At 71.2% G+C, this 95684-nt stretch carries 87 protein-coding genes (1 of these 87 cut by a window edge); 38 read left to right on the top strand and 49 right to left on the bottom strand.

Going from position 1 to position 95684, the window contains the following annotated elements:
* Positions 1 to 317 carry the 3' portion of an acyl-CoA dehydrogenase family protein gene (locus AB0C19_RS10570; RefSeq protein ID WP_357182558.1) on the top strand. It extends 895 nt beyond the left edge of the window, so the window shows 317 of its 1212 coding nt (coding positions 896-1212); the start codon falls outside the window, past its left edge; it ends in the stop codon at positions 315 to 317.
* Positions 318 to 409: 92 nt separating this feature from the next.
* Here AB0C19_RS10570 and AB0C19_RS10575 read toward each other — a convergent pair whose 3' ends face one another.
* The 6 genes from AB0C19_RS10575 to AB0C19_RS10600 form a co-directional block, all read right to left on the bottom strand.
* Positions 410 to 1456, bottom strand: coding sequence for a LacI family DNA-binding transcriptional regulator (locus AB0C19_RS10575; protein WP_357182561.1), 1047 nt, complete (start codon positions 1454 to 1456; stop codon positions 410 to 412).
* An 82-nt stretch (positions 1457 to 1538) separates the two neighbouring features.
* Positions 1539 to 2960: a GH1 family beta-glucosidase gene (locus tag AB0C19_RS10580; protein WP_357182564.1), complete on the bottom strand. Its 1422-nt coding sequence runs from the start codon at positions 2958 to 2960 to the stop codon at positions 1539 to 1541.
* Complete coding sequence (locus tag AB0C19_RS10585) at positions 2957 to 3799, bottom strand: carbohydrate ABC transporter permease (RefSeq protein WP_091400707.1); 843 nt, start codon at positions 3797 to 3799, stop codon at positions 2957 to 2959. The genes AB0C19_RS10580 and AB0C19_RS10585 overlap by 4 nt, the downstream gene beginning before the upstream one ends.
* Before the next feature lie 10 nt (positions 3800 to 3809).
* A complete protein-coding gene (locus tag AB0C19_RS10590) occupies positions 3810 to 4781 on the bottom strand; it encodes a sugar ABC transporter permease (protein ID WP_357182569.1) in 972 nt (323 codons plus the stop codon).
* 109 nt (positions 4782 to 4890) lie between these two features.
* Positions 4891 to 6180 carry an extracellular solute-binding protein gene (locus tag AB0C19_RS10595; RefSeq protein WP_238683298.1) on the bottom strand — a complete coding sequence of 430 codons (1290 nt, stop codon included), beginning with the start codon at positions 6178 to 6180 and terminating at the stop codon, positions 4891 to 4893.
* A 315-nt stretch (positions 6181 to 6495) separates the two neighbouring features.
* The gene (locus AB0C19_RS10600) at positions 6496 to 7059 is read right to left on the bottom strand and encodes a plasmid pRiA4b ORF-3 family protein (RefSeq protein WP_357182573.1); all 564 of its coding nucleotides are present in this window, start codon (positions 7057 to 7059) and stop codon (positions 6496 to 6498) included.
* Positions 7060 to 7209: 150 nt separating this feature from the next.
* On the opposite strand from AB0C19_RS10600, the gene AB0C19_RS10605 reads away from it, so the two are divergent.
* Complete coding sequence (locus AB0C19_RS10605) at positions 7210 to 7956, top strand: pyrimidine reductase family protein (protein ID WP_357182576.1); 747 nt, start codon at positions 7210 to 7212, stop codon at positions 7954 to 7956.
* A 3-nt stretch (positions 7957 to 7959) separates the two neighbouring features.
* Here the strand turns inward: AB0C19_RS10605 and AB0C19_RS10610 are convergent, their stop codons facing one another.
* Complete coding sequence (locus tag AB0C19_RS10610; RefSeq protein WP_357182579.1) at positions 7960 to 8697, bottom strand: hypothetical protein; 738 nt, start codon at positions 8695 to 8697, stop codon at positions 7960 to 7962.
* Positions 8690 to 8815 (bottom strand): hypothetical protein, encoded by a 126-nt coding sequence (locus AB0C19_RS10615; RefSeq protein ID WP_357182581.1) that lies wholly within the window; start codon positions 8813 to 8815, stop codon positions 8690 to 8692. The genes AB0C19_RS10610 and AB0C19_RS10615 overlap by 8 nt, the downstream gene beginning before the upstream one ends.
* A 234-nt stretch (positions 8816 to 9049) precedes the next feature.
* On the opposite strand from AB0C19_RS10615, the gene AB0C19_RS10620 reads away from it, so the two are divergent.
* The 9 genes from AB0C19_RS10620 (at position 9050) to AB0C19_RS10660 (ending at position 19878) form a co-directional block, all read left to right on the top strand.
* Complete coding sequence (locus tag AB0C19_RS10620; protein ID WP_357182584.1) at positions 9050 to 10801, top strand: ATP-binding protein; 1752 nt, start codon at positions 9050 to 9052, stop codon at positions 10799 to 10801.
* A 74-nt stretch (positions 10802 to 10875) separates the two neighbouring features.
* Positions 10876 to 12024, top strand: coding sequence for an exonuclease SbcCD subunit D (locus tag AB0C19_RS10625; protein ID WP_112675573.1), 1149 nt, complete (start codon positions 10876 to 10878; stop codon positions 12022 to 12024).
* Positions 12024 to 14498, top strand: coding sequence for an SMC family ATPase (locus AB0C19_RS10630; RefSeq protein ID WP_357182588.1), 2475 nt, complete (start codon positions 12024 to 12026; stop codon positions 14496 to 14498). Before AB0C19_RS10625 ends, AB0C19_RS10630 begins: the two co-directional genes overlap by 1 nt.
* Positions 14461 to 15495 carry a hypothetical protein gene (locus tag AB0C19_RS10635; RefSeq protein ID WP_357182591.1) on the top strand — a complete coding sequence of 345 codons (1035 nt, stop codon included), beginning with the start codon at positions 14461 to 14463 and terminating at the stop codon, positions 15493 to 15495. Before AB0C19_RS10630 ends, AB0C19_RS10635 begins: the two co-directional genes overlap by 38 nt.
* Before the next feature lie 18 nt (positions 15496 to 15513).
* On the top strand, positions 15514 to 16371 hold the full coding sequence (locus AB0C19_RS10640) for a fused MFS/spermidine synthase (RefSeq protein WP_357182594.1): 858 nt from the start codon (positions 15514 to 15516) through the stop codon (positions 16369 to 16371).
* 125 nt (positions 16372 to 16496) lie between these two features.
* On the top strand, positions 16497 to 17189 hold the full coding sequence (locus AB0C19_RS10645) for a sigma-70 family RNA polymerase sigma factor (protein WP_238683305.1): 693 nt from the start codon (positions 16497 to 16499) through the stop codon (positions 17187 to 17189).
* A complete protein-coding gene (locus AB0C19_RS10650) occupies positions 17186 to 17965 on the top strand; it encodes a zf-HC2 domain-containing protein (protein ID WP_357182598.1) in 780 nt (259 codons plus the stop codon). Before AB0C19_RS10645 ends, AB0C19_RS10650 begins: the two co-directional genes overlap by 4 nt.
* A 205-nt stretch (positions 17966 to 18170) precedes the next feature.
* The gene (locus AB0C19_RS10655; protein WP_238678867.1) at positions 18171 to 18818 is read left to right on the top strand and encodes a hypothetical protein; all 648 of its coding nucleotides are present in this window, start codon (positions 18171 to 18173) and stop codon (positions 18816 to 18818) included.
* A gap of 139 nt (positions 18819 to 18957) precedes the next feature.
* On the top strand, positions 18958 to 19878 hold the full coding sequence (locus tag AB0C19_RS10660) for a DNA-3-methyladenine glycosylase 2 family protein (protein WP_357182602.1): 921 nt from the start codon (positions 18958 to 18960) through the stop codon (positions 19876 to 19878).
* A 21-nt stretch (positions 19879 to 19899) separates the two neighbouring features.
* Here AB0C19_RS10660 and AB0C19_RS10665 read toward each other — a convergent pair whose 3' ends face one another.
* Positions 19900 to 20403 carry a DUF1990 domain-containing protein gene (locus tag AB0C19_RS10665; protein WP_357182604.1) on the bottom strand — a complete coding sequence of 168 codons (504 nt, stop codon included), beginning with the start codon at positions 20401 to 20403 and terminating at the stop codon, positions 19900 to 19902.
* Positions 20404 to 20506: 103 nt separating this feature from the next.
* On the opposite strand from AB0C19_RS10665, the gene AB0C19_RS10670 reads away from it, so the two are divergent.
* Entirely contained in the window at positions 20507 to 21001 is a 495-nt protein-coding gene (locus AB0C19_RS10670; protein WP_357182606.1) for a GNAT family N-acetyltransferase, read from the top strand.
* Here AB0C19_RS10670 and AB0C19_RS10675 read toward each other — a convergent pair.
* On the bottom strand, positions 20976 to 21437 hold the full coding sequence (locus tag AB0C19_RS10675) for an SRPBCC family protein (RefSeq protein WP_357182609.1): 462 nt from the start codon (positions 21435 to 21437) through the stop codon (positions 20976 to 20978). The two genes, AB0C19_RS10670 and AB0C19_RS10675, sit on opposite strands and share 26 nt — an antisense overlap.
* 123 nt (positions 21438 to 21560) lie before the next feature.
* Positions 21561 to 21773 (bottom strand): hypothetical protein, encoded by a 213-nt coding sequence (locus AB0C19_RS10680; protein ID WP_124858806.1) that lies wholly within the window; start codon positions 21771 to 21773, stop codon positions 21561 to 21563.
* 135 nt (positions 21774 to 21908) lie between these two features.
* Here AB0C19_RS10680 and AB0C19_RS10685 point away from each other — a divergent pair, with 135 nt between their 5' ends.
* Positions 21909 to 23024 (top strand): ATP-dependent DNA ligase, encoded by a 1116-nt coding sequence (locus AB0C19_RS10685; RefSeq protein ID WP_357182613.1) that lies wholly within the window; start codon positions 21909 to 21911, stop codon positions 23022 to 23024.
* 58 nt (positions 23025 to 23082) lie between these two features.
* Positions 23083 to 24654, top strand: coding sequence for an alpha/beta hydrolase (locus AB0C19_RS10690; protein WP_357183131.1), 1572 nt, complete (start codon positions 23083 to 23085; stop codon positions 24652 to 24654).
* On the opposite strand, the gene AB0C19_RS10695 is transcribed toward AB0C19_RS10690, so the two are convergent.
* The 5 genes from AB0C19_RS10695 to AB0C19_RS10715 all read right to left on the bottom strand — a co-directional run bounded on the left by AB0C19_RS10695 (position 24581) and on the right by AB0C19_RS10715 (position 36595).
* Positions 24581 to 25093, bottom strand: a complete 513-nt coding sequence (locus AB0C19_RS10695; RefSeq protein WP_357182617.1) for a potassium channel family protein — start codon at positions 25091 to 25093, stop codon at positions 24581 to 24583. The genes AB0C19_RS10690 and AB0C19_RS10695 overlap by 74 nt on opposite strands.
* 133 nt (positions 25094 to 25226) lie before the next feature.
* Positions 25227 to 25559 (bottom strand): hypothetical protein, encoded by a 333-nt coding sequence (locus AB0C19_RS10700; protein WP_357182620.1) that lies wholly within the window; start codon positions 25557 to 25559, stop codon positions 25227 to 25229.
* 11 nt (positions 25560 to 25570) lie between these two features.
* The gene (locus AB0C19_RS10705; protein WP_357182624.1) at positions 25571 to 25843 is read right to left on the bottom strand and encodes a hypothetical protein; all 273 of its coding nucleotides are present in this window, start codon (positions 25841 to 25843) and stop codon (positions 25571 to 25573) included.
* Positions 25836 to 32516 carry a polymorphic toxin-type HINT domain-containing protein gene (locus AB0C19_RS10710; protein ID WP_357182627.1) on the bottom strand — a complete coding sequence of 2227 codons (6681 nt, stop codon included), beginning with the start codon at positions 32514 to 32516 and terminating at the stop codon, positions 25836 to 25838. Before AB0C19_RS10710 ends, AB0C19_RS10705 begins: the two co-directional genes overlap by 8 nt.
* Before the next feature lie 89 nt (positions 32517 to 32605).
* Entirely contained in the window at positions 32606 to 36595 is a 3990-nt protein-coding gene (locus tag AB0C19_RS10715; RefSeq protein WP_357182630.1) for a LamG domain-containing protein, read from the bottom strand.
* Positions 36596 to 36879: 284 nt separating this feature from the next.
* Between AB0C19_RS10715 and AB0C19_RS10720 the strand changes: the two genes are divergently transcribed.
* Positions 36880 to 37332 (top strand): GNAT family N-acetyltransferase, encoded by a 453-nt coding sequence (locus tag AB0C19_RS10720; protein WP_357182634.1) that lies wholly within the window; start codon positions 36880 to 36882, stop codon positions 37330 to 37332.
* 309 nt (positions 37333 to 37641) lie between these two features.
* Here AB0C19_RS10720 and AB0C19_RS10725 read toward each other — a convergent pair whose 3' ends face one another.
* The 8 genes from AB0C19_RS10725 to AB0C19_RS10760 form a co-directional block, all read right to left on the bottom strand.
* Complete coding sequence (locus AB0C19_RS10725; protein ID WP_357183134.1) at positions 37642 to 38364, bottom strand: ABC transporter ATP-binding protein; 723 nt, start codon at positions 38362 to 38364, stop codon at positions 37642 to 37644.
* Between the two features lie 14 nt (positions 38365 to 38378).
* A complete protein-coding gene (locus tag AB0C19_RS10730) occupies positions 38379 to 39374 on the bottom strand; it encodes an ABC transporter ATP-binding protein (protein ID WP_357182637.1) in 996 nt (331 codons plus the stop codon).
* Position 39375: 1 nt separating this feature from the next.
* The gene (locus AB0C19_RS10735; RefSeq protein WP_357182640.1) at positions 39376 to 42084 is read right to left on the bottom strand and encodes an FtsX-like permease family protein; all 2709 of its coding nucleotides are present in this window, start codon (positions 42082 to 42084) and stop codon (positions 39376 to 39378) included.
* The gene (locus tag AB0C19_RS10740; RefSeq protein ID WP_266303320.1) at positions 42081 to 45266 is read right to left on the bottom strand and encodes an ABC transporter permease; all 3186 of its coding nucleotides are present in this window, start codon (positions 45264 to 45266) and stop codon (positions 42081 to 42083) included. The genes AB0C19_RS10735 and AB0C19_RS10740 overlap by 4 nt, the downstream gene beginning before the upstream one ends.
* 130 nt (positions 45267 to 45396) lie before the next feature.
* A complete protein-coding gene (locus AB0C19_RS10745; RefSeq protein ID WP_238683323.1) occupies positions 45397 to 45561 on the bottom strand; it encodes a hypothetical protein in 165 nt (54 codons plus the stop codon).
* Positions 45558 to 45773, bottom strand: coding sequence for a helix-turn-helix transcriptional regulator (locus AB0C19_RS10750; protein ID WP_030336216.1), 216 nt, complete (start codon positions 45771 to 45773; stop codon positions 45558 to 45560). Before AB0C19_RS10750 ends, AB0C19_RS10745 begins: the two co-directional genes overlap by 4 nt.
* The gene (locus AB0C19_RS10755; protein WP_258400826.1) at positions 45773 to 46207 is read right to left on the bottom strand and encodes a DUF2975 domain-containing protein; all 435 of its coding nucleotides are present in this window, start codon (positions 46205 to 46207) and stop codon (positions 45773 to 45775) included. The genes AB0C19_RS10750 and AB0C19_RS10755 overlap by 1 nt, the downstream gene beginning before the upstream one ends.
* Before the next feature lie 105 nt (positions 46208 to 46312).
* Entirely contained in the window at positions 46313 to 46927 is a 615-nt protein-coding gene (locus AB0C19_RS10760) for a YdeI/OmpD-associated family protein (RefSeq protein ID WP_238683325.1), read from the bottom strand.
* 137 nt (positions 46928 to 47064) lie between these two features.
* Here AB0C19_RS10760 and AB0C19_RS10765 point away from each other — a divergent pair, with 137 nt between their 5' ends.
* Both AB0C19_RS10765 and AB0C19_RS10770 read left to right on the top strand, forming a co-directional pair.
* On the top strand, positions 47065 to 47913 hold the full coding sequence (locus AB0C19_RS10765) for an MBL fold metallo-hydrolase (RefSeq protein ID WP_357182649.1): 849 nt from the start codon (positions 47065 to 47067) through the stop codon (positions 47911 to 47913).
* On the top strand, positions 47910 to 48365 hold the full coding sequence (locus AB0C19_RS10770; protein ID WP_357182651.1) for a MarR family winged helix-turn-helix transcriptional regulator: 456 nt from the start codon (positions 47910 to 47912) through the stop codon (positions 48363 to 48365). The genes AB0C19_RS10765 and AB0C19_RS10770 overlap by 4 nt, the downstream gene beginning before the upstream one ends.
* Before the next feature lie 28 nt (positions 48366 to 48393).
* Here the strand turns inward: AB0C19_RS10770 and ligD are convergent, their stop codons facing one another.
* On the bottom strand, positions 48394 to 49431 hold the full coding sequence (gene ligD / locus AB0C19_RS10775; protein ID WP_357182655.1) for a non-homologous end-joining DNA ligase: 1038 nt from the start codon (positions 49429 to 49431) through the stop codon (positions 48394 to 48396).
* 47 nt (positions 49432 to 49478) lie between these two features.
* On the opposite strand from ligD, the gene msrB reads away from it, so the two are divergent.
* Complete coding sequence (gene msrB, locus AB0C19_RS10780; protein ID WP_091400676.1) at positions 49479 to 49883, top strand: peptide-methionine (R)-S-oxide reductase MsrB; 405 nt, start codon at positions 49479 to 49481, stop codon at positions 49881 to 49883.
* A 34-nt stretch (positions 49884 to 49917) separates the two neighbouring features.
* Here msrB and AB0C19_RS10785 read toward each other — a convergent pair whose 3' ends face one another.
* From AB0C19_RS10785 to AB0C19_RS10795, 3 genes are all read right to left on the bottom strand, one after another.
* The gene (locus AB0C19_RS10785) at positions 49918 to 50532 is read right to left on the bottom strand and encodes a DUF305 domain-containing protein (protein WP_357182659.1); all 615 of its coding nucleotides are present in this window, start codon (positions 50530 to 50532) and stop codon (positions 49918 to 49920) included.
* A 63-nt stretch (positions 50533 to 50595) separates the two neighbouring features.
* The gene (locus AB0C19_RS10790; RefSeq protein ID WP_357182662.1) at positions 50596 to 51336 is read right to left on the bottom strand and encodes a lytic polysaccharide monooxygenase; all 741 of its coding nucleotides are present in this window, start codon (positions 51334 to 51336) and stop codon (positions 50596 to 50598) included.
* 108 nt (positions 51337 to 51444) lie between these two features.
* Positions 51445 to 51720 carry an isoamylase early set domain-containing protein gene (locus tag AB0C19_RS10795; RefSeq protein ID WP_357182664.1) on the bottom strand — a complete coding sequence of 92 codons (276 nt, stop codon included), beginning with the start codon at positions 51718 to 51720 and terminating at the stop codon, positions 51445 to 51447.
* Between the two features lie 157 nt (positions 51721 to 51877).
* Here AB0C19_RS10795 and AB0C19_RS10800 point away from each other — a divergent pair, with 157 nt between their 5' ends.
* The 3 genes from AB0C19_RS10800 (at position 51878) to AB0C19_RS10810 (ending at position 53877) form a co-directional block, all read left to right on the top strand.
* On the top strand, positions 51878 to 52138 hold the full coding sequence (locus tag AB0C19_RS10800) for a Prokaryotic metallothionein (RefSeq protein ID WP_124815255.1): 261 nt from the start codon (positions 51878 to 51880) through the stop codon (positions 52136 to 52138).
* Positions 52139 to 52220: 82 nt separating this feature from the next.
* A complete protein-coding gene (locus AB0C19_RS10805; protein ID WP_357182668.1) occupies positions 52221 to 52676 on the top strand; it encodes a GNAT family N-acetyltransferase in 456 nt (151 codons plus the stop codon).
* Positions 52677 to 52794: 118 nt separating this feature from the next.
* Positions 52795 to 53877, top strand: coding sequence for a lytic polysaccharide monooxygenase (locus AB0C19_RS10810; RefSeq protein WP_357182671.1), 1083 nt, complete (start codon positions 52795 to 52797; stop codon positions 53875 to 53877).
* A 51-nt stretch (positions 53878 to 53928) separates the two neighbouring features.
* On the opposite strand, the gene hemQ is transcribed toward AB0C19_RS10810, so the two are convergent.
* From hemQ to hemE, 3 genes are read right to left on the bottom strand one after another with little or no spacing between them, the layout of a single operon-like run.
* Positions 53929 to 54630 (bottom strand): hydrogen peroxide-dependent heme synthase, encoded by a 702-nt coding sequence (gene hemQ / locus AB0C19_RS10815; protein ID WP_196921722.1) that lies wholly within the window; start codon positions 54628 to 54630, stop codon positions 53929 to 53931.
* Positions 54627 to 56036 (bottom strand): protoporphyrinogen oxidase, encoded by a 1410-nt coding sequence (gene hemG / locus AB0C19_RS10820; RefSeq protein ID WP_357182675.1) that lies wholly within the window; start codon positions 56034 to 56036, stop codon positions 54627 to 54629. Before hemG ends, hemQ begins: the two co-directional genes overlap by 4 nt.
* A 6-nt stretch (positions 56037 to 56042) precedes the next feature.
* On the bottom strand, positions 56043 to 57140 hold the full coding sequence (hemE, locus tag AB0C19_RS10825) for a uroporphyrinogen decarboxylase (protein WP_357182678.1): 1098 nt from the start codon (positions 57138 to 57140) through the stop codon (positions 56043 to 56045).
* Positions 57141 to 57277: 137 nt separating this feature from the next.
* Here hemE and AB0C19_RS10830 point away from each other — a divergent pair, with 137 nt between their 5' ends.
* From AB0C19_RS10830 to AB0C19_RS10865, 8 genes are all read left to right on the top strand, one after another.
* Complete coding sequence (locus AB0C19_RS10830; protein ID WP_091400652.1) at positions 57278 to 57850, top strand: DUF3000 domain-containing protein; 573 nt, start codon at positions 57278 to 57280, stop codon at positions 57848 to 57850.
* Positions 57851 to 58043: 193 nt separating this feature from the next.
* Positions 58044 to 59372 carry a ribonuclease D gene (locus AB0C19_RS10835; protein WP_357182681.1) on the top strand — a complete coding sequence of 443 codons (1329 nt, stop codon included), beginning with the start codon at positions 58044 to 58046 and terminating at the stop codon, positions 59370 to 59372.
* A gap of 160 nt (positions 59373 to 59532) precedes the next feature.
* A complete protein-coding gene (locus tag AB0C19_RS10840; protein WP_091400648.1) occupies positions 59533 to 60729 on the top strand; it encodes a thiolase family protein in 1197 nt (398 codons plus the stop codon).
* A complete protein-coding gene (locus AB0C19_RS10845; protein ID WP_357182686.1) occupies positions 60726 to 62786 on the top strand; it encodes a 3-hydroxyacyl-CoA dehydrogenase NAD-binding domain-containing protein in 2061 nt (686 codons plus the stop codon). The genes AB0C19_RS10840 and AB0C19_RS10845 overlap by 4 nt, the downstream gene beginning before the upstream one ends.
* A gap of 171 nt (positions 62787 to 62957) precedes the next feature.
* Positions 62958 to 63800, top strand: a complete 843-nt coding sequence (locus AB0C19_RS10850; protein WP_357182688.1) for a hypothetical protein — start codon at positions 62958 to 62960, stop codon at positions 63798 to 63800.
* A 163-nt stretch (positions 63801 to 63963) separates the two neighbouring features.
* Entirely contained in the window at positions 63964 to 64302 is a 339-nt protein-coding gene (locus tag AB0C19_RS10855) for a metalloregulator ArsR/SmtB family transcription factor (RefSeq protein ID WP_357182691.1), read from the top strand.
* The gene (locus tag AB0C19_RS10860; RefSeq protein WP_357182695.1) at positions 64299 to 64775 is read left to right on the top strand and encodes an SRPBCC domain-containing protein; all 477 of its coding nucleotides are present in this window, start codon (positions 64299 to 64301) and stop codon (positions 64773 to 64775) included. Before AB0C19_RS10855 ends, AB0C19_RS10860 begins: the two co-directional genes overlap by 4 nt.
* The gene (locus AB0C19_RS10865) at positions 64772 to 64915 is read left to right on the top strand and encodes a hypothetical protein (RefSeq protein ID WP_357182699.1); all 144 of its coding nucleotides are present in this window, start codon (positions 64772 to 64774) and stop codon (positions 64913 to 64915) included. The genes AB0C19_RS10860 and AB0C19_RS10865 overlap by 4 nt, the downstream gene beginning before the upstream one ends.
* Before the next feature lie 54 nt (positions 64916 to 64969).
* On the opposite strand, the gene AB0C19_RS10870 is transcribed toward AB0C19_RS10865, so the two are convergent.
* The 4 genes from AB0C19_RS10870 to AB0C19_RS10885 form a co-directional block, all read right to left on the bottom strand.
* Positions 64970 to 65389 carry a VOC family protein gene (locus AB0C19_RS10870; protein WP_357182702.1) on the bottom strand — a complete coding sequence of 140 codons (420 nt, stop codon included), beginning with the start codon at positions 65387 to 65389 and terminating at the stop codon, positions 64970 to 64972.
* The gene (locus AB0C19_RS10875) at positions 65386 to 65541 is read right to left on the bottom strand and encodes a hypothetical protein (protein ID WP_357182705.1); all 156 of its coding nucleotides are present in this window, start codon (positions 65539 to 65541) and stop codon (positions 65386 to 65388) included. The genes AB0C19_RS10870 and AB0C19_RS10875 overlap by 4 nt, the downstream gene beginning before the upstream one ends.
* Positions 65542 to 65704: 163 nt before the next feature.
* Positions 65705 to 66880: a HAMP domain-containing sensor histidine kinase gene (locus AB0C19_RS10880; RefSeq protein ID WP_357182708.1), complete on the bottom strand. Its 1176-nt coding sequence runs from the start codon at positions 66878 to 66880 to the stop codon at positions 65705 to 65707.
* The gene (locus AB0C19_RS10885) at positions 66877 to 67545 is read right to left on the bottom strand and encodes a response regulator transcription factor (RefSeq protein WP_357182711.1); all 669 of its coding nucleotides are present in this window, start codon (positions 67543 to 67545) and stop codon (positions 66877 to 66879) included. The genes AB0C19_RS10880 and AB0C19_RS10885 overlap by 4 nt, the downstream gene beginning before the upstream one ends.
* A 141-nt stretch (positions 67546 to 67686) precedes the next feature.
* Between AB0C19_RS10885 and AB0C19_RS10890 the strand changes: the two genes are divergently transcribed.
* Positions 67687 to 68838 (top strand): peptidase C39 family protein, encoded by a 1152-nt coding sequence (locus tag AB0C19_RS10890; protein ID WP_357182714.1) that lies wholly within the window; start codon positions 67687 to 67689, stop codon positions 68836 to 68838.
* Here AB0C19_RS10890 and AB0C19_RS10895 read toward each other — a convergent pair whose 3' ends face one another.
* Together AB0C19_RS10895 and AB0C19_RS10900 are read right to left on the bottom strand one after the other, a co-directional pair.
* Positions 68839 to 70122: a PQQ-binding-like beta-propeller repeat protein gene (locus AB0C19_RS10895; RefSeq protein WP_357182717.1), complete on the bottom strand. Its 1284-nt coding sequence runs from the start codon at positions 70120 to 70122 to the stop codon at positions 68839 to 68841.
* Positions 70119 to 71417, bottom strand: coding sequence for a PQQ-binding-like beta-propeller repeat protein (locus AB0C19_RS10900; protein ID WP_357182720.1), 1299 nt, complete (start codon positions 71415 to 71417; stop codon positions 70119 to 70121). Before AB0C19_RS10900 ends, AB0C19_RS10895 begins: the two co-directional genes overlap by 4 nt.
* Before the next feature lie 109 nt (positions 71418 to 71526).
* Between AB0C19_RS10900 and AB0C19_RS10905 the strand changes: the two genes are divergently transcribed.
* Complete coding sequence (locus AB0C19_RS10905) at positions 71527 to 73413, top strand: hypothetical protein (RefSeq protein ID WP_357183136.1); 1887 nt, start codon at positions 71527 to 71529, stop codon at positions 73411 to 73413.
* On the opposite strand, the gene AB0C19_RS10910 is transcribed toward AB0C19_RS10905, so the two are convergent.
* A complete protein-coding gene (locus AB0C19_RS10910; protein WP_357182723.1) occupies positions 73414 to 75210 on the bottom strand; it encodes a hypothetical protein in 1797 nt (598 codons plus the stop codon).
* Positions 75210 to 76973, bottom strand: a complete 1764-nt coding sequence (locus AB0C19_RS10915) for a hypothetical protein (protein WP_357183138.1) — start codon at positions 76971 to 76973, stop codon at positions 75210 to 75212. The genes AB0C19_RS10910 and AB0C19_RS10915 overlap by 1 nt, the downstream gene beginning before the upstream one ends.
* A 491-nt stretch (positions 76974 to 77464) precedes the next feature.
* Here AB0C19_RS10915 and AB0C19_RS10920 point away from each other — a divergent pair, with 491 nt between their 5' ends.
* On the top strand, positions 77465 to 78619 hold the full coding sequence (locus AB0C19_RS10920; protein WP_357183142.1) for a hypothetical protein: 1155 nt from the start codon (positions 77465 to 77467) through the stop codon (positions 78617 to 78619).
* A 297-nt stretch (positions 78620 to 78916) separates the two neighbouring features.
* Here AB0C19_RS10920 and dxs read toward each other — a convergent pair whose 3' ends face one another.
* From dxs to AB0C19_RS10935, 3 genes are all read right to left on the bottom strand, one after another.
* On the bottom strand, positions 78917 to 80863 hold the full coding sequence (dxs, locus tag AB0C19_RS10925; protein WP_238683351.1) for a 1-deoxy-D-xylulose-5-phosphate synthase: 1947 nt from the start codon (positions 80861 to 80863) through the stop codon (positions 78917 to 78919).
* A gap of 115 nt (positions 80864 to 80978) precedes the next feature.
* Complete coding sequence (locus tag AB0C19_RS10930) at positions 80979 to 82199, bottom strand: TRAM domain-containing protein (RefSeq protein WP_357183145.1); 1221 nt, start codon at positions 82197 to 82199, stop codon at positions 80979 to 80981.
* A 70-nt stretch (positions 82200 to 82269) separates the two neighbouring features.
* Positions 82270 to 84348 (bottom strand): APC family permease, encoded by a 2079-nt coding sequence (locus AB0C19_RS10935; RefSeq protein WP_357182727.1) that lies wholly within the window; start codon positions 84346 to 84348, stop codon positions 82270 to 82272.
* A gap of 163 nt (positions 84349 to 84511) precedes the next feature.
* Between AB0C19_RS10935 and AB0C19_RS10940 the strand changes: the two genes are divergently transcribed.
* Together AB0C19_RS10940 and AB0C19_RS10945 are read left to right on the top strand one after the other, a co-directional pair.
* A complete protein-coding gene (locus tag AB0C19_RS10940; protein ID WP_357182730.1) occupies positions 84512 to 85177 on the top strand; it encodes a TrkA family potassium uptake protein in 666 nt (221 codons plus the stop codon).
* 3 nt (positions 85178 to 85180) lie between these two features.
* Positions 85181 to 85870: a TrkA family potassium uptake protein gene (locus tag AB0C19_RS10945; protein WP_357182733.1), complete on the top strand. Its 690-nt coding sequence runs from the start codon at positions 85181 to 85183 to the stop codon at positions 85868 to 85870.
* 42 nt (positions 85871 to 85912) lie between these two features.
* On the opposite strand, the gene AB0C19_RS10950 is transcribed toward AB0C19_RS10945, so the two are convergent.
* The 4 genes from AB0C19_RS10950 to dut form a co-directional block, all read right to left on the bottom strand.
* Entirely contained in the window at positions 85913 to 86596 is a 684-nt protein-coding gene (locus tag AB0C19_RS10950; RefSeq protein WP_091400610.1) for a DUF3159 domain-containing protein, read from the bottom strand.
* A 25-nt stretch (positions 86597 to 86621) separates the two neighbouring features.
* The gene (locus AB0C19_RS10955) at positions 86622 to 87002 is read right to left on the bottom strand and encodes an OB-fold nucleic acid binding domain-containing protein (protein WP_124816055.1); all 381 of its coding nucleotides are present in this window, start codon (positions 87000 to 87002) and stop codon (positions 86622 to 86624) included.
* Positions 87003 to 87116: 114 nt separating this feature from the next.
* A complete protein-coding gene (locus AB0C19_RS10960; RefSeq protein ID WP_357182737.1) occupies positions 87117 to 87779 on the bottom strand; it encodes a DUF3710 domain-containing protein in 663 nt (220 codons plus the stop codon).
* A 25-nt stretch (positions 87780 to 87804) separates the two neighbouring features.
* Positions 87805 to 88341 carry a dUTP diphosphatase gene (gene dut / locus AB0C19_RS10965; RefSeq protein ID WP_238659243.1) on the bottom strand — a complete coding sequence of 179 codons (537 nt, stop codon included), beginning with the start codon at positions 88339 to 88341 and terminating at the stop codon, positions 87805 to 87807.
* 90 nt (positions 88342 to 88431) lie between these two features.
* On the opposite strand from dut, the gene AB0C19_RS10970 reads away from it, so the two are divergent.
* Complete coding sequence (locus AB0C19_RS10970) at positions 88432 to 88959, top strand: DUF3093 domain-containing protein (protein ID WP_357182741.1); 528 nt, start codon at positions 88432 to 88434, stop codon at positions 88957 to 88959.
* 80 nt (positions 88960 to 89039) lie between these two features.
* Here the strand turns inward: AB0C19_RS10970 and AB0C19_RS10975 are convergent, their stop codons facing one another.
* Both AB0C19_RS10975 and AB0C19_RS10980 read right to left on the bottom strand, forming a co-directional pair.
* A complete protein-coding gene (locus tag AB0C19_RS10975) occupies positions 89040 to 89921 on the bottom strand; it encodes a hypothetical protein (protein ID WP_357182744.1) in 882 nt (293 codons plus the stop codon).
* Positions 89922 to 90040: 119 nt separating this feature from the next.
* Positions 90041 to 90337, bottom strand: a complete 297-nt coding sequence (locus AB0C19_RS10980) for a DUF4193 domain-containing protein (RefSeq protein WP_007075406.1) — start codon at positions 90335 to 90337, stop codon at positions 90041 to 90043.
* 432 nt (positions 90338 to 90769) lie between these two features.
* Here AB0C19_RS10980 and AB0C19_RS10985 point away from each other — a divergent pair, with 432 nt between their 5' ends.
* Complete coding sequence (locus AB0C19_RS10985; RefSeq protein ID WP_357183148.1) at positions 90770 to 91282, top strand: LytR C-terminal domain-containing protein; 513 nt, start codon at positions 90770 to 90772, stop codon at positions 91280 to 91282.
* A gap of 110 nt (positions 91283 to 91392) precedes the next feature.
* Here AB0C19_RS10985 and AB0C19_RS10990 read toward each other — a convergent pair whose 3' ends face one another.
* A complete protein-coding gene (locus AB0C19_RS10990; protein WP_357182747.1) occupies positions 91393 to 92211 on the bottom strand; it encodes an inositol monophosphatase family protein in 819 nt (272 codons plus the stop codon).
* Between the two features lie 667 nt (positions 92212 to 92878).
* Here AB0C19_RS10990 and AB0C19_RS10995 point away from each other — a divergent pair.
* Both AB0C19_RS10995 and AB0C19_RS11000 read left to right on the top strand, forming a co-directional pair.
* The gene (locus tag AB0C19_RS10995; protein ID WP_357182750.1) at positions 92879 to 94489 is read left to right on the top strand and encodes an RNA polymerase sigma factor; all 1611 of its coding nucleotides are present in this window, start codon (positions 92879 to 92881) and stop codon (positions 94487 to 94489) included.
* Between the two features lie 245 nt (positions 94490 to 94734).
* Positions 94735 to 94968: a hypothetical protein gene (locus AB0C19_RS11000; protein ID WP_030489368.1), complete on the top strand. Its 234-nt coding sequence runs from the start codon at positions 94735 to 94737 to the stop codon at positions 94966 to 94968.
* Positions 94969 to 95684 lie beyond the last annotated feature (716 nt).

Raw genomic sequence — 95684 nt, forward strand, 5'->3', positions numbered from 1 at the left:
TCCGGGAGTGGATCGCCGAGTCCCGGGTCCGCATCGAGCAGGCCCGGCTGCTGGTACTCAAGACGGCCTGGCTGATGGACACCGTCGGCAACAAGGGCGCGCACACCGAGATCCAGGCCATCAAGATCGGCACGCCGGCGATGGCGGAGTGGGTGATCGACAAGGCCATCCAGGGCTACGGCGGCGCCGGTGTCAGCCAGGACACGCCACTGGCCGCCCTCTGGGCGCAGACCCGCACCCTGCGCCTCGCCGACGGTCCCGACGAGGTGCACCGCAACTCCCTGGCCAAACGCGAACTCCGCCGCTGGGCCCCCTAACCCGCCCCCGGGCACCCCCACCCCCTTACCCCCTCACCCCAACCGGGGGAAGGTCCGGGGGTGCCCGGGGGCGGGGGCGGGGGGTACTGGGGTTAGGCGGAGGCTCGGTGGACCAGTTGGGTGTCCAGGAGGATGTGGGAGGCGGGTAGCTCCTCGCCACGGATCCGGGCCACCAGCAGGCGGGCCATCTGCCGGCCCATCTCCTCCACCGGCTGGAAGACAGTGGTCAACGGCGGCTCCGCCCGCAGGGCGATCGTCGCGTCGTCGAAGCCGATCACCGCGACGTCCTGCGGCACGCGCCGGCCGGCCTCGCGCAGGGTACGCAGCGCACCGAACGCCATGAGGTCGGAGGCGACGAAGACCGCGTCCAGGTCCGGGCAGGTGTCCAGCAGGCGACGCATGGCGGCCGCCCCGCTGCCCTCGCTGAAGTCGCCGTACGCGATCAGGTCGGGGTTGACGCCGGCCCCGGTGGCCTTGACCGCCTCGGTGTAGCCGGTCAACCGGGCCAGGCCGACGCCCATGTCCTGCGTACCGGCGATGGTGGCGATGCGTCGCCGCCCCTGCCGCGCCAGGTACTCCACCGCCTGCCGGGCCCCGCCAACGTTGTCCACGTCGACAAACCAGGCCGGTTGGGCGCCCGGTTGCAGCATCCGGGCGGGCCGACCGCCGAGCACTGCCGGCAGGCCGCGCTCCTCCAGCAGCGTCGGCAACGGGTCGGAGTCGTGCAACGACAGCAGGAGTACGCCGTCGACGTGCTGGTTGGTGAGGTGGTGCTCGACCCGCTCCCGTTCCACCGGCGACTGGGCCATGGCCAGCCAGAGCTGCATCGGCGTCTCCAACAGCCCGGAGCTGATCCCCCGCACGATCGCGGCGAAGAACGGCTCGGTGAAGACCCGCTCGCCGGATTCGGACACCACCAGCGCGACGGAGTCGGTCCGCTGGGTGACGAGCGCTCGGGCGGCCCGGTTCGGCACGTACCCCAGCTCCGCGATGGCCTGTTGGACAGCGGCCCGGGCCTCCGGGCTGACCTGGGGCGAGCCGTTGACCACGCGGGAGACCGTGCCCCGACCGACGCCGGCACGCGCCGCGACCGCGTCGAGGGTCGGGCGCCCGAGCGACCGGGTGCGCTGCGTTGTCATCGTCTGCTCCTCCGACGGCGGGCGGACCCGGCGCCACCTGCGAGAGGCGGACGCCGGGGCCGTCCTGATGGCTGGCCCGAGCCTATTGTGCGGCCAGACCGTTGCGCCGGATCACCGAGGCGTACCACTTGGCGCTGGACTTGGGGGTGCGGACCTGGCTGTCGTAGTCGACGTGGATCATGCCGAACCGCTTGGTGTAACCCCAGGCCCATTCGAAATTATCCATCAGCGACCAGGCAAAGTATCCCCGCAGAGGCACGCCGGCGTCGATCGCCTCGTGGGCGGCGCGCAGGTGGGCGTCGAAGTAGCCCAGCCGGTCGACGTCGTCGACCTGCCCGTCGACCACCGAGTCGACGAACGCGGAGCCGTTTTCGGTGACGTACAGGGGCAGGTCGGTGTAGCCGCTCACCCGGCGCAGCGTCTCGGTCAGGCCCGGGGCGTCGATCTCCCAGCCCATGTCGGTGACCGGAACGCCACGGGTGACGAACCGGACATCCTCGCTGCCCGGCCAGCACGAGGGGGCCGGGTCGGCCTCCACGCCCTCGACCGGCGCGGCGACCACGTGCCGGCTGTAGTAGTTGACCCCGACCAGATCCAGCGGCGTGGAGATGGTCGCCAGGTCGCCATCGCGCACGTGCTCGAAGTCGGTCACCGTGCTGAGGTCGGCCACCAGGTCCTCCGGGTACGACCCGCGCAGCAGCGGATCCAGGAAGAACCGGTTGGCCAAGCCGTCGATCCGCCTGGCGGCGTCGGAGTCGGCGGGACTGTCACTGGCCGGGTCGACCGGGTAGAGGTTGACCGTCACGCCCACCTCGGCCGCCGGCCGGGCGGCCCGCAGTGCCTGCACGGCCAGGCCGTGGCCGAGCATCAGGTGGTGTCCGGCACGCACCGCGTCCGCTCCGTTGGTGCGGCCGGGGGCGTGCACACCGGAGCCGTAGCCGAGGAACGCTGAGCACCACGGCTCGTTCAGCGTGGTCCAGTAGCGCACCCGGTCACCGAGCGCGTCGGCCACCAGCGTCGTGTAGTCGGCGAAACGGGCCGCGGTGTCCCGCGCCGGCCAGCCGCCGGCGTCTTCCAGCGGCTGCGGCAGGTCCCAGTGGTAGAGGGTGAGCCACGGCTCGATGCCATTGGCCAGCAGCTCGTCCACCAGCCGCCGGTAGAAGTCCAGGCCACCCGGGTTGGCCGCGCCGGTGCCGGCAGGCTGCACGCGGGACCAGGAGACCGAGAAACGGTACGACTTCAGGCCCAGCTCGGCCATCAGCGCGACGTCGTCGCCGAGACGGTGGTAGTGGTCGCACGCGACGTCCCCGGTGTGCCCGGCGACGACCCGACCCTCGGTGTGGCTGAAGGTGTCCCAGATCGACGGGGCACGGCCGTCCACAGCCGCCGCTCCCTCGATCTGGTACGCCGCCGTCGCGGCCCCCCAGAGGAATCCGGGTGGAAAGGTCAGCCCGGGGCGCTCGTCGAGGACGTCGACGGCGGGTGGGCTGGCGGGGTTGCTCACGACTTGACGGCACCTTCCATGATCCCGCCGATGATCTGGCGGCCGAACACGAGAAAGACGATTACCAGGGGGATGGTGCCGATCGCCGTGGCGGCGAACACCTGGGAGTAGTCGGTGTAGTAGGCGTACGAGAGGAAGGAGAGCGAGACCTGGAGGGTCGGGTTCTCCGGAGTGAGGATGGCGTACGGCCAGAGGAACGAGTTCCAGGTCTCCATGAAGGTCAGCAGACCGAGGACACCGGCGGCGGGACGCAGCGCGGGCAGCACGATGCTCCAGTAGATCCGGAACGTGCTCGCACCGTCGACGCGGCCGGCCTCGATCAGCTCGTCGGAGATCGCCTGGCTGGCGTACTGCCGCATCATGAACACGCCGAAGGCGGTGACCAGGAACGGCACGGTGACGGCGTAGAGGGTGTCGTACCACCCCAGGTCCTGCATCATGCCCCAGAGCGGGATGAGCCCCATCTGGGTCGGGATCATCATGGTGACGATGATCGCCAGCAGGAGGGCGTTACTGCCGCGGAACTTCAGCTTGGCGAAGGCGAACCCGGCCAGTGAACCGGTGAGCACCACCGACAGGGTGACCACCGAGGAGACGATGATCGAGTTCATCATGCCGGTGAGGAAGTTGGCGGCGTCGTTGTCGAGCACCCGCCCGAAGTTGTCACCGAACGCGCCACCGGGTGTGAGCGGCGGCGGCACGTCGTTGATGTTGTCCAGGCTGCGACTGCCGATCACCAGCATGTAGTAGAACGGGTAGATCGACAGCAGCGCCGCCAGGACGAGCGCCAGGTAGGTCAGTGGGCTGGTGCGCCACAGGCGCTGGGAAGCCGAGATCATCGATCTCTCCTCACTTCGCCGAGCGGCGGACGAGTAGGAAGTTGAACAGCGACACCACGATGATGATCATGAAGATCGCCCAGGCGACCGCGGCTCCATAGCCGGCGGTGTTCAGGTTCACGATTCCCATCTCGTACATGTACATGGCCAGCGTCTGGAACTCCCGCTGGTTGCCGCCGATGATGTTGCCGTTGCCGAAGAGCAGGGGCTCGGTGAAGAGCTGCATGCCGCCGATCGTGGACAGGATCACCACGAAAATGAAGGTCGGCTTGAGCATGGGCAGGGTGATCTGCCAGAACTGTCGCCACGGACTGGCGCCGTCGATCTCCGCGGCCTCGTAGAGGTCCTTCGGGATCGCCTGCATGCCGGCGAGCAGGATCAGGGTGTTGTACCCGGTCCACCGCCAGTTGACCATGGAGGAGATGGCCGTCCAGGAACTCCACCGGTGCCCGTCCCAGTCGACCGGGTCGACACCGACGAAGCTGAGCAGCCAGTTGAACAGGCCGAACTCCCGCTGGAACAACATCCCGAAGACGATCGCGACCGCGGCCACCGACACCACGTTCGGCATGAAGATGGCCATCCGGAAGAAGGTCTTGGCGCGCAGGAGGGTCCGGTTGAGCAGGTTCGCCAGGAAGAGTGCGAGCAACAACTGCGGGATGGTCGACAGGGCGAAGATGCCGAACGTGTTGACCAGCGCGTTCCAGAAGTACTCGTCGGAGAACAGCCGGGTGTAGTTGTCGAAACCGATGAACGTGTGCTCGCCGATCATGTCCCAGTCGTGCAGCGACATCCAGGCGGTACGCAGCATCGGGTACAGCCCGAATATGCCGAAGATCAGGAAGAACGGGGCGATGTAGAGGTACGGCGAGTACTTGACATCGAGGCGGTTGAGTAACCTTCCCCGTCGACGTCGGCGATCGACGTCGGGAGAAGGCGGTGCTGCTGGCGACGGCCGTGCCGTCGTGGCCGACAGGCTCATGCGAATTTCCTTTTCCGGCGAGGCCCGGGGGCCCTCGCGCAGGGCGCTACGCGGAGGGGACCGGCCGGTGGCGTCCGGGAAACCCCGAACGCCACCGGCAGGGAATCACTCAGAAGGCACCCTGAGTCTTGGCGTCCTTCGTGAACTGCTCCCAGGCCTTCGCCTTGTCGGCCTGCCCGTTCTCGAACGCCCGCAGGGCCGGCTCGAGTGCGTTCTCCTTGACCGCCTGGTGCTTCGGACCCAGGTGGGTCGGCTGGATCTTGGCGACGCTCTCCCCGAAGATCTTGCCGGTCGGCGCGTTGCTGAAGTACTCGTTGGTGTAGCTGATGAACGCGTCGTTCTTCAGCGCCTCCAGGTTCGTCGGCAGCGGGCCCTTGAGCTTGAATGCCTCGACCTGGCTCTTCGCGTTGGTCAGGTACTCGGCGAGCTTCGCCGCCTCCTTCGGGTACTTGCTCTGCGCCGGAACCGCGAGCCACGAGCCGCCCCAGTTACCGCCGCCGCCCGGCACGGACGCGACATCCCACTTGCCCTTGTTGGCCGGACCGGAGTTGTCCGACACGATGCCGAGCATCCAGGACGGGCAGAAGGTGGCCGCGAAGGTGCCCTGCTTGAAGCCACCAGACCACTCCGGCGACCAGGTGGACGCCTTGGCGGAGATGTCCGCCATCGAGGTGGCGGTGTCCCAGGCGTTCTTCACCGCGGGGCTGGTGTCCGCGATGATGTTGTCTTCCTTGTCATAGAACAGGTCACCGTTGCCCTGGAAGAGCACACCGTTGGAGACGGCGGTGATCGAGTCGATGAACGCCTTGCCGCCGGTGCCCTGCTTGTACTTCAGACCGGCGTCGTGGAAGCCCTTCCAGTCCGGCCAGAGCGCCGACACCTGGTCGCGCTCGGTGGGCAGGCCGGCCGCCTGGAACAGGTCCTTGCGGTAGCAGACGGCGAGGCTGCCGACGTCGGTCGGCAGGCCGATCAGCCGACCGTCCGGTGCCTTGCCCAGCTCCCACTTCCAGGGCAGGTATTCCTTGGAGTGGTCGGCGACCAGCGGGGTGAGGTCGGCCCAGTTACGCGCGTTGGGCTTGAACTCGTTGAGGATGCCCTCTTCCAGTGCGGTGACGTCCGCCGCGCCCTTGCCGGTGGCCAGGTAGCGGACCAGCTTCGGCCGGTACTCACCGAGCTGTGCGGTCTTGCGCAGCTCGACCTTGATGCCGGTGTCCTTCTCGTACTGCTTGACGAGCTCGTCGTAGCCCATCTCGCCGAAGGTGTCGACGACCAGCTTGGCGGGCTTCTCGCCGGCCGCCGGCTTGTCGTCGTCGTTGCCGCAGGCTGCGAGACCGCTGACCGCGGTGATCGCGGCCAGGGCAGCGGCCGCCAGGCGGGTACGCCGCGTGGTGACACTCATTCGCTGACCCCTCTTTCCGGTGGTGAGGCTGATGTGTGTGGTGGGGGTTGCTCATCGCGCCGGGCCGGGGTCCGTGAGTGACACACACCACCTCCGGGAGCGCTCCCATGAGATTGCCGGCGGGTAACGGGAGTGTCAATAGGACGTTGGGAGCGTTCCCAGATCGTTACCGCTCACCACTCCCACCGCACCCACCCCAACCACACCCCCCGCCCCACCTCGGTGATCAAGAGGTTTCGGTCAGGAAAGGTGGCGTTGCTGACGCAAACTTCTTGATCAACAACACCGGGCCCCGGAGGGGCCGGGCGGGGGCGGTCAGCAGAAGTGGCGGAGGAGGGTGGTTGCGCGGGTGGGGTCGAACCGGGACGGGTCGAAGGTCGGACCCACCCAGTCGCGCAGCATCGCGTGGCGGGAACTGACGGGGTCGGCCGTGGCGTCCTGGTCGTCCAGGGCTTCCAGGAGCGACTGGTAGCCCAACGGCCCGCCGACACCCTCCGGCGGGCAGGCCCGCTCGCCGGCCAGGCAGACCGGGTACCGCTCGTCGGGGTCGGCGGTCAACGCGTCCTCCACGACCAGGTCGTGCTCCCACCAGTCGCCGAAGTCGTACGTGTAGGAGAACCGGCTGCCCTTACCGAGCACCGCGTCGAGCCGCACGTCCAGCTCGTCGTGCAACGCCAACTCCCCGTCCGGATCCGGCTCGCCGTACTGCATCGCGTCGATCTCGAACGAGTGCAGGTGGCAGTCCCGCCAACCCATCGTGTGCTGCACCACCCGGTGTAGCCGGTCCAGCGTGTAGCCGGCCGGCACGAGCACCCGGCGCCACACCGGCGGGCGGCTCCCGGCGAGGGACATCTTCAGCTGGAAGATCTGACGCGACATGCTGTCCTGTCCTCCCGCGGCTTAGGCTGCGAGCATGATCTGCCGAGCGTGCCGGGCCCGGCGACACGACGACTGCCCGGGCCGGAACTGGTGCGACTGTCAGCACCGTACCGCCGAACCCACCCCTCCGGTCACCGGTCCGGCCGGCGAATGACCGTCGGAATTCCGATCCGACGGCTCTGGCCGGAGCCGTCGACGCAGCCGCTCGACGACGCTGCGCTGACCGCCCACTACGGCCGCGCCGACGAGCCCCGACTACGGGTGAACTTCGTGGCCAGCCTGGACGGCGCGGTCACCGTGGACGGCTACTCCGCCGGCCTCTCCGGCGAGCCCGACAAGCGGGTGTTCGGCCTGCTGCGGATGACCTGCGACGCCCTGGTGGTGGCCGCCGGCACACTCCGCCACGAGGAGTACCGGGCGGTCCGGCTCAACGAGCGCCGCCGTGACTGGCGTCGCGACAACGGGCTGGCCGAGTACCCGACGCTTGTGGTCGTCTCCGGTTCGCTCGACCTGGATCCGGCGCAGGCCGCCTTCGCCGACGCGCCGACCCGCCCTGTGGTGCTCACCCATGCCGACGCCAATCCGCCGCCCGGGCTGACCGACGTCGCCGACGTGCTGCGCTGCGGCGCCGAGCGGGTCGACCTGGCCGCCGGTCTGGCCGAGCTGCACCGCCGCGGGCTCACCCAACTGCTCTGCGAGGGTGGCCCGCACCTGTTCGGCGCGCTCACCGCCGCCGACCTGGTGGACGAGCTGTGCCTCACCGTCTCGCCGCTGCTGGCCGGGCCCGGACCGGGTCGGATCACCGCTGGCGACGCCGCGCCGCCCCGGCACCTGCCACTACGCCACGTGCTCGCCGCCGAGGACGGTGTCCTCCTGCTCCGCCACGCCCGTCCATAAATATCAGTCGATGAGCACCGCTCCGGGAGCCCATGGGATCTGGTATCGCCGGCCGTCCTCGGTGCTCGCCCAGACCTGCACCTCTTCGTACGGCTCGGCGGCGACCACCTCGACCACCGCGCCCCGCGGCGCCGCGCCGAGCGGATGCGGCACGCCGTTGGCGACGACCTCGACGGTACGCCCCCGAGGCGCCTGGACCAGGACGTAGAGCCGACCGCCGGAGCGACGGGCCACGGCAACGCCCAGCCCACTGCCGGCTGATCGGACAGCCGCGCAGACCGCGTCACCGTCGACGCAGGCCAGGTCGTACGAGAGATGGTCGAGCAACCGGCGCGGTTCGCCCACGTCCGGGGCGGTCAGAACCTCGACCGCCTGTCCCCCGGCGGCCCGCTCCTCGGCGCGTGGTTCGCGCCGGACCAGCACGAGCGTCTCCGTACCGACCCTGCCGACCGCCACGACCTGCGCCTGCGTCACCGGTCGACCGTCGGGTCCGACGATCCCGGCCGGAACCTCGACAGCGGCGATCGGCCCGGTGCCCTTGTCCTCGCCACCGGCCGGCCCCAACTGCGGGAGCACAAGCGCCCCGGCGGCCACCACCACAGCCGCCGTGCCGGCGGACAGCAGCAGACGCCGACGGCGACGCGCCCGGCTTCTCGTGACGACCCGTCGGGCGAGACCGGGTGGCAGCTCCACTGTCGCGACGGCGTGGTCGAGCAGGGCGGCCACCTCGTTGTCACGCATGGTTCTCCTCCGCGAGGTCGAGGTCGAGTGGGGTAACACCGGATGCCTCCAGTCGGGCCCGCAGGCGGTGCAGACCACGGGAGGCCTGGCTCTTCACCGCGCCGAAGTCGTCATTCATCCGTGCTCCATGCCTAGGTAACGCGATCGGCGCCCAGGGGGTTGAGTCCGGTCCTCGCGCGGTGCACGCCTACACGACTCCCGCCCACCTCGTGCGCTCGGCCGAGCACTCAGCGTCATGAGTGTGACGGCGCATGGTGTCGTCCGCCGCGTCGCATGGCGACCTGTCGTACTCCTCGGGCAGGATGCAGGGCATGCGCGCCGACCGTGATGCCCGACCGACCCGAGCCGCCCGATGACCGACGCCGAGCTCGACAGCCCGGGCGCGGTGGTCGGGCGGGTGCTGGGCACCGCCGACGCCACCCCGTTGCAGTTCTGGACGGCCGTGGCGCCCGGCAGTTACCTCCAGCTCGACGACGTGGTGGTCACGCGACGGGAGCTGCCGGACCGGGAGCCGGTGACGATCGCCGGGGTGGTCACCCAGGTCCGCGCTCGGCACGAGGGCGCCCAGTTCGAGTCCGACGTGTTCGCCATCGCCGACGGCACGCTGCCCGCGCAGGTGCAGGAGGCGGCCGAGGTCACCACCACCCGGGTCGATCCCGAGCTGTACGTGCCGCCGACCCCGGGCGCGGTGGTGCACCGGGCCGAGGGGGACGCCCGGGCCCGCGCGCTGCACTTCGACCGGATGGAGCGGCGCATCCCGATGGGGATGGGTCGCGACGGGGTCCCCGTCTACCTCAACGCCGACTTTCTCGACGGCAGTCGGGGTGCGCACGTCTCCATCTCCGGCATCTCCGGGGTGGCCACCAAGACCAGCTTCGCCACCTTCCTGCTCTACTCGGTGTTCCGCTCCGGCGTGCTGGGCGGCGACGCGGTCAACGCCAAGGCGCTGATCTTCAACGTCAAGGGTGAGGATCTGCTCTTCCTGGACCACCCCAACACCCGCCTCGACGAGCCCACCCGGGCGGCGTACGCGAAGCTCGGTTTGAGCGCCGGCGCCTTCCCCGACGTGCGGGTGTACGCCCCACCCCGGGTCGGCGACTCGGCCGGCACGCCGGATGTGAGCAGCCGGCTCACCGGGGTGGATTCGTTCTACTGGACGCTGAGCGAGTTCTGCACCGACCGCCTGCTGCCGTACGTCTTCGCCGACGCCGACGACGAGCGCCAGCAGTACACGATGGTGGTCCACTCGGTGGCCGCGCACCTGGCCCGCTACGCCCAGCCGGCCGACGGTGGGGTGAGCATCGACGGGGTTCGGCTCGGCTCCTACGGCGATCTGGTCGACCACATCGTCGATCAGCTCAACGACGACGAGACCCGCTCCGACTGGGCGGGCAGCGCGGTGGGGCTGGGCACCGTCAACGCGTTCGCCCGGCGGTTGATCGGCAGCAAGAAGGACCTGGCCCGGCTGATCCGCGGCGACCTTGCCACCCGCCGCCCCCACTCGATCAACACGAGCGAGTCGGCCCAGGTCACCGTTGTCGACCTGCACAACCTTCCGGACCGCGCGCAGCGGTTCGTGGTCGGTGTGACGCTCAAGAGCGAGTTCGAGCGCAAGGAGAAGTCCGGCACCGCCAAGCCGCTGCTCTTCGTCGTCCTCGACGAGCTCAACAAGTACGCCCCCCGGGAGGGCTCCTCGCCGATCAAGGAGGTCCTGCTCGACATCGCCGAGCGGGGCCGCTCGCTCGGGGTGATCCTGATCGGCGCGCAGCAGACGGCGAGCGAGGTGGAGCGGCGGATCGTCACCAACTCGGCGATCCGGGTGGTCGGCCGGCTCGACCCGGCCGAGGCGTCCCGCCCGGAGTACGGCTTCCTGCCGCCCGCGCAGCGCCAGCGGGCGTTGCTGGCCAAGCCGGGCACCATGTTCGTCAACCAGCCGGACATCCCGGTGCCGCTCTGCCTGGAATTCCCATTCCCGGCCTGGGCCACCCGGGTCTCCGAGGCGGGCCGGGCACCATCGGAGACGCTGCGCTCGATCACCCAGTCCGCCGACCCGTTCGCCGTGGTGGGCTCCGGCGGCGGCACCGACGACGACATCCCGTTCTAGGTAGGGCCGGCACAGGTGAGCGCGAGGAGTGAGCTTGCGAGCCCCGCAGTCGCGAACGGAAGGCCAGCACAGCCATGAAGATCCTGCACACTTCCGACTGGCACGTGGGAAAGGTGCTCAAGGGGCAGTCCCGGGCCGACGAGCACAAGGCCGTGCTGGCCGGGGTGATCGAGATCGCCCGTGCCGAACAGCCGGATCTGGTGATCGTCGCCGGTGACCTCTACGACACCGCCGCGCCCAGCTCGGAGGCGACCCGTCTGGTCACCAGGGCGTTGACGGCGTTGCGGCGGACCGGCGCGGACGTGGTGGCGATCGGCGGCAACCACGACAACGGCCCGGCGCTGGACGCGCTGCGCCCATGGGCCGATGCCGCCGGCATCACGCTGCGCGGCGGAGTGCGGGAAAATCCGGACGAGCACGTCATCGACGGCACCACCGCCGGTGGCGAGCGATGGCGGCTGGCCGCGTTGCCGTTCCTGTCCCAGCGGTACGCGGTGCGCGCGTTGGAGATGTACGAGCTGACCGCCGCGGAGACCAACCAGACGTACGCCGACCACCTGGGCCGGGTGCTGGGGCGACTGACCGAGGGTTTCACCGAACCGGACCGGGTGCACCTGGTCACCGCGCATCTGACGGTGACCGGCGCGGCCACCGGCGGTGGCGAGCGCGACGCGCACACCGTGTTGGGCTACGCCGTTCCCGCCACCGTCTTCCCGGCCACCGCGCACTACGTGGCGCTGGGTCACCTGCACCGGGCGCAGCGGGTCGCCGGCCCCTGCCCGGTGCGGTACAGCGGCAGCCCGCTCGCTGTGGACTTCGGTGAGCAGGAGAACATCCCCTCGGTGACGATGGTCGAGGTGACGGCCAGCACCGCCGCCCGGGTGCGGGAGGTGCCGGTGACGGCGGCGAGTGCGCTGCGCACGGTGCGGGGCACCCTGGCCCAGCTCGCCGAGATCGAGGCACCGGACGCGTGGCTGCGGGTGTATGTGCGGGAGCAACCCCGCGCCGGCCTGCGCGAGGAGATCCAGGAGCTGCTCCCCCGGGCCCTGGAGATCCGGATCGACCCGGAGCTGTTGGCAGCGCCGGGCAGCGGCGCGCGCATCGCCCAGCGGTCGGGGCGTTCACCCCGGGAGTTGTTCGCCGACTACCTGGACAGCCGGGGCCACGCCGACGAGGGTGTCCGGGAGCTCTTCGACGAGCTTTTCGAGGAGGTCGAGCACTGATGCGTCCGATGCGGTTGGACATGGCCGGGTTCACGGTCTTCCGGGACGAGACCACAGTCGACTTCACCGACGCCGACTTCTTCGCGCTGATCGGCCCGACCGGTTCGGGCAAGTCGACAGTGCTGGACGCGATCTGCTTCGCCCTCTACGGCATGGTGCCCCGCTGGGGTGGCGCCCGAGGGTTGGCGAACGCGCTCGCGCCGTCGGCGACCGAGGCGCGGGTGCGGTTGGTCTTCGAGTCCGGCGGCGCCCGGTACGTGGCGACCCGGGTGGTCCGCCGGGACGGCCGGGGCAACGTGAAGACCGCGAACGCCGGGTTGCAGCTGATGCCGGCCGGCTTCGACGTGACCAAACTGGACACCGGGTTGAGCCCGGACGATCTCGGCGAGGTGGTGGCCGGCACCCCCGCCGAGATGGAGCAGGCGGTGCTGGAGGCGGTCGGGCTGCCGTACGAGCAGTTCACCAGCTGTGTGGTGCTGCCACAGGGGCAGTTCGCCGACTTCCTGCACGCCAAGCCGGCGACGCGGCAACAGATCCTGGTCAACCTGCTCGGCCTCGGCGTCTACGAGGACGTGCAGAAGAAGGCGACGGCGCGCGCCGCGCAGGCGGAGGCCCGGCTGGAGGCGGTCGATCAGGTGCTCGCCGGGTTGACCGGCGTGGACGACGAGGCGTTGGCCGAGGCCGACGCCCGGGTGGAGCGGATGGCCGAGCTGGCGGCCGCAGTGGCCGAGGCGGTGCCGGAGCTGGCTGCGGCCCGGGTCACCGCACGGGGGGCCGCGGCGGCGCTGACCGCGCTGGACGACGAGCTGACAGTGCTGACCGGGGTACGCGCGCCGGCTGGGGTGACCGCTGTCGCTCGCGCGGTCGCGGCGGCGCGGGCCGACGCCGAGGCGGCTGCGGCCGGGGTGTCGCTGGCCGAGGAGCGGGAGGACAAGCTGCGCGGTGAGCTGGCCGCCGCCGGTGACGAGAGCGCGCTGCGGCTGCAACTGCGGGCGTACGACGATCGGGATCGGTTGTCCGGCGAGGCCGACACGGTCCGGGCGACGGTGCGCGCGGCGAATGACGAGCATGCCGCCGCGGTGGCGGCGTTGGCCGCCGCACGGGTGGTCGCCGAGCGGGCCGACACCGAGCTGGAGGCGGCCTTCCGGGCGCACGAGGAGGCGAAGGCCACCGACCTGGCGGTGAGTCTGCGGGTGCACCTGCATGTCGGTGCGGCGTGCCCGGTGTGCGAGCAGCCGGTGGCCGAGGTGCCGGCGGTGCCCGCCGATTCGGCGGTGGCCGCCGCGACGGCGGCGGGCAAGGCCGCGCGGGCCGCGACAAAGGCCGCGCAGGCGACGGTGCAGCAGCGGGACACGGCGGCGCGGGAGCTGGAGCGGCTGCTGGTGCAGGCGCGAGCCCGGCAGGAGCATTTGGAGGCCCGGCTGGCCGAGTTGGACGGGCAGCTCTCGGGTGCGGCCGAGCCGGCCGTGTTGAGCCGGGAGTTGGCCGAGCACGCCCGGTTGCGGGGCGCGCTGGAGGAGGCGGCGACAGCGGTCCGGGCCGGCCGCGAGACCGCTCGACAGGCCCGGGCCGCTGTGGACGCCGCCGAGGAGCGGCTGCGGTCGGCGTGGCGGGCCTTTGACGCCGCCCGTGACGGGTTGGCCCGGTTCGGCCCACCGGCGACCGACCGGGACGACGTGGCTGCCGCGTGGGGGGCGCTGACCGAGTGGGCTACCACCGAGGCGGAGCGCCGCCGCGCCGAGCGGGCCGGTCGGGCCGCCGCCGTGGCGGAGGCCGAGTCGGTGGCCGACGGGGTTCAGCTGGCCATCGCGGGCATCTTCGCCGCCGCCGAGGTGCCGGTCGGGGACGACCCGGTGCACGCGGCGACGGTGGCGGTGGAGCGGGCCGACGCCGACCGGCGGCGGCTGCACGAGCGTCGCGAGCAGGCCGGGACGTTGCGCGAGCAGCGGGCGGGGCACGAGCGGGAGGCGCAGGTGGCGCGCGCGCTCGCCGGGCACCTGCGGGCCAACAACTTCGAGCGGTGGTTGCTGGCCGAGGCGCTGGACCTGCTGGTCGACGGCGCGTCGGGGATCCTGCGCGAGTTGTCTTCCGGGCAGTACGAGCTGGTGCACGACAAGGGCGAGTTCGTGGTGGTCGACCACCACGACGCGGGGCTGCGTCGCGGCGTGCGCACCCTCTCCGGGGGTGAGACGTTCCAGGCGTCGCTGGCACTGGCGTTGGCGCTCTCCGAGCAGTTGGCGGGGATGTCCACCACGGCGGCGAGCCTGGAGTCGATCGTCCTGGACGAGGGTTTCGGCACGCTCGACGCCGCCACCCTGGACACGGTGGCCGCGACACTGGAAAACCTGGCGGCCCGGGGCGATCGGATGGTCGGCGTGGTCACCCACGTGCCGGCGTTGGCCGAGCGGATCCCGGTCCGCTTCGAGGTGCGCAAGGATGCTCGGTCCGCGCGCGTGGAGCGGACGGGCCGGTGAGCGCGAGGAGTGCAGCGCGGATGGGACGGTCCGGCCGGTGAGTGACGCCGCGTTCTTCGTGGATTCGTGGGATCCGGCGTACGGGGCGTCGTTCGAGGCGTCCGCCGCCGGGCCGGCCGCGCCGAGCAGCGCCCAGGTCGACGCGGATGTGGAGTTGCCCGCCGTGGACTGGCGGGCCATCGGGGTACGCCCGGGGGTGCGGGCGCCCGACGTGGTGTTGCTGGTCGACGGGGTTCGCCGCATCGACGCGAGCATCTGGACGGCGGAGACCGACGGCCTGTCGTTCCCCGGGTTGGCCGCCTCGTACGCGGCCGGCGTGGTCCGGTGTGACCTGGGGCGGGGTGCGGCGCAGTTGGCGGGCACACGGGTTGCTCGGGGCCTGTTCACGGCGAGCCCGTCGGCGCAGGATGTGGTGGCGGGTGCGATCCGTTACCCGGTGCACCGGGTGGGTGGCACCGGTGAGCTGGCGAAACTGCCGGCCGCCGTTCAGGGCCCGCTGACCGCGTTGGAGGTGGCGGTGTCCGACGCCGCCCGGGTCGACGGTGACCTGTTGGTGGTGGACGGCCCGCTGCGCAGTCGTCGGCAGTTGCCGCGCACCCTGGGCTACATCAAGACGCAGCACAGTCAGTACCTGGATGCCCGGCTGACCGCTGTGGTGACGGGTATGGCGTCGGGTGAGCGCTCCCCGGTGTTCCGGCTCGGCACCGCCTGGGGTGGTTGGTCGTGGTATTTGCGGCTGCCGGTGGCGATCGGCGCGCCGTGGGCGGGCGTCGTTCGGGTGGAGTGCTCTGCCGACCTGCCCGTCGAGGCGGCGATCGAGCTGGCCGACCTGTCGCTGGTTACCCTGCCGCGTTTCGCTTCCACCCCGTACAAGGATCCGCGGGCCCCGCAGAACCTGATCCCGATCGCCGGCCTGGAGCGCCGGCTGCGGGCCCTGCTCGGCGATTCCCGGCTGCTGCACCGTGCGTTGACCGCCGCGGCCCGCGCCGCCCGATGAGCGCGGATACTGGTTCCGGTGGGGCGTAAACGGGCTGGTGACCGGGTGGTCGAGCAGGTGGACACCGGGCTGGCGGAGCTGGTGCCTGATCCGGACCGGGCCGGCTCGTGGACGCTGCTGCTGGACGGCGCGCCGCAGTCGCACGTCGACCTGACCGACCCCACCCACCTCGAGTTCGAGTACGTGCGACGGTTGGCCGCCGCCGTGGATCTGATCGCGCCGGCCGGTGCGCCGCTACGCGTGCTGCATCTGGGTGGCGGCGCGCTGACCCTGCCCCGGTACGTCTCCGCCACCCGACCCGGATCTACCCAGCGGGTGTCCGAGGTGGACGGTGCGCTGGTGGAGCTGGTCCGTCGGGCGTTGCCGTGGCCGTCCGACGCCCGGTTGCGGGTCCGGGTGGAGGACGCCCGGGCGGTGCTGGCGTCCACCCGGGAGGCCAGCTACGACGTGGTGGTGGCCGACGTGTTCGCCGGTGCGCGTACGCCGGCCCACCTCACGTCGGTGGAGTACGCGGCCGAGGTGGCAAGGGTGCTCCGCCCCGCTGGTTGGTACCTGGCGAACCTGGCCGACGGCCCGCCGCTGCGGCACGCCCGTGGGCAGGTCGCCACCGTCCGTTCGGTGCTGCCGCAGGCATGTCTGGTCGGGGACGCGGCGGTGCTGCGTGGGCGCCGGTACGGCAATCTGGTGCTGGTCGCCGGGCGGTCCACACCGCCGGTGCCGGCGCTGACCAGACGCGCTGCCGGCGACTGGTTCCCCGGCCGGGTGGTGGCCGGCGACGACCTGGACCGCTTCGTCGGTGGCGCGCAGGTGGTGCGGGACGCCGACGCGACCGGCTCCGATCCGCCACCGCCGGGGCTGTTCTCGGTGCGCCGCTGACCGTCCACTCGGCAGCGGCGGGGAAGTTTTTTGGTCGTTTGTTGATCCGCTGGGGCCGGCGCTGCGTACCACCGGGCGGCCCACCTCGTGGGCCGGCGTTGGTCACGGACATCCCGGAGGTCTGCATGCACGCGGTGGCGGCCGGTTGGCATGGCGACGCGGTACGCGCTGACTGGTTGTCGGCGCGACCCTCGTCACGGTCAACCTCGTCTGCCCGGGGGGTCGACTCGCGGGCGACGCCTCGCCAGAATGGTCCGGTGACGCCGCGACCGGCGCCCGGGCGCCATCAGGCGACGACAACCGAGGCCAGCCACTCCGACCAGTTGATCCGTCAGCTCTATGCCGAGCACGCCGGCCCGTTGCTGATGTTCGTCATGCGCCTCACCGGTGGGGACCGGCAGCGCGCGGAGGACATCGTCCAGGAGACGCTGCTGCGGGCCTGGCGCAACGCGCACCGCCTGGGCACCCAGGGGCAGGGTTCGCTGCGGCCGTGGTTGGTCACCGTGGCCCGCCGCATCGCCATCGACGAGCACCGCAGCCAGGAGGCCCGGCCGCCGGAGACGTACGACCGGGACCTCACCGCGTTCGCCGAGGCGGACAGCACCGACCGGGTGCTGCGGACCATGACGGTGGCGGACGCGCTGCGTACGCTCAGTCAGTCGCACCGGGAGATCCTGATCTCGACGTACTTCCGGGGGCGGACGGTGCCGGAGGCCGCCGAGGAGTTGGGCCTGCCGCTCGGCACCGCCAAGTCGAGGGTCTACTACGCGCTGCGCGCGCTGCGCACGGCTCTGCAGGAGCGGGGGGTGACAGAATGAGCCGGCCGGACCACATGGACGTCGCGGCGTACGCGCTCGGTGTGCTCGACGAGCAGGACACTGAGCGGTTCGAGGAGCATCTCGCCACCTGCTGGGCGTGCGCGGCCGAGTTGGAGACGATGGTGCCGGTGGTCGGGCTGCTGTCCGACATCGACGGCGAGACGATGATGGCGCTGGAGCAGACGGCGACCGACCCGGCCCTGCTGGACCGGACGCTCGGCGCGGTCCGGGCCGACCGGCGGCGTACCCGGTTTCGTCACATGCTCGCGACGGCCGCCGCTGTGGTGGTCTTCGGCGGTCTGACCGGGTACGGCTTCGTCAGCGTGACCGGCAACGACCAACCGCCGGGGGTGCTCGCCGAGTCGACGCCGAGCGCGCCCGCCCCGCCGACGAGCGTGCCGACGGCCGCGCCGAGCGGCCCGGGTGTGGGCGGCACCGAGGTGGAGGGCGACCAGGTCGAGGCGACCGACCCGACCACCGGTGTGCAGACCACCATGTTCCTGGTGACCAAGGACTACGGCACCCGGATCAATTTCAGCCTGCGGAAGCTGCCCGGCCCACGTATCTGCCGACTGGTGGTGGTGCGCAAGAACGCCACCACCGAGGTCATCTCGACCTGGTCGGTGCCGGAGGGCGGCTATGGCACCAACACCCGGCCGCAGGGTCTCGAACTGAGCGCCTCTACGTCGGCTCTGCCGAAGGACATCAAGCAGCTCCAGGTGCAGTCGGTGGATGCCAACGGCGTGGCGAGTCCGCTGGTCACCGTACCCATGTAAGCGCGCTTACCGCATCGGCGCCGGTCATTGTCACAATGGCCGGCGCCGATCCGTCGTTGAGGCGGAGGGTCCCCTCGCGGGGGCGTACGCATGGTGGCCCGAAACGGTTCAATCGGTTTACGTGAAATTGACCACTGTTACTACTTCAACCTTGACAGCCCTCCCGCCGTACCTATGGGTGAACTGTCAAGAATGAGGAGGGCACGTGGCACAGATGAAGCGGACCGTCATCGTCGCGAGCGCGATGGTCGCACTAACGGCCTGCGCTCCCGCGGGTTACGACGGGGCGAACTCGAGCGCGGCCGAGCCGGTCGCCGTCGCCGCGGCCGAGCCCACCGCGACGGTTGAACCTGAGGCCTCGGCTTCCCCGGAGGCGCCCGCCGCCGACGCCCCGCCCGCGGACGTCGACCTGACGGAGAAGTTGGTCGGTAAGAGTGTCGCCCGGATGGGCAAGGTGGTCACCGACCAGGACGGCTGGATCCTGTACCGCTTCGACAAGGACACCGCCGACCCGCCGTCGTCGAACTGCGTCGACAAGTGCGCCGAGGTGTGGCCCCCGGCACTGACCGACGGCAACCCGGAGCTCACCGGCGTCTCCGACGACAAGGTCGGCAGCGTGACCCGGCAGGACGGCACCCGTCAGCTCACCATCGCCGGCTGGCCGGTCTACCGCTACATCGGTGACAAGAAGCCCGGCCAGTGGAAGGGCCAGGCTGTCGGTGGCACCTGGTTCGTGGTCCAGCCGGACGGCAAGAAGAACCTGAGCTGCCTGCCCAAGGGCACGCCCAAGGCTGTCGCACCGCCGGCGGACAGCGGCTCGAACGACGCCGGCGGCTCGGGCTACTCGTACTGAGCCTGGTCGCCAACGAGGGCACGGTGGTCGGTCGTCGCCGGGGAGGGCGCGACCGGCCACCGCCGTGTCCGGGGTGGGTTCTCCGGCCAGACCGGTACGGCGGTCGCCAGCACCCACCCTGACCTGGCAGAGTGGCGGGGTGACCGCTACCGAACCCGCCGCGACCAGGGTGCTGCGCCCACCGGTCGGCTATCGGCTGACCGCCTCGGTCCGCGCGCTCACCTTCAGCCCGTACGACCCGTGCGCCCGGGTGGCTGCCGGCACCTTCTGGTGGGCCACCCGCACCCCGGATGGTCCGGCCACGCTCGCGCTGCGACCGGCCGGCGGCGAGTTGCTCGCCGAGGGGTACGGGCCCGGCGCGGAGCACGTCCTCGCCCGCGCCGACGCGATCGCCGGGCTGCGTGACGACCTGACCGGCTTCACCGAACTGGCAGCGGCGCACCCGCTGGTCGCACGGCTGGCCCGGGAGCACCGGGGCCTCCGGATGCCCGCCACCGGGGAGGTCTTCCCCCGACTTCTGCGCGCGGTCTTCGAGCAGAAGGTCACCGGCAAGGAGGCCTACCGGGCGTACTCGGCGATGGTGCGGCACTTCCGGGAGCCGGCTCCCGGCCCGTTGCAGCCGCTGCTCCTGCCGCCCGAGTCAGCCACAGTGGCCGCGGCCCCGTACTGGGTGTTCCACCCGTTCGGGGTGGAGCAGCGCAGAGCTGACACGCTCCGTCGCGCCGCGGCGCTCGCCGACCGGCTGGAGCGCAGCACCGACTCCGCCGACGCCACCCGCCGGCTGACCGCGATCCCCGGCATCGGCCCGTGGACGGCCGCGGAGGTGGTGCGGATCGCGTACGGCGACCCGGACGCTGTCAGCGTCGGCGACTACCACATCCCGAACACCGTGGCCTGGGCGCTCGCCAGCGAACCGAGGGGCGACGACGCCCGGATGATGGCCCTGCTGGAGCCGTTCCGGGGTCACCGGGGCCGGGTGTGTCTGCTGCTGGAGGCGGCCGGCATCCGGGCACCGAAGTACGGCCCGCGCGCCCCGATCCGCTCGTTCGCCCGATTCTGAGTCGCTCCGGCGCCAGGGTGTTCAGCGACCCACGCAGAGCCGGCGCAGGGTACGGCCGAGCCACCAGGCGTACGTGTGCTGCACCGCCCGAACCGCAGGGCCTCCGGCGCGGGTGAACCAGCGGTCCGGAAGGCTGAACGCGCGGACCTCGAACCAGACCGCGCCGGCGTCGTCGCGGACGACCTCGAACGCCTCCTCGCCCCGCTCCGGATGGCCGTGCAGGGTGCCGTAGCCGAAACCGGCGAGCGTGGGCGAGTCCGCGCTCCAGACCACCTGGCACGGCCCCCAGACGCGGGCCGGGCCGACGCCTAGGCCGGAGGTCACCAGCGCACCGGTGATGGCCCGCGGCGAATCGGTGCGGATCCGGACGCCGGCGGCGCGGTGCAGCCGCCAGCTCAGCACCGCGTCGGCGGCGGTCTCGAAGCAGCCGCCGGGCAACGGATACCGGTGGCGCAGGTGGTGGTACCCGCCGGGCAGCGGCCCGTGCCGGGTCGACCCCACCTCCGGGTACGTCAGCTCGGCCACCGTTGCCCCCTCGACCTCGACCTCGACCGGACACGGGTCAGGGTACGGCCGGCGCGGTCGGGCCGCCCGTCGATGGCACCGGCGGCTGTGGTGTGCTGCCCCGATGAACGCCGAGGCGAGCATCGTTCCGGCCGGTGTCGTGGACGCCGGCGAGATCCTCACCGTGCAGCGCGCCGCGTACCTGAGCGAGGCGCAGCACTACGCCGATCCGTTCCTGCCTCCGCTGACCGAGACGTTGGACGAGGTAGTGACGGTGCTGACCGGCCCGAGCATCGTGCTCGTCGCCCGGTTGGGGCACCGGCTGGTCGGCTCGGTGCGGGCCCACCTGGACGGGGACACCGCGCACGTCGGCCGCCTCTCGGTCGCCCCGGACCAGCAGGGGCGGGGTGTCGGGGCGCAACTGCTCACCGCCGTCGAGCGGGCCTGCGCCGGCCGGGCGGCCCGCTTCACCCTGTTCACCGGCGCGGACAGCGCACGCAACCTGCGGTTATACCAGCGGCACGGCTACCGGATCGTGGCGCACCGCCCGGACCCGAACGGCATCTCGTTGGCCGTGCTGGAGAAGCCGGCCGTCAGCTCCGCTCGCAGCGACGCCTGAGCCCGTCGGCCTCCATCCGCACGTAGCGGCGGAACAGCCCGCCGTAGAGCCAGCCGATCAGGCCGGCCAGCGGGCCGGACTGGTTGATGACCAACTCGACGCGGGTACGCCCGTCGGGCAGCGGCAGCAGCCGGTGCTCCCCCGTGGTCCGCACGCCCGGCGCCTCGGAGGCCCAGACGAACTCCCGCCCCTCGGTCAGCTCGGTGACCCGCCAGAGGGCCGGCCGCAGCTTCGGCTGGGTCAGTCGTGCTGTCGCGCCGACGTCCAGCGGCCCCGGCTCCCCCCGCTCGGCCCGGGTCACCGAGTCCGTCCACTCGGGCCAGCGGGGTACGTCGACAAGCACCGCCCAGACCTGCTCGGCATCCGCGGCGATCTCGGTATCGGCCTCGAACCGCATGGTGTTCCCCTCCCCGGCGGCGCCGCTCGGCACCGCCACGGGTGCAGACGAGGCCGCCGGGAGCATTGTGACAGCGACGTTCAACGCCGTCCGTCCCTCCTCAGTGGAGGTACTCGGGCCCGGCGCCGGGCAGTTCCCGGCCGCACCCCGCGGCCGCGCGGATCAGGCGGCCTCGCGCAGGTCGGCCAGGGTGAGCGGGGTACGCCGACGCAACAGCTCCTCCAGCTCGGGCACCGAGCCGACCTCGCCGAGCACGTTCCGGCCGCCGCCGAACCGCTCCGGGTAGCGGCGGGTCAGCCGGAACCGGTAGCGGCCCCGGATCAGCTCGACGCTCACCCGCCACCGCCCGCAGCAGTCACAGACCCACTCGGACACCTCGCGAAAGTAGCTCTGACCTGGGGTTATTCGATTCGCCCGGTGGGGACGAGCGACGCGTAGGGGGACACGCCGCCCCGCCATCCACGGTGATCTGCCTCACGACTGTCGGCACCGTCTGATTGACTGGTCGGCGTGGACCTGCCGATCAACCCGCCGGTCGAGCCGATGCTGGCCAAGAGCGTTCCCAAGCTGCCCACCACGCCCGGGGTGACCTACGAGCCCAAGTGGGACGGGTTCCGGTGCATCGTGTTCCGCGACGGCGACGAGGTCGAGTTGTCCAGCCGGGGCGGCAAGTCGATGACCCGCTACTTCCCCGAGGTGGTCGAGCAGGCCCGCCGGCAGTTGCCGGAGCGCTGCGCTGTCGACGGGGAGTTGATCGTGATTCGGCGCGACGGGCCGAGCGGCCAGCCCCGGCTGGATTTCGAGCTGCTGGCCCAGCGCGTCCACCCGGCCGCGTCCCGGGTGAAGATGCTGGCCGAGACCACCCCGGCCGACTTCGTCGCGTTCGACCTGCTGGCGATCGGTGACGAGGCACTGCTCGACCAGCCCTACCCGCGCCGCCGGGAGCGGCTGGTCGAGGCGCTGGCCGGGGTGCGCCCGCCGGTGCACGTCACCCAGGTCACCACCGACCCGGACACCGCGCGCCGCTGGTTCGACGTCTTCGAGGGCGCCGGCCTGGACGGTTTGATCGTCAAGCCGGCCGACCTGCCGTACGAGCCGGGCAAGCGACTGATGTTCAAGGTCAAGCATGCCCGCACCGCGGACGCGGTGGTGGCCGGCTTCCGCTGGCACAAGTCCGGCCCGGTGGTGGGCTCACTGCTGCTCGGCCTGTACGACGACGCCGCGGTCCTGCACCACGTGGGCGTGAGCGCGTCGTTCAGCATGGCCCGCCGCGCCGAGCTGCTCGACGAGCTGGCGCCCTATCGGGACATTGGCGGCGAGCACCCGTGGGTGCACGGCGACCACGAGCGCGGCCAGCGCATCCCGGGTGGGGTCAGCCGGTGGACCGGCACCAAGAACCTGGAGTGGGAGCCGGTGCGCCCCGAGTTGGTGGTCGAGGTGGGCTACGACGCCATGGAGGGCGAACGGTTCCGGCACACCGCGCAGTTCGTTCGGTGGCGGCCGGACCGCGACCCCCGATCCTGCCGCTACGACCAGCTTGAGCGGCCGATCCGCTTCGACGTGGACCAGGTGCTGCGCGGCGATCCGACGGCCACCGTGGACCGAGCCGCCACCGGCTCGGCGTAGCCTGGCCGTCGACCCGATTCCGGAGGACCACGTGACCCGCACCGCCGACCAGCCTCGGATGGCGTCCAGCCGCCGGGTCCGTCGCACTCTGGCCGCCTTCGTCGTCGCCGCGCTGCTGACCGCCGGCTGCACGCTGCCGGCGTTCGCGCCGCGCACCGAGGTGGAGGGCGCGGCAGCCCCGACCGGCAGCGCACCGAACTGGAAGCCCTGCCCGGAGGTGCCCGACGAGTTGGTCGGGCGGGGCGCACCGAACATGCGCTACGAGTGCACCCGGATCGCGGTGCCCCGTGACTGGGGCACCGGCGGCGGGGCGAGCGCCGGCCCGGGCGCCGGGCAGACCTTCGAGATCGCCCTGCTGCGCGCCCGGTCCACCAAGCAGCGCGACCGGGTGGGCTCGTTGGTGATCAACCCGGGTGGTCCGGGTGGGTCCGGTGTCGACACCGCCGTCTACCTCTCCTTCGGCCCCCAGTTCGGCGGGCTGCCCGCCTCGATCACCGAGCGCTTCGACATCGTCGGCTTCGACCCGCGTGGGGTCTCCCGGTCCAGCCCGGTCAAGTGCATCTCCGACGCCGACCTGGACGCCAGCTTCGGTTTCGACCCGGACCCGGCGAGCCAGTCGGCATTCGACGGCTTCGTCGGCCTGAGCCAGCGGATCGGGCGCGGCTGCGGCGACCGCTACGGCGACCAGTTGCCGCTGTACGGCACCGAGCAGGCCGCCCGCGACATGGACGCGGTACGCGCCGCAGTGGGCGACGACAAGCTGACCTACCTCGGCTACTCGTACGGCACCCTGCTCGGTGCCACGTACGCCCAGCTCTACCCGCAGCGGGTGCGGGCGCTGGTGCTCGACGGCGCCGTCGACCCGCAGCAGCGGCTGGTCGAGGGCTCGGAAAGCCAGGCCCGCGGCTTCGAACGGGCCTTCACCAACTTCACCCGCTGGTGCGCGGCGAACGCCGGCCGCTGCCCGATCGCCCCGGACGCCCGCGCCGCCGTCACCTCGGCCATCGACAAGGCCAAGGTCTCCCCGGTACGCGGCGACGACGGGCGGGAGGCCACCGCCGGCTGGGTGTTCTACGCCGTCATCTCCTCGCTCTACACCGAATCCGGCTGGCAGGAGCTGGCCCAGGCGATCGACAAGCTGGCCGAGGGCGACCCGAAGGACGTGTTCCGACTCGCCGACGCGTACGCCGGCCGGGAGGACAACGGGCACTACTCGAACCTGTTCGACGCCAACCTGGCCATCAACTGCGCCGACGAGACGGAGAAGCCGAGCCGGCAGCAGATCCGGCAGTTGCAGTCCGAGTGGCGCGGGAAATACCCGCTGTTCGGGCCGGCGTTGGCGGTGGGCATGCTGAGCTGCGTCGAGTGGCCGGGCGGGCGGGACCCGTACCCGACCGGCAAGGCGAACGGCGCGCCGCCGATCGTGGTGGTCGGCACCACCGGCGACCCGGCGACACCGTACGAGCAGACCCCACGGCTCGCCTCGATGCTGGGCGTCGGTCGGGTGCTCACCTGGGAGGGCGAGGGACACACCGCCTACCCACAGACCTCCTGCATCACCAACGCCGTCGACGCGTACCTGATCGACCTGACCGTGCCACCGGAGGGGCAGCGCTGCCCGGCCCGCTGACCGGCTGGGTCGGCGGCAGTGGGGGCAGAGCGATCCCCTGCCGGGCGGCCAACTCCTCCAGCAGCGCCCGCATCCGGCGCACGTCGGCCTTGAGCTGCTCCTGCTCCTCATGCTCGAAGGCGTTGTCGTCGACGATCAGCCGGCTCGCGAAGTGCGCGGTGATCAGCGGGATGACCAGCAGGACCATTGTCGAGATGAGCAGCGCCGCCAACGTCCGGCCGGCCCAGGTGGTCGGCGAGATGTCGCCGTACCCGACGGTGGAGGCGGTCACCACCGCCCACCAGACGGCATCGGCCGGGCTGCGCTGCTCGACCTCCCCGTAGATGAAACCGGCCACCACGATCATCAGCAGGTACGAGGTGATCAGCGTGCGGGGCGAGTTGGCGAACCACACCAAAGCCCGGTATATCCACCGGAACGGCAGCAGCAGGAGCTCCATGCCGCCCCATGCTGCCCGTCGCCAGCAAGTTGCGCCGGCCCATCTGCCGCAAACTACCGACACCTGGCTTCTTCCACAGTGGACCTCACGCGGTTGAACGCCTTATCACACCCACGACATGAGATCTCAATGTCTACGTGACAAGACCACGTTCATCATCCACTTTTGCGATGCCGACATAGAACGCCGCGGCCATTGCCGAAAATTCGTTCGGATACGCCGCCATGCGTCGTCGCCCCTCCGTTGACCGCAACCAGGAGATGAGCCGGTCAAGGTACCCCTCGATCGGCCCCTCCCAGTCCGTGAAGTGATCATCCCGCAGGAGCGCCTCCAAGAATGCGAGGAAATCAGCCTCGGACGTCACCGTCTCGCTCAGCCGATCGAACTCGCCAGCAGCCTGCCCGGTCGACCCGAGGAAGTGGTCGATTTCCGAATTTCGTGAATCAGCGCCCAAGGCCCTGATCACCTCCGTTGACTCTACTCGTAGTTCCGTCCGACCCACAGCCAGCCAGCAGTGACAGGAAAACGATCAAGATCATCATATTCATCGTCGAGCATGTCTCGGATAGCTCTGGCGATAGATCCGAGATAGTCCCCTACATTTCGGTTCTCCCACTTCTCCCGCTGTTCCACCAGATCACTCCGTAATGCCACCACGAACTCAATCAGATCGTCGTGCGAGCGCACAGTCTCATCAAGGCCTACGTTCTCGCCCGATGCGTCCAAGAAAAAGCGGTCTACGTCATGCATCCCATCCCAATCTTTTGTGCCATGTCCGCTGCCACTTCGGATTTTTGGTCGAAGATTTGAGCGTGATCCGGTTACCACCATCGATCTCTGTGTTCTTTTTCCACTTCTTCTTCGGGTCGAATCGATCTTTGAAGACCTCACGCCCGGTCGCCCTTTTAGTCCTGATCGGTTTGTTGGCGATCTGATACGCCAGCAGGCGCCGGTTGTCGAGCGTGTACATCTTGCCATTCTCCTCGAAGACGCGAATGGCCGGGATGTTGAGGTTTTTGCCGCGCTTGAGATCCTCGGCCAGCTCGAGCAGTGTTCCCGGGCGATCACTGAACTGGTTTGAGGCCGAGTCCTGGGTGAAATGGATATCCCTCGCGTCCAGCTCACAGATCTCATCCGGACCGCCCTGATTGTGAACGAGGACGTCGGTGTCGCCGACCAGGACGTGATAGGTGTGGATGTCGTCGACAGTGAGGTTGTGCACCGTCGCGACCGCGCCATAGGCGACGACCGCGATGACGCTGACCCGAGCACCGTCCGGGCTCAGTAGCAGGTCACCCTGCCTCAGGTGCTCGGCGCGCAGCCATTCCTGCTGATTGCTGACCCAGAACGGGTGACCGTCGGTGGCGGTCACCGTGCCGTCGGCCATGCCGTCACTGTCGGAGTCGATGCTGATGTCGACCAGCGTTTTCTGCCCGCCGCCGGTGATCAGCGCGGTGACCGGCCGGGCGCCGCCCTTACCGGTCTCCGGGTCCGCCGCCCACACGACGTCGTCGAGGCGAATCTCCTCGATGGCCTTGTAGCTGCCGTCCGCCATCAGGACCTGGGTGCCGGGAAGGAAGCTGTTGCAGCCGCGGGGCGCTTTCCCCTTCACAGCCTTCTTGACCGCGCCGGCGCCACGAGCAGCTGTCTTCGCCTGCCGGACTCCCGGGACCATCGACGCGATACCCATGGCGCAGCCCGCAGTGTCGCCACCCGCGCAGGTCTTCGCGGTGTCGATCGCGCCTGCCACCGCCGACACGGCGGCGGCAGCGGCCGCCACCACCTGGGCCGGTGGTGGCAGTACCGCCGCCACCATGGCTATCCCGCCCGCGACCGCGGAGATCGTGCCCGCGTTGTTGACCACGGTCTTGACCGCCGACTTGGCAGCGCCGGCGACCGCGTTGCCGGCCCGGCTGGCGGCGCTCTTGATCTTTCCGAAGAAGAGGCCGTCCGGGTCGGCGAAGGTGACCGGGTTGTTGTTCGCGTACGCGAACGGGTGCATCCGCTGCGGGTCGTACTCGTCAGTCTCCGGGTCGACGGAGATGAACGCTCCGAGCGCCGCGTCGTAGAAGCGGGCACCCAACAGCGACAGGCCGGTCGGATCGCTGATGCCGCCGACGAAGCCCCGCTGGCCGGAGGGCCAGGTGCCGCCGGTGCCACCCGATCGGGCGTTCCCGAACGGGTCGGAGTATCGGACCGTGTCCACCCGGGTGACCGAGTTGACCGACCAGTGTGCCGAGTCGTGCTGGTCGGCGGCGAGCCAGGTCAGGTCCTTGGGGCCGGTCGCGGTGGACGCGGCCCGAGAGGCGACCGTGTCGCCGGCGTGCTCGTAGTACCGGGTCGCCGTGGTGTCCTGACCTTGGACGACCAGTTCCTGCCCGGCGACGAAGACGGTGGCCTGACCGTTCGGGTCGATCCGGGCGATCCGGTTGCCATCGGCGTCGTAGACCATCCGGGTCGTACCGCCCGGTCCGGTGATCTTCTGGAGTTTGCCCTGGGGGTTCCACTCCAGGTTCTCGGTGACCCCGTCGACCTTGCGGTAGGTGAGGTTGCCCGTGGCATCCCAGTCGTAGTGGTCCACCCGGCTGCCGGTGGTCACGGTCCGAACCGCGTGTGGCTGGGCGGCGTCGGCCGCGGCGTACCCGTAGTCGGAGGCGACACCGGTACGACGGTCGGTGACCGACTTGCGGGAACCGTCCGCGTGGTAGGCGTACGCCTTCCAGTACGGCGACTTACCGCCGATGCCGCCCGCGCTCGGATCCGCGGCACAGGCGGTGGCCGCCTGCGTCCACGCCTGGGTGAGCCGCCTCAACTGGTCGTACTGGAAGCACTGGACGTCACTGTCGCCAGGTCGAGGTTTGTCGTCGTTGTCGAGCGGCGTGTTCGCCATCGACAGGACGTTGCCCTCGGCGTCGTAGTCGTAGGAGAGGGCGGCGACGTTGTTGACCGACGCGTCCCGGTCGAAGTAGAACTCCTTGAGCCGACGGGTCGGGTCGTCGTAGACGTAGGTCTGGTACGCCTGCGGCTTGTTGTCGACCCCGAGGACGCGCTTCAGCACCTCGCCATAGGGCGAGTGGGTTGCGGCGTCGACGTAGACGGTGTTGGTTCCCGACGGGTACGACGTGCCCACGAGCCGGGTGACGTTGCCCAGGTCGTCGTATGTGCGGGCGATGACCTCCCGCTCCAGGGCACCGACCTTGGGAACGCTCATCCGGTCGGGCGATCCGTCTGCCTTGTAGGTGTACGTCGAGACGTACGTCCCGGCCGCCGTCCCCAGACCCGGCATCGCCGGGATGCGCGCCTCCTCGTCGGCGACCTGGTAGGCGTCGCTGTACTCGACGATCTCCCGGACGAACTGCTGTCCGTCGACTGTCGACACCTGCTTGGACAGGTGCCCCTTCGCCACAGTGTCGTACGCCCACTCGGCGGCGAGCTGGCCGTTCACCAGGCGCTTCTTCTGCCGTCCGAGGACGTCGTACTCGGTGGAGACCACGTCGTCGAGGTCGTTCTTCGAGGACGTGACGTCGTCGTTGTTGTCGTAGGTGAGGGTCGTCTCGCCCTTGTCCGGGTCGAGCGTGCGCACCTCCCGGCCGCGCAGGTCGTACCCGTACTGCCAGACCTTGCCGGTCGGGCCGGTCACTGTCGCCAGGTCGCCGCGCGGGGTGTACGTGTACTTCGTGGCGTCGTACCCGCCGCTCGGGGTGAGCCCGTGGAACTGCCGGAGCTCCGTGGTCCGGTCGTGGACGTCGCTGATGGTCGCGGTCGCCGTGCCGCCCCGCGGCGGGGTGACAGCCACCTGCCAGCCGTCCGGGTTGCCGCCGTAGCTGGTGACCGTCGCCCACAACTGGCTGTGGCCCGACCAGGTCCCCTCGTTGACGACCCGTCCGACGGCGTCATGACTCAGGACCGTGCGGACACGGTCCTCGCCCGGGTTCAGTTGCAGCAGCTCGTCAGCCGGTGCGCCGGTGACGTACGCCGGACCTGCACGATGCGCCTCCAGGCCCCGGTCGTTGTAACCGGTCGACTCGACCAGGCGCTGCCCAGCGAGGGATGCCTCCTGCGTCTGGACCGGCCGGTACAGCGAGTCGAAGAGCCCGATCTCGGATATGTAGGTCTCGTTGGGTCCGAGTCGCTTGGTGGTGACGGCGAGCGGCCCGTCGGCACGTACCCGGTAGCCGAACTCCAGGTTCGGTGTCTTGGTCGCCTTGGCCCGGCCCGGCAGCCACACCTTGGTGAGCCGCCCCAACGGGTCGTGTGCCAGGTCGGTGCGCTTGTCGTTGGCGTCCACCACCGACGTCGGCTCGGCCCAGGCCGGCTGTTGGGTGGTGGTCGTCTTGTGTTGGAGCGGGTTGAGGGTGACCGTCTGGGTGACCGGCCCCGGGCCCGCGGGTGTGTACGTGGTGGTGGTGACCCCACCCCGGGCGTCCGTCGCACTTCCGATCCGCCCGAGCGCGTCGTAGCTGCTCCGGGAGGTGGTGACGTAGACGGGTCCGCCGTTCCAGGTGTCGAGGGTGTCCTCGCGGGTCACCAGGCCCTTGCTGGGGGCGGAGCCGTGAGTGTCCGAGCCGTCGTGGTAGGTCTTCACGTCGGAGATGACGTCCGCCGGGCGGGTCACCGTCCCGCCGCACTCCTTGGTGACCGTCTCCACCCGGGACACTGCCGCCCGGATCCACGCGGTGCCGTTCTTGGCGTACGTGGTCGTGCTGCAGGTCTCGTCACCGGTACGGTCAATGTCCCCCAGATCGGACACCTCCTCCGGTTGCCCGTCCTTCGTGTCATAGGTGGTGCGGGTCTCCGTCCGCGCCCACTTGTTCGGCGCGAGCAACTTGCGGGTCTTCTCCACCGACGGGCCGGTGAGGTACGCCCGGTCGGTACCACCGGAGTGACTGCGCGCGGCCGTCTGGCGGGTCCAGTACTGCGTGGTGGACGCCTCGACGACGGTCGACCCGTCGAGGGTCGCCTCCTCGAGTGGAGAACCGGCCAGCGCCGCGTGGTCCGAGAACGCGTTGGTCTCGGAGTCGGAAACCTGTACGTTGCGCCGGCCACCGCCTGGCAGCGGCTGGTCGTGCAGGCCCCGGTAGAACCGCTTCTGGGTGGTCAGCGGTACGCCCCGACCCGGCTCGCCGACCTTGGTGACGACCTGGGAGTAGCCGCGCCACTGCCCGTACGTGCGGTGCTTCTTCTTGGTGAACTCGCCGTCGTCGTAGCCCCAGAGGACGGTCGTGCCACCCCCAGCGGTGCTGTACTCGTACCGCGTCGTGATCGCCGGCTGATCGGCGGTGCGGTCGATCTCGGAGATCTCGGTGACGACGTACTTGTGGAACCAGTCGCGCTTCGGATCCGTGTAGCCATCCGGGGTCCAGTACACGGGGTAACAGAGCCGTGAGTTGGTCTCCGGTGAGCCCGGCAGGTCGTTCAGGTCGCAGTCAGCGTCGGAGTAGGTGACGTGAATGTCGGCACCCGACTCGGTGCGGATGTTCTGGATCCGCCACCGAGAGAACAGGGGCGCCCCAGCCAGAACATTGGCGCGGTTGACCATCTCCACACCGGTGAACCGCACCGGCGGGTCGGTGACCGTGCCACCAACGTGCCCGGCGTGCACGATCTCCTTGAGCCACAACGACGCCGAACCGGCCACCTTCGGCGCCTTGAACTCATGGCCCAGGCTCCACGACTCGACGTCGGTGAAGGCACTGCCGTCACGTACCTGGGTGGTGATCTTCGTGAGTCGCTTGGTGCTGAAGAAGACCGGTGCCAGCTTGTCGGTGCAGGGCGCCGCGTCGCATTCCTTGTCCCACGGCACGTCCGGCCAGTTCGCCTTGACCGGCTTGCCATCCTTGTGGCACTCGGTCACCAGGCACCGGTCGGCGACGCTGAACACCACCCGCCCGGTGGCCGCGACGCTCGAATGGTTGGCGTGCAGCCCGTAGTCGATCCGCGTCAGGTATCCGCCCCGGGTGAACGACTGCCGGTTGTCCTTGTCGTCAGCCGCGCCGTAGTGACCGGTCTCGCCCTGGTAGTAGTAGCGGACCGTGTTGCCGTGCACGTCCACGGTCTTGTCGAGCATCCAGCGCCACGCCTGCTTGCAGGACGAGTCCTTGAAGGCGGTGGCGTGGCACTCCTCGTTGGAGTGGTTGCCGAAGACGGGGATCGTCCACCGCGAATCGGTCGCGGCGGCCTCGCCCGCGAAGAAGTAGCGGGTGCCGTCGGGCGTGGTGACCGTCCACCGCTCGGTCGTGGCGTTACCCGACGTCGCCGGACTGCCGTCCAACTGGATCCGCCAGTTGCTGTCGCTCTGGGCCCGCCAGACGCCCGTGGCGTCATCCTTGATCAGGGACGTGTTGGCGCCGTTGAGCGAGACCGTGACGTTCGGCGAGTCACCCTTCCAGCACTGGTCGTTGGTCTTCTTGTCCTTGTTGTTCGGATCCTTGCCGGCGACGGCGTCGCGGTCGTCCGTGCAGGTGGCGTAGGTACGCTCGATGAAGCCCGGCGCGTAGTCCCACCCGTCGCCGACCCACGACGCCTGATTGTTGGCGCCGGCCATCCGCCCGTCGACCACCTGTGACGAGTAGTCCAACGACATCTCCGGCAGCGGACCCTCCGCCGGCGGCAGGCGCAGCGGGTTCGAGTAGGAGAACGCTCCGGAGCTGTCTCCCGCAGTCCAGGATCCCGACGCCTTCAGGTCGGTAGCCTTGTAGTCGCCCTCCTCGGAGGACTCCTCGGCGGTGATGGCGAAGACCATCGGCGCCGCACCGGAGAGGTCGACAGTGGTCGACAACGTGCTGGTGGCCGGGTCGTTGGTCGCGTCGACCCGATCGGTCTCCTGGCACTCCGACCGCTGGGGGGTCGTCGCCGCGCAGGCCGGCAGCCGTTTGAGGGTCAGCCGCTCACCCCAACCCGCGCCGTAGAGCTGCCGGATCTCGGCGTAGTCGAAGGCCGCGTCGACCGTCCCGGCGTCGCCGTTCACCACTACCACCGGGCCGCTGACCCCGAGTCGGCGGGAGTGCTGCTCGTTCAGGAGTTCCACGCGCGCCTGGGTGGGGACACGCTTGCCGGTGACGGCCGAGGCCGTCACCGGCAGGCCACCGGCGAGCCCTCGCACCGCCGACGCCGACTGCCGATCGCCATCGAGCTGCCGCTCCCGCCGCGTCTCGGCGACCGCCAGCGTGGCCCCTCCCGCCTTCGGCCAGGTCGCGTGCTTCGGCCCCGCCCACCTGCCGCCGTCGTCCGGAAGCGGGGTCCGGTCGACCGGCACCCGGCGGACGGATTCCGCCTTGGTCGCCTTGACGGCGCGGTCGCCGGAAGGCACCTGGGATGCCTGAGCGGCTTGGGGCACTGTGAGAGTCGACGCCACCAGCACCGCGATGCTGCTCAGGGCGATTAACCGTCGGGGGCGGGAAAGGAGAGCGGGGGTACGCGACATGGCCTCTTCCTGACGGGTGAGAGGAGGAAAGGGAGGTTGGCAGGTGCGGCGAAGCCTGCGGCGTCCAGCCGCACCCTCACCCGAGATGGTCAGCCAGCAGCGAGATCAGCGATCCGGTCCGGATCGACTGTGGAGGTCCAGAGCCGAACATCGTCGACGACGCCGCCCAGCCGAGACATCCGCGTCCCACTCACATTTCCGTTACATCCGACGAGGGTGGGACCACTCGCCATCCAGGGCGAGGAGGGGCCATCCTGTTCGTCCTGCAGCACGCCGTCGACGTACAGACGGACCTTGCCCTTCGCCAGGTCGTAGACCCCGGCCAGGTGGGTCCACTTACCGAGCTCAGGGGCCTGCTGCGATTCGGCGATGTGCCAGGTAGGAGTCCCACCGGACGCGGAGGGCATCCCGAAGTGCCAGCGGTCGGGCCCCGGGTTGTATCCGAAGAAGAAGCCGGGAGCGGCGGTGGCGATCTGCGTGACGACCGAGTGATGGCCGGTCGTCTGGTCCAGCACAACCCATGCCGAAACAGTGAACGAGGCGTCCGTGCGAACCGTCGGTCCGGACGTTTCCGCGCAGGAGCCTTCGGCCAGTTCGAGCCCGAGCGCTCCGTCCCGACCAAAACCGCGATCGCGGGTCCACGCGTACGGGCCGGTGATGCTCAGGTCCCGGCCGTTGCCGGACCAGTCGGTCAGGTAGGTGGGCGTGTCGCTGGCCGGACCGTCCAGGGGCCACATCCCCTCCAGCTTCACCGCCGGGTTACCGCCGTGTACCGCCGCTACCTCGCTGGCGGCGAGGGCGCCCCGCCAGACACGAATTCCGGAAACAGAGCCCGTGAGGTGGTCACCGAGCACACCCGCATAGCGGGCGCACCCTACGGTCATCGGCCCGTTGGCCTGCCAGGGAGTTGCCGTCCTCGTGATAGACGAGACCGGCTTCCCGTTGACGTAGAGACTCATCCGGCTCGCCGCAGCGTCGTACACAGCTGTCACGTGTGTCCACCGGCCCACGTCGTTGGTTATCGCCGTGCCGCTACCGGTCCACTGGGAGTTCGAATTCTCGTCGTCGGCGGACTTCATCATGAGCGCCCAGTAAGGGACACCGGCCGACTGGCGTACGCCCAGGTACCAACCGCTCACACGGTTGCCGTTCTGCCCGAGGAACGTCTGGTTCGCAGTGCCGAGGGCCGTCACGTTCACCCAAGCGGCAACGCTGAAGGATTCATCGGTGCGGACAACCGGACCTGCCGCGGTGACGCACTGATTGCCATCGAACTGCATCGCCGAGTCGACGCGCCCGTACTGGTCATCGGCCCAGCGGGCGTCCTCGGGCACAGCGATGTCCGACGAGCGGCCGATGGCCTCGACGCCATTGCCGCGCATCTTCCAGTCGCCCACCAGACCTGCGGGCAGCTCGGTAGCAACCCTCGCGATCTGCCCCTCCGAGAGGAGGCCCTGCCATACGCCAACGTGGTCTATAGAACCGTGCATAGGGAACCAGGAAGATGCGGCACCACCTGCGCAGCCAATCAGGAGCCGGCCTTGAGCGTTCCATGGTGTGAAGGGAATAGCACTCTCGGCGGACAGTTGGCCGTTGAGGTAGAGCCGCATCACCCTGGCGACCGGATCCACGGTCGCCGCGACATGCTGCCACTGACCGAGTGGGGCAGGGGCAGAGGCCAGAATCCAGGCGTAGGACGGCTCCTGGACGTCGGCACTGGTCAACATCAACTCCCACCGGTCGTTGTCCCGGTGATACTGGAGGTAGACCGACGGTCGGACCGATCCAACCTGTGTGACGAGAGCACGGTTGTCGGACTTGTCGGTGAGCTTCGCCCAACCTGCAATCGTGAATTCGGCGTCGGTGCGGACCGTTGGCGACGTCTCCGCACAGCCCGTGCCGTTGAACGTCAACGCGGCGGTCGAGTTTGCCTTCCGATCTGGCCCGTAGCCGACCCCGCTGCCGAGCACCAGGTCACGACCCTGGCCGGAGTCGTCGAGCCCATCCCCGTCGAGCCGCCAAGCGCCCTGGGACTGCGCCTCGGTGATCCGGCCGGTGAAGAAGTTGAAAGCAGCCCGTGCGGAGTAGTTTCCAGCGTTGTCCTGCGCCCACACGTACACGACGGTGCGGCCGGCCTCCGGGGTGAACGTGATGGACGTCGTGCCCGTCGACGCCTTGAACGTCTGCTTTGCGTCGACACCAATGCCGTAGGCGAACTGCTTCATCCCGGACCGCGCGTCGGACGAGGTGAAGCTGAGCGTCACCGGTTGCCCGACGACCGGGGTTCCCGAGGTGCGGGTGACCACCGGGGTGGTGGGCCCGGTCCGGTCCACCCGGAAATAGCAGGCGCCGGTCCAACCGGTGGCGTCTGTGCCGTCCGTGCCGCGCATCCGCCAGTTGTAGTTGCCCTCGGCGAGCGTGGGAGCCGTCCAACCGCGCTCCACGCCCGAGTTGGTCCACGCGGAGGTGTACTCCGCCGGGCTCGTCGGGCCGTTCAGGTCGAACACGACCTTCACCGTGCCGTCAGCGTCGCTGGCCTTGCCGTACAGCGTCGGGGTGGCGACGTTGACCCACGGACCCGGCGAGGTCGTGCTGCAGTTGCCACCCGGCGCGGTCCGGATCGCAACCGGAGATGTCGGCTTGTGCTGATAGGTCACGGCCATCTTCACGTTGCTCGGGTCGAACTTCGCCCAGCGACCGCCGCTCTCGGTGCCCATCCGCAAACCGAACGTCATCGCCGCTAGTCCGTCGTCGGCGTTGTCCTGGATCTTCGCCTTGATCGCCGCCGCGTTGAACGCCACCCAGTTGGCCGACTGGCCGCAGTTGGCTTTGATCAACTTTGTCTGCAGGGCGCCGCCGTGCATCCAACGGCTCGCCATCCCGTTCCAACTGTTGGTGTAGCTGGACAGGTTTCCCGTCTGCCAGATGCCGACCGACTCGCCGGCGCAGTCGCCCGAGTGCACGGCGTACGCGTCGACGCTCGGCGTCCCGGTGAGTCGCTTGCCGGCGAGAGCCGTGGTGTCGAACTGGAAGTGCGACCGCCAGATGTCGGAGTGACTGTCCCAGTTGGACCCGACCCGAGCGACCTCCCGGGGCCAGGCCGATCCGGAGGTCCAAGCCGTGCCGGAGTTAGAGTCGTTCACCGGTGCCCAGCGAGACGGCTTCTTGTCGTAGGTAGGGTCGATGAAGATCGGGAAGTGGTCACTGGCCAGCATTTCTGGAGCTGCGGCCACCGTCATCGTCGTGTCTTTGACTCGTACCGAGACCGGAGTGACAGCAGCGGTCTCGGCCGGGCCGCGGACGCTGGAGCGGGCGTTCGGCGAATGCGCACCGCTCGACGAACCGAGCCCCGAACGTCGAGCCCCCGACGCCACGGGCGACAGAGCCGAATCCCAGGCCAGCGCCGGCGGCGCGGCGGCCAGCACGCCGTCGGGCCCGGAGATGACGAGTCCCCCGCTCCCGCTTGCCACATCAGCGGAGCCGCCCACGATGTACCGCGTCTCACGAACCGCCGGGTTCTTGGCTGCGGCTGCGGTCTTGACCACGAGCAGGTGGGAGAATCCCGACTTCTCGGCGCGGACGACCAGATCGACGTCGGGCAGGACATTGGGGTAGGTGATCGTGTCCCGGTCGATGACACCCGACGGAAGTGGACTCGGCCAGCCGAGCGAGAAGGTGGCGCCGGCGCCGGTCATGGTGGCGAACGCGCCCGCCCCGCCGGTTGAGAACACCACGTCGGCCGTCGACGCGACCGGGCGCACGAGGCCGTCGGCTCCCACCGCCAGCATCGTGTCGATCTGCCGCCAGGACCCGTTCCGCTTGGTCCAACGCGGCTCGGCCCACGACTCGAAGGTGAAGTCACCGGACGGCTGGGCGAAGACCTTGGTCGTCTCCGTTGCCGCCGCGAGCACCTCGACGGACGCGTCACACGACGTCGCCAAGGCCTGAGCGGCGCGCTCCGACTCGGCCGTCGGCAACACCCTGACCGCGCAGGAATCCACCTGCTCCGCGGCGGCGCGATCGGGCGGCCAGACCACTTGAAGCGTCGACGCCAGCAGCGCACAAGCCACAGTGGACATACGCCAGGCAGAACTAGTTGACGGCACTGCCAAACCCCCGTGAGGCAAAGTGATCAACGAATGTGCGGCACACGCTACAGAGGGTTCGGCCACGACGCCATGGGCCACAACGATCAATACATTCCATTAATGGGCTTCACCGTATGGCCGTCGGGTTACGTCGCAAGCCACCCCACAACGGTGAAATAAGTGCGATGCGGTGGATCGAAGGATGGCGAATCGACAGAAATTGAGCGGCCTCTACAGACCCATTCGCAGCCCTGTCACTATGAGATTCTCACCGGATGAGTGACGTGATCTTCCGAGTGGCGGTCCGGGCCGACCTGCCCGCCGTCATCGCCCTGCTCGCCGACGACGTCCTGGGCAAGGCCCGCGACTTCACCGAGGTCGACGAGGCGTACGAGCGAGCGTTCGCGGACATCACCGCCGACCCGCGCAACGCACTGATCGTCGCCGAGCAGGGCGGCGACCTCGTCGGCTGCCTCCAGATCACCTACATCCCCGGCCTCGGTCGGCACGGCGCCGAGCGGTCGCTGATCGAGTCGGTCCGGGTGCGCTCCGATCGGCGGGGTCAGGGGCTGGGCCGACAGCTGATGATCTGGGCCATCGACCAGGCTCGCGAGCGTGGCTGCGCGCTGGTGCAGCTCACCACAGACAAGACCCGCGCGGACGCGGCCCGCTTCTACCTGGGCCTCGGCTTCGTCGCCAGCCACGAGGGCATGAAGCTCGCGCTCTGAACCGGCGTCACGTTCACCGACGCTGGGCAGTGGGAGTAGCCCCGACCGGGTTACGTTCGCTGCCACCTGCTGATCCCGCTCGCCGGGTCCCTCCCCGACGGCCGGAAACGCACCGACCGACCCCACGACGGCCGGCCCGGCCATGGCCAGACGCGGTAGCGGAACTCCCGCTGTCAGTACAAACGCTGTGGAGCTGATGTCGTAGACGAGTCACAGTCGGCGATTCGTTTACGACATCAGCTCCACAGCGAGCGGCAAAGCACCGCACAGCGACGGCGTGGGCCAACGTCCGGCCACTACCCGGCAGCGTCAGCCGTCGACCACACGGCCGTCGCGCAGGACGAGCACCCGGTCGGCGAGGTCGATCAGGGCCGGGTCGTGCGTGGCCACCAGCGCCGTCATGCCGCGGGCGTGCACCACAGCGCGCAGCAGGTCCATGATGGATCGGCCGGTCTCCGAGTCGAGCTGACCGGTGGGCTCGTCGGCGATGAGCAGGTCCGGCTCGTTGGCCAACGCACGGGCCACAGCGACCCGCTGCTGCTGCCCGCCGGAGAGCTCGTACGGGCGCTGCGCGGCGTGCCCGCCCAGGCCGACCAGTTCCAGCAGTACCGCGACGCGCTCCTCCCGCTCCGCGGCCGGCACCTGCGCCAGCCGCAACGGCACGCCCACGTTCTCGGCGGCCGAGAGGATCGGCACCAGTCCGAAGGTCTGGAACACGAACCCGACGGTGCCCCGGCGCAGCCGCAGCAGCTCCGCCTCCCCGGCCGAGGTCACCTCGTGCCCGGCAACCACCACCTGGCCGCTGTCCGGCCGGTCCAACCCGCCGATCAGGTTCAGCAGCGTGGTCTTGCCGGCCCCGGACCGACCTCGGATGGCGACCAACTCGCCCCGGTTGGCCGTGAACGACACGTCCCGCACGGCGTGCACGGCGTGCTCACCGCGGCCGAAGGTCCGGCTGACCCCACTGACCCGGACCACCTCGTCGGAGTGCGTCGCTGGCGTACCGGCGAACCCGGCCGCGCCGGTCACCATCATGTTCTGCCGGCTCATGCCCGCGCCCCCCGCTCGTTCGAGGCCCGGTCGCCGGGCCGTACCTGCACATGGTCCGGCTCCAGGTCGAGCCGGACCCGCTCCTTCAGCGAGAGCGCGTCGACGAACGCCGCCGGCAGTTGCATCCGACCGTTGCGGTCCAGCACCGCGTACTCCTCGCTGACCAGCTCCGTGTTGCCGTCCGCGTCGATCCGCGCGGTCCGGCGTACCTCGGATGCGGTCCGGCCGTCGCGGATCGCGACGGTCCGGCGGACCTGCGTGGCCACGGCGTGGTCGTGGGTGACGACCACGATGGTCACGCCCAGTTCCGCGTTGATGGTGCGCAACGCCGCGAAGACCTCCGCGCCGGTCGCCTCGTCCAGCTCACCGGTCGGCTCGTCGGCGAAGAGCACCTCCGGGTCGTTGGCCACCGCCACCGCCACCGCGACCCGCTGCTGTTCACCACCGCTGAGCTGCCCGGGGCGCCGGTCCGCGCAGTAGCCCACACCAACCAGGTCGAGCAGTTCCCGGGCCCGCTCCCGGCGGGCCTTGCCGCTGCGCTTGCCGGCCAACTGCATCGGCAGCTCGACGTTCTCCAGCGCGTTGAGGTACGGCAGCAGGTTGCGTCCGGTCTGCTGCCAGACGAACCCGACCAACTGCCGGCGGTAGCTCAGCCGCCGTTTGGTGGAGAGCGAGAGCAGGTCGTAGTCGGCCACCCTGGCGATACCGGCGGTCGGAGTGTCCAGGCCGGAGAGGATGTTGAGCAGTGTCGACTTGCCCGAGCCGGAGGCACCGACGATCGCCACCAGCTCGCCCCGGTCGATGACCAGGTCGAGCCCCTGCAGGGCGACCACCTCCACCCCCTCGGTCTTGAAGATGCGCACCAGGCCGTCGCAGACGATGTGCCCGCGTAGGCGGTCCTGCCCGCCGGCCCGCTCGGCAGCGCGAAGCGCTGCCCGCTGTTGCAGGGCGGCCAGGTCAGGCACCAGTGGAGTCTGGGCGGTAGCAGTCATCTCAGCTCTCCTCTCCGAGCCGAAGCACCTCTCCGAGGCGCAACCGGCGATTGTTCAGGGCCTCGACGGCGACCGCGAAGCCGAGGGCGACCGCCCCGAGCGCGAGCACCGCGGCGACCAGGCTGGGCTCGAACGCCACCCGGACGGGCACACCACTGGTGAACGCGGACAGGCCGAGCACCGGGTTGAGCAGTAGGGGCAGTACCGCACCGACCAGCGCGCCGGTCAGCACCGACACCGCCACCAGCGGGGTCAACTCGACAAGCAGCAGCCCTCGCCACTGCCGGCGGGAAAGGCCGAGGGTGCGCAGTCGGGACAGCACCTGGCCCCGGGCGCGCGCGCCGGCCAACACGGTGAACGCGATGGCCAGCAGCCCGAGCACTGTGCCGCCGCCGGCGCCGGCCACGAACCCGAAGGCCAGCACACCGTTCGCCCCGCCCTCGCCAAGGTCCCGGCGGACGTCCGCCCGGGTGTCGACGGTGACCCCGATCATCCGTTCCCGGCCGGTGACGGTGCCGTCCCGCTGGTAGCGCTCCTGCCCCTGGTCGCCGGCGACGCGCAGCGCCTCGGCGTCCAGCGAGTCCCCGGCGATCAGCAGGCTGGTCGGCACGGGTGTGGTGGTACGCGTCGGCAGGGCCTGCCAGGGCAGGACCACGAACCGGCTGGCGTCCGCCGCCAGCATCGGGAAACCGTCAGCGGTGCCGGCCACCCGGAACTCGTACCGCTGGCCCTGCACCGAGATGAAGGCCGAGTCGTCCAGCCCGGCCTTGGCCAGGTCGGCGGCGACCGCCGGTGAGACGATCGCCGGCAGCGGACCCGGGCCGGGCGCGGCGGTGCGCAGCGCGGCCGGAATCGACAGGTCCACCTGTGAGTCGTGGGCCACCTTGTCCAACCCCGACCCGTCGATGAGCAGCACGTCCGTCTGCCCGATGAAGGCGTCGGTGCCGACCTCGTCGGACGCGAACCGCTCATCGTCCTCGTACAGCACCCGGGTGACGGCCCGGACCCCCGGCAGGCGGCCCAGCTCGTCGATGGTGTCGGGTGCGAAGCGCTCCCCGCGGATCACCGCGTCGGCGGGCACGATCTGCGCGGCGGCCCGTTCCCTGCTCGCGTCGACGCCGGCGGCCACTACCGCGCAGAACGCCGCGGTGCCGATGGCCAGCACCACAACGACCAGCGGGGCGGCGACCGCAGCGCGGCCGGCGCGGGCCGTGCCGAGGAAGGCCACGCTGCCCCGGGTCCGCGCGGCAAGCCGGCTGACCAGCAACAACGGCCAGGGGTACGCGCGCAGCGCCAGCACCGCCGCCGCGACCGCGAGGAGCACCGGCACCGACACGAGCAGCGGGTCCACCTCGCCGAGGGTCAGACCACGCCGGCGCAGCAGCACCGCCGCGAGCCCGGCCAGGAGCAACAGGGAGACCTCGACGGTGAGCCGACGGGCCGACGGGCGCACCCGGATCAGGTCCCGGCGAGCCGCTCCGCCAACCGGTACGGCAAGCGTCGCCAACGGCAGTGCCAGCGTGACCAGCACGGTCACGCCGATGACGTACGGCGTGGTCGGATCCGGGGCACCGGGGAACAGCGTGCCCAGCCACCAGCCCAGCACGGCGGCGACCGGCACCACCAGCACCGACTCGGCGAGGCTGCGCCGGGCGCCGGCGGTGGCCCCACCTCCACGGGCGCGCAGCAACGCGAACTCCGAGCGACGTCGTCTGGTGGCGAGGCTGGCCGCGAGCACGATGAGCCCCGCCAGGGTGGCCAGGACGCCGGCCGCGATCACCGCGAGCAGCGTGCGGACGGCGTCGATCTGGGCGGCGAACGCGCGCAACGGAACGTCGGCGCCCTGGGTCAGGGTGAGCCCCGTCGGCTGGTTGCGCTGCATCACCTGCAGGCCGTCGATCATCTTGTCCAGCTCGCGTGCGTCGATCCGGTCGACGCCCAGTCGGTACCGCCAGTTGGACTGGATCGCCCAGCCCTCCGCGGCCCGCTTGTTGAAAGGCGACTGCGCGACGACGCCGACGATGACGAACGGCTGCCCATCACCCTGCGGTTCGATGATCCGCAGTAGCTGTGGGAGCCCGTCCCAGATGCCGTTCGCGCGGTCGACGGGGCGGAACAGCCCGGTAACCACCAGCGGGTCACCGTTGATGAGTCTGCCCTTGTCATCGGTTCTGCCGATGCGCAGTTGGCTGCCGGCGCGCAGGTTGAGCTTGCGGGCCACGTCGACGTCGAGCGCCACCTCGATCGGCCGGTCGGGAACGTAGGTCTCGCTCGGCCACGCCCCCTCGACGAGGGTGCTCGCGCCCTGGATGTCGGGCATGGCCCGCAGGCCCATGTCGACCAGCAGGTTGCGGGCTGCCAGGTCCGGTCCGACCACGCGGGCCTCTGCGGTCTCGACGCTGTACCACCGCTCGGTCACCGCCGAGCGCACCGGCGGCGGCATCTCCGCGGCCAGGGCATCGAACCGTTCGGCGGCGTCGCCCATCGCCGTCCGCCGCGACGTCGCGGGCTCAAGGCTTGTGGTGTACGAGATGTCCCGGCGGGCGGCCGGCTCGCTGTTGAGTTGTGCTCGCAGCCCCTGTTCGGCGAGCCGGTTGACCAGCCGGGGCACTCCGCTGATCAGCAGCGTGACCACCAGGGTCAGCACCGCCAGCAGCAGAAACTGCCCCCCGTACGCCCGGACCCGCCGGACGGCCGCCCCGACGCTCATCGTTCTCCCCCGATTCGCAGCTGCACCGCCGCCACCCGCTGACGGATGCCGGTGGCGATGAACGCGCTGAAGGCGAGCGCCGCCAGCAGCAGGCCGACCGCGGTCAGGCCGATCGGCACCCAGGGCAGCACGAACGCCGCCGGGGGTGTCGGCCGGCCGGCGGCCGGGGTGAGGATGACCAGTGGGGCCATCGTCGCGCCGACCGCGGTGCCGAGCAACAGCCCGACGCCCACGCCGATGCCGGCGAGGAACGTCTGTTCGGCGAGCAGCGCCCGGGCCATCAGCCGGGGCGTGGCGCCGAGGGTGTGCAGGACCGCGAACTCGCCGAGCCGACGCCGGGCGGTGGCCCACACGTCCACCATCAGGCCGACGAGGGCGAGCAGCACCGCGCCGAGCGCGGCGGCGAGCATGCCGGTGCGCGAGCCGCGCCAGTACGGGTCGTCGGCGGCCGCCTCGATGGCCGCCTCCCGGTTGAGCACTGTGACGCCCGGGAGCGCGCTGACCGCCTGGGCGGCGGCGTTCGCGTCGGCGGCGCCGACCCACCATTCCGGTACGGGTCGCACCGCGCCGCTGCTCCGGATCATCGCGTCGACCGCGGCCGGAAGGTCCAGCAGGACGCCTTCGCCGGTGGTGGCCGGCACGGAGTCCAGCTCGCCGACCAGGTGAACCGGCAGCGTCGCCCCGGAGAGGGTCAGGTCGACGGTGTCGCCGACGCGCAGGCTCAGCGCGTTGCGGACCCCGGGCGTCATCAGCACCGGGATGGGCTTGTTGTCTCCGCCCGGCACGACAGCGAACCGGGTGGGCGGCTGGTAGGCGAACTGCCCGCCGGGGATCACGTCGACCGCGCGGGCTGCGGCGAACCCGGCGCCGGTGGTCCGTACGGGCATGGGCTCCTGCCCGAGGGCGGTCACGGCCCAGTCGCCGCCCAGTTCGGTCGGTTGCTTCGTGCCGTCGGCCTTGACCACCGTCAGCCCGTCCACCTGGAGTTCGTAGGAGTTGCCGGCGGCCAACCCACCGTCGGCCTCGAAGCCGGCCAGCCGTAGCCGCGCCCCGCCCAGGTCGGGCAGTCGCGCGGTGAACGGGGTGGCTCGGCCGTCGCTGTCGGCGTTGGCCGCCGGCAGCCGCAGGGCGAGCCCGTCGGGGGTGGTGAGCAGCAGCGTCACCGCGACCTTCAGCGACCGGGCGGCATTGCTCACCGGGGTACGGATCGTGCCGGTGATCTCACGCGCTCCGGCGGGCAGTTCGACGCCGGCTGGCTCTCCCCGCGCGCCGACCATCCTCCGGTACTGCTCCGACGCCGATCCGTCGGCGAGACGGTCGGCGAGCCGGACGACGCCCGGGGCGCTGGCCGGGTCGACAGCGATCACCGTCGCTGGCAGGTTCTCCCGTCCGACCCGGATCTCGTCCCGCCACGCCGGCAGTACCCGGTCCACGCTCGGCAGGGCGGCGATTTCACCGCCCCGGGTCGGCGGGGCGCCCCCGGTCCGTTCGGTCACCCGGAGGTCCGCGCCGACAGTGTGGCCGGCCTGCTCGACCTGGGACCGCTCGCCGGTGCTGATCAGCGACCAGGCCAGTGTGCTGCCACCGACGGCGAGGGCGAGCAGCAGCACCGGGCCGGCGTGGGGACGCCGGCCGGCCTGCCACATGCCGAACATGGTGGCGGTCCAGGGACGTCGGTCGACGAACCTCTCCGCGAACCGGGTGAGCGGCGGAAGCACCCGCAACGCCAGCACGGCACCGGCCAGCACACCGAGCGTCGGGGCGGCGACCAGCAGCGGGTCGAGCCCGAGCTGGCCACCCGAGCCGGCCAGCGGGGAGGCGTACCGGCGTAGCTGCACCCAGGCGAGCACGGCGAGCGCCACGAGCACGAGGTCGACGCTGGCGCGTTGGACGCTCGCGGCCCGGTTGGGCCGGGATCGGGCCGCCATGTCGGCGACGTACGTCCCGGCGCCCCGCAGCGTCGGCAGGACCATGGCGACGAGGCAGCCGGCCGCGGTGGCCGCTGCCGCCGCCCAGACCAGTGTGGTGTTGCCGCCGGCGGTGTAGAGGTCACCCGACCCGCCGGGTCGGATGTACCGCAGCGCCTCACCGGCGATCAGTGGACCGAGCACGGCGGCCGGGGCGACCACCAGGGTCGCCTCACGGGCGGCCAGGCCGGCCAACTGCCGACGGGCGGCGCCGCGGGCGCGCAGCAGCGCGGTCTGTGGGCGACGGTCCTCGTGCAGCAGCGCGGCGACCAGCACCAGCGCGTACCCGGCGAGCACCAGGATGAGCAGCAGCGGGGTGGCCAGCGACGAGCGACCCACCAGGTCGGCGCGGCCGATCCGGTCCAGCAGCTGCGGCATCTTGGTCACCGTCTGCCCGGAGCTGCCCAGTTGGGCGGCCTCGGGTACGGCAGTGATCGCCTCGGTGAGGGCTCTCCGAACGGTGGGCAGGTCGGCGGTGTCGACGGTGCCGAGGTCCGGTTGGGCCAGCCAGGACGCCGACACCGAGCCCGGGAAGGTGGCCGCGAAGTCGGCCGGGTCGAGCGTGAACGGCCCGTAGGAGGTGCCGGAACCGGCGCTGCCGGTCCCCACGCCGGGGGCCAGCAGCCAGTACGCGTCCGCCGGGTCGCGGGGCCGCCAGGTGCCGGCGAGCACCAGTTCCCCGCGTCGTTCGGTGGCCCTGTCGCGCACCGGGACGCGTTCTCCGACGGTCAGGCCGAGGGTGCCGGCGACCCGCTCGGGCAGGCTCACCTGGACGGGGTTCGCTCCGGGGGTGGGCCAGGCTCCGGTGGTCAGCTCCGCGTGGCTGGCGAGGTCGGTGAACGTGGCCAGGTTCGCGAAGACCGGTTCGTCGGCCGTCCGCGGGATCTGCCCGAGGTCGCCGGTCAGTTCCCGGCCGGTGCCGTATCGGGCTGCGGTGACACTGACCGGGACGCCGCCGAGCCCGGTGGCGAACTCGGCTCGGACCGCCTTGTCCCGGGTCGCGAACTCGGCCGCGTCCCGCCCACCCGAGCCACTGACCAGAAGGCCGCGCTCCTCGGCGGGCGAGGCGGCGACCAGTGCCCGCTGCCCGGCGTCCACCGCCCGACGGTTGTAGTCGGACAGCCCAGTCACCAACGCGACGGCGACGAGGGCAGCGATCACCGCCGCGACCAGCAACCCTCGCGCCTCGCGGGCCCGCCTCCACACCAGCTTCATCCGACGCCTCCCCTGGCCCTGACGGGCCGACGACCATCAAGACAGGCGACCTACCGGGAAAGGTTCGCGCCCGTTACATGATCGTTATTACGGGAGGGGTCAGCTCGCGCCGGCCAGTGCGCCTGGGCGACTAACCGCCACCTCGGAGGTTGCGGATGCCGAAAACGACCGCGCCGAGTACGAGCACGACGCCCAGGAGTTGAAGGCCCGGCGAGTCGTCGGCCTCCCCGTGCACGATTCCGGCGACGCCGAGGGCGACCACGAGAACGGCGGCGACGGTCAGGACGTACTTCATGGGGTTTCCTCCTCGACCCACTCCAGCAGGTCTCCGGGCTGGCAGTCGAGCACTCGGCACATCGCTTCGAGGGTGCTGAAGCGGACCGCCTTGGCGCGGCCGTTCTTCAGCACCGCCACGTTGGCGGGGGTGAGCCCGACGCGCTCGGCGAACTCTCCGACGCTCATCTTGCGCTTGGCCAACTCCACGTCGATGCGGACGACGATGGGCATCAGATCACCGCTTCCATGTCGGTCCGCAGGGTGGTGGCCTGCCGCAACAGCGCCCGCATCACCACCATGAGAAGCCCCAGCACGCTGACGCCCACCGTCAGCAGGAACAGCAGCAGCGGCAGCCCAGGGTCGTCGGCGTTGAACCCCACGTAGAGGAAGACACCTACGAGCACCACCCACGCGGCGGCGATGGCCCACACGATCGCGTCCACCCACTTCAGGGACGCTTCGGTGAAGATGCGGTCACTCTTGACCAGGCTGAGCAACTTCCACGTCGCGACGATGACGACCTGGACGCACAGCACCCAGAACACCGCCACGACAGTGGCCGGCCACCGGAGGTAGGCGTCCTGCGGCGATTCCGCGGCCATGTGGGCGAACTGTCCGGGCAGGGAGAAGGTCTGAAACAGGACCAGGACTCCGAACAGCACCACGAGGAAAACTCTGAGAGCGGCAACCGCTCGATGCTCCGTAACCATGCATCGAGTTTCGCTCGTTACCTATCGAAAGTCAATCGGTTGTCGGGCATTGACGGCCGCTCAGGACGACGTCGGCCCGGGTGCCGGCCTCGCCTTCTGGGGATAGAACGTCTCGTGACGGGCCAGCATGGCGACGAATTCACCGATCTTGCGCTCGCGGGTCTCCGCCCGCTTGACGGCATTGAGGCGATGGATGAGAGCGAACCGGTTGGCCTTGGTGAGCACGTCGAGCATGGCCTGGGCAGCGGGCTCGGCGGCGATGGCGGCGAGCAGGTCGGCCGGCACCTCCGCCTCCGACGGCGGGGCGTAGGCGGCCGCCCACCGCCCGTCCGCCTTCGCGGCGTCCACGGCGGCGCGGCCCGCCGGCAACATCCGCCCCTGCTCCTCCAACCGGGCCACATGCCCGACGTTGCGCTGGGACCAGGAACTGCGGGGCCGACGCGGGGTGAACCGGATCCAGGACGACTCCTCGTCCCGCTTGCGCGCCTGCCCGTCGATCCAGCCGGCGCACAGACCCTCGTCGACCGCCTGCTGCCAGGTCACCGTCGTGACAGTGCCACCCTTCCTGGTCAGGGCGAGCCAGACGCCGGGCGACGTGGCGTGGTTGGCCGACAGCCACGCGCGCAGGGCGTCGGCGTCCGCGACGATCAACTCATCCAGCTCTGTGCTCGCCATGACGGCAGGCTAACCGCTGGCGCCGACACCGCGGCTCCACTGGTCGGCCGGGCCAGACCGACGCGCGCCGATTCTCGAGGCTTCGGAGAGGACAATTTCGTCTGGCGTCAGACGATCTGACGTCGTACGATCGAGCCGTGAAAACCCTTCCTGCCCCCGAGCCGTGGACGGCCGCCCTTCCCGAGGCGACACCGCCACCCGACATGGCGATCCATCAACTCCCCACTGGCACCTACGAGACGCGGGCGGCCTTCGCCCTTCGCGGTGGCTCGTTCCGTGACAAGCGGCAGTTCGCCGCCACCGCCATCCTCGTGCGGCACCCGAAGGGCGACTTCCTCATCGACGCCGGCTTCGGAGCCGACGTCGCCGCGCACGTCGCCATGCAGCCGCGCTTCGCCCGCGCCCCCTTCCAGAGCACCCGAACCGTGCGTGAGCAGCTCGACGACAGCGGTTACGACCGCACCAGGCTCCGCGGGGTGTTCCTGACGCACTCGCACTGGGACCATGCGAGCGGCCTCGACTCGCTCGACATCCCCATCTGGATGAACAGGGGCGAGCTCGAGTACGCCGCGAGCGACGGTGACGGAAAGGTCTTCCGCGCCGTCTCGCCCGGCCACGAGATCCGCGAATACTCCTTCGACGGCCCCGCGCACCTCGGCTTCTCGGCGAGCTTCGACGTCCACGGCGACGGGTCTCTGGTGCTGGCGTTGGCCGGCGGCCACACGACGGGATCCGTTGTCGCGTTCGTGACCCTCCCGTCGGGGCAGCGCTACGCGTTCATCGGCGACCTCACCTGGCAACTGGACGGAGTCCATCGGCGGGTGGAACGCCCCTGGCTGCTACGGGCCCTCGCCGACAGCGATGCCGAACAGGTGCGGCAGGGCATCCTGCGATCGGCCGCGTTGACCGAGCTGATGCAGGTCGTCCCCGCCCACGACCGGCGCGCCTACGAGGGAATCCCGCTGTTGTCGGGTGCGGCGCGATGACCGCCGGACCGGCGCCGTCGCTCAACTCCGAGATCACCTGGCTGTTGCACCGCGCCGCCCAACGGATGCACGTGGTGACCGGCGAACAGGCCGAGAGGCACGGCCTGCACCTGCGGGACTACATCGTGTTGAGCGCGCTGGACAAGACACCCGGGCTGACCCAGGTCGAGCTGGCGAGGACCCTCGGGCTCGACAAGACCACGCTGATGACCCAGCTCGATCGACTCGAGCAGAAGAATCTCGTCGTACGTCACTCCGATCCCCGCGACCGCCGGCTGCGCATTCCGGCCATCACCACCACCGGCGAGGAGGTACGGGGGCGGGTCGCCCACGCCAGCGAGGAGGCGGAGCGAAACGCGATGGCCGGCTTCAATCAGGCCGAGGTCGACACGTTCCGCCGCATGCTGTTCGCGATCATCGGCACGGCGGTGGACCCGGGGTCCTGCCTCTGACGCTCGGCGAGCACAGGTGGCTCGGCGCTCAGGCGGTCTCGTCGCCACTGGTGCGCTTGGCGCGGCTCGGCTGCACCCGCTTGGGTTCACCGGGCATCTTCGGGTGGTCCGGCGGGTACGGCAGGTCGCCCTGGCCGGCGGCGGCGTCCCGCTCGGCCCACTCCAGCAGCGGGGTGATGTCCCACGGTGCGTCGTCGATGCCGGCGTGCGGATCACCTCGCTCGGCGAGCCGGGCCGGCACGGTGCGCAGGTCGAAGTCGTCCGGGTCGACGTCGGGTAGCTCGTCCCAGGTCACCGGGGTCGAGACGGTGGCTCTCGCGTTGGCCCGCAGCGAGTACGCGCAGGCGATCGTGCGGTCGCGTGCCATCTGGTTGAAGTCGACAAAGACCCGGGTGCCGCGCTCCTCCTTCCACCAGGCGGTGGTGACCAGGTCGGGGTTGCGGCGCTCCACCTCCCGGGCCAGCGCGATGGTGGCCCGGCGCACCTCGGTGAACGTCCAGCGGGGTTGGATGCGCAGGTAGACGTGCACGCCCCGGCCGCCGGAGGTCTTCGGCCAGCCGGTCACGCCCAGCTCGTCGAGGAGCGCGCGGACTTCGCCGGCGGCCCGCGCCGCGTCGGCGAAGTCGGTGCCGGGCTGCGGGTCCAGGTCGATGCGCAGCTCGTCGGGGCGGTCGACGTCGGCGGCCCGCACGGGCCACGGGTGGAAGACGATGGTGCCCATCTGCGCCGCCCAGGCGACGTGCGCCAGATCGGCCGGGCAGAGCTCCGCCGCGTTCCGGCCGCTCGGGAAGGTGATCTGCGCCGTCGTCAGCCAGGGCGGCACGCCCCGGGTGGGCACCCGCTTCTGGAAGAACGCCTCGCCTTCGACGCCGTCGGGGAAGCGTTGCAGGGTGGTCGGTCGGTCCCGCAGGGCGCGCATGATCCCGTCGCCGACCGCGAGGTAGTAGTGGAAGACGTCCGCCTTGGTGAACCCCCGCTGCGGGAAGATCACCCGATCCGGACTGCTCAGCCGGACGGTGTGCCCGGCCACCTCGACCTCTGCGGCCGCAGCCTTGGTGCCACCCATCCCGCGACCTTATGCCACGCCCCCGACGTTCGACGTACCGTTGAGGGGTGAGTCTTGACGACAACGAGCTGCCCCGTACCGACGAAGAGTGGCGGGTCCGACTGACCCCCGAGGAGTTCCACGTTCTACGGGAGGCCGGCACCGAACGCCCGTGGACGGGCGAGTACGTGGACACGAAGACCCAGGGGGTCTACCACTGTCGCGCCTGCGGGCTGGAGCTGTTCTCCAGCGACACGAAGTTCGACTCGCACTGCGGCTGGCCGAGTTTCGACGACGCCATCCCGGGCCGGGTCAAGGAGATCGAGGACCGCACCCTCGGCATGGCCCGTACGGAGATCCGCTGCGCCCGCTGCGACAGCCACCTCGGGCACGTCTTCCACGGCGAGGGCTTCACCCCGAAGGACACCCGGCACTGCGTCAACTCGGTGTCCATCAAGCTGGAACCCCGCTGACCCGGGCACTCGGGGCGTAGCCGCGTGACAGTGCTCAGGGCGTACCCGTGCCCCTGAGCAGCTCGACCTCGGCGGTTCGGGACTGTTCGATCCGCCGGGCCAGGTCGCGGACCCGTTCGTTGCGGCCGACGCCGACGTGCGATTGGGCCAGGTCGGCGGCCGATCGCTGGTGGTCGGCGAGCACCTCGCGCAGCACCCTGTCGACGTCCGCGTCCGGCGCGGTCCGTAGCCGGTCGAGCGCGGCGTCGTCGCCGTGCCCGTCGTGGTGGTGCGCGGCCGCGCTGGCACCCGGCCCGGACGTGGGCAACCAGCCGCGCATGACGGCCAGTTCGTCGGCCTCGGTTGCCTCGACGGCGGCGGTCAGGGTGCGCAGCGCGTCGTCGCGCACCCTGTCCCGGGCGAGCCGGACGATCTGCAGGGTACGTTCGCTGTGCCCGACCATCGTGCTCAGGAACACCACGTCGATCCCGCTCATCGGGTCCCCCTCGATCGGGGAGCCGCCGCCCGCGGACCCGGCCGCCGCCGAGCCGGCCGGGGACGCGGGGGCCGGCTGCGGCACTGCCGACGGGGTCGACGTGGGCGGTCCGGCGCAGGCTCCGGTGAGCAGCAGGGCCGCGACGAGGGACGCCAGCGGGGTACGGCGGGGCATGCCGGTTGCTCCGTTCACGCGAGGGCGGCGACACGGGTGCGACCAGGGGCCGCACCCGTGCGGTCAGACCTGGAGCCAGAGCGCCGGGACGTTTGGCGGCTCCCAGCCCGGGATCGCTGTGTGCGCCTGCCGGCAGCGGTACGTCGCTCCGCCGTAGGTGACCTGGTCGCCGACCTGGTACGCCCGGCCCGTCGTCCAACTGCCGCCCGGCGCGGGCGGAGTGGTCGGCGTGGTCGTCGGGGTGGGCCGTGGGGTGGGTGAGGTGGTGGGGGTGGGCGTCGGGTTCGACCCCCCGCCGCCGATCTGCACGTCGATGCAGGAGTAGAAGGCGTTCGCCGTGTCGGAGATGTTCCACACCGCGAGGATCTTCTGCCGGCCGGAGAAGCCGCCGAGGTTGACGTTGTGCGACACGGTGGCGCCCGGCTGCTGGTTGTTGCCGTTGACCACGCCGACCCGGGTGTTGCCGATCCAGTACTCCCAGTTGCTGGTGGCGTGCCGGGCGGTGTTCACCCAGGTGAAGGTCAGCGAGCTGCCCACCGAGGTGGCCGGCCAGCCCCGACTGTCGTCGTTGAGGACGGCGAACTGGGCGATTCCGGCATTGCAGCTGCGCAGGCCCTTGGGCCCTTCGACGCTCTGCGGCTCGTACTTGATCTGCCCGCAGTCGGGCACCCGGCCCTGCGCGCAGAGCGCCTGCCGGCTCGGTGGGGCGGAGACGTAGCCGTGCGCCTGCGCGGGGGCGGCGACGGTGAGGGTGGCGGCGACGGCGCCCGCCGCCACCAGCGGGACGGTGATTCTTCGACGCATGGGGGCAGCTCCTTTTCCAGGTCCGGTGAGGTGCCCTCAAGGTAATTTAAACATTGTTAACAGTAAAGACTCTCATCGATAAATCCATCGATGATGGCAGTTTTCTTCTCAAAGCCGGAGCAGGCTGCCCCGGTCGTCGACCTGGTCGGCCGACTCGTCGTCCAACCAGACGCCGCCGGTGCCGAGGTAACGGAACCGGTACTCCCCCGGCGGCAGCTTCACCGTCACCGTCCTGGTGCCGTCGCGGCGTGCCACCAACTCGTGCCGACCGGGCTGCCAGCCGTTGAAGGAGCCGACGACGCTCACCGGGCCGGGCGGGACATCGCGGGGCAGACAGAAGGTGATCCGGGTCTGGTTGCCGAAGAGCCTGTTGCGCTTGATCACGGTGATCCTCCGGGGGTTGCGGCGGTTCACCAGGCATAACGGGCAACACGCCGACGCCGACACGCCGCAGTCGCAGGCCAGGCGTCGAGGTTCCGCCCCCACGTCGGGGCCAGCTGAGGGATTCTGTAGGCACTTGTCCACTTAACGGAGGTTTTCGGTGGCAACCTGCGAGGTCTGCGGCAACGACTACTGGATGGCGTTCGAGGTGCACACCGTCAGCGGTGACGTGCACACCTTCGACTCGTTCGAGTGCGCGATCCACCGCATGGCACCGATCTGCGAGCACTGCCAGGTCAAGATCGTCGGGCACGGCGTCGAGGTCAACGGCCGCTTCTTCTGCTGCGCGCACTGCGCCCGCGCCGTCGAGGGCGCGGTGGGCGCCGAGATCCGCGACGCCGTCGGCGCCCGCCCGGCCTGACCGCGCCTGCCCGGCCGCCGCCAGCTACCTCGCGCCCGCACGGGCGGACCCCGGGTGAACCCGCCCGACCTACCATCGGTGGATGCCCCAGCAGACCACCGAGCTCCGGACGGCCTCCTTCGCCGACCTGAACGCCCGCACCCTCCACGACCTGCTCAAACTACGCGTCGACGTGTTCGTGGTCGAGCAGAACTGCCCGTACCCGGAGCTGGACGGGCGGGACGTCGAGCCGGGCACCCGACACGTCTGGCTCACCGACGGCGGCGCGCCGCTGGCGTACCTGCGGATTCTGGCCGACCCGGACGGTGTCGCCCGGATCGGTCGGGTCGTGGTGGCCTCGACGGCGCGCGGCGGCGGACACGCCGGCCGGCTGATGACGGCGGCGCTTGAGGTGGTGGGCAACCGGCAGTGTGTGCTGGACGCCCAGTCGCACCTGGTCGCGTTCTACACCCGGCACGGCTTCACTGTCAGCGGCCCCGAGTACGTCGAGGACGGCATCCCGCACACGCCGATGCGACGCGAGGCCATTGACGGCTGACGATTGAGCTGGCATGGTGCCGGGTAGAGCCATCGCGGGAGCCAGCGATCAGGCACGGGAGTGGGCAACTCCCGGCGATCCGGGTGTCGACGTCCGACCTCATCCCCCCGGGGGCTCCATGTTCACTCCCACTCGATCACGACGCGTGCTCTGGTTGTTCGCCATCGCGGCGACCATCGCGCTTCTGTTGACGACCGCACTGACCACCATGCGGGCCGATCCCGCTTCGGCGCACGGTTCGGTCGTCGACCCGGCCTCCCGCAACTACAGCTGCTGGCAACGTTGGGGCAGCGACTTCCAGAACCCGCGGATGGCCACCGAGGACCCGATGTGCTGGCAGGCCTGGCAGGCCGACCCGGCCGCCATGTGGAACTGGAACGGCCTGTACCGCGAGGGTGTGGGAGGCAACCACCAGGCCGCCGTCCCCGACGGCCAACTCTGCAGCGGCGGACGCACCCAGAGCCCGCGCTACAACGCGCTGGACACCATCGGCGCCTGGAAGACCACAGCGGTGTCGAACAACTTCCGGCTCCGCTTCGTCGACCAGGCCCGTCACGGCGCCGACTACATCCGGGTGTACGTGACCAAGCAGGGCTTCAACCCCGCCACCCAACCACTCGGCTGGGGCAACCTGGAGTTGGCGGGCCAGATCGGCAACACCCCCGCCTCCCAGTGGAGCCCGGACCCCAGTGGTGTCTCGATCCAGATCCCGGTGAGCGCGCCGGGCCGCACCGGACGGCACATCGTCTACACCGTCTGGCAGGCCAGCCACCTGGACCAGTCGTACTACCTGTGCAGCGACGTCGACTTCGGCGGCGGGTCGACCACCCCACCCACCGATCCCCCGCCGACGACCCCGCCGCCCACCACGCCCCCGCCGACCACCCCGCCGCCGGCCGGTGCCTGCACGGCGACGTACCAGGTGACCGGTCAGTGGTCCGGCGGCTTCCAGGCCGACGTGAAGGTGACCGCAGGTGGCTCACCCACCCAGGGTTGGTCGGTGAGCTGGAACTACAACAACGGCCAGCAGGTCACCTCGTCGTGGAACGCGACGGTCAGCACCAACGGCACGCTGGTCACCGCACGTAACACCACCAACAACGGCACCCTTGCCGCCGGAGCGAGCACCACGTTCGGTTTCCTCGGCTCGTGGAACGGCAGCAACCCGGTTCCGCTGGTCTCCTGTACGACGACCAGCTGATCCCCGGCCGGCGCCGCACCCGGGCGGGGGTGCGGCGCCGGACGGCGGGGATCAGACCAGGCAGTTGACGATCTCGGCTACCGAACGGCGGCGGCCGGTGTAGAACGGGACCTCTTCGCGGACGTGCCGGCGGGCGCCGGAGGCGCGCAGGTCCCGCATCAGGTCGACGATCCGGTGCAGTTCGTCGGCCTCGAAGGCGAGCATCCACTCGTAGTCGCCGAGCGCGAACGAGGCGACAGTGTTGGCGCGCACGTCCGGGTAGCCACGGGCCATCTTGCCGTGCTCGGCGAGCATCTCCCGCCGCTCGGCATCGGGCAGCAGGTACCACTCGTAGGAGCGGACGAACGGGTACACGCAGATGTAGGGGCGAGCCTCCTCACCGGCAAGGAACGCCGGGATGTGGCTCTTGTTGAACTCCGCCGGCCGGTGCAGCGCCATCTGCGACCACACCGGGGTCAGCGCCCGGCCCAGCGTGGTACGGCGGAACCGCAGGTAAGCGTCCTGGAGCGCGTCGGGGGACGCGGAGTGCCACCAGATCATCACGTCCGCGTCGGCGCGCAGCCCGGAGACGTCGTACACGCCCCGGACCACCACGTCCTTGCCGGCCAGCTCGTCGAAGAGGGACACCACCTCGCCGGTGACGTTGTCCCGCAGCGACGGCAGCGGGGAGCTTGCCCGGAACACCGACCACATGGTGTAGCGGATGCTGTCGTTCAGCTCCCGCAACCGGGCCGCGTTGGTCTGCTCGGTCATCTCGCCGATCCTCCCAGTGCTGTGATGATCTCTTCGGCCGCCGTCTCGCCGGAGCGGACGCAGACCGGGATGCCGACGCCGTCATAGCCGGCGCCGGCGAGGACGACTGTGGGGTGCGCGGCCCGCAGCGCCGTCCGCGCGGCGCCGAGCCGGTCGGCGTGCCCCGGCGCGTACTGCGGCAGCGCACCGCCCCACCGCTGCACGTGCCCGTCGACCGGGGCGGGCAGCGGAGTGCCGAGCACCGCCGACAGCTCCCGGTGCACGGTGGCCGCCAGGTCCGCGTCGGGGCGCTGAAGGTGCGCCTCTTCGCCGTACCGGCCCACCGAGGCACGCACCAGGGCCAACCCGTCCGGCCGGCCCAGGTGCCCCCACTTGGTGGTGAAGAAGGTCGCCGCCTTGATCAGCAGGCCCTCGGTGCTCGGCACCAGGAAGCCGGACAGCTCGGGCAGTCGCGGCCGCGGCAACGCCATGGTGACCAGCGCGACGCTCGCGTAGTCCAGCGCGCCGACGCCCGCCGCCACCGCCGGCGCGGGGCCGGCGAGCAGCCGCGCCGCCGGTCGGGCCGGCACCGCCAGCACCACGGCGTCCACGTCGACCAGTTCGGGGTCGCGCGTCGGGCCGACAGTGAGCCGCCAACCCGTGTCGGTCGCTGTCAGCTCGCGCACCGCGGCGTCCCGCCGTACCGTCGCACCGCTGGCCGTCACCGCCGCCTCGACCAGGGTGCTCAGCCCACCGGCGAGGGTGCCGAAGACCGGGGCGCCGGGCGCACGCGGCGCGGCGGCCTGCGCGGCCCGGACCGCGCCGACCAGGGTGTGCTCCACCCGGGCGGCGCGGGCCAGCGCCGGCATCGTCGTGACCAGGGAAAGATCGTCGGCGCGGCCCGCGTACACGCCGCCCAGCATCGGGTCGACCAGCCGCTCGACCACCTCGTCGCCGAAGCGGGACCGGACCAGCGCGCCCACCGAGACGTCAGCGTCCGGCCCGACCAGCGGCCGACCGCCGTCGGTGTCGGCGTCCGCGGCTGGGCGGGCGACAGTGGCCACCCGATCCAGATCCCCGGGTACGCCCACCAGGGTGCCGCCCGGGATGGGGCGCAGCCCTCCGTCGATGACCAGCGCGGCCTGCCCGACGGTGGGGTGCACGATCTTCTCGGCCAGCCCGAGCCTGCGGGCGAACGCCACCGCCGCACTCTCGGAGCCGGTCGGGTCGCGCATCAGGAACGACTCCGCGCCGAACTCCACCGGCTGACCAGCAAGCTCCCCGGTGCGCAGCTTCCCGCCCAGCACGCCGGACTGCTCGTACACGGTGATCTCGGTGCCGGCCGGTGCCCTGTCGCGCAGGCGGACCGCGGCGGCCAGACCGGCGACCCCGCCGCCGACCACCGCCACCCGCCAGGGCTGCCGCATTCCCGGTCAGCCCTGGTCGGCCCGGCGGCTGGACAGCTCGTGCACCAGCGCGACCACCCGGGTCAACACCTCCGGGTCGGTCTCCGGCATCACCCCGTGGCCGAGGTTGAACACGTGCCCGGGGGCCGCCCGGCCCTGCTCCAGGATGCGGCGCACCTCGGCCTCCACGACCGGCCACGGCGCGAGCAGCACGCACGGGTCCAGGTTTCCCTGCACCGCCTTGTCGGCGCCGATCCGGCCGGTGGCCACGTCCAGCGGCGTACGCCAGTCGACGCCGACCACGTCGGCCCCGGCCTCGCCCATCGCACCGAGCAGCTCGGCGGTGCCCACCCCGAAGTGGATCCGGGGCACCCCGGCGTGCGACAGCCCGCTCAGCACGGTGGTCGAGTGCGGCAACACGAAACGGCGGTAGTCGGCCTCGGAGAGCGCGCCGGCCCACGAGTCGAACAGCTGCACGGCGGACACGCCGGCCTCGATCTGCACGCGCAGGAAGGCCAACGTCACCTCGGCCAGCCGGGCGCACAGCGCGTGCCACAGCTCGGGATCGCCGTACATCAGGGCCTTGGTCTTCGCGTGGGTGCGCGACGGCCCGCCCTCGACCAGGTAGCTGGCCAGCGTGAACGGCGCGCCGGCGAAGCCGATCAGCGGGGTGTCGCCAAGCTCGACCACCAACTGCCGGACGGCCTCGTCGACGTACGAGACGTCGTCGCGGGTGATCAGGCGGATCCGCTCCACGTCGGCGGCGGTGCGGATCGGCTCGGCCACCACCGGGCCGGTGCCCGGCACGATGTCCAGGTCGATCCCGGCCGCGGCGACGGGCACCACGATGTCGCTGAACAGGATCGCCGCGTCCACGCCGTGTCGGCGCACCGGCTGGAGGGTGATCTCGGTGACCAGATCCGGGCGCCGGCAGGACTCCAGCATCGGCACGCTCGCCCGGATCTCCCGGTACTCCGGGAGGGAGCGGCCGGCCTGGCGCATGAACCAGACCGGGGTGTGCGGAACGGGCCGACGTCGGCAGGCCCGGATGAAGGGCGAGTCGGCCGGTCCGCCGGGGCGGGAATCTCCGTCTCGGGCGACAGTGCCCGTGGTGTCCGTGGTCATCGCCGCAATCGTGCCACGCCCGCCACCCCCAAGCGGGTGGGGGTGAGAGGAAGGGCACCGTTCCTTACGCCCGGTGCCCGTCATGAGCGTCGGCGCGCCGTCGAAGCGGGCAACGGACGGCGGCATAGGCTGCCGACATGGCCCCCCCGATCGCGCTCCCGGAGACGTTCGCCCGCGCGGTCGCCGGGCTGCGGTCGGCCGCCCCGCGGCCGGAGATCACCCTGGAGGAGGTCGGCGCCCCCCAGCGGCTGGCCCCGTACGCGTTCGCGCTCGCCGCGACGGTGCTGCGCGACGACGACGAGGTGGCGACCGGCCGACTGATCCTGCTGCACAACCCGGTCGGGCACGAGGCGTGGCAGGGCACCCTGCGGCTGGTCACCTACGTGACCGCCGAGTTGGAGGTCGATCTGGCCGCCGACCCGCTGCTGCCCGGGGTCGGCTGGACGTGGCTGACCGACGCGTTGGACGCCCAGGACGCCGGCCACCGGGCGATCGGCGGGACGGTGACGCAGACCATGTCGACCCGGTTCGGCGATCTCGCCGGGCCACCGACCATCGGTGACATCGAGATCCGCGCGTCCTGGACGCCGATCGACGACGACCTGACCCCACACCTGCTCGGCTGGTGCGCACTGCTCGCCTCCACCGCCGGCCTTCCCCCACCCGGCGTCACAGCCCTCTCCGACCGCCGCCCCGCCGGCGCAGCCTGACCCCCACCCCCCGTCTGCGTCGATCATGGGGTTGTGGTGGGCGAGATGCGGCTCCGTGCGGCATTTGTGGGGCACCACAAGTCCATGATCGACGGGGTGGGAGCGGGAGCCCCAGGACATCCGGCCGACACCTGATCGACACACGCCGGACCGGCTGCACACGCCGGATCTCCGCGCGCACTAGGGTTGGCAGGTGACCGACGAACCACCCCTGCGCCGTCGGCCCACCGAAGAACTTCCGGGAAACGCACCCCAGCACCCGCCGTCGGCCCAGCCGCAGCCGGCGGGCGAGGGGGCCGACCCGGCCGACGGTGGGCCCGTTCCGCTGATCGCCCCGCGTGACGGCACCCCCGATCCGGTGGCCGCCCCGGCCGAGCTTGCCGAGGTCGTGGCCCGCTTCGCGGCGGGCACCGGCCCGGTCGCCCTGGACGCCGAACGGGCTTCCGGCTACCGCTACAGCCAGCGCGCATACCTGGTGCAACTGCGCCGGGCCGGTGCGGGCACGGCGCTGATCGACCCGCTGCCCCTGCCCGACCTCAGCGCGCTGGACGCGGTGATCGGTGAGGCCGAGTGGGTCCTGCACGCCGCCAGCCAGGATCTGCCCTGCCTGGCCGAGGTGGGGTTGCGTCCACGCCGACTGTTCGACACCGAGCTGGCGGCTCGGCTGGCCGGCTTCGAACGCGTCGGGCTTGCCGCGCTCACCGAGCAGCTGCTCGGGTTCACCCTGGAGAAGCACCACTCGGCGGCCGACTGGTCGAGCCGACCGCTGCCCGAGTCGTGGTTGACGTACGCCGCCCTCGACGTGGAACTGCTCACCGACCTGCGCGACGCGCTGGACGCCGAGTTGACCCGGCAGGGCAAGTCGGCCTGGGCCGCTGAGGAGTTCGCCGCGCTGGTCCGTACCGGGGCACGCCCGCCCCGGGTTCGGGCGGAGCCGTGGCGGCGCACCTCGGGCATCCACCGGCTGCGGGGGGCGCGGGCCCAGGCCCGGGTCCGCTCGATGTGGTACGCCCGGGACCAGATCGCTTCCCGGCGGGACGCCGCTCCCGGTCGGGTGCTGCCCGACTCGGCGATCATCGCCGCGGCCGAGCTGGACCCGAAGGACGAGAAGACCCTGCTGACGCTGCCCGGCTTCGGTGGTCGGTCGGTCCGTCGACTGGCCCGCACCTGGCTCGCCGCGCTCGACGACGCCCGGCAGCTGCCGGAGGATTCCCTGCCGGTCTCGCCGGCCGTGGAGGGCCCGCCCCCGCCGCACCGATGGGCCGAGCGGGACCCGGTGGCGGCCGGCCGGCTGGCTCGCTGCCGGGAGGTCGTGATCCGCATCGCCGGCGAGCACAATCTTCCGCCGGAGAACCTGATCACTCCGGACTCGGTCCGCCGGCTGGCCTGGACCCCGCCGGAGGAGATCTCCGAGGAGTCGGTAGCGGAGACCCTGCGCGGCCTCAACGCCCGCGAGTGGCAGATCGGGCTCCTCATCCCCGACCTGACCGAAGCCCTGGCACCGGCGGCCTCGACCGCCTGACCCGACCCCCGGGTGTGGGGTGGGCCACAGGCGGGGGTGGGGGCGGGGTTGGTTACTGGCGAGTAGCATCCGAGGGAAATGTGCCCGTGTCGGCGACCCTTGTTCGGACCGACGTGCCGCCCGGCGCGACTGCCGAATCACGGTCGAATAGGAGGCTCAAGTGCCCCGTGAAGTTCGCGACGTCGTCTTCGTCGACGGCGTCCGTACCCCGTTCGGCAAGGCGGGTGGCATGTACGCCAACACCCGCGCCGACGACCTGGTGATCCGCTGCATCCGGGAACTGCTGCGTCGCAACCCGCAGCTGCCCCCGGAGCGGGTCGAGGAGGTCGCCATCGCGGCCACCACCCAGATCGGCGACCAGGGCCTCACCATCGGCCGCACCGCCGCCCTACTGGCCGGGCTGCCCAAGACCGTCCCCGGCTTCGCCATCGACCGGATGTGCGCGGGGGCGATGACCGCGGTCACCACGGTGGCCAGCGGCATCGCCATGGGCGCGTACGACATCGCCATCGCCGGTGGCGTCGAGCACATGGGCCGCCACCCGATGGGTGAGGGCGTCGACCCCAACCCGCGCATCATCGCGGAGAAGCTGGTCGACCCGTCCGCGCTGGTGATGGGCTCCACAGCGGAGAACCTGCACGACCTGGTCCCGCACATCACCAAGGCACGCACCGACGCGTTCGCGCTCGCCTCGCAGCAGAAGACCGCCAAGGCGTACGCCAACGGCAAGCTCCAGGACGACCTGGTGCCGATGTCGATCCGCGACGCGGAGGGCGGTTGGGGTCTGGCCACCGTGGACGAGGCCCCGCGGGACACCTCGCTGGAGAAGCTGGCCACCCTGAAGACCCCGTTCCGCCCGCACGGCAAGGTCACCGCGGGCAACGCGGCCGGCCTGAACGACGGCGCCACAGCGAGTCTGCTGGCCGACGAGGCCACCGCTCGCGAGCTGGGCCTGCCGGTCGCCATGCGGCTGGTGTCGTTCGGGTTCGTCGGAGTCGAGCCGGAGGTGATGGGCGTCGGCCCGATCCCGTCGACGGAGAAGGCGCTGCGCCTCGCCGGGCTCAGCATCGACGACATCGGGCTGTTCGAGCTGAACGAGGCGTTCGCCGTGCAGGTGCTCGCCTTCCTCGACCACTTCGGCATCGCCGACGACGACGCGCGGGTCAACCCGTGGGGCGGCGCGATCGCCATCGGTCACCCGCTGGCCTCCTCCGGCGTGCGGCTGATGACGCAGCTGGCCCGCCAGTTCGCCGAGCACCCCGAGGTCCGGTACGGCCTCACGGCGATGTGCATCGGCATCGGCATGGGCGGCACTGTCATCTGGGAGAACCCGCACTGGGAGGGTGGCAACAAGTGAAGGCACCGAACGAGGTCGTCACCCGGGCGCTGCTGCGCAAGGTGAACGTGCCGGGGCTGGACCGGCCCGCCGCCCTGATCACGCTGGACAACGGCTTCGACCACACCAAGCCGAACACTTTCGGCCCGGGTGGGCTGGCCAGCCTGGACGAGGCGATCACCGCCGCGCTCGCCGCCGACCCGGCGTTCATCGCGGTCACCGGCAAGCCGTACATCTTCTGCGTGGGCGCGGACATCGTGGGGCTGCCGCAGCTCGCCGACCGCGCGCAGGCGCTGGAGATCGGGCGGCTCGGCCACCGGGTCTTCGCCCGGCTCAAGGACAGCACCGTCCCCACGTTCGCGTTCGTCAACGGCGCGGCGATGGGCGGTGGCCTGGAGCTGGCGCTGCACTGCCACTACCGGACGCTCTCCGGCGGCGCGGCGGCCCTCGCGCTGCCCGAGGTCTCCCTCGGCCTGGTGCCCGGCTGGGGCGGCACCCAGTTGCTGCCGAACCTGATCGGCATCCCCGCCGCGACCCAGGTGATCATCCAGAACCCGCTGATGCAGAACAAGATGCTCAAGCCGAAGCAGGCGGCCGAGCTGGGCATCGCGGACATCCTGTTGGAACCGGCGGACTTCCTGGAGCGGTCCCTGGAGTGGGCTGCCGGCGTGGTCCGGGGTCAGGTCACAGTGACCCGGCCCGAGGTCGACAAGGACATGTGGGCGGGCGTGCTCTACTTCGCCAGGGAGACGCTGAACCAGCGGCTGCACGGCGCGGTCCCGGCCGCGTACAAGGCGCTCGACCTGCTGGAGACGGCGAAGGACGGCGACTTCGCCGCCGGCACCGCCGCCGAGGACGAGGCCCTCGCGGACCTGGTCTTCTCCGAGGAACTGCGCAGCGGCCTGTACGCGTTCGACCTGGTGCAGCGGCGGGCCAAGCGCCCGGCCGGCGCACCGGACAAGGGCCTGGCCCGCACGATCACCAAGGTCGGCATCGTCGGCGCGGGTCTGATGGCCAGCCAGCTGGCGCTGCTGTTCGCCCGCCGCCTCCAGGTGCCTGTGGTGATGACCGACCTCGACCAGTCCCGGGTGGACAAGGGCGTCGGCTACGTGCACACCCAGATCGAGAAGGCCGTCATCAAGGGCCGGATGGACAAGAACACCGCCGCCAAGCTGTACGGCCTGGTCAGCGGCACTGTCGATAAGAGCGCCTTCGCCGACGCGGACTTCGTCATCGAGGCGGTCTTCGAGGACCTGGGCGTCAAGAAGCAGGTCTGGGCCGAGTTGGAGAAGATCGTCTCTCCGGAGGCGGTGCTCGCCACCAATACCAGCTCGCTATCGATCACCGAGATGGCCGCCGAGTTGGAGCACCCGGAGCGGGTGGTCGGCTTCCACTTCTTCAACCCGGTGGCAGTGCTGCCGCTGCTGGAGATCGTCCGGGGCGAGCGCACCGACGACGTCACCCTGGCGACCGCGTTCGCCGTGGGCAAGCAGCTCAAGAAGTCGAGCGTGCTGGTCAAGGACGCTCCGGCATTCGTGGTGAACCGGCTGCTCACCCGCTTCCTGGGCACCGTCTTCGCCGCCGTCGACGCGGGCACTCCGCTGGACGTGGCGAACAGCGCCCTGGACCCGCTGGGCCTGCCGATGCGTCCGCTCGCCCTGCTCCAGTTGGTCGGGCCGGCCGTCGCCTACCACGTGGGCGGCACCCTGCACGACGCCTACCCGGACCGGTTCGGGGTCAGTGAGAACCTCAAGCGGATCGCCGACTCGGGTCAGCCGCTCGTGGTCGACGACCAGATCAACGAAGAGGTCGCCAAGCTGCTCGTGGTCGGTGACCAGCCGCTGACCGCCGAGCAGGTACGCCAGAACGCCCTCGACGCGCTCGCGCAGGAGATCCGGCTGATGCTGGACGAGGGTGTGGTCGCCGAGGCGCAGGACATCGACCTGTGCATGATCCTGGGCGCTGGCTGGCCGTTCCACCTGGGCGGCGTCACGCCGTACCTGGACCGGACCGGCACCTCCGAGCGGGTCGCCGGCCAGCGGTTCCTACCGCCCGGCGCGGCGAGCCTGCCGGCCTGAGGAGATAGCAGCACCACAGTCGCGGTGGTCGGACCGTCCCTGGTGGACGGATCGGCCACCGCGACCGTTTGTGATCAGACGATCGCGGGTTGCGGCTTTCCGCCGGGACAACGGCGGGCGCCGCGCCGGGTTAGGATCACGCGCTTTGCACCCCCATCTTGGAGCTGACTGATGTCCCAGCCGCCGGCCAATCCCTACGGCCCGCCGCACGATTCCCCCGACCCGTCGCAGCAGCCGGGCCAGCAGCCTGGCGGCTGGCCGCCGCCGCAGCAGCAGGGACAGCCGCAGCACCCCGGTGGTTTCCCACCCGCGCAGCCGGGCTTCCCGCCCGCGCAGCCTGGTTTCCCGCCCGCGCAGCCTGGTTTCCCGCCCGCGCAGCCTGGTTTCCCGCCCTACGGCGACCCGAACATGGCCGGTGGCCCTCCCCCGGCGAAGAAGTCGAACGTCGGCAAGATCGTGCTGATCGTGTTGGCCGTGGTGCTGGTGCTCTGCCTCGGCGGCGCGGCGATCACCTGGCTCGTCGTCAAGGACGACGTGGGCGCCGTGGTGGACGCCAGCAAGACCCGGGTGGTCGCGCCGGCCACCCTCGCCGACCGGCCGAAGCTCACCGACCCGCAGCTCCAGGCGGCCGCCGAGCAGGCGGTCAGTGGGATGAAGTCGGCGGCGCAGAACGAGACGAGCACTGTCGCCGCCTTCTACGGCGACCCGACCAAGCAGGACCTCGTCATGATCGCGGGTGTGTCCGCGCTCCTGTCGGACCCGAAGAAGGAGCTCGACGCCTATGTGGACGGCCTGTCCAAGCAGCTGACGGTCGACGCGATGACGGCTGTCGACGCTGGCCCGCTCGGCGGCGAGGCGCGCTGCGGCGACGGCAAGGCCGATACCGTCCCGCTGGGCATCTGCGTCTGGGCCGACCGGGGCAGCCTGGGCATGGTGGTGATGTACTTCAAGTCCGCCGACCAGGCGAAGACCGAGTTCGCCACGATCCGGGGCCAGGTCGAGCAGCAGTCCTGATCCGTACGCGACCGGGGCCCCGGCCACCCTCGGGTGGCCGGGGCCCCTGCTGCTCTCCTGAAGCGCGCTGACCGGCCGCGGTCGGCACGGCAGCCACTCCCCCCGAGGGGGGGCCGATACTGTGCTCTTGCGCTAAGTGTCATCTCCCGCAACACTTAGCCGCATGGCACAGTATTCGGCGCAGCTCGACGGCGTGTTCGTCGCCCTCGCTGACCCGACCCGGCGCTGGGTCATTCGCCGCCTCGGCCACGGTCCGACGAGCGTCGGCGACCTCGCCCGCGAATGTCCGATGACCCTTCCGTCGTTCATGAAGCACGTGCAGACGCTCGAGTCGAACGGACTGATCCACACGACCAAGTCCGGCCGGGTGCGCACCTGCGTACTCAACCGCGAGCGCCTCGCTGTCGTCGACGACTGGCTCGCGGAGCAGCGCCGGATCTGGGAAGAGCGCACGGACCGCCTGGAACGCCTCGTTACCGATGAGCAGGAGAACCAGCAATGAATCCCGACCTGGACCTGACCATGGCGCGGGTCATCCGCGCACCTCTCGCCGCCGTGTGGAGCGCCTGGACCGACCCGTCGCGCTTCGAGAAGTGGTGGATACCGGCGCCGGCCCTGTGCCGCGTCGATCGCTTGGACGTCCGGCCCGGTGGCGCACTCGTGACCCGACTGAGCGAGGACGGGGTGGAGTTCGTCCCGCACCTCGACGCGTGTTTCCTCGTCGTCGACGATCTCGAACGGATCGTGTTCACCAATGTGATCGACAGCGCCTGGCGGCCCGCGCACCCAACCCCGGTCCCGATGACCGCGGAGATCACCATGAAGGATCATCCGGACGGCACCGACTACCGGATCATCGTCCGTCACGGTGATCCCGCCGCTCGTGACCTCCACGAGAAGATGGGCTTCGCCGACGGCTGGGGCTCGGTCACCGAACAACTCGCCGGGCTCGCGGAGAGCCAGGGGGCGCTGTGAAGATCGTCCCTACCGAGTTCGTCACGCTCGACGGCGTCAGCCAGGGGCCCGGCTCGCCGACCGAGGACACGAGCGACGACTTCACCCGAGGCGGCTGGCTCGTGCCCTACCTGCATGTCGGCGCCGCCCCGGCAGCGTAGAACCGGGCACCGGCCACGCGAGGGTGGCCGGTGCCCGGTGCCGTACGTCGACGGTCAGGCCGGTTCGGCGGCCGCTGCCGCGGCCCGCGCCGCCGCGGCGGCCGCCCGCTCGGCCGCGTTGCCGAGCACGCAGAACTCGTTGCCCTCCGGATCGGCGAGCACCACCCAACCACCACCGGTCGGGCCGACGTGGTCGGCGACGAGCGTCGCGCCGATACCGAGCAGCCGCTCGACCTCCTCGGCCCGGCTCCGGTCAGCGGGTTGCAGGTCGAGGTGCAGTCGGTTCTTCACCGTCTTGCCCTCGGGCACCGCGATGAAGAGCACCTCCGGGCCACCCGGCGGCAGGAGCATCGCCTCCGGGTCGCCGGGGAAGTCGTCGGGATGCCGGGGGCAGTCGAAGACCTGCGCCCAGAAGCCGGCGAGTGCGTACGTGTCGTGACAGTCGATGCTGATGTTGTGGATCGTCGAACTCATGCTTGGTCCTCCACAGTGGTCGGCAGGGCGGCTTCCGGGTCACCCGGAACGTCCTCCGGGAGCCGGGCGTAGCCGGGCACGGCCGACCAGAAGCCGGCCAGGGTGTACGTGTCGTGGCAGTCGAAACTGATGTTGCGGACCCGTGGATACACGGTGGTCTCGCCATCTTCGGATGGGGACGCTCCGCCGCCGGGGGTCAGCCTGCGAGGACCTGGGGTGCGGAGCCTTGACTGATGGACATCGACGCACCCCCCTTCCGCTCTCGGAGCTGACCCGGCGATCTTGCCACCGGTCGAGCGTGGCGCGCAACCCCAATCAGCCGGCGGCGGACACCGTTCCGGGCACCACCGGGGCGTCCGACGACGGCAGGGTGACAGTCACCTCCAGGCCACCGCCGGCCTGCGCGACCACCCGTACGGTGCCGCCGTGCGCGGCACACACCGCCCGGACGATGGACAGCCCCAGGCCGGAGCCACGGGCCCCGGTCCGTTCCCGGCCACCACGGCGGAACGGCTCGAACAGCCCCGGCACGTCGGCCTGGTCCACCTCGAACCCGGTGTTCCCCACCACCAGCCAGGACCGGTCACCGTCGGTGCCGGTGCGCACCCAGAGCCGACCGTGCAGGTGGTTGTAGCGGACCGCGTTCTCGATCAGGTTTCCGGCCAGCCGGTCGAGGAGCCCTGGGTCACCGACGACCGGCGCGGACTCCAGCGACGTCTGCACCCGCAGGCCGATCCGTTCCACCTCGCGGCGCATCGCCGACAGTGCGTTGGCGGTGCCCGCGGCGAGGTCACACTCGGTACGCCGGCCCAACTGCCGCCCGGTCTGCGCCTCGCTGCGGGCCAGCACGAGCAGCGCGTCCACCAGGCCGTTGGCCCGCTCGGAGGCGTCGCGGACCACTGTCGCCATCCGTCGGTACTCGGCGGTGTCCGCGTCGTCGTCGCTGAGCGTCACGTCGATCTCCGTCCGCATCACGGCGAGCGGCGTACGCAGCTCGTGCGAGGCGTTCGCCACGAAACGCTTCTGGGCCTCGAAGGCGGACGCGATCCGGTCCAGCATGGCGTCGAACGTCTTGGCCAGCTCGGCCACCTCGTCGTCGGCGCCCGAGTAACCGATCCGCTGGTCCAGGGTCGCCTCACCGAGCCGCTGGGCGGTCGCCGTGACCTGGTGCAGTGGGCGCAGCGCCCGACCGGCCACCGCGTACGCGCCGGCCACCCCGACCACGCTGATCGCCAGCAGCGCGACCAGGCCCTTGGCCAGCAGCTCCCCGGAGGCGGCATCGACCAACTGCCGCTGCCACTGGGCGGCGTCCATCTGCCGGCCGTCGGAGAGCAGCACGATCGTGCCGGGCACCAACTCGTCGGTGGGGCGCAACGCGTCGCGGACCAGCAGCCAGGCCAGCAACACCAGGATCGCTCCGGCCCCGATCAGCAGCACCCCGTTGAGCAGTGTCAGCCGCAGGCGCAGGGTGGGTCGCAGCCGGCCGCTCATGCGCCTACCTCGGCGGTGCGATAGCCCGCCCCGACCACCGTCTCGATCAACGGCGGGTCACCGAGCTTCTTGCGTAGCGTCATCACTGTGACCCGGACGATGGTGGTGAACGGGTCGGTGTTCGCGTCCCAGACGCGTTCCAGCAGCTCCTCGCTGGAGACCACCGCGCCACGCGCCTTGAGCAGTTCGCAGAGCACCCCGAACTCCTTGTTGGTCAGGTCCACCGGCATGCCGGCGCGGGTGGCCACCCGGCGGGCCGGGTCGAGCACCAGGTCGGCCAGTTCGAGCACCGGCGGCGCGGCCGGGGTGGCCCGCCGCCCCAGCGCCTGCACCCGGGCGACCAGCTCGTCGAAGGCGAACGGTTTGGGCAGGTAGTCGTCCGCGCCGAGCTGCAACCCCTCCACCCGGTCGGCCACAGTGCCGCTGGCGGTGAGCATCAGCACCCGGGTCAACGCGCCGGAGGCCGCCAGGTCGGCGCAGATCTGGTCGCCGTGCACACCCGGCAGGTCGCGGTCGAGCACCACCACGTCGTACCGGGTGATGAACGCCGCCTCGTGGCCGACGTCGCCGTCGTACGCCACGTCGACCGCCATCCCCCGCTTGCGCAACCCCCGTGCGATCGCGTCGGCGAGGTTGCGCTCGTCCTCGACCACCAGTACCCGCATCCCGGCCTCCTCGCTGCTGACCACCGACAACCTAGTGCCGGCCGGCAACCATCGTCCCTCGTCGGCCGCGCCGCCCGGCGTTGCGGGCCACCACGGAGTACGCGATGCTGGCCGGCGGCACCGAACGACGGACGGACTGGCATGACCACTGCGGCACCACCCACCCGGCGGGACATCGCCTACCGGGGTTTCCACCTGCCGGCCGACATGACCAGCGGTAGCGGTGACGGCCTGCTCGCCAGCGGTCGAGGGCTCGTCCTCGACGGCGTCGCCGAACGGGGCACCTGGACGTCGCCGCCGGTACCTGTCGGCTTCCCCGTCGCCGAGGTGGTGCCGTCCTGGACGGCCGACACCCCCGGCGACTGCTGGATCGAGGTCGACCTGCGCGGCTGGCACGACGACGTGCCCAGCACCGACTGGTACCGGCTGGCCCGCTGGGCCGCCGACGACCAGACGGTACGGCGCACGTCGCTGCCCGGACAGCGCGACAGTGCCGCCCGGGTCGACACCGACACCCTGATCGTGACCGGGGCGACGGTCACGGGTTGGCAGACGCGGGTGACCTTGTGCCGGCCCGCCGGCAGCCCGACCGGCCCGGTGCTGCGCAGCATCGGCGCGGTCGCCACCGGCCCCACGACAGCCGACCACTGGTACGCACGGGAGCCCGCCTCGTCCGCTGCCTGGGGGCGGGTGCTGGACGTGCCCCGCTACTCGCAGCGGCTGCACGCCGGCCAGTACCCGCAGTGGGGTGGTGGCGGGGACTCCTGGTGCAGCCCCACCTGCACCTCGATGGTGCTCGCCTACTGGGGCGCCGAGCCGACGCCGGACCGGTACGCCTGGGTGGAGCCGTCCGGCCCGCGTCCGGTGGTGGTGCACGCCGCCCGGCACTGCTACGACCACGCGTACGCCGGGGCCGGCAACTGGCCGTTCAACACGGCGTACGCCGGTCTGCACGGGGTGGACGCGTTCGTCACCCGGCTGCGGTCGCTGGTCGAGGCGGAGGCGTTCGTCGCCGCCGGCATCCCCCTGATCGTCTCCGCCGCGTTCCGGGCCGACGAGGTGCCGGGGCTCGGGTACGACACCGGAGGGCACCTGATGGTGCTGATCGGCTTCACCGCCGATGGCGACCCGGTGCTCAACGACCCGTACGCACCCGACGACGACGCGGTCCGCCGCACAGTGCCCCGGAAGGGGTTCGAGGCGGTCTGGCAACGCGGCAGCGGCGGGGTGGCGTACGTGCTGCGACCCGCGTCGGTGCCGCTGCCCCCGCCGCCCACCCAGGCGAACTGGTGATCAGTCGGTCAGTTTCCAGAGCTGGTACGAGCCGGTGGTGGTGGCGATGCACACCAGGTAGCCGGTGATCGCCTGACACCCCCCTGTGACATCGGGCAGCGCGTCCAGGATGTGCACCTTTCCGGCGGCGATGTCCAGCTCGCCGACGAGCACCCCTCCGTCGGGATGCCGGCGTATGCCGATCAGCCGGCCGCCGACACCGAGTTGGTACAGCTCCCACCGGCCCAGGTCGGCGAGCTGCTGGCCGGTCAGCGCATCGAGCACGACGTACTGCTCCGACGGACCGACACCGCTGAGGTTGGCCAACAGCCGGCCGTCCATCGGCCAGGCCCACCCCCACTGGCTGCTGCGCCAGCGCACCTCGCCGGTTGCCGGGTCGAGCGCCTGTAGTTCGTTGTTGCCGGTGCGCAGACACAGGACGGGGCCACAGTCCAGCGCGAAGTCGATGTGCACCCTGGCGCGGGTCCAGCGGGGCTTGAGCTGGTCCACCTCGTACGCGGTGACAGTGCCCGAGCCTCTGTCGATGGACAGCAGCAGGTCCTTGGTCAGGTCCAGTCCGATCCGACCACCGTCGGGTGGGCGCAGGTCGGCGCGGGCCAGCACGGCACCGGTGTTCGCGTCGCGTACCTCGACCGGCCCGTCCAATTGGTTGAGCACCACCCGGTCCACCCCGAGCCCGGTGTCCCGCACCCTCATGTCGGGGCCGAGGCCGGACAGCTCCCAGCGCACCGTGCCGCAACACGGATCCACAGCGCGCAGACTGGACGGCATGGTCTCGCCGCCGTTGCGCAGCAGCAGATTTCCGTCGGTCAGCTTGGAGACGGCGCCCGGCTGCTGCCACCGGTACGCCCCGGTCGCCCGGTCCAGTGCGACGGTGAGTGTCTCCCGACCCTCCGGGCCGATCTCGTACCCGGTAGCCAGCAGCATCCCGGCCAGCGGAATCATCCCCCAGTACCGAGCCTCCGCCGGCAGCGTCGCCTGCCAGACCGGCTCGACGCCGGGCAGCCGATACGCGGCCAGCCGCGCCTGCCGCGCTTCGGTGCTGGCCGGCTCCATGACCAGGAGAAGGTCGCCATCGATCATGACGTCGGACCCGGGCCGGCCGGGCAGCGTCACCGGGGCCCGCCGGGGCGGTACGACGGCGGACGCGGCGAGCGTGACCAGCGCGAGCACCGCGACCAGCGCGCAGCGCAGCGGGCGACCGTGAGCGCGAGGTGGTCGGGGCGTCGGCTCCGGGTTCCTGTCGTCCCGCAGCTCGCCCAGGTCGATCACCGAGTCGGTCACCGCGTCAACCTCCAGAGAGCGGTAGTGCCGTCGAGGCGCTGGCAGAGCAGGACGGGCAGGGACGCCTGGCAACTGCCGGCGATGCCCGGCAGCACGTCGACGATGCGCGTTCGGCCGGCCACCAGGTCCAGTTCGGCGACGACCATCCGACCGTCGTCACCCCGCCGCACACCGACCAGCGGGTCGTCCGGTCGCAGCACCGGCATCAGACTCCACGCGCCCAGTTCGGTCCGTATCTGCCCGGTGGCCGCGTCCCGCACCGCGTACCCCTGGCCGGGCCTGGCCATCAGCAGCCGACCGTACCGGACGTCGGCCAGGACGTCCTGGCCCGGTTCCGACCACTGCAGCGAGCCGGTGGCCGGGTCGAGCACCTGGAGGCCGCCGGTCTGCGGTACCGCGCAGAGCAGACCGCCGCATTCGAGCACATGCGACACCAGCGTCACCTCCGCCGTCCACCGCGGCTCCAACTCGGCCAGCCCGAAGCTCTCCAGCCGGGTGCTGCCCGGCGGGACGAGCAGCAGCAGGTCGTCGACGATCTGCACCCGCTGGTACGCCGACCGGTCGCCGGGCAGCGTGTCGATGCTGCGCAGCAGTTGGCCGGTGCCGGCGTCGTGCACCTGCACCTCGCCGGTCGGCTGGAGGAGCACGAATCGGTCGACCCGCCCCTCGGGAGTGTGATGGAAGGTGGGGCTGGCGGCCGGCGGGATCGGCACCGACCAGAGCACCAGGCCGGTGTCGGGCTCAAGCCCGCTCATCGCGCCCGACCCGTCCTCCCGGCCATTGGTCACCAGCAGGCCACCGCCGGTTGTCGGCTGTGGAGCACCGGGATGCTGCCAGCGTTGCCGGCCCGTCGCTGTGTCGAAGGCGGTGGTCTGGAACAGCCGGTTGGGGGCGTTGACAGCCATCGCCAGCACCAACCCCTGCTCGACCCGGACGTCGAGGTAGTCACCGGTGCGGGCCAGCGGCGCCTGCCACCGCCGCCGCACCCCAGTGCCGGTCGGCGCCGGTCGGGCGTACGCGGTCAGGTACCGGTCCCCGTCGGGTGTCGGCGGATCGACCACGAAGACGCCGTCCCCGGCCAGGTACGCGGTGGCCGTCCGCGACGCCGGCACCACGCTCACCGTTCGCCGTGTTGTCGGCGCGGCACCGGCCAGCACCACCAGGCTGAGGAACAGCACAGTCGCGCTGCGCAGTGGGCGACCGACGGCGCGCGGGCGGCGAACCGGAGGCGCCGACACGGGCTCGTCGCGAATCTCGCCCAGCTCGATGATCGACAACGACCGTCCTTCCGTCACCAGGTAAGGCTGGCCGACGGGTCACCGTCCGGCAAACCGACAGTCGGCGCACCGGCCCGGCAAAAGTGACGGAACCCCGCCTGTACGATGGCGCGTCGTGGCTGTGCCGGTGGTAGACCCTTCGCTGAATCCCGTTACCGACGCCGACCCGGCCGAGGCCGAGTCGACACGGCGGCCTCGTCGCCGTCCGGCCCGAGCCGACCTGTTGGCCCTCGGAGCCTATGTGCTGCTGGGCGTCTTCGTCTGCCTCAACTACTGGGGTGACGTCAACGGCCGGGTCTCCTCGCACCTGCCCACCGATCACAGTTGGTTCGAGTGGCTGTTCGCGCACGGCGAGTACTCGGTGCGGCACCTGGAGAACCCGCTGTTCACAGCCCGTCAGAACGCCCCGGACGGGGTGAACATGATGGCCAACACCTCGCTGCTCGGGGTGACCCTGCCGCTGGCCCCACTGACCATGCTGCTCGGCCCCCAGGTGATGTACGCGATCTACCTGGGCGCGGCGCTGGCGGCCACCGCCGGCACCAGCTACTGGATGCTCTCGCGCCACCTGGTGCGCTCCCGGGCGGCAGCGTTCGTCGGCGGCGCGTTCCTCGGCTTCGCGCCGGGAATCATCCACCACGCCAACGGCCAACCGAACTTCGTTTCCAACTTCCTGCTCCCGCTGATCGTGGTGCGGGTGCTGACCCTGGGTGAGCCGGGCCGGTGGCGACGCAACGGGCTCGTGCTCGGTGCGCTGGTGGCGTACCAGATCTTCATCAACGAGGAGATGCTGCTGCTCACCGCGCTGGCCTGCCTGGTCATCGTGCTGGCGTACGCCGTGCAGCGGCCGCGAGCGACCCGGGCCGCCGCCGGCACCTTCCTGGCCGGGCTCGGCGTCGCCGGCGGGCTGGCCCTGGTGCTCACCGCGTACCCGATCTGGTTCCAGTTCAACGGCCCGCAGTCCTACCGGGGTCTGCAGGGCGGCGTGTTCCACAACTGGGGCGAGGACCTGGTCGCCTTCGTCACCTTCGCCCGGGACACCTGGGCCGGGGACCCGGCAGTGGAGAAGACGATCGGTCTGACCGAGCAGAACACCTGGTTCGGTTGGCCGCTGGTGCTGCTCTCGGTGGTGGCTCTGGTGCTGCTCGTACGCCGCTCGCTGCCCGCCCGGATCGCCGCGGTGCTCATCGTGGTGTTCAGCGTGGCCGCGATCGGGCCGTTCGTGCGCTTCAACGGTGTGGAGACCGGTGTGCGCGGCCCGTGGTCGTACGTGTCGGACGACCTGCCGCTGGTCGAGATGATGATGCCGACCCGGTTGACGCTGGTCGTCGCCGCCGCTGTGGGCGTACTGCTCGCGTTGACCTGGGACGCCGCGCACCGCCAGGGGCGCCCGGTGGCCGACCGGCCGCGGGTGCCGGCCCAGCGGGTGGCGGAGGCGACCCCGGCGACGTCCGACGACGAACCGGCCGCGCCGGCCGCCACGCACCGCCGGTGGCTGCGCCCGGTGGGGTACGCGGCGGTCGCGCTCGCCGTGCTGCCGCTGTTCCCCCGCCCGTTGCCCGCCCAGCAGATCGACCCACCGCCGCACTTCATCACCGCTGGCGGCTGGCAGCCGTACGTGCCGGCGGGTCGAACCCTGGTGCCGGTGCCGATCCCGAGCAACGTGCACGGTCTGCCGACGCTGCGGTGGAGTGCGCTGACCGGGCAGGAGTTCCCCGTTCCGGGCGGCTACTTCATCGGGCCGAACGAGCTGGGTGAGGGGGTCTTCGGTGCGCCGAACCGGCCGACCAGCTCCCTCATCTACTCCTCAATGGACAGCGGCACGGTTCCGACGCTGACCGACGAGAACCGCCGCCAAGCCGTCGAGGACCTGCGGTTCTGGCGGGCGTCGGTGGTGGTGCTCGGAGCGCACCCCCGCGAGGCGGTGCTCCGTGAGCTGGTCACCGCCCTGATCGGGCCACCGCAGCGGGTCGACGACGTCTGGGTCTGGGACGTGCGCGCCCTGGTGGGTTAGTCAGCCGACCCGGTCCCTGACGTCCCACAACCATCCGCCGTCGACCGGTCGGCCTGGGCCGAGCAGGTCGTCGACGGTTCGGCGGACCGGGTCACCGTGCTCCACTTGCCCGAGGACGACCACCGCGGCACGCCAGTGCCGCAGGTCGTCGACGGCCTGGCGGCGGTCGGCGTCGCTGAGCACCGGCACCGCGCCGGTCTCGGCCACCTGCCGCAGCAGTACCGACGTGGGCCGGTCCGGCGAACCCCAGCGGGCCGCCGGGTCGTCCGGGCCGCTGGGGCCGATGAAGTAACCGCCCGGCGCGGCGAACCCCAAGCCGGTACGGGCGGACCAGAGCATCACCGGGCTCCGCCCGGCACCGGTGACCGGGGGCACCGCTACCACCGTCCGACCGGGCGGCACCAGCGGACGCCAGCCACCGGCGGCGAGAAACGCCGGCACCGGCGCGACCGGCACCACGCGGATCGGCGTCGGGATCAGGGGCAGCAACGCGGCGGCGACCGCGCCCGCCCACAGCAGCCGTACCGGTAGACCCGGCGCCACGTTCGGCCCGCGCGCGGCCCGGACCCGGTCCACTGACAGCGCCACCAGCACACCCAGCACCGGTACGCAGACCAGCGCGAACCGGGCCGGCACCGCGAGATCGAGCAATGGCAGCCCGCCGACCAGCCGGTACGGCCCCGGAATGCCGGTGGCCTCACCGTCCACCCGCAGTTCGTCGCCGAGCGAGAGCAGGGCGAAGACCACGCCGCAGGCGGCCAGTGCCCGGACCAACGGTCGTCGCCACTGCCAGATCACGATCACCACGGCGAGCACCAGCAGGCCCGGGCCGAAGAACGAGTTCTCCTCGGTCGGATTCGGCGAGAGCAGCCCCGGCAGCCAGTCGTCACCCAGCACTGTCTGTCTGGCCGACGCGGTGAACGAGGCGACGTCCAGTTGGAAGCCCTGCGTGGCGAACGCCATCCCGGAGTAGTGCTGCGGGCCGTAAAACTGGAACCACAGCGGGTACGCCAGCGGCACCGCCGCCACGCCGGCCGCCACCGCGAGTCGGCCGAAGAGGGCCGGCGCCAGCCGTCGAGCGGCCACCCGGTCGGCGAGCGCGTGGCCCAGTGCGAAGACGCCGGCCGCGAGCACCAGGAAGACAAGCACCTCCTCGCCGATGAAGACCTGCCAGACGAGCAGCAGCCCCAGGGCGACGCCGGGCCGCCACACGCCGTGTCGTGTCGTCTCCGAGTCGGGCCGGAACACCAGGGCGAGGATCGCGGGCACCAGGAACTGGGCGGCGATGTGCAGGTGGGCGCCCGCCTGAGCGATCATGCCCGGGGCGAAGCCACAGATCAGCCCACCCACCGCTGCCGAGGCCCGGGAGCCGACCAGCCGGCGGCGCAGCAGCACGTACCAGGCGACGGCGGTCCCGGCGAGGCAGCAGACGACCGCCACGCAGAACGCCACCTGCGACCCGAAGAGCAGGGTGACCGGGGTGAGCGGGACCCCCAGGCCGAGCACCGAGGTGTTCGCCATCAGGTTGACCCCGTCGGGCGCGTTCAACCCGGTGCTGAAGAGCGGGTTCTCCCCCTCGACCACCGCATGCGCCGCGTGGGCCAGCATCCACTCGAAGAGAATCTGGTCACCCGCCTGGTGGAACAGCCGCCACGGGTGACCCCACTGCCCGCTGGTCACCAGCACGGCGAGGCCCAGATAGCCGGCCACCACCAACGCGTCCCGCAGCCAGGCCGGACGGAACACGCCGACCGTCGCCGGGGGCGAAATGCTCGGGGACGTCGTCCCGGTGGTCATCAGACCGAACGGTCGGTGAGCGTCCGGACGTCCCAGACCCAGACGTCCAACTCCTGGCGGCCCGGGCCGACCAGCTCCTCGACCGTACGTCGCAGTGGCTCGGCGTTCTGCTGCCGCACCGGCAGCACCAGGATCGCCGCCCGCCAGTGCCGCAGCTCGTCGGCGAAGCGCCGACGCTGCCGGTCGTCCAGCTTGGGCGTACGGCCGGTGGTCGCCACCTCCTCCAGCATCTGACCCACCCCGCTGGGACGACCGCCGAACCGGCCCGCGTCACCGGTGTTGCCGTTGCGGGGCGCGAGGAAGTAACCGCCGGGAATCTTGAAGTCGAGGTTGGTGGCCGCCGCCCAGCGCATGCCGTGCGTGTTGCCCATGCTCGGCACCGGGATCGGCACCAGCGTCTGGTCCGGTCCGACGTACGCCCGCCACCGGTCCGCCGTGATGAAGTCCGGCACCGGCGGCCGGGAGACCATCCGCAGCGGCATCGGCGCGATCGGCAGCAGCGCGAAGGCCAGGCCCGCGGCGGTGAGCACCCGGACCGTACGACGGTCGGCCGGGCGTAGCGCCCAGGCCCGCTCGACGGCGAGCGCCAGCAGCAGGCCGATCACCACGCTGGTGATGAGCCCGAACCGGGTCGGCACCACAGCGTCCAGCAGCGGCAGGTGGACCAACCACTGCCACGGCCCGGTGATCAGCTCGCGGTCCCACCAGGAGACCCGCTCGCCGAGGGAGAGCACGGCGAAGAACACGCCGGTCACCGCGAGCGCCCGAACGATCAACTCCCGGCGCAGCCAGACCACGATGCCGATGGCCAGCATCGACAGGCTCCAGCCGAAGAAGGCGTTCTCCTCGGAGTAGTTCGGCGCAAGGTTGATGTTGGCTCGCTGGTTGCCGCCGAGGGTGGGCGAGCCGGGGGCGAAGAAGGCGGCGATGTCGTTGCCGTAGTCCTTCACCGCGTCGCTGAGCCCGTGGTAGGCCATCGGCCCGGCGAACTGCACGTAGAGCGGGTACGCCAGCAGCGCCCCCGCCAGCAGCGCGCAGGTCACCACGCCGACGCCCAGGGGTCGCCACGTCGCCCGCCACCGGGCCGGCTCCTGGGCCAGCACCGCCAACAGGAAGACACCGCAGGCCAGCGCCGTGAAGAGCAGGATCTCCTCGTTGATGAACGCCTGCGCGGTGACCAGCAGGGCGAGCAGGGCCCCGTCCCGGACCGGTTTCCCGGAGCGGGTGAGCACCAGCACCCGCCACACGATGAACGGCAGCAGGAACTGGCTGATGATGTTCGGGTGCCAACTGGCGTGCGAGAGCATCGCGGGCGAGAACCCGCAGAACCAGCCGCCGACCGCCGCCGCGAGCGGGGTACGCACCAGGTGGCGGGAGAGCATCAGGTACCAGGCCATGGCGGTGCCGGCGAGACCGAGCGTGACCAGCACCACGAAGGAGACCGCCGGCCCGAAGAGCAGCGTCACCGGGACCATCGGGATGCCCAGCGCCAACACGGCAGTGTTGGCCATCAGGTTGACGCCGTCCGGGTAGTTGAACTGCTCGGTGTAGAACGGGTACTCGCCGTGCAGCACCACGCGTACCGAGTGGGCGAGGAAGAACTGCACCTGCGCCGGGTCACCGGTGTAGAGCGAGGCCACCCGACCGGACGGGTCCAGCCAGATCCGGCTGGTCACCCAGAGTGCGGCGAGCAGGAACAGCCCGCCCACAGCCAGGTGCTGCCGACGCCGAGTCCACCGGCGCCACCGCGCCCGCGTCGGCACCGCGCTCTCGGCCGCTGCTCCGGGCTCGGCCCGCGTCTCGGGCGCGGCCGGCGTTTCTGGGCCGGTCGGCGTTTCTGGGCCGGTCGGCGTTTCTGGGCCGGTCGGCACTTCGGGGGCGGCAGGCGCTGTGGTGGGGGCGGCCGGCGCATCGGGCTCGGCCGGCGCTGTGGTGGGGGCGGTCAGCGCGGGCGGGCCGGCGAAGAGGCCGGCCGGTGTGCGGTAACTCACCAGCTCGGCGGAGTCGGCTGCCGCCTCCGGGTGCGGCGCGGGCAGGGCGCGGGACTCGGCAGGCGTCACAGTCGGCGGAGTCTACCGGAGCAACCAAAACGCCCTAAACCCCCGGTGGTGTCCATTGTGGTGGTTCCGGTGCCGGCCAACTGAGGTGCCGCACCGGACATCTCGTACTATGGCGCTTTCCGACAGCGACGGCGAGGCGATCGGGGGCGGGCCAGGTGACTCCAGGCCGTCGGTACGGCAGGGCGCTTCCCGTCCTGCTGAGCGCGCTGCTGGCCGGCACGGCCTGCGGTCCGGTAGCCGAGCGGAAGCCGCAGGACCTCCGGGTCGGGTACGACAGCCTGGACGGCACCCTCGCCGTGTGGCCGCCCCGAGGCGACCTCTCCGGGGACGCCACGGCGACGGCGGCGGTCACCACGGCGGTCCGGGGCTGGCGGTCGCCGGCCGACGACCGTGTGCACCTGCCCTCGTCCGGCATCCTCTTCTCCGGTCGGGTCGACGGCGCCCCGGTGGCGCTGGTGGCCGCCGACGTACCCGGCGAAAGCGCCTCCTGGCTGCTGCAACTGACTCGCGAGGGCGACCGGTACGCGGTGACCCGCGCCACCGAGTACACCGACCCGGGTTACCTCGTCTACTCCGACGTGCTGCCGGTGCAGACGGCCGGCGGTCGGCGTTACCTGGTGTCGGCCCGGGTGCAGAGCCTCCTCGGGCCACAGGACCGGACATTGACCATCGCGGACGGTCTCAGCGCACCTGTCGACGTGCCGTCCTGCACGGCCGTCGGCGTGACCGCGACCCTGCGAACCACGGAGTCGCTCCCCCGTGGGCGGGCCGCCGACCGGCTGCTCGACCTGGGCACCGGCACCGTCGACCCGCGCTATCCGTTGGTCCGCGACGAGTCCGGCACGGGCCGGCGGGCGCTCACCGGCCTGGACACCTGCGTGCTGTCCGGCGATCGGGGCCCCTTCGGCAGCATCCCGCGGCGGATCGGGGACCGGGACGCCCCACGCTCGGTGCCGACGTCCTGGCCGATGGCGAAGCTCACCGTGCGCTCGCTCGGCGAAGTCGCCCTCGGCGGCGGCGAACCGGCCGAGTTGCAGCAGCTCAGTTGGGACACCGACGCCGGCGCGATGACGGCGGTGATCTACCGACCGGCCGACGGGAGCGCACCCGTCGTCTCACCCGCCGACCGGGCCACCCCGTTGCAGGCGTACCAACTACCGGTGCCCGGTCAGCCGCTGGTGGTGCTGAGCTGGCGGCCCACCCGGGACAGCTCCCTGTCCGTTCCCCCGGGCACTCCCCTGCTCGTCGAGCGCCCCGGCTTGGCGGTCATCCCCACCCCGTCGCGCTCCCAGACCTACAGCCTCGCCAACACCGACAAAACCCACTACCGCTCAATCTCCCCCCGCTAACCCCCACCCCCGCACACCCCGCCCCACCCCACCCCACCCCACCCCACCCCATCCGCGCGATCTTGCACTTTCTGTGCCGACAAATCGACACGCAAGGTGCAATACGCCAACCGAAAGTGCAAGATCGGCGGAGGCAGGGCGGGGCGCGCAGGGCGGGGCGCGCAGGGCAGGGCGCGCAGGGCGGGGCAGGGCGCGCGGGGCAAGGCGGGGCGCGCAGGGCGGGGCAGGGCGCGCGGGGGCGGGGTTGGATATGCGGCGGCGGGCGTCCCGAGGGACGCCCGCCGTTGTTCGTTCTCGTCAGTTCTGTGCTGCCGCGTCGCTCGGGGTGAGGCGGTCCGGGGTGGCGTCCAGGCCGGAGATCCAACCGGTGACGTTGCGGGCCACGTCCTGAGCGGTCAGACCCAGGTCGGCGAGGATCTGCGCGCGGGTGCCGTGCGGGTGCCAGTCGGCCGGCACACCCAGGTCCTTGAGCGGCACCCGGACGTCGGCGTCGCGCATCGCCTGGGCGAGCGCGTCGCCCACCCCGCCGACCCGGACGCCGTCCTCGACGCTGACCACGAGCCGGTGGCGGGCGGCCAGGTCGACCAGTTCCGCCGGGACCGGACGCACCCAGCGGGGGTCGACGACTGTGACCCCGTAGCCCTGCTCGGCGACCCGGGCGGCCACCTCCATGCCCAACTGGCCGAAGGAGCCGACGGCGACGAGCAGCACGTCGGTACGGGCGGACTCGGCCAGCACGTCGACAGTGCCGACCCGGCGCAGCGCCGGCAGGTCCGCGGCGACCGCACCGGTCGGGAACCGCACCACCGTCGGGCCGTTGTCGACGGCCAGCGCCTCGCGCAACTCCTCGCGCAGGGTGGCGGCGTCGCGGGGAGCGGCGATCCGCAGCCCCGGCACCACCCCGAAGACCGACATATCCCAGATGCCGTAGTGGCTGGGCCCGTCCGGGCCGGTGATGCCCGCCCGGTCCAGCACGAAGGTCACCGGCAGCTTGTGCATCGCCACGTCCAACAGGACCTGGTCGAAGGCGCGGTTGAGGAACGTGGCGTAGACCGCTACCACCGGGTGCAGGCCACCGAGCGCCAACCCGGCCGCCGAGGTGGCCGCGTGCTGCTCGGCGATGCCCACGTCGTACACCCGCTCGGGGTACTTGCGGGCCAGCTTGGCGATGCCGGTCGGCTCGGCCATGGCAGCGGTGATGCCCACCACGTCCGGGCGCTCGTCGGCGATGGCCAGCAGCTCGTCGGCGAAGACGTGCGTCCACTTCACCGACGGGGCGGCCAGCAGCGCGCCGGTCTCCACGTCGAAGGCGCTGCCGGGGCCGTGCAGGCAGTCGGCCTCGTCCTCCTCGGCGGGACGGTAGCCGTAGCCCTTTCGGGTGACCGCGTGCACGATGACCGGGCCGCCGAAGTTCTTGGCCGCGCGCAGCGCCGCCTCGACCGCGCCCACGTCGTGCCCGTCCACCGGGCCCACGTACTTGATGCCCAGGTCCTCGAACATGGCCTGCGGGGCGACCGCGTCCTTGATGCCCTTCTTGACCGCGTGCAGCACCTCGTACATCGGCTTGCCGACCAGCGGCGTGGAGCCGAGGGCGTCCTTGACGGTGTCGAGGACCTTCTCGTAGCCGGGGTTGAGCCGCAGCGAGGAGAGGTGGTCGGCCAGCCCGCCGATGGTCGGCGAGTAGGACCGGCCGTTGTCGTTGACCACGATCACGAGGGAGTTGCCGGCAGTGGCGATGTTGTTCAGCGCCTCCCAGCACATGCCGCCGGTCAGCGCGCCGTCACCGACCACTGCCACGACGCTGCGCGCCTCGCCCCGGAGGGCGTACGCCTTGGCGAGGCCGTCGGCGTAGGACAGCGCCGTGGAAGCGTGCGAGTTCTCGATGAGGTCGTGCTCGCTCTCCGCCTGGCTGGGGTAGCCGGAGAGGCCACCGCGCTGACGGAGCTTGTCGAAGCCGGCCTGACGCCCGGTGAGGATCTTGTGTACGTACGCCTGGTGGCCGGTGTCGAACAGGAGCCGGTCCCGGGGGGAGTCGAAGACGCGATGCATGGCGAGCGTCAGCTCGACCACACCGAGGTTGGGCCCGACGTGCCCGCCGGTACGGGAGACCTTGGTGATCAGGAAGTCCCGGATCTCGGCGGCGAGGACGTCCAGTTCCTCGCCGGACATCCGCTTGACGTCCTGCGGACCGCGAACCGTCCCCAGCAGCCGGCCGTGGTTGGCCGTGTCCTCTTCAACACTCATGACCGGAGAGTCTATCGGCCCCCCGGTACTCCGCAGCCCGACCCGCGCCCCACGCACCCGCGCCGGGCGGGGAGTGGGCAGCTGAGCGCCCGGTCAGGCGCCGACGCGGGGTGTTCTACCGCGCGTCCGGGGGAAGCAGCAGCCCGACCTGCTCGACGTGCTGCGTCATCGGGAAGAGGTCGAAGCCCCGTAGTGCCGCCAGCCGCCAACCGAGGTCGGCGAAGGTACGCACGTCCCGGGCGAAGGCGGCCGGGTCACAGGCCACGTACGCGACCGCCCGCGGGCCGGCGGCGGCCAGCGCGCGGACCACCGGGGCGCCGGCCCCGGAGCGCGGCGGGTCGAGCACCACCACGTCGACCGGGCCGGTGATTCGTCGGCGGGCCAGCGCGGTCTCCACCCGGGCCGACACCACCTCGACGCTGGGCAGGTCGGCGAGGTTCTCCCGGGCTGCGGCGACACCCTGCGCCGCCGCCTCGACCACTGTCACCCGGCCGTTCGCGCCGACCCGTGCGGCCAGCCCGGCGGCGAACAGCCCAGCGCCGCCGTAGAGGTCCCAGGCGACCTCGCCCGGCTGCGGGTCCAGCAACTCGAGGACGGCAGTGGAGAGGGCGTCCGCCGCGGCCGGGTGCACCTGCCAGAACGCGGACGCGGGCAGCGTCCAGTCCCGTCCGGCGGCGACCTCGCGGACCTCGGTCGGGCCACTGACCGGGGCGGGCACCCCGTCGCGGATCTCCGTGACTGTCACGTCCCCGCCGGTGCTGGCGACGGTCTCCACCGCCTCGGCGGCCGGCCAGCGCGCACCGGTGGGGGTGAGCACCGGCAGCTGCTGGATGGCCGGGTGGGCGATCCGGCAGCGGTCGATAGGCACCACCTCGTGCGAGCGGTGTTTGAGCAGGCCGGCCCGGTCGGCGGCGTCGACGGCGTAACGGACCCGGGAGCGCCAGCCGAGCAGCCCACCGGGCAACGCCTCGACCCGGACGCCGAGCCGGTCCAGCTCGACGTCGGTCAGCCCACCGAGGCGGACCAACTGCTCGCGGACCACCGCGGTCTTCCAGGCCAACTGCGCGGCCGGTGCGACGTGCTGGAGGTCGCAGCCCCCGCAGGCACCCGGCTTCGCGTACGGGCAGGGCGGCTCGACCCGATCCGGTGAGGGTTCCAGCACGGTCACCGCGTCGGCCCGGACGAACCCCCGGTGCACCTCGGTGACCTCGGCGATGACCCGCTCACCGGGCAGCGCGTGTCGGACGAAGACGACCTGCCCGTCCACCCGGGCGACACAGTGCCCGCCGGGGGCGACCGCGTCGACGGTCAGCTCGACCCGGTCCGTCTCGGCCAGGCCCCGCTCGAACGCCGAGGCTGCCGACGCCGACGGCGTCCTGGGTGTCGCGGTCCGCGGACCGCCCGGCTCAGTCACGACTGTTCCCCATCGTTCCGCTGTTCTCAGGTCCGCCCTCGCCGGGCGGCGTGACGGCCACCGGCGGCGCGGCGACTGGCACGGCACTCCGTGGCCCACGCGCCGGTGTCCGGGACAGCGTGGCGTCGAGCCGGTCCAGGTTCTTGCTCGCTGTCGACGCGAGCTGCCACGGCACGCTGACCACCATCACCCCCGGTTCGAAGAGCAGCCGGCCCTTGAGGCGCAGGGCGCTCTGGTTGTGCAGCAGGTTCTCCCACCAACGGCCGACCACGTACTCCGGGATGAACACGGTGACCACGTCCCGGGGCGACTTGCGGCGGGTGGACGCGACGAAGTCCAGGATCGGCCGGGTGATCTCCCGGTACGGCGAGTCGATCACGGTGAGTGGAATGGCCATCTCCCGGCGCTCCCAGTCGGCCTGAAGGTCCCTGGTGTCCTTCTCGTCCACGTTGACTGTCACCGCGGTCAGTGTGTCCGGTCGGGTGGCACGGGCGTAGGCGATGGCCCGCAGCGTCGGCTGGTGCACCTTGCTGACCAGCACGATCGCGTGGTTGCGGGCGGGCAGCACGGCCCGGCCCTCGTCCGGTGGGGTCAGCTCGACGGCGATCCGGTCGTAGTGCCGGCGGATCGCCAGCATCAGCACGTAGATCACCGCCATCGCGGCGATAGCGATCCACGCGCCGAGCAGGAACTTGGTGATCAGGACGATCACCAGCACCGCGCCGGTCAGGCCCGCGCCGAACGTGTTGATCGCTCGGGAGCGGACCATCCGGCGGCGCGCCTCCGGGTCCCGCTCGGTGCGCAGGTGCCGGTTCCAGTGCCGGATCATGCCGACCTGGGAGACGGTGAACGAGACGAAGACCCCGACGATGTAGAGCTGGATCAGCTTCGTCACCTCGGCCTGGAAGCCGACGATCAGCACGATCGCGAAGAGGGCGAGGAAGGTGATGCCGTTGGAGAAGGCCAGCCGGTCGCCCCGGGTGTGGAACTGGCGGGGCAGGTAGCGGTCCTGGGCCAGGATCGAGCCGAGCACCGGGAAACCGTTGAACGCGGTGTTCGCCGCGAGGAACAGGATCAGGGCGGTCACCCCGGCCAGCACGTAGAGCAGGATCGACCCGGAACCGAAGACCGTCTCGCCGAGCTGGGTGGTGACCGTCTTCTGCACGTACCCCTCGGGGCCGGAGACGATCTGGAGGTTCGGATCCTCGACGAACTGCAGGTGGGTCAGCCGGGCCAGCCAGATGATCCCGACCAGCATGCTCACCGAGATGGTGCCGAGCAGCAGCAGGGTGGTGGCGGCGTTGCGGCTCTTCGGCGCCTTGAACGCCGGCACCCCGTTGGAGATCGCCTCCACGCCGGTGAGCGCGGCGGCGCCCGAGCTGAACGTCCGCAGCAGCAGGAAGACGAGCGCGAAACCGGTAACGCTGTGTTCGGCCTGGATCACCAGGTCGGCGCTCGGCGCGCGCAGCTCGTCGCCCAGCACGAAGACCCGGAACAGCCCGGTGAGCAGCATCCCGAGCATCACGATCACGAAGCCGTAGGTGGGGATGGCGAACGCAGTGCCCGACTCGCGCAGCCCGCGCAGGTTGACAGCGGTGAGCAGGACCACCGCGCTCACCGCGATCAGAACCTTGTGGGTGGCCACGAACGGCACCACGGAGCCCAGGTTGGCCACCCCGGAGGAGACCGACACCGCCACCGTGAGCACGTAGTCGACCAACAACGCGCTGGCCACCCCGACGCCGAACTTCGGCCCCAGGTTGACAGTGGCCACCTCGTAGTCGCCACCACCGGACGGGTAGGCGTGCACGTTCTGCCGGTAGCTCGCCACCACTGTGAGCATGACCACGACCACGGCCAGCGCGATCCACGGCGAGAAGAAGTACGCCGACGCACCGGCGATGGAGAGGGTCAGCAGGATCTCGTCGGGCGCGTACGCGACGCTGGACAGCGCGTCGGAGGCGAACACGGGCAGCGCGATGCGCTTCGGCAGGAGGGTGTGCTGGAGCCGGTCGGACCGGAACGGTCGACCGAGAAGAAGCCGCTTCAGCAGCGAGGTGGGACTGGCCACGAACGCCAAGAGTACGACCACCACGGTGGGGGCGCGGGGGTGGGCGATCACCGCTGCTCACGACGGCGGGGTACGGTCGGTCCCCGCTCGCGACCGGGACGTGGCAGGCTCGCACTCGAAGGCCACCGGCAGCGGGAGTGGTACGCACCTTGGGAGGGACAGCGTGCACGTCGTGATCATGGGATGTGGTCGGGTCGGGTCGACGCTCGCCCACAGCCTGGAGTCCCGAGGGCACTCGGTGGCGGTGATCGACCAGGACGCCGACGCCTTCCGCCGGCTCGGTCCCGACTTCGCCGGGATCACGGTGACCGGGGCCGGTTTCGACGGCGAGGTGCTCCGGCAGGCTGGCATCGAGCGCGCGGACGCCTTCGCGGCGGTGTCGAGCGGCGACAACTCCAACATCATCTCGGCCCGGCTGGCCCGCGAGACGTTCGGCGTGTCCCGGGTCGCCGCCCGCATCTACGACCAGCGCCGGGCTCAGGTCTACGAGCGGCTGGGCATCCCCACAGTGGCGACGGTGCGGTGGACGGCGGACCGGATGCTGCGGCACCTGGTGCCGGAGGGCAACGTGGAGATCTTCCGCGACCCCACGAGCACTGTGTCGATCGTCGAGGTTCCCGTACACAAGGACTGGATCGGTAGGTCGGTGCGGACGCTGGAGGAGGCGTCCGGGGCGCGGGTGGCCTACCTGATCCGCTTCGGCATCGGCACGCTGCCCACCGGCTCCACAGTCGTGCAGGAGGGCGACCAGGTGTTCATGCTGGTCAGCGATGACATCGTGGCGACTGTCACGTCGGTGGCGGCGACGCCGCCGGAAGGAGGGCACTGAGCCATGCGGGTCGCCATCGCGGGCGCGGGCAACGTGGGCCGCTCGATCGCCCAGGAGCTGATCGAAAACGGCCACCAGGTGATGCTCATCGAACGCCAGCCCAAGATGCTGCGTCCGGACCGGGTGCCGGCTGCCGACTGGGTGCTGGCCGACGCGTGCGAGGTGGCCAGCCTGGAGGAGGCCAACATCGCCGGGTGCGACGTGGTGGTCGCGGCGACCGGCGACGACAAGACCAACCTGGTGCTGTCGCTGCTGGCCAAGACCGAGTTCGCGGTGCCCCGGGTGGTCGCCCGGGTCAACCGGGCCGAGAACGAGTGGCTGTTCACCGAGCAGTGGGGCGTGGACGTCGCGGTGAGCAAGCCGCGGGTGATGGCCGCGCTCGTCGAGGAGGCGGTCACCGTCGGCGACCTGGTCCGGCTGATGACCTTCCGACAGGGCGAGGCGAACCTCGTCGAGATCACCCTGCCGCCGACGGCCCCCTACGTCGGTCAGCCGATCCACGCCGTGCCGCTGCCCCGCGACTCCGCGCTGGTGGCGATCCTGCGCGGCAAGCGGGTCCTGGTGCCCAGTCCGGACGACCCGATCGAGGCCGGCGACGAGCTGATCTTCGTCTGCACCGCCGAGGTGGAGGACCAGGTCCGCCAGGTGATCCTCGGGCCGGACAGCGTCGAACGAACCCGCAGCTCACGCTGACCCCGACCGGCGCGCGGAGCGGCCCGGGTGAGGGGGCGTCGCTCAGGCGCTGGGCAGCGGGGCCGGCGGCGACTCCCGGGTGACCCGGCGCACCGTCCAGACCGTGATCAGCAACAGCAGCGCGTACGGCGGGTAGCCCAGAGCCAGCCGGGCCACGCCCAGGGCGGTGTCCTGGTGGGCCAGGTAGAGCCCGGCCTGCACTCCCACCTTGGCCAGCCAGACCACGCCCCAGAGCACTGTCAGCTGGGTGAAGGTGCGCACCAGCTTCGGGTCGGACCGCCACTCCGAACGGCCCTTGGCCACCAACACCGACCAGATCCAGCCCACCAGCGGCTGCCGGATCACGGCCGAGATCAGCAGGGCGACACCGTAGCCGATGCCGTAGAGGATGCCGGGAAGGTAGAAGTCACGCTCATCGCCGGTCCGCCACGCGATGGCCGCGCCGACGCCGACGCCGAAGAGCCCGTTGACGGCGTGCCGGATCGGTCGACGCTGGGCCAGCCGCAGCCCCGCGATCAGCACGGCGACCGCGATCGACGCGATCACCGCCGGCCGCAGCTCGCCGATGATGTTGGCGACGACGAACACCACTACCGGAATGCTGGACTCGACCAGCCCGCGCCAGCCGCCAAGCTGGTCGGCCATCTGCTCGGCGATCGTCGGCAGCGGCTCCTCGTCCTGAGGGTCGGTATCCGGCTGTGCCGCCCGGTCCTGTCCCGTCGTCATCGCCGGCCTTCCGTCCGCAGTGCCATCACTTGGGCGAGTCCAGCTCGTAGTAGGGGTTGTAGATGACCTTGCGGTCGTCCCGCACGGCCACCCGGCCACGGGCGGTCAGATGCCGGCCCGGCTCGATCCCGGCGATGTGCCGTCGACCCAGCCAGACCAGGGTGACCACGTCGCTGCCGTCGTACAGGTCGGCCTCGAGGGTGGGCAGATTGGTGCGCGGCGTGTAGACCACGGTGCGCAGCCGACCGGCGACCGAGACCAGCTGACCCCGGGAGCACTGCTGGGCGGGGATTCCGCCGCACTCGGCGCTCTCCCGACGCAGCTCCTGCGCGTCTATCTCGGCCTCGCTGGCGGTGAACCTCTGCAGGATGCGCCGCAGCGACACCCGGCCCTCGTCGGTCGTCATGACCTCCGCGTCACCCTCTCCACGCTCGCCGTCCCCGGCCGGCACCGGCGGCGCCGGAACCGTGCCGCCAGCGTACGCCGACGGGGCTGGTTCCGGCGGGCCGGTGCGCGCCGGTCAGACCTGACGCGGCGCGGCGGCGGCGTCGCCCGCCTCGGCCTCTGCCTGGTCGGCGACCTCCCGGGGCAGCCGCAGCGGCAGCGGCTCGCGGACCGGCTTCGCCTCCTGCCCACGGTCGACCACCAGGCCGTCCAGGCACTCGACGAGCGGCCCGGCCATTGCCGGGTCGGTGGCCACCGGGCCCTGGAACACGCCCCGGACCATCCAACGCGGCCCGTCGATTCCGACGAACCGCAGGTTCGTCGCGCCGTCCGGGGTGTTCACCTGGGCGTGCAGCTCCGGGCCGTACTCGCCGGCGACCTCCTGCGCGCTCGCGCCGTCGCGGAGCAGCGACTGCCGGATCTCCTCGCGCACCTCGTCCCAGATCCCCTCGGACCGGGGGGCGGCGAAGACGCCCAACTGGAGCGCGTTGTCACCGTGCACCAGCACCACCTGCTGGACCACACCCTGCGGGTCGGCCTGCACCCGCACCTCGACGTCGGCGATCGCCGGGATGTGCAGACTGCCCAGGTCGAGTCGCTGCACGTCGTCGTAGCTCTCGGAGATGTCGTACGGGCCGCGCTCCAGCGTCGGCGTCGCATCGCCCTGGTCGGGGACCTGGGCGGCCCGCTCGTCACGGGTCTGCCGCTCCGCATCGGCCCGCTTTCGGGAGAAGATCACTGCGCCTGCCCTCCGCTGTTCACACTCACCCTGCCACCTCTTCCGTCTGCCCGCGGCCCGGCTCGCTCGGCCGCCGCTCGACCCGGTCCTGGCCCGTCGGCGACGGCACCAGCCCGGCGTGCCCACCGGTGGACCCGTGCCCACCGGTCCCGCGCCGGGACGCGGGCAGCTCGACCACCGGCTCGAACCGCGCCCGCGCGACCTGCTGGACCACGAGCTGCGCGATCCGATCGCCGCGGGAGATCTTCGCCGGCACGTCCCGATCATGATTGATCAGGTTGACCAGGATCTCACCCCGGTAGCCGGCGTCGACCGTACCGGGCGCGTTGAGCACCGTCACGCCGAGCCTGGCCGCCAGACCGGAGCGGGGATGGACCAGTCCCACGTACCCCTCCGGCAGCGCGACGGCCACGCCGGTGGGCACCAGGGCACGGCCGCCGGGTGGCAGCTCCACGTCCGCGGCCGCCACCAGGTCGGCCCCGGCGTCGCCGGGATGGGCGTACGTGGGCAACGGCAGCTCCGGGTCGAGCAGCTGCACGGGCACGGGTACGACGTCGGTCACGGGTCCCCTCTTCCGTCCGGTTCGCGGGGTGACCCTGCCATCCTGCCGGTTCGTCGAGCCGCCGTGCGCCGTACCCTCGCAGGAGTGAGCATGTCGCCCTCCCCGTCCGCCGATCAGCCGCCGGTCTCCGCCCGCTCGGCGTACACCGAGCGGTTGGATCTGCCCTGGTGGCTGTGGCTGGCCGGGCTGGTGGCCGCCGCGTTGCTGGCCGTCGAGATCTGGATGGGCGCCTCCGGCGTCCGCGCGTGGCTGCCGTTCGCCGTGCTGGTGCCGCTCACCGCTGTCGGGCTGTGGTGGCTGGGCCGGATCCGGGTCGGGGTGGCTGACGCCGAGCTGCGGGTGGACGACGCCCGCCTGCCGGTCCGTTTCGTGGCCGACGTGGTGCCGCTGGACGTAGCCGGCCGACGTGAGGTGCTCGGCGTCGGCGCGGACCCGCTCGCCTTCGTGGTGCAGCGACCGTGGATCGGCGGCGCCGTGCAGGTGATCCTCGACGATCCCGACGATCCGACCCCGTTCTGGGTGGTGAGCACCCGCCATCCGGTCGAGCTGGCCGAGGCGGTGCTGACCGCACGGGACGCCCTGTCGGCTTCCCACCCGACGGCGGGCGAGCCGGGCTGACCCGACGCCGAAGGGCTGGCTCAGGAGCCGGTCCGACGGCATGGGCCCGCTCAGGTGCCGATCCGACGGTTAGCGACCGCTCAGGTGCCGGTAGGCGGGCCTGGGAGGGCCGCCGGTGGCGCGGGCCGGGCGATGCCCCGCCGACGCAGGTCGACCTGGAGTTGCTCGGCCATTTGCTGGGTGGCCCGGCGGTTGAGGAAGCTGGCCACCGCCGCGCCGGTCAGGAACGGCCCGAGCGTGGTGAGGTTGCGCCCGAAACGACGCAGCAGCATGTCCCGCAACTCCTTGCGGGCGGCGGTGCCGAGCACCGCTCCCACTCCCACGCCGGGCACCATCGGGTTGACGCCGCGTTGAGTTGCCCAGGAGTGCACCAGCGCGACCGCCCGTTGGCTGCCGGCGGCCGGTAGTGCCACGCCGTGGATCTCGTGCAGCTCGCCGACGAGTTTCAGCTCCACCGCCACCACGGCCACGGTCTCGGCGGCGAGCAGCACCGGCGCGGAGAGCAGGGTGGGGGCAACCGTCCACTCGACGGCCGCGACGCCCCCACCGGCCGCGCCGATCGCGGCGGTGGTCCTCGACGCGTTACGGATGAGCCGGTCGGCCAGGGCGGCGTCGTCCAGGCCCGGGAAGTGCTGGCGCAGCGTGTCCAGGTCCCGTACCGGCACGTGCGGGGCGATCTCGGCGACGGCGTCGACCATCCACCGCACGGCGGCGCGGGGCTTGAACAGGTCGGAGATGCCCCGTGCACGGGCCTGCCCGACCATGCGGGTCAGCAGTTGGCGGCGTCGGGCCGGCGCGATGTCGTCAGCGGTCAACGCCGCGACGGTCGCACCGAGGTCGTCGGTGCCACCGGTGGCACCGAGGTCGTCCGTGCCGCCATCGGTGGCAGCGAGGTCGTCCGTGCCACGGGTGGCGCCGAGGCCGTCCGCGCCGCCATCGGTGGTGCCGCCTCGATCGCTCATCGGACCTCCCGGTGCTGTGGCTACCCGCTACGAGTCAAGCAGGTACCCACCGCTGCCGCATGCCTACACCGGCAGCGGCGACCCCGTTCAGGAGGCCGCCGCCGGTGTTGTTGTGGTTGTCAGACGCACTCGCGGCAGATCAGCTCGCCGTTACGCTCGACCGCCAGCTGGCTACGGTGGTGGACCAGGAAGCAGCGGGCGCACCGGAACTCGTCCTGCTGCATCGGAAGCACCTTGACCGTGAGCTCCTCGTCGGCCAGATCGGCACCGGGCAGCTCAAAGCTCTCGGCCACCTCGGCCTCGTCGACGTCCACCGCGCCCGACTGTGAGTCGACGCGCCGTGCCTTGAGCTCTTCCAGGCTGTCCTCGCCGAGGTCGACCTCGTCGCGACGCGGGGCGTCGTAGTCGGTGGCCATCGGTTTCACTCTCCCATATCGATGTTGTCGCTTCCGGTTGTAACGCCGGACGACGCTGTTTCGGTTCCGCTGGCCGGCCACCACTTGTGTCGGGCACCCGACCCGAGGACCGAACGGGTCGAGCTCGCCGGGGCGACTCCCCTGCGAGCGCGGAACCTTACCCCCCCTTGGGCGAGGCATGTATACCGCCCTTGCGGCTGAGATGTACGCCCCCGCACGCGAAGTTGTTCCCAATGTGATTCAGGCGACACGAAGATAGGGGTAGTAGTACCCGGTTCGCGGTCGGCGCGCCGGCATGTCGGGCTGTTTCCACGCGACGGCCGGACAACCGTTAACCTCAGCGGCGTATTCGACGGCCGGCGGCCTGAGCGATCGTTCCTGGCCGCCACCACCCACTGAGGTCCGGGGAGTGCCCTGATGAGTTTTGCGCGCGTGCGAGCACTCGTCGTCGTCGGCCTGTTGGCGATCATCGCCCTGGTCTTCGTCGTCGTGGCCGTGGTCCGCGACAGCCAGGGCAACGTGGGCACGGCGGCGGGTTGCCCCGAGGGCTGGCCGTTGGCGGATCTGACCCTGCGCGAGCGCAAGGACGTCAAGATCAACGTGTTCAACGCCACGGATCAGCCGGGCCTCGCCCACACCGTCGCCGACGAGTTCAGCAATCGACAGTTCCAGGTCAAGAAGACCGGGAACGAGAAGAAGGTCGACAGCGTGGCCCTGCTGCGGTACGGCCCGAAGGGCGTCGGTTCCGCGCACCTGCTCCAGGCGTACTTCCTCAACAACGCGGTGCCGGGCTACGACCCGAAGCGCGCCGACGACACCGTGGACGTGGTGCTGGGCAACCGCTTCCAGCAGCTCGCCACCACGACCGAGGTCAACCAGTCGCTCGGCGACTCGGGTCCGCCGGAGGCTCCCAAGGGCTCCTGCCCGTCGCCACCCGCCAAGTGACGGCGTAACCGGCCCACCTCAGCGCCAGGTCGGCGATCGGCACCGACCTGGCCCACCGCCGCCAGAGCCGGCCGCTCGAAAGGCTGGAGCCGGCTGACCTGCTCCGCCGGTCAGGGACCGCCGGCGGCGTCCAGCGCGGCCAACCGGTCGTGCAGCGGCGCGAAGAGCGCGGGCGGGGCCGCTACCACCAGGTCCGGCCCTGGCGGCCGACCCGCCAGACCGGCGACCCGGACCCCCGCCTCGGCGGCCACCAGCCCGCCAGCCGCCAGGTCCCAGGCCGCAAGACCCTTCTCGAAGTACGCGTCCAGCCGCCCCTCGGCGACCAGACAGAGGTCCAGCGCCGCGGCGCCGAGCCGGCGGATGTCACGTACGTGTGCGATCAGACCGGCCACCACCTGCGCCTGGTGCGCCCGGCGGCGGGCTTCGTAGCCGAAGCCGGTGCCGACCAGCGCCTGCCCCAGATCGACCTCCCCGGAGCAACGCAGCCGGACGCCGTCGCGCCAGGCCCCACCCCCGGCTGTGGCGGTCCATTCCTCGCCGGTGCTCACGTTGCGCACCACGCCGGCAACCACCGCCCCGTCCACCTCGGCGGCCAGCGAGACAGCCGAGTGCGGCAGTCCGTACAGGTAGTTCACAGTGCCGTCGATCGGGTCGACGATCCAGCGCACACCGCTGCGGGTCGCGCCGGAAGCTTCCTCGCCGTACTCCTCGCCCAGCACCGAGTCGTCCGGGCGCAGCGCCGCCAACGCGTCGAGGATCTGCCGCTCGACCGCCCGGTCGGCGGCGGTGACCACGTCGGTGACGGTGCTCTTGGTGGCGGCGACGACGACTCCCTCGGCACGCATCCGGTACGCGGTGTCCGCCGCGGCCCGAGCCACCTCCACCGCGATGGTCAGCAGCTCCGACGGTGTCGTGGCCGAGTTGGTCATGATTCGCCTCTTTCCGCACTCCGGGTGCACGTGGGTGGGTGAAACTACCGACCCGGCTTCCGAAGATCATCGTTCCCGACGCCGTACTGCGGCGCCAGACCAGGATCTTTGGCGTCCGGAATCCGCTGCGAGGTGGGCACACCGGCGACGGCCTCGCGGCTTGAGCGGGCGACCTCCGCCAATATGCCCCTTTCGGTTGGTAATGTCGCTTAAATGCTTACCGCCCCGTCCATGCTCGGCTCACAACCGTTGCCCAACCGCGACCTGGTGGGCACGCCACCGGCCGGACCGACAGCGACCTCGGTGATCCACACGCGCATCCTCGCAACCGCCCCGTTGACCTCGTATCGCCTGCTCAAACGGCAGTTCGGACACGATCTGCGCGCTACCTGGCTCGACGACGGAAGCCCTTCGCCTGCCGCGCGGCTATCATTACCGCGAAGCCCATATCTCCGCCCCACCGACGGTCCCCACCGGCGGTACGCGGTGCGGAGCAGGATGATCGCCGCAGACGGCGTTACAATTCACCCCTGCCCACGCGGCACGGACCGCCGACCACCGGCCGGACCGTGACACGAGGGTCCCTCAACCACATCGCCCGGCACGGTAACCCTCGCTGCGCTGGACGAACCCGCCGTGCCCGCTCTTCGCCTCCGGAAGGTCATTCGTGACAGAACCCCGCCAGCCCGGCGCCGACGTTCGCTCGCTCACCGACACCCTGATCGCCCACGCGCAGAGCGCCGGCGGTCAGCTCACGTCGGCTCAGCTCGCGCGCACCGTCGAGTCCGCCGAGGTGACTCCGGCCCAGGCCAAGAAGATCCTGCGGGCGCTCTCCGAGGCGGGAGTGACCGTCGTGGTGGACGGCTCGGCGAGCACCCGTCGCCGCGTCGCCGCGGCCCGCTCGACCACGCCGGCGTCCCGGGCCACCACCGCCAAGACCACCAAGAAGGCCGCCGCGCCGGCCCCGAAGCAGGCGCCCGCCGGCGACGACGCCCCGACGACGTCAGCCCCGCGCAAGGTGGCCGCTCGCAAGGCGACCGGCACCGGAGCCGAGGCCGCCACGGCGACGCCGGCGAAGGCGACCAAGTCGACCCGAGCCACCAAGGCGACGGTGGCCGCGGCTGCCGGGGCCAAGCCGACCAAGGCAGGCGGCAAGGCCAAGGGCGAGGGCGCCGAGGGCGAGATCGACCCGGAGGAACTGGCCGCCGCGATCGAGGACGTCGTGGTCGAGGAGCCGGCCGAGCTGGCCCAGGCCGCCGAGACCGACGCCGCCGCCTCGGCGACCGACAACGACTTCGAGTGGGACGACGAGGAGTCCGAGGCTCTCAAGCAGGCGCGACGCGACGCCGAGCTGACCGCCTCCGCCGACTCCGTCCGGGCGTACCTGAAGCAGATCGGCAAGGTTCCGCTGCTCAACGCCGAGCAGGAGGTGGAGCTGGCCAAGCGGATCGAGGCCGGGCTCTACGCCGCCGAGCGGCTGCGGGCCGCCGACGAGGGCGAGGAGAAGCTCGTCCGCGAGATGGTCCGTGACCTGGGCTGGATCTCCCGCGACGGCGAGCGGGCCAAGAACCACCTCCTGGAGGCGAACCTCCGACTGGTGGTGTCCCTGGCCAAGCGCTACACGGGCCGTGGCATGGCCTTCCTCGACCTGATCCAGGAGGGCAACCTCGGTCTGATCCGGGCCGTGGAGAAGTTCGACTACACCAAGGGCTACAAGTTCTCCACGTACGCCACCTGGTGGATCCGACAGGCCATCACCCGCGCCATGGCCGACCAGGCCCGCACCATCCGCATCCCGGTGCACATGGTCGAGGTCATCAACAAGCTCGGCCGCATACAGCGTGAGCTGCTCCAGGACCTGGGCCGCGAGCCCACCCCGGAGGAGCTGGCCAAGGAGATGGACATCACACCCGAGAAGGTGCTGGAGATCCAGCAGTACGCTCGGGAGCCCATCTCACTGGACCAGACCATCGGCGACGAGGGCGACAGCCAGCTCGGCGACTTCATCGAGGATTCCGAGGCCGTGGTCGCGGTCGACGCGGTCTCGTTCTCGCTCCTGCAGGACCAGCTCCAGCAGGTGCTCCAGACGCTCTCCGAGCGTGAGGCGGGTGTGGTACGCCTGCGCTTCGGCCTGACCGACGGCCAGCCGCGGACGCTCGACGAGATCGGTCAGGTCTACGGGGTGACCCGGGAGCGGATCCGGCAGATCGAGTCCAAGACGATGTCCAAGCTGCGCCACCCGTCCCGGTCGCAGGTCCTCCGGGATTACCTGGACTGAGCGGGTTTCGTCAACCGAACGTGTCGTTTTGACCACCTGGTGTGCAACACCAGATGGTGATCGTCCGGATGCACGAATGTGATCGTTGACGTGGCACCCTTGGTGCACGGCACACTGTCCCTTCCAGGTGTGACCTCGGTCCCCCGCGGGCACACAGGGAAGGCAGTGCCTAGTAAGGGTGTTGCACGATAGGTGAGCAACGACCGAAGAGATTGTTCATCGGTGACGACCAGAGGAGGAAGGCGATGACCCCGACCCTCACGCCGCCGCCCGTGACGGCGGCTCCCCCAGCCGCCGATGAACGGTGCGACCGCTGCAATGCTGCCGGGAAGCTCCGGATCACCCTCACGGGTGGGAGCGAGTTGGTGTTCTGCGGGCACCACGCGAACAAGTACGCGGAGGATCTCGTGAAGATCACCGAGCGGTTCGCGACGGAGCCCGATTTCAGCTGGCGTGGCGCCGATCTGATGGCGAACTAAATCCGCAAACCGACATAGTTGACCGGAGGCACCCACCGAGGGTGCCTCCGGTCAACTTTTCTCTCTGGACACCCCGCGCCCCGCGCCCCGCGCCCCGCGCCCCGCGCCCCGCGCCAAGATCTGCGCAACTTCCCGGATGTTGCTGCCTCCGACACGCGGGAGACAGCAACATCACTGATATTGCGCGGATCTTGACGACCAAACCGCCCGCAAGGAGACCGAAGCCCGGGTTTGGCCACCCACGGCTACCAAGATCGCGCTCGAACCAGGATGTGGTGGCCTCACCGATGCACCGACACCACTACAACCAGGATGGTGCGCGATCTTGAGATCGGCACACCCCGCACACAGGCATCCATAGCCTTTCCGGCCAGGCAAGCCGCAGCACCGCCCAGGCCCCCGTTGATCCACTCGGGTTCAAGGAAGTCGCGCTCTCCACCTCGCTCGAACACCGCGTTTTCAAGGAAGCCGAGTGGATCACGGTGCAAGCGCCGAGGCGGTGGTCACGCGGGCGCCTGTTCTGCTGGCCGCTGACACCAGGCACGGCCAGCGGTGACATCGGGCACGACCAACGGCGACACCAGGCACGGCCGGCCGCTGACACCACGCACGACCAACGGCGACACCAAGCACGGCCGGCCGCTGACACCACGCACGACCAACGGCGACACCAAGCACGGCCGGCCGCTGACACCACGCACGACCAACGGCGACAC

The organism is Micromonospora sp. NPDC048842, assembly GCF_040649935.1.
GTDB classification, from domain to species: Bacteria; Actinomycetota; Actinomycetes; order Mycobacteriales; family Micromonosporaceae; genus Micromonospora; species Micromonospora hortensis.

Bases quoted from the DNA above. Each gene is read 5' to 3' on its own strand.
- AB0C19_RS10990 (WP_357182747.1), bottom strand. From the start codon at position 92,211: ATGACCAACTCGGCCACGACACCGTCGGAGCTGCTGACCATCGCGGTG.
- hemG (WP_357182675.1), bottom strand. From the start codon at position 56,036: ATGCGGCAGCCCTGGCGGGTGGCGGTGGTCGGCGGCGGGGTCGCCGGT.
- AB0C19_RS10715 (WP_357182630.1), bottom strand. From the start codon at position 36,595: ATGTCCACTGTGGCTTGTGCGCTGCTGGCGTCGACGCTTCAAGTGGTC.
- AB0C19_RS10790 (WP_357182662.1), bottom strand. From the start codon at position 51,336: ATGCGTCGAAGAATCACCGTCCCGCTGGTGGCGGCGGGCGCCGTCGCC.
- AB0C19_RS10740 (WP_266303320.1), bottom strand. From the start codon at position 45,266: ATGAAGCTGGTGTGGAGGCGGGCCCGCGAGGCGCGAGGGTTGCTGGTC.
- AB0C19_RS10730 (WP_357182637.1), bottom strand. From the start codon at position 39,374: ATGACTGCTACCGCCCAGACTCCACTGGTGCCTGACCTGGCCGCCCTG.
- AB0C19_RS10690 (WP_357183131.1), top strand. From the start codon at position 23,083: ATGGCGTCCAGCCGCCGGGTCCGTCGCACTCTGGCCGCCTTCGTCGTC.
- AB0C19_RS10860 (WP_357182695.1), top strand. From the start codon at position 64,299: ATGAATCCCGACCTGGACCTGACCATGGCGCGGGTCATCCGCGCACCT.
- AB0C19_RS10760 (WP_238683325.1), bottom strand. From the start codon at position 46,927: ATGGCGAGCACAGAGCTGGATGAGTTGATCGTCGCGGACGCCGACGCC.
- AB0C19_RS10600 (WP_357182573.1), bottom strand. From the start codon at position 7,059: ATGTCGCGTCAGATCTTCCAGCTGAAGATGTCCCTCGCCGGGAGCCGC.
- AB0C19_RS10885 (WP_357182711.1), bottom strand. From the start codon at position 67,545: ATGCGGGTACTGGTGGTCGAGGACGAGCGCAACCTCGCCGACGCGATC.
- AB0C19_RS10720 (WP_357182634.1), top strand. From the start codon at position 36,880: ATGAGTGACGTGATCTTCCGAGTGGCGGTCCGGGCCGACCTGCCCGCC.
- AB0C19_RS10735 (WP_357182640.1), bottom strand. From the start codon at position 42,084: ATGAGCGTCGGGGCGGCCGTCCGGCGGGTCCGGGCGTACGGGGGGCAG.
- AB0C19_RS10955 (WP_124816055.1), bottom strand. From the start codon at position 87,002: ATGACGACCGACGAGGGCCGGGTGTCGCTGCGGCGCATCCTGCAGAGG.
- AB0C19_RS10805 (WP_357182668.1), top strand. From the start codon at position 52,221: ATGCCCCAGCAGACCACCGAGCTCCGGACGGCCTCCTTCGCCGACCTG.
- AB0C19_RS10635 (WP_357182591.1), top strand. From the start codon at position 14,461: ATGCTCGGTCCGCGCGCGTGGAGCGGACGGGCCGGTGAGCGCGAGGAG.
- AB0C19_RS10615 (WP_357182581.1), bottom strand. From the start codon at position 8,815: ATGAATGACGACTTCGGCGCGGTGAAGAGCCAGGCCTCCCGTGGTCTG.
- AB0C19_RS10910 (WP_357182723.1), bottom strand. From the start codon at position 75,210: ATGACCACCGGGACGACGTCCCCGAGCATTTCGCCCCCGGCGACGGTC.
- AB0C19_RS10970 (WP_357182741.1), top strand. From the start codon at position 88,432: ATGTCGCCCTCCCCGTCCGCCGATCAGCCGCCGGTCTCCGCCCGCTCG.
- AB0C19_RS10975 (WP_357182744.1), bottom strand. From the start codon at position 89,921: ATGAGCGATCGAGGCGGCACCACCGATGGCGGCGCGGACGGCCTCGGC.
- AB0C19_RS10770 (WP_357182651.1), top strand. From the start codon at position 47,910: ATGACCGCCGGACCGGCGCCGTCGCTCAACTCCGAGATCACCTGGCTG.
- AB0C19_RS10605 (WP_357182576.1), top strand. From the start codon at position 7,210: ATGACCGTCGGAATTCCGATCCGACGGCTCTGGCCGGAGCCGTCGACG.
- AB0C19_RS10870 (WP_357182702.1), bottom strand. From the start codon at position 65,389: ATGAGTTCGACGATCCACAACATCAGCATCGACTGTCACGACACGTAC.
- AB0C19_RS10645 (WP_238683305.1), top strand. From the start codon at position 16,497: ATGCACGCGGTGGCGGCCGGTTGGCATGGCGACGCGGTACGCGCTGAC.
- AB0C19_RS10855 (WP_357182691.1), top strand. From the start codon at position 63,964: ATGGCACAGTATTCGGCGCAGCTCGACGGCGTGTTCGTCGCCCTCGCT.
- AB0C19_RS10650 (WP_357182598.1), top strand. From the start codon at position 17,186: ATGAGCCGGCCGGACCACATGGACGTCGCGGCGTACGCGCTCGGTGTG.
- AB0C19_RS10725 (WP_357183134.1), bottom strand. From the start codon at position 38,364: ATGGTGACCGGCGCGGCCGGGTTCGCCGGTACGCCAGCGACGCACTCC.
- AB0C19_RS10710 (WP_357182627.1), bottom strand. From the start codon at position 32,516: ATGTCGCGTACCCCCGCTCTCCTTTCCCGCCCCCGACGGTTAATCGCC.
- AB0C19_RS10890 (WP_357182714.1), top strand. From the start codon at position 67,687: ATGACCACTGCGGCACCACCCACCCGGCGGGACATCGCCTACCGGGGT.
- AB0C19_RS10785 (WP_357182659.1), bottom strand. From the start codon at position 50,532: ATGCCCCGCCGTACCCCGCTGGCGTCCCTCGTCGCGGCCCTGCTGCTC.
- AB0C19_RS10590 (WP_357182569.1), bottom strand. From the start codon at position 4,781: ATGAGCCTGTCGGCCACGACGGCACGGCCGTCGCCAGCAGCACCGCCT.
- AB0C19_RS10585 (WP_091400707.1), bottom strand. From the start codon at position 3,799: ATGATCTCGGCTTCCCAGCGCCTGTGGCGCACCAGCCCACTGACCTAC.
- AB0C19_RS10575 (WP_357182561.1), bottom strand. From the start codon at position 1,456: ATGACAACGCAGCGCACCCGGTCGCTCGGGCGCCCGACCCTCGACGCG.
- AB0C19_RS10945 (WP_357182733.1), top strand. From the start codon at position 85,181: ATGCGGGTCGCCATCGCGGGCGCGGGCAACGTGGGCCGCTCGATCGCC.
- ligD (WP_357182655.1), bottom strand. From the start codon at position 49,431: ATGGGTGGCACCAAGGCTGCGGCCGCAGAGGTCGAGGTGGCCGGGCAC.
- AB0C19_RS10830 (WP_091400652.1), top strand. From the start codon at position 57,278: ATGGCCCCCCCGATCGCGCTCCCGGAGACGTTCGCCCGCGCGGTCGCC.
- AB0C19_RS10625 (WP_112675573.1), top strand. From the start codon at position 10,876: ATGAAGATCCTGCACACTTCCGACTGGCACGTGGGAAAGGTGCTCAAG.
- AB0C19_RS10810 (WP_357182671.1), top strand. From the start codon at position 52,795: ATGTTCACTCCCACTCGATCACGACGCGTGCTCTGGTTGTTCGCCATC.
- AB0C19_RS10695 (WP_357182617.1), bottom strand. From the start codon at position 25,093: ATGGAGCTCCTGCTGCTGCCGTTCCGGTGGATATACCGGGCTTTGGTG.
- AB0C19_RS10745 (WP_238683323.1), bottom strand. From the start codon at position 45,561: ATGAAGTACGTCCTGACCGTCGCCGCCGTTCTCGTGGTCGCCCTCGGC.
- hemQ (WP_196921722.1), bottom strand. From the start codon at position 54,630: ATGACCGAGCAGACCAACGCGGCCCGGTTGCGGGAGCTGAACGACAGC.
- AB0C19_RS10880 (WP_357182708.1), bottom strand. From the start codon at position 66,880: ATGAGCGGCCGGCTGCGACCCACCCTGCGCCTGCGGCTGACACTGCTC.
- AB0C19_RS10980 (WP_007075406.1), bottom strand. From the start codon at position 90,337: ATGGCCACCGACTACGACGCCCCGCGTCGCGACGAGGTCGACCTCGGC.
- AB0C19_RS10950 (WP_091400610.1), bottom strand. From the start codon at position 86,596: ATGACGACGGGACAGGACCGGGCGGCACAGCCGGATACCGACCCTCAG.
- AB0C19_RS10670 (WP_357182606.1), top strand. From the start codon at position 20,507: ATGAACGCCGAGGCGAGCATCGTTCCGGCCGGTGTCGTGGACGCCGGC.
- AB0C19_RS10705 (WP_357182624.1), bottom strand. From the start codon at position 25,843: ATGCATGACGTAGACCGCTTTTTCTTGGACGCATCGGGCGAGAACGTA.
- AB0C19_RS10750 (WP_030336216.1), bottom strand. From the start codon at position 45,773: ATGCCCATCGTCGTCCGCATCGACGTGGAGTTGGCCAAGCGCAAGATG.
- dxs (WP_238683351.1), bottom strand. From the start codon at position 80,863: ATGAGTGTTGAAGAGGACACGGCCAACCACGGCCGGCTGCTGGGGACG.
- AB0C19_RS10595 (WP_238683298.1), bottom strand. From the start codon at position 6,180: ATGAGTGTCACCACGCGGCGTACCCGCCTGGCGGCCGCTGCCCTGGCC.
- hemE (WP_357182678.1), bottom strand. From the start codon at position 57,140: ATGACCACGGACACCACGGGCACTGTCGCCCGAGACGGAGATTCCCGC.
- AB0C19_RS10850 (WP_357182688.1), top strand. From the start codon at position 62,958: ATGTCCCAGCCGCCGGCCAATCCCTACGGCCCGCCGCACGATTCCCCC.
- AB0C19_RS10610 (WP_357182579.1), bottom strand. From the start codon at position 8,697: ATGCGTGACAACGAGGTGGCCGCCCTGCTCGACCACGCCGTCGCGACA.
- AB0C19_RS11000 (WP_030489368.1), top strand. From the start codon at position 94,735: ATGACCCCGACCCTCACGCCGCCGCCCGTGACGGCGGCTCCCCCAGCC.
- AB0C19_RS10620 (WP_357182584.1), top strand. From the start codon at position 9,050: ATGACCGACGCCGAGCTCGACAGCCCGGGCGCGGTGGTCGGGCGGGTG.
- AB0C19_RS10630 (WP_357182588.1), top strand. From the start codon at position 12,024: ATGCGTCCGATGCGGTTGGACATGGCCGGGTTCACGGTCTTCCGGGAC.